Source organism: Pseudoclavibacter helvolus (genome assembly GCF_049707175.1).
Lineage (GTDB): Bacteria > Actinomycetota > Actinomycetes > Actinomycetales > Microbacteriaceae > Pseudoclavibacter > Pseudoclavibacter helvolus_A.
Window position 1 is genome coordinate 1 of sequence record NZ_JBNAFM010000005.1, and the last position, 115,343, is coordinate 115,343.

The following is a 115,343-nucleotide window of genomic DNA, read 5'->3' on the forward strand; positions in this document are numbered from 1 at the left end:
TGTGGTAACCCACATCCTCACGGAGGTTTTCGTTTCCCTCAAACCATCAAGCGTTCACAACGTCCCAGGTCAATACAGCTAGCCCGAACGCAGCGAGGACAGCTATCAGGCCGATCGCGATCACAACGTTGCGCGGTCTTGAACTCACCCGAGTCGACGAGAAATGCAACAACATGCCCGCCGCAAAGAAACTCATCAGGCGCAGCATGTTGACGATTACGGGATGGACGTTGTCAGCGACCGGCGAAATCAGTACCTGAGCACCGATGAGCGCGGTCAGCAGCAGGCTGCTACTGAGGAGTGGCCTGCGCCGGACGAATGCTAGGGACAAGACGAGTCCCGCTACGATGTAGCAGGCAAATTCATAGAACAGGGTCCAAAGAGAGCCATTCCAGGCTCGAGGGAAGGGCACCTGCGTCAGCGTGTCGTCGATACCGAGCTGGAAGATGTACAGACCCGAGTTCTGTAGGACATAGCCCCCTGCGCTTGGGGCAGACCAGTGCTCGCCGGTCAGTATCGTCGAGATCGGTGCTAACAGGAACGCCGTGGCCAAGAGAACAACGGCGTACGCCGGGTAGATGCGAAGGAATCGGCTCGTCAGATACTGCCCAAGGCTCAGTCGCATTCTCGAGCCCGCTATCAGGTATCCGCTGATCGCGAAAAACCCGTTGACGGCCCAGATCGCCGGTTCGAAGGTTGGTTCTGGCGAGAACCCTCCGACGGCCCACGCGTGATCGAAGATCACAACGACGGCAAGTCCGAGTCGCACAAAGTTGAGCGCGTTGTCACGCGTCGAGAGTGCGTCTCGCAGGGGGGATGGGGACACTTCGTTAGCCTAGCGGCTGACGGAGGCGCGCGACGTCAGTACACTGGGCGAACTGGCCTCTCGCCGTGCCCCCATGACTGAGTATTGGATGGACTATGCCACGCGCCCTTATCACTGGAATCACCGGCCAGGATGGCCTCTACCTTGCGGAGCTGTTGCTTGGTAAGGGGTATGAGGTGTTCGGGCTCATTCGTGGGCAGAACAACCCGAAGCTGGAGTTGGTGCAGCGCACGGTTCCTGGCGTGAAGATCCTGACGGGTGATCTCACGGATGCGTCGTCGTTGACGCGGGTGTTGAACGCGTCGCAGCCGGATGAGGTGTACAACCTGGGCGCGATCTCGTTTGTCGCATACTCGTGGGAGAACGCGTCGGTCACGACGGATGTGACGGGCAAGGGTGTGTTGAACATTCTCGAGGCGACGCGCTTGTGGGCGGGGTCGGATCTGGACAAGGTGCGGTTCTATCAGGCGTCGTCGTCGGAGATGTTCGGCAAGGTGCAGCAGGTCCCGCAGAGCGAGGAGACGCTGTTGTGGCCGCGTTCCCCGTATGGTGTCGCGAAGACGTACGGCCATTACATGACGATCAACTACCGCGAGTCGTACGGGATGCACGCGTCGAGCGGCATTCTGTTCAATCACGAGTCGCCGCGTCGTGGTCCGGAGTTCGTGACGCGGAAGGTGACGCAGGCGGTCGCTCGCATCAAGCTGGGGCTGCAGGACGAGATCGTGATGGGCAACCTCGACGCGAAGCGCGACTGGGGTTTCGCGGGTGATTATGTCGACGCGATGTGGCGCATGCTGCAGCAGGACGAGGGTGACGACTACGTTGTCGCGACCGGTGAGACGCACTCCATCAAAGAATTGCTCGATGTCGCGTTCAAGGCGGCGGAGATCGATGATTGGGAGTCGTACGTGCGTCAGGCGCCCGAGTTCATGCGTCCGGCTGAGGTTGATCTCTTGATCGGTGACCCGTCGAAGGCGCGCGAGAAGCTGGACTGGACGCCGACGGTGTCGTTCGAGGGGCTTGTGCAGATGATGGTCGAGAGCGATCTCGCGGAGCAGGCGCAGCTCAACCGCTGAGGGTCCCCGTTCGAGAGTGTCAGTCGAGTACGTCGGAAGGGCTAGTCATGTCACGAATCATGCTGACCGGGGCAACCGGCCAGGACGGCTCCTACTTGCTTGATGTGCTCCGTGGGCGTGGTGACGAGGTACACGCGGTCGTGCGCAGCGCCGAGGAGGCGCGCGTCTTGGACGAGCTGCCCGGCGTGACCGCGCATCTCGCTGACCTCTCGGAGGTCGCGGCGCTGCCGGATCTCGTGGACGAGGTCGAGCCGGAGCAGTTGTACAACATCGGTGGGTTCTCGTCGGTCGCGCAGTCCTGGAAGCAGCCGGCCCTCGCGGGCCTGGTGTCCGGGGTCGCGGTCGCGGGCCTGCTTGAGGGGGTGTCGCGGGTTCGCGCGCGCACGGGGAACGAGGTGCGGTTCCTGCAAGCATCTTCGTGCGAGATCTTCGGGGACACCGCGCCCGCGCCGCAGTCCGAGTCAACCCCGATCGCCCCCACGAATCCCTACGGGGCGGCGAAGGCGTACGCGCAGCACGCGGTCGGGTTCGCGCGCGCGGAGGGCGCGTTCGCGGCGTCCGTGATCCTCTACAACCACGAGTCCCCGCGCCGCCCGTTGTCGTTCGTGACGCGCAAGATCACGAACGGCGCGGCGCGCATCGCGGCAGGACTGGACTCCGAGCTGCGGCTCGGGAACCTCGACGCGAAACGCGACTGGGGATGGGCGCCCGACTACGTCGACGCGATGGTGCGCGTCCTGAACGCGGAAGAACCCGGCGACTACGTGGTCGCGACGGGCGTCTCGCACACGGTCCGCGATTTTGTGGCTGCCGCCTTCACCGCCGCTGGCGTTCAGGACTGGGAACATTACGTCGTGATCGACGAGCGCTTCTACCGTCCGGTCGATGCCGCCGAGACGCGAGGAGATGCGACCAAGCTCCGCACCGACCTCGGCTGGGCACCCACGAAAGACTTCACCGACATCGTCGCCGCCATGGTCGCTCAGGATGTCAACCAGATCCAGGACGGTGTCTAGCGCTCCTGCTGCGACTCAAGCCTAAGGGCACTCGTCGCTCGTGAAGAGCGCCTTGACGAAGCCACCCGTCTGGTAGAAGTACTGGATCGCGAGCCTCTCGAGGGGCTGTTCGACGCCATCGCTCAACACGACGGAAGTTCCCGGGAAGCACCGGTCGGCGTAAAGCTGTGCGCGCGTGACATGCGGGGTGAAGGTGATGAAGATCACCGAATCCCATGATCTGTCTTCGGCGAGGCGCGCCATGAAGGCCACCTCGCCCTCGGTTGTGAAAGGCGCCGACTGCTCGCAATGAACAGGGAACACCTGGGGTTCCATGCAGAACCGTGTGCTCCTGATGCTGTAGGGGCCCGGTGAGTTCCCAGCGCTGATCACCATCTCCTGCGCGTAACCGCGCTCAACGAGGTCACGGGCCAGGTCAAGACGAGACTGCTCGGGCGGACCCATGACCATAACTGCATCCGCAGGCTGCAGCTGATCCATCACTGGGAAGTAGATGGGCTGAATCGGGGCGAGCGCTAGAGCGAGAAAAGCTGCGAGAGCGAGGCCAGCAGAGCGCCAGACGGTCGTGTCCTTGAATCGACTTGCCTGTGCCTCATCGGAGCTATCGTCCACGGCTCGCCGCCTTTCATCGCGTTGGTGCGGACTTGCACGGGCCCACCAAGGCAACAGGTGGCAGAGAACGATCGTAGTCTGACGACAGTATGCTGACGCTGGCGCTCCGCGATCAGCGGGCGCAGATCACTGAGCTGGCTTGAGCGCGGCGACTGGTGCGTCAGGCCACCACAAGTAAGGAACACTCGTGCGAATTTCTGTGATCGGCTGCGGGTATCTCGGGGCCGTCCATGCCGCTGCGATGGCCTCCATCGGACATGACGTGGTCGGTATCGACGTCGATTCTGGGAAGATCGAAGCTCTTTCCCGGGGGGACGCGCCTTTCTACGAGCCTGGTCTCAGTGATCTTCTGGTGGCAGGAGTTGAATCTGGTTCGTTGCGGTTTACAACTGACATGAGCGCGATTGCGGATGCAACGGTGCATTTCGTGGGCGTGGGTACTCCGCAGCAGAAGAACAGCTATGCGGCCGACCTCACTCACGTGGAAGCGGCCTTCGAGTCCCTCTCTCGATACATCGGGCCTGGGCACCTTGTCGTTGGGAAATCCACGGTGCCCGTCGGAACGGCCACCGCGCTTGCTCCTCGCGTTCGACAAACCGGCGCCGATCTCGCCTGGAACCCAGAATTTCTTCGTGAAGGTTGGGCTGTTCAGGACACTATTGATCCTGATCGGATTGTGGTCGGCGTGTCAGAGGGCGACGACGGTCAGGACGCTGCGAGCACGCTGCGCGACGTCTACCGCCCTGCCGTAGTGGGAGGGACTCCGTTCCTCGTCACGGACTACGCGACGGCCGAACTGGTCAAGGTCTCCGCTAACGCCTTCCTCGCCACGAAGATCTCTTTCATCAATGCCATGGCGGAAATCGCAGAGGCAGCAGGGGCCGACGTTACTCAGTTGGCTGACGCTCTCGGTCACGATGTAAGAATCGGGCGGCGGTTCCTCGGGGCGGGCATCGGTTTCGGTGGTGGATGCCTGCCCAAAGACATCAGAGCCTTCGCTGCTCGTGCCGAGGAGCTTGGGCGGGGAGATGCTGTCGGATTCCTACGCGAGGTGGACGCGATCAATCTTCGGCGACGGGAGCATGCGGTCAGTCTCGTCGTTGATGGGCTCGGAGGGTCCGCATACGGCAAGCGAGTCACGGTCCTCGGAGCTGCCTTCAAACCACACAGTGATGATGTTCGGGATTCGCCTGCGCTCGATGTCGCGGTCAAACTCTTCGGTCTCGGCGCTCAAGTGACGGTAACTGACCCACAGGCAATCAGCAACGCGCGTAGAGCACACCCGCAGCTCACATTCGTCGCTGATCGAGACGACGCCCTTCGGGGGGCTGACGCTGTAGTCGTGGTCACGGAATGGGATGAGTATCGACGCCAGCTCGATCCGAAATATGCTGCACAACTTGTGAGCTCGCGACTTGTCGTGGACGGGCGAAACTGCCTTGATGCAGCGGCCTGGCGGGCAGCGGGTTGGACATACGTGGGCATGGGGCGCCCGTAGGTGATCGCCCAATCGTCCTCGAGTTCGTGGGGATCGCGTCAACATTGATGACACTCTGGCGACATGAGGAGCCACTACGCTTTTGATTATGCGCGCACCCATTACTAAGGCGGTCATCCCGGCGGCAGGTCTCGGGACAAGATTCTTGCCGGCCACGAAGGCGATACCCAAGGAGATGCTGCCCGTCGTCGATCGCCCAGCGATCCAGTACGTCGTCGAGGAAGCAGTCGAAGCGGGGCTTTCCGACGTGCTCATGATCACAGGGCGCCACAAAGTCTCTCTCGAGAATCATTTTGATCGCGTCGCCGAACTCGAAGCGCTACTTGCGTCCCGTGGTGAGCACGAAAAGCTCGCTCGAGTGAACGCGGCCACGAACCTCGCAGACGTTCACTACCTCCGGCAGGGGGATCCGCTGGGTCTCGGGCACGCAGTTCTGCGTGCTCGGCAGCACGTTGGACATGAACCGTTCGCCGTGCTCCTGGGCGACGACATCATGTCTGAGGGCGGGAATCTCCTCAAGCGCATGATCGAGGTCCACGAGCAGACCGGCGCGAGCGTCGTCGCTCTGCAGGAGATCGACCTCGACCAGATTTCGGCCTATGGTGTTGCCGCCTATGACACGAGCATTCCGCGTGACCAGGGTGTCGTCGGCCCGGACACGATCCAGCTCACTGGCCTCGTCGAAAAGCCGACTCGCGAGGATGCGCCTTCCAACCTTGCCGTCATCGGCCGCTACCTGCTCCGTCCCGAGGTCTTCGAGGTGCTCGAGCGCACGGCGCCCGGTCGCGGCGGCGAGATCCAGCTCACCGATGCCCTCGAGGTGCTCGCCGGAGACCCCGACGCGTTCGGGGGAGTGGTCGGCGTCGTCTACGACGGACGCCGCTACGACACCGGAAACAAGCTCGAGTACATCAAAGCGACCGTCGAACTCGCAAGCCAAGACCCGAAGCTCGGTCCCGAGCTGCGCCCATGGCTGCAGAGCTTCGCTGGGCAGCTGGCTGACTAGCTCCGCGTAGCTCAAGGCAGGGACTCCGCATGCCAGCGGGGTCCCTGTCCGTTACTTGCTGTCCAGTTCACTAGCCGTCCACCTAGCGGACACCGACTGATTCCCCCGGGTCCCTACGCTCGCGGAGTTCATCCCCCGACCGTTAGGCCGAACCCCGCATGCGCATCACGACGTCTCGACGACGCCTCGCCTCCACCATCGCTGTCACGACCGGGCTGGGGGTGCTGCTCTCCGGCTTCGGCGCGGGAGCAGCATCCGCCGCCGAACCGTTCACCGACGACCAGCTCACCTACGACTACCCGTCGAATGCCGAGTACGACTACGTGCCGATCATGGATCAGTTCTCGTGGATCGTCACCGACCGCCCCGACATCATCGCCCTCAACGACAGCCAGACCGTCGAGATCAACAACTCGGCGACCCCCGAGCAGGTCGATCGCGCGATCATCGACCAGTACGACGACATGTCCGTCTCCATGGCCGACGGTCTTGGCGAGAACCTCGGCGCGATCTACGCTGAGGCGCGCCTCGCCGGCGAGCTCCCCAAGATCGACGCGCTCCTCGCGAAGAGCGGCGGACTCGTCGGCTACTACTCGTCGTCGAACCCCTCGAAGAACTACTTCGACTACGACCGCCCCTACATCCGCTTCCCCGAGCTCCTCCAGTACCGCGACAAGGAGGGCGGCGACGCCTGGGACTCCACGAGTGGTGCCTACCCGAGCGGCCACACCTCTCAGGCTTACTGGCAGGGCACGTCGCTGTCGATGATGCTGCCCGAGCTCGCCCCGCAGATCCTCGCCCGCACGTCCGAGGCCGGCAACAACCGCATCGTCATGGCGGCGCACTACCCGCTCGACGTCATGAGCGGCCGCATGATGGGCCAGCACATCGTCGAGCGCCGCATGAGCGACCCCGCCTTCCGTGAGCTCTTCACCGAAGCTGAGGCCGAGCTTCGCGGTGTGCTCGAAGCCGGCTGCGGCGCGGCCCTCGCCGACTGCATCGCCGCCGACACCCCGTACCTCTCGGACGAGGATGCGCTTGCCGTCTACGAGCAGCGCATGTCGTATGAGTTCCCGCAGATCGCGCCTGCCGGCGACGACGTGACGATCCCCGCAAACGCGGAATCGCTGCTCATCACCAGCCACCCCGACCTCACGCCGGAACAGCGCCGCCAGGTGCTCGAGCTCACCGCCATCGACTCCGGCTACCCCCTCGACGAGGGCACCGAAGGCAGCTGGCAGCGCCTCAACCTCGCAGCCGCCATGGCCGCAGAGGTGCAGGTCAACGCCGACGGAACGATCAGCATCGTGGATGCGGGAGCCGAGCAGCCCGAGCCGACAACGCCCGGCACCACCGAGCCGACCGTGACACCCGCCCCGACGGCAGAGCCGACCGCGACCGCGACGGCCGAGCCCACGGTCGACCCCACCGCATCCGCCACCACGGCACCCGCCCCGTCGACGACGGCCCCGGCCGCAGGCGGCAGCTCGGCCGACAACGGATCGGACGCGCTCGCAACCACCGGCGCCAACAACATCGGCACAGGCCTGATCGCCGCACTCGCCCTGCTCGTCGCCGGTGCGACGGCGTTCGTGCTGCGCAAGCGCTCCGCGAAGGCGAACAGCTAGCCGCCCGGCGCACGAGGCCCGCAGTCCGCGGCATTCGAGCATCCACACGATGCCGGACGCAACGGACTGCGGGCCTCGACCCGTTCCCCACCCACCGAACTCCCTGCGCATCCACGCCAACCCCTGGCGGTCCCAGCCGGGTCACGCTGAACTGGACGCATGGCAAAGACAACACGCGTGCTCAGCGTCTCGATTCCCGTCGCCGATCAGGATGCGGCGCTCGCCTTCTACACCGACGTGCTCGGCTGCGAGCTCGTCATGGATGTCGAAGCGTGGCCCGGCGCCCGCTACGTCGAAGTACGCCCGCCCGGCTCGAGCGTCGGCATCGTCCTGCTCCCGCACGACAGCGAGATCCCCATCGCCGTGCGCCTCGGCACGAGCGACGCGCAGGAAGCGCACGACCGTATCAAGGCGAGCGGCGTCGAGCTGCACAACGACGAGGTGCTGCGCTGGGACGACGTCGAGCCGATGTTCTCGTTCACCGATCCCGACGGCAACGGCCTCGTTTACCTCGAGGACGCGGTCGACACGACGCCGGGGGAGTAGGGGCGACGATGGGTGACGGCCCCCGCACCACGCGGACCGCATCCACCGCCCGCATCCTCGTGCTCGTCGCGGTAGCGATAGGTGTCGTGCACGCCGCCTTCAGCGCCTACTGGGCCCTCGGCGGCACGTGGCTGCTCCCTACGATCGGGGCGGTCGCCGTCGAGTTCGCCAACCGCGCCCCGCTCGAGTCGGGCCTCATGCTCGGCGGGGTCGCGCTCGCGAAGGCGCTCGCCGCGGTCATCCCCGTCGCCGTCGACGTGCAGCGGATGCCCTGGCCCCGACTCTGGCGCGCGATCTGCTGGGTGGGCGGCCCCGGCATCGTGCTCTACGGGCTCGTGAACATCGTCGCGAGCGGCGCCGTGCTGCTCGGCATCCTCGTCCCGGACGGCGGCTACGACCGCGACGCGATGATCGGCCACGCCCTGCTCTGGGACCCGCTCTTCCTCGTCTGGGGCCTCGCCCTCACCGGCTGGCTCTGGCTCACGCGGCCCGTGTCGGCAACGAGCGCCGAGAGCCGCCCACACGCCGTCAAATAAACTCGACCCCATGCGCGTGCTGCTCTGCGAAGACGACGACCAGTTGGCAAGGGGGCTGAGCCGCGCCCTCAAGCACGCCGGCCACCGCGTCACGCGAGCCACCGACGTCGCGGAAGCCCTCGCGTGCATCCGCGACGAAGTGCCAGAACTCGCGCTCGTCGACGTGTCGCTGCCAGACGGCCTCGGCACGCAGATCATCGCGTGCCTCCGCCAGCACCCCGCCGTCGGAATCATCGTCGTCAGCGCGCACGGCCGCGAACAAGACCGCATCGCGGGCCTCCGCGCCGGCGCCGACGACTACGTCACCAAGCCCTTCAGCGTCGCCGAGCTGCTTGCCCGCATCGACGGCCTCGCCCGCCGCACGCGCGAGATCCGCCGCTACGCCGGCACCCCAGACCCGACGATCATCGAGCTCGGGATGCTCCGCCTCGACACCGACGCACGAACCGCCACGATCGCGGCGAGCGACGGTGACGGCGCCGACACCACGCAGGCGCTCACGCAGAAAGAGTTCGAGATCCTCCGGCTCCTCGCATCCCGCGCCGGACAGCCCGTCACCCGCGAGGACCTGCTCGACCGCGTCTGGGAGAGCACCGTCGAGACCGCGACCCGGTCGCTCGACACCCATATGGCCACGCTGCGCTCGAAGCTCGGCACGCACCTCACCATCACGACCATCCGCGGCGTCGGCTACAGCCTGGCGGCACCCGGCGCCCCGGAGGGACCCAGCTGATGCACCGGCGACTCGTACTCTGCGCCATCCCGCTGCTTGTGCTGCTGCTCATCACGATCGCCGTCCCGAGCGCCATCACCATCGCCGACCGACACTCCGCCGAGCTCACCAACGACCGCCTCAACGACGCCGCCCGCTTCTCGACCGCCGCCTACACGGCCATCGGCAACGACCCCGTCCGGCTCCAAGCCGAGCTCGACGACTACGCCGAGCTCTTCGACACCCCGACCTGGCTCCTCAACCGCGACGGGCAGATCATCCACTCCGCCGGCCTGCCCTACGAGGTCGAAGACGCCGACCGCGGCCTCGTCGACGCCGCCCTCTCCGGCCAGTCGCCCGACATCACCACCACCGTGTGGCCGTGGGGCCCAGAACGGCTCACGATCGTCGCCCCCGTCGGCCGCGACTCACAAGTCGTCGGCGCCCTCGTCTTCGACGTCCCCACCGAGACCGCCAGAGCGACGATCCTCCGCGAATGGCTCATCCTCGGCGCCGCCATCCTCGCGCCGGGCATCGTCGCCTTCTGGCTGCTGTGGCCGATGTCGCGGTGGATCCTCCGACCCGTCAAAGAACTCGAACGCTCCGTCGGCGCCGTCGCCCGCGGCGACCTCGACGCCAAAGCCGGCACCGACGCCGGCCCCAACGAGCTGCGCCTGCTCGCATCCACCTTCAACTCCATGGTCGGCACCGTCTCAGCCGCCGTCACCCGGCAGCAGGAATTCGTCTCAGACGCCTCCCACCAGCTCCGCACACCCCTCGCCTCCGCCCGCATCTCGGTCGAGAACCTCGAACCGTACCTGCGCGACGACGCCGAAGCGCGCGAAGTGCACGCCGAAGCCATCGAGACCATCGACCGCATGACCGGCACCGTCGCCGGCCTCCTCGACGCCACCCAATTCCAAAGCCGACCGCCCCGCCTCTCCACCGTCGGCGACGCCTTCGCCGGGGCCGCGTTCAGGTGGGCGGATGCGGGAGCCCGCGTCGGCATCGACGTGCAGACCGTGCGCCTCCAGGGCGAGACGCTCGAAGTGCAAGAACCCGCCGGCGGGCTCGAAGCCGTCGTCAGCGAACTCGTCGCCAACGCGCTCAAGCTCTCCGGCGGCACCGAGGTGCGCATCGCCGGCCGCACTGAAGTCGGGGAAGGCCGGTACGTCGTCGCGGTCGACGACAACGGCATCGGGCTCTCGCCCGCCGACCGGGAATACGCGACGCAGCGCTTCTGGCGCTCACCCCGCACCAGCAACCTGCCAGGCACCGGCCTCGGACTCAGCATCGTCGCGCAAGCCCTCCGCGACATCGGCGGCGAGCTGACCCTCAGCGAAGCGCCCGGCGGCGGCCTCCGAGTCGAAGCGGCCGTGCCGCACGCGGGCGGCACGAGCTGAACCTCACGGCTTGTTCGCCCGGAACCAACCGGCAGCCCCCGGATGCAACTCAATCGGCGTCGTGCCAGCCCCGGTCCGAGGGTTGATCTGCCCCGCCTCCGGGCGAACATGCGACAACGCATCCGCGTTGCTGAACAAGCAGTCAGTGAGGAACTCAGCGAGCGCATCCGCCATGCCCGGCCGCACTGCGAGCACCGTCGGCACCGCGAGCGTCGTCGCCGACTGCAAGCCCTCGTACATCGTCGACGGGATCGTGACAGGGAAGTAGACGAGCGAGAAGCGGTTGATGAGCTGCTCAGCGTCGAGGCCCAGGTCGAGGAACCGCACTTGCTGACCGGTGCCGATCTCGCTGATCGCCGGCGTCGGCATGCCCGTCAGGCTCGCCACCGCCTCGACCTCACCCGCCGCGAGCGCCGCGACCGAGTCGGCCTGCGAAAGGCTCACGTAGGTGGCCTCGACGCCGAGCTCCGTCAGGATCGCCGACGTCGTGAAGCGGGTGCCCGACAGCTCGAGTCCGCCCGCGATGGTCTTGCCCTGCAGGCCGCGCAGGCCAGCGATGTCGGAGCCCTGCGGCACGACGAGGTGCAGCACCGAGTCGAAGACGCGCGCGAGCGCCACGATCTCACCCTCAAAATCCGCCGCGACATCCACATTGACGAGCGCCGCATCCACCTCGCCCGCCGACAGCAGCCGCGCATTCTCGAGCGACGACGCCGAATCACGCACCAGCATCTCGCCACCCGGCCACGACCCGGTGACCGCGTCCGCATACGCGGCACCGATCTCCCGGAACACCGCACCCTCAGGCCCCGTCGCCAACGTCAACACCTGACCCGCGGGCTTTGGCGACGCACACGCCGCGAGTGCCAGCGACGACAACGTCGCGGCCGCGCCACCCAAGAAGACGCGCCGGGAGACAGCGCCGCCCAGGGGAAACGTCTGGCTCTGCGGAGAAGTCAGCACCCCACGACCCTAACAATGCGCCCACCCGCGGCCCCCACGGCGAATGTCAAGAACACCTTAAGGAACCCGCCTGCCCCTGGCCGCGCATCCACCAACTCGCGACCCTTGGACCACTGCGCGTCGACGACGACGCACACGCTGGAGTTCAAAGGAGAGCACCGTGACCCACGACTCGAGCCCCACGAGGGCCAAAGCCGGAAGCACCGATCCGCAACCGGTGAGAAAAAAGAAGCCGTTCTGGCACCACCTCTACGTGTGGGTGCTCGTCGGCATCGCCCTCGGCGTCGCCGTCGGACTGCTGTTCCCCGCCTTCGCCGCCGAACTGCGCTGGCTCGCGACCCTCTTCATCAACCTCGTCAAAGTCGTCATCGCCCCCACCATCTTCGCCACCGTCGTCGTCGGCATCGCCGGCCTCGGCAACCTCGCCAAAGCCGGCGGCCTCGCACTGCGCACCGCCGTCTACTTCAACATCACCACCGTCATCGCCCTCGGACTCGGCCTCATCGCCATCAACGTCTTCCAGCCAGGCGCCGGCCTCAACTACGACATCGCCAGCTTCGACGGCTCCGCAGCCGACGCCACCATCGCAGACGCCGGCGACGCCGGAGGCGACGGACTCCCCGGGTTCATCCTCGCCCTCATCCCCACCTCCTTCGCATCCGCGTTCGTCGACGGCCAGCTCCTGCAAGTGCTGCTGCTCGCCATCCTCACCGCCATCGCCATCGCCATGCTCGGCAAGCGCGGCGAGAAAGTCGTCCGCGCCATGGACTCGCTCGCCAAAGTCATGTTCGGCATCATCAAACTCGTCATGTGGGTCGCCCCCATCGGCGCCTTCGGCGGCATCGCCTTCACCATCGGCAAACACGGCGCAGAAATCCTCGGCAACCTCGCCTACTTCATGGGCTCCTTCTGGCTGACCTGCATCATCTTCATCTTCCTGGTGCTCGGACCCATCTGCCACTGGGCGGGCTTCAGCATCTTCAAATACATCCGCTACATCAAGGACGAGCTGCTCATCGTGCTCGGCACCTCCTCCTCCGAAACCGTGCTGCCCCGCATGATGACGAAACTCGAAGCAGCCGGCGTACCGAAACACGTCGTCGGTCTCACCATCCCCACCGGCTACTCCTTCAACCTCGACGGCACCGCCATCTACATGTCCATGGGCGCCATCTTCATCGCCCAAGCATTCGGCGTCGACGTACCCATCGGCACCCAAATCGCGCTCCTCGCCTTCATGCTCATCTCCTCCAACGGAGCCGCAGGCGTCTCCGGCGCCGGACTCGTGACACTCGCCGCATCCATCGCCGCATTCGACCACATCATCCCCATGGTCGGACTCGCCCTCATCGTCGGCATCGACCGCTTTATGTCCGAAGGCCGCGCCCTCACCAACCTCACCGGCAACGGCATCGGCACACTCGTCATCGCCCGCTGGACCAAAGCACTCGACCGAGACCGACTGCAAGAAGTGCTCGACAACCCCGTCGACGTCGACGTCGAACATCTCATGAGCCTCGACGGCGAAGAAGAAGCCGAAGCGCGAGCAGAGGGCGAGAGCAACCTCGAGCTCGCCACCGACAGCATCGACCGCAAGACCGAATTCGCAGTGAAGGGGGTCGGGGGCGGCGCGGGCGCGGGTGCTGGCGCGAGCGCGGGCTCTGGTTCCGGCTCGGGCGCTGGCATCGGTTCGGGAGCTGGCATCGGTTCGGGTTCGGGTGCGGGCTCGGGCGGGGGCTCTGGCTTCGGCGGGCACAGTGCTGGAGGCCCGTCCGGTGAGAACGGCGCGCCCAGCGCGAACGGTGCGCCCAGCAGGCACAGTGCGCCCGGCGGGAACGCGCCGGACGGATCGAACAACCGGCCATAGCGCAAAGGGGAATGCCGAAGGCGAAGGGGACGGGCGAGCTCGGCTCAAAGCGGCACCATCACCGCGGAGAGCCCTCGCCCTTCCCCTTTCGTTGCACCGACGCAAGAAGCCGCGGGGGAGTGACCCCGGGGACTGGCTGCAGGGGACTCTCCCACCGTTTGTTCGTTCGCTCGCTCGCTTGTCCGGCGCTCCGGCGTGCTCTCTCGGCGAAAATATCGGCCTGTTTGCTGACACTCCGAGTGACGACGTCGCTGAAGACGTCCATCTCGAGGCATTTCGCGAGCTCTCGTCACTCTGAGTGGCGGGGCATGCGGACTACGGCGTCTCGGTTCCTCGGGCGAAGGTGCCTGTTCGGGCCGCTGGCCGAGTTTTCCGCTGTTCTTGTTGTCCTATCCATTGACACTCAGCGTGACGACGCGGCCAAAAGCGTCGTTTCGAAGGCGTTTGGGGTGCCCACGTCACTGTGACTGTCAGCGCGGCCGAGCCACGGGGTTTCGCCTGCTCGAGCGGCCGCTTCGCGGCTGATCCCCGGCGGATTCGTCTCGGCGCCCTGGACTGTTGTTCGCTCACAGTCAGAGTGACGTAGCGGTCCAATCCGTCGTTTGTGAGGCGCCAGCTGTTGCCTCGTCACTTTAATTGGCGATGCAGCACGGTCATCACTTCTTGAGGGGCAGCTGGATCAGGTCTGCTGATCGAGCCGACTGTGCCAACTGTGCCGACTGTGCCGACTGTGGCGACTATGGCGACTTCGGCGACTTTGGCGACAGTGGCGACGGTGGCGACGCTGCCGACTGTGGCGACTTCGGCGACGGTGCCTATTGCGGCGACCGTGGTGACTGCGCGATTGCTGCCGCCGTGGTGACTGCGGCGGCCTCGGTGACTGCGGTGACTGGCCGGGTCGGGATCGAGCTCGGGCGACCCGGGCAGGCCGGCGCGTGTCCAGGTTCAGTGCTGAAACGCCCGAATCTCGCGACTGAATCGTGTCAGTCACTGATCGAGCACGGAAGTTGGTCAGAGAAGTGGATCACTTGCGGGAGTTGGAGGCAGAAACACATCGGCCATGGACGCTGGCCAGAGAGGTTAACCACAGCAAGAAAACTGGTCAGAGAGACTGACCCGAGCACGGAAGTCGGTCACAGGCAGACCCGAGCACGGAAGAAGATCAGCAAGGAGCGCGGACCTCGCCACGGTCGCGGTCGCGACCCGGCCGCGGTCGCGACCCGGCCGCGGTCGGCGCCTTCACCGCAGCCGCACCCCCCCCCGCTGCGGCCGCGCACCTCACCGCAGCCGCACCCCCGCTGCGGCCGCGCACCTCACCGCAGCCGCAACTTCACCGCAGCCGCAACCTCACCGCGGCCGCAACCTCACCGCAGCGCAACCCCGCCGCAGCCGCAACCCCGCCGCGGCCGCAACCTCACCGCGGTCGCAGCCCCGCCGAGGCCTCAGGCCCCGGGTGCTCCGAGTTCGCGGGAGATCCGGTCGGCTGCCGCGATCGCGGCGGGGGCGAGTGCTTCGATGCTGTGCCCGGGGTACTCGAGTTCGATCGAGGACACGGAGAGTCCGTGGGTGACGACCCCGGTGTGGTCGCGAATCGCCGCGGACACACAGACCGTGCCGACTTCGTTCTCGCCGAGGTCGGTCGAGTAGCCGCGTTCCCGCACCCGGGCGAGCTCGTCGTGCAGCGCGTCGAGGTTGGTGATCGTGAGGTCGGTCCGTCGGGGAAGTCCGACGCGTTCGGCGAGCGCGTCGACCCGCTCGGGCGCCCAATCGGCGAGCACGACTTTGCCCATGCCGGAGCTGTGCAGCGGCACGCCGAGGCCGACGCGCGAGCGCATTCGGTACGGCTTCGACGAGTCGCGGCGGATCAGGTAGACCATTTCGCTGTCGGTCGCGACGCCCACGTGGATCGTGCAGTCGACTTCGGCGGCCAGCGCATCGACGATGGGCGCCGCGACCTGCGAGATGTCGACGCTGGCGATGGCGCGCCCGGCGAGCGCCAGCAGGTTGGGGCCGGCGCGGTACCCCTGTTCGGCGTTGCCGCCGAGGTATTCCTGCGCGACGAGGGTGCCCAGGATGCGGTGGACGGTTGCCTTCGCGAGTCCCGCGGCGGCGACGATGTCGGTGAACCGCGGATGCGCGAGGGCCGCCGCGAGCACGAGCAGTGTCTTCTCGCTCGCGCCTGCGGACGGAACCGGCGACTGCTCTTGGTCGTCCATCCTGATCACCCTCGTTGTCGGAGTCGTCACCGCATTGCGGTGATCGGCACTGAGTCCATGTCGTCGAACGACTGGTTTTCGCCGGCCATCGCCCACACGAACGAGTAGCTGGAAGATCCTACTCCGGAGTGCAGCGACCAGCTCGGGGAGAGCACGACGTCGCCGTTCGCGACCATGAGGTGGCGCGTTTCCTTGGGGTCGCCCATGAGGTGCACGACGCGCTGGTCGTCTTCGAGGTCGAAGTAGTGGTAGACCTCGGTGCGGCGGTCGTGGGTGTGCGCGGGCATGGTGTTCCACATGCTGCCGGCGTGGAGGCTGGTGACGCCCATGACGATCTGGCAGCTCTTGACGCCGTTTTCGTGGATGCACTGGCGGAGCGTGCGGCGGTTGGAGGTGACCTGGTCGCCGAGCTCGCGGATCGTGCCCTCTTCTGGGGTGACGAGCGTGTTGGGGTAGGTGCTGTGCGCGGGGGCGCTGAAGCCGTAGAAGCCGGCCGGGTTGGCGGGGTCGACGCTTTCGAAGGTGACGTCGACGGTGCCGCGTCCGAGGTAGAGGACGGCGGTTTTGGCGAGTTCGTAGCGTGTGCCGTCGGCGGTGACGACGCCGTCGCCGGCCGTGTTGACGATGCCGATTTCGCGGCGGTCGAGGAAGTGTTCGCTGCGGAGTTCGTCGACGGTCTCGAGCTTGAGGGGTGCGTCGACGGGCACGGCGCCGACGGTGACGACGCGGTCGAAGTGCGTTGCGACGACGCGGATCTCGCCGGGCGTGAGGAGCTGTTCGACGAGGTAGCGGTCGCGGAGGGCCTGCTGGTCGAGGGTTGGGATGTCTTCCGGGCGGCCTGGGCGGTACTGCTGAGACATGGGGGTTCCTCTCGTGGTTCGTTCGTTGCGTGTCTATAGTAGGTGAATGAAACTGAGTTCCGCCAGACGGACCTACCCGAGCTGACCCCCGGAACCGAACCGAACCAAACCCGAACCGAAAGGGTCGCGATGACCAGCTTCGATCTCACCGGAAAGACCGCGGTCGTCACCGGCGCCCGCCGCGGCATCGGCCTCGGCATGGCCACGGCGCTCGCGGAGGCAGGTGCCGACATCATCGCCGCCTCCTCGCAGCAGGAGGCCGACGGCGGCGAGGTCGGCGCTCGCGTCCGCGCGCTCGGCCGCAGCTTCGAGGGGCACGGCGTTGACTTCACGGATCGAGCCGCCGTCGAAGAGTTCGGCCATGCGGTGAAGCACGCGGACATCCTCGTGAACAACGCCGGCACCATCCGCCGCGCACCGGCCGCCGAGCATTCGCTTGACTGGTGGGACGAGGTCATCCAGGTCAACCTCTCCAGCCAGTTCGTGCTGAGCCAGATCGTCGGCGCCGCGATGGTTGAGCGCGGCGAGGGGCGCGTCATCTTCACGGCGAGCCTGCTCAGCTTCCAGGGCGGCATCAACGTGCCCGGCTACACGGCGTCGAAGTCGGCGATCGCCGGGCTCGTGCACGCACTCAGCAACGAGTGGGTTTCGCGCGGGGTGACGGTCAACGCCATTGCCCCGGGGTACATCGCGACCGACAACACCGAGGCGCTGCGCGAAGACAGTGACCGCTCGCGCGCGATTCTTGAGCGCATTCCGGCGGGCCGTTGGGGCAATCCGAGTGACCTGGGGGGCGCTGCGGTGTTCTTGGCGAGCCCGGCGGCCGCCTACGTCACTGGGATTGTTCTTCCTGTCGACGGAGGGTGGCTCGCGCGATGAGCAGTGTGCTCGACGGGCACCGCGTTGTGCCGCTGTCCACGCCGAACTCGATCGCGCAGGCTGAGGCGCTCGCCGACGGACTTGTCGCGGGCGGCATCGGCATCGTCGAGATCGCGCTGCGCGGCGACGGGGCACTAGATGCGCTGCGTCACGTCGCGGGGCGCCCCGACCTGGTCGTCGGTGCGGGCACGGTGCTCGATGTGGAGCAGGCGCAGTTGGCACTGGATGCGGGTGCGCAGTTCCTGGTGTCGCCTGGGCTGTCCGCCGATGTCGTTCGCCTGGCGCAGCGCGCCGGGGTGCCGATCCTCCCCGGCACGATCACGCCGACCGACATCACGGCCGCCCGGGATCTGGGGTTGACGCAGCTGAAGCTATTCCCGGCGGGGACGTTCGGGGGACTCTCACTGCTCGGTGCCTACGCGTCGGTGTTCCGCGGCATTACGTTCATGCCGAGCGGCGGCATCACGCTCGCGAACCTCGCCGAGCATCTTGAGCATCCGGCGGTCTTCGCTGCCAGCGGCAGTTGGCTGGGCAGCGCGAAGCTGCTCGATGCGGGTGCCGACGCCGTTGCCGCGGAGGCGCGCCAGGCCGCAGCGGTCGCCGCTCGCGTGGCCCAGGGCAAGGTGACGGCGCCGTGAGCGGCATCGTCACGATCGGGGAGTCGTTGGGCTTGGTGCTTGCGCGCCGTGCGGGCGGCTTCGATCTGCAGTCGGAGGCCGAGATGAGCTTCGGTGGCGCCGAGAGCAACGTTGCGATCGCCGCGGCTCGGCTCGGCGCTGAGTCGGCCTGGATCGGTCGGGTCGGCGACGACGCCATCGGTAACCGCATCCTGCGCACGCTCCGCGCCGAGCAGGTGCAGCTGCACGCGACGGTCGACCCGGATGCGCCGACCGCGCTCATGATTAAGGACCGGCCGCGTCCGGGGCACAGTCGCGTCACCTACTACCGGCGCGGGTTCGCGGGCAGCCGAATCACCCCGGCCGACGTGCCCACCGAGGTCGTCGCCGGCGCTGACGTGCTGCACGTCACGGGCATCAGCCTGGCGCTGAGCGAGAGCTCGGCCGCGACCATCTTGAGTGCTGTGCGCCTCGCCCGCGAGCGCGGCGTCACGGTGTCGTTCGACGTCAACCATCGGAGCAAGCTGTGGTCCGCCGACGCGGCCGCGCCCCGGTACCGCGAGCTCGTCGCCCTCAGCGACATCGTCTTCGCCGGCGACGACGAGGCCGCGATGATCGTCGGCGACGGCACGCCCCTCCAGCAGGCCCGCGCCCTCCAGGCCCTCGGGCCCACGCAGGCGCTCATCAAGCGCGGCGAGCACGGCGCATCGGGGGTCGACGGCGACTTCGATGTCGAAGTGCCGGCCCTCCGCGTTGACGTGGTCGACACCGTCGGCGCCGGCGACGCATTCGCCGCCGGCTACCTCGTCGAGCTCACCAGAGGGGGCACGCTCGAGCAGCGGATGCGCACCGCCGCCGCCTGCGGAGCGTGCGCCTGCCGCGCCGACGGCGACTGGGAGTCGCAGCCAAGATGGGGCGACGTGCGCGGCCTCATCGAAGGAACGGGCGACGCCGTCACCCGGTGACGGGCGACGTCCTCACCCGGTGTCGGGCGAAGCTGTCACCCGGTGACGGGCGATGTCCTCACCCGGTGTCGGGCGACATCCTCACCCGAAGTCGCGCGCGGCCGTCCCGCCCCGGCGCGAACCAACTCGAACGACCGCCGCGAGCCCCCGCGCATCCACCCCCTCCACCGAGCGCCGCGAAGACGCGGCGCAACAACCACATCGAACTGGAGCATCCGCATGACCTTCGAGATCGGCGACGAACACTTCCTTCTCAACGGCGAACCGCACCGCGTGCTCTCTGGGGCGCTGCACTACTTCCGCGTGCATCCCGAGCAGTGGGCCGACCGCATCCACAAGGCGAAGCTCATGGGACTTAACACCATCGAGACGTACGTCGCCTGGAACGCGCACGAACCCCGCAAGGGGGAGTGGGACGCGACCGGCTGGAACGACCTCGGCCGGTTCCTCGACCTCATCGCCGCCGAAGGCATGCACGCGATCGTGCGCCCCGGCCCGTACATTTGCGCCGAATGGCACAACGGGGGCCTGCCGACCTGGCTGACGGCGATGCCCGGCATCGGACTGCGCCGCTCGGAGCCGACGTACCTCGCCGAGGTGGAGACGTACCTGCGGCGCGTCTACGACATCGTCGCGCCCCGGCAGATCAGCGCGGGCGGGCCGGTCGTGCTCGTGCAGATCGAGAACGAATACGGCGCGTACGGCAACGACACCGCCTACCTCGAGCGGCTCGTCGAGACCACGCGCGACGCCGGCATCACCGTGCCGCTCACCACCATCGACCAGCCCACCGACCAGATGTTGAGCGACGGCAGCGTCGACGGCGTGCACCTCACCGGCTCCTTCGGCTCGCGCGCCGACGAGCGCCTCGCCACCCTCCGCCGCCACCAGCCCACCGGGCCGCTCATGTGCGCCGAATTCTGGGACGGCTGGTTCGACTGGTGGGGCGCCTTCCACCACACCACCAGCGTCGCGGATGCGGCCCGCGAGCTCGACGCGCTCCTCGCGGCAGGCGCATCCGTCAACTTCTACATGGTGCACGGCGGCACCAACTTCGGACTCACCAACGGCGCCAACCACAAGGGCCGCTACCTGCCCATCGCCACCTCCTACGACTACGACGCGCCCCTCGACGAGGCCGGGAATCCGACGGCGAAGTACTTCGCGTTCCGCGACGTGATCGCGAAGTACGCCGACGTGCCCGCCGAGACGCCGGCCGTGGCGGGGCCCGCGCCGGAGCTCACGGTTCCCCTGTCGGCCGTGGCGGCGGATGCGTGGCTGCCGTCCGCGTCCAGTGTCGCGCATCCGCTCCCGCCGACCTTCGACGCGATCGAACACCTCAGCGCGCTCGTGAGATACGAGGTCGACCTGCCGGAAGCAGCGGGCGACGCTGGGGGCCTGCGGCTGCTGGCATTCGAGGAGGTGCGCGACTTCGCGTGGGTGGCGGTCGACGGCGTGCCCGTCGGGACGCTCTCACGGACACTCCACGAGACTGCCATCGCCGTGCCGCCCGGCCGCCGACTGCAGGTGCTCGTCGAAGAGCAGGGCCGCGTGAACTACGCCGAACGCATCGGCGAAGAGAAGGGCATCATCGGCACGCCACTGCTCGACGGGGTTCCGCTCGACGGGTGGACGGCGACCCCGATCGACGTCGCCGCGGCGGGGCTTGCGATCGGCGCGGCGGGCGACGCCGACGCGGTGCCCGCCGCCGAGGACGCCCGGGGCGCTGGGGCTGCCCGGGGCGCTGGGGCTGCCCGGGATGCGGGGGCTGCCCGGGGCGCTGGGGCTGCCCGGGATGCGGGCGGTTCGGAGGCCGCCATGGCGGTGGCCGGGACCGAGCACCGCGTGGCCGGGACCGCACTTGCCCGAGCCAAGGCTAGAGGTGCCGCCGCGGGCGGGCTGTCGGGCCTGCGCGGGGATTTTTATCTCGAGGAACCGAGCAACCTTTACCTCGACACCTCGAAGTGGGGCAAGGGATACGCGTTCGTGAACGGCTTCCTGCTCGGGCGCTACTGGCGCAGTGGTCCGCAGCAGACGTTGTACGTGCCGAGCCCGGTGCTCTGCGCCGGCACGAACGTGGTCGTTGTGATCGAACTCGAAGTCACAGTGTCGCCGGTCGCGAGCTTCGTCGCGGCCCCGTTCCTCGGCCCCCTCGAGGAGTAGGGGCCGCTGCGGCGCGGCTGTGCCGCCGCCGCCGCGCCGCCGCTGCCGCCGCCCGCCTCCCCGTGTCCCGCGCACCCACCGCATCACTGCCAGCGGAATGGCCCCTATGAGCTGCCTCATAGGGGCCATTCCGCTGGCAGCGCTTAGGTGTTCGCGAAACTCATGGGCTCTTTCTCTGGCAGCGATGGTCCCAAATCCCATCGCTGCCCGGCGTTTCGCCCTCTGAGGCGCGGGCAGCGATGGCTTCGCCTTGGCTTGCTTGCCGGGGCTTGCGGAGCGGATTGCTAGCCGTGGGCGGATGAGCGGGGCGAGGTACTCGAGTCAGCGCCCGGCGTACCCGCACCCGCATCCGCCGAACCCGCCACGCTCGTGCTGCTGGTCGCATCGCCCGCATCCGCGGCCGTCTCGATCGGCTCGCCCTGCACCGTCGAACGCTCCGCCTTGTTGCGGTCGCCCTTGGTCTTGATGAGGCTCGCGATGGTCGCGACGGCGATGGTCGAGCCGATGAACATGAGCGAGAACCAGATGGGGATCTCGGGCACCCACAGCAGCGGCTCGCCGCCGTTGATGAACGGCACCTCGTTGACGTGCAACGCGTGGAACACGAGCTTCACGGCAATGAAGCCGAGGATCACGGCGAGGCCCTGGCTGAGGTAGACGAGGCGCTCGAGGAGTCCGCCGATGAGGAAGAACAGCTGGCGCAGACCCATGAGCGCGAATGCGTTCGCGGTGAACACGATGTACGCCTCGTTCGTGAGGCCGTAAATCGCAGGGATCGAGTCGAGCGCGAACACGAGGTCGATGAAGCCGATCGCGACGATGGTGAGGAGCATCGGCGTGACGAAGCGCTTGCCGTCGATCTTCACGGTCATCTTGTCGCCGTGGTACTCGTCGGTGACAGGCAGGATGCGCCGCACGAACCGCATGAACGCGTTGTTCGAGGGGTCGCCGTGGTCGCCCTTGATCTGCTGGTAGGCGAGGACGAACAGCAGCGCGCCGAACAGGTAGAACACCCACGAGAAGTTCTCGATGAGGGCCGCGCCGACCGCGATGAACCCACCGCGCATGATGAGCGCGATCACGATGCCGATCATCAGCACCTTCTGCTGGTAGATCTTCGGCACCGCGAAGCCGGTCATGATGATCAGGAACAAGAACAGATTGTCGAGCGACAGCGCCTTCTCGGTGAGGTACCCGGCGAAGTACTCGCCGCCGAAGCGCCAGTCGGTGACGAGTCCGATGCCGACGCCGAACAGCAGCGCGAGTCCGATGTAGAACGCCGACCAGCGCGCCGACTCGCCGATCGTGGGCTCGTGCGGCTTCCGCACGTGGGCGAAGAATTCGTAGACGAAGAATCCGATTGTCACCGCGATAGTGATCAACCAGACAGTGGTGGTGACCTGCATGTGGGTACTCCAAAGGGGATTTGGTGTTCGACAACGACACCAAGGTCTCCTCCGCCCCGCCAGCTCAGCGACGCTGAACTGATGGAACCGGCGCCCCGGAACGTGGAATCACGCTCGTATTGACGGGCACACCGCAGACGGGAGTACTCCCCTTGCTTCCGGAGATCTTAGACAGGCTCCCGGGAAGACAACCTGGGAGATTCCCCAGGAGCAGCCCAGATGAGCTGATGGGCCCAAACGGCGGGCCCTCGCGGGGCGGCCGGCCGACCGCGTGACGCGGCCTCGCGTATCCCGCGCCCCGCGCATCCGCGCCCCGCTCCCCGCGCCCCGCTCCCTCGCTCAGACGCTCCGCGGCGGCGCCGTCGACAGCCGAGAGTTGAAGCTCGGGCTGAGCACAGTGCGGTGCACTGGACGCGACGGATCGTGGATGCGCGCCAGCAGCGTCTCGACCGCGGCGCGGCCAAGCGACGACCGCGGAGGGGTCACCGCCGTCAGCGCGGGCGTGAACAGGTCAGCGACCTCGTCGTCGTACGCGACGACCGACAGATCCTCGGGCACGCTGAGCCCACGGGCCAGCGCCACATCGATGATTGCCATCGCCTCCCGATCTGAGTGCACGAGCAGTGCCGTGACGCCGGCCTCGAGGACCGCATCGAGCACCGCATCCACCGCCCCTGAGAAGCGCGGGTCGCGCCGGTCGGGGAGGATGCGCTCCACGTGCTCACCCGGGGTGAGCCCTAACTCGCGGCACGCGGCCGACCAGCCGGCGATGATCTTGCGCGACGTCGGGGAATTGCGCGAAATGAACAGTCCGACCTTGCGATGCCCGAGCTGCGCGAGGTGACGGGCGGCGAGCACCGCGCCGAGGGCATGGTCGGTTGTGACAGACTCCGCGGGCGTACGCTCCGGGCCGCAGACGGCGTCGCGCTCCGCGAGCACAAACGGCAACCCGGAATCGTGCAGCCACTCGATGACCTCGCGGGCATGATCAGTGTCGGTGTTGGGCGCGACGACAAGACCCGCCACGCCCTCGTGCTCGACCATGCGCTCAAGCACGGGCCGCTCATCCTGCATCTCGTAGGACGTGCCACGTAGCAGCAGCTTCGCGCCGCGTTCACGGGCCGCCTGCTCCATGCCCCGGATCACGCGCGGCCAATAAAAATCAAGCGACGGCACCAGCACCCCAATGGTCTGCGGTGCCCCGCTCGACTGCGAGGCGCCGTTCGCCGCCTGACGAGCCTGCAATGCCGGAGCGCCGTCCGGTGGCAGCACCGCGCCGCCATGCACGCGCACCAGAAGTCCCTCGGCCTCGAGCTGCTGCAGGTCTCGGCGGAGCGTGACCGGCGTGACCTCAAGCGCCTCAGTCAGCTCGGCAACCCGAACCGCACCCGAAGCGAGCAACCGCTCGAGGATAAGGTCGCGCCGCTCCGCGGCAAGCCGTGATCCCTGTTCCATCATGCTGCGTCCCCCACAGTTCCTGTCTCTCCCAAGAGCGGTGTCGGGTGCTCTTGGCGCACGGTGACGGTCATCGTTGACCGGTCGGCGACATCGAGGTCGAGTCGCACGAGTCTAGGGCCCCAGACGTCCGCCAGCATCGGGTCGTCGAGGTCGATCGGAGTGAGTGTCGCGGCTGCGCTCGCACTCCAAGTGACGTAGACGCGAGAACCGCCCCCAATCGGGGTGACGATCACTGTGTCGTCACTCTGAGTGTCACGCGCGACGTCGCCCGCGAGCAGCAGACGGACCTGCGTGGGCGGTGGCGGGGCCGGTTGAGCGGGGGTGGTCCTGCTGGCTGGCGAGAGTTGCCGGACGGTGCTGTTGGCCGCCGCGAGTTGCGTGGCGGCGCTGTCGGCGGCCGAGAGTTGTGGGGAAGTGCTGTCGGCGGCCGAGAGTTGTGGGGAAGTGTTGTTGGGCGCGTCTTCGGCTGCGCTTTGCCACAACTTTGTGGGGGTAGCAGGTGCCTGGCTTTCCGGAGCCGGAGCCGGAGCCGGGGCCGGAGTCGGAGCCAGAGCCGAAGCACCCGGAGCCGCCGCCCCCGGAGCCGAAGCGCTCGGAGCCGCCGCACTCGGAGCCGCCGCACTCGGAGCCGCCGCCCCCGGAGCCCCCGCCGGCAGGCGCCAGGCGTCGTGGATGCGCACCTCGCGGCGCTCGCGGTCGAGGGTGACGTGGCGCCGCCAGGTGTCGACGGTGCCGGGCTCGTAGGCGCCGGCGAGCTCGAGTTCGAGTGCGGGTGACGGGGCGGTCTGCGCCGAGATGACCTCTGCTGCGAAGGCTGGTCCGTTCGGCTGCCCGCGCCCGGCGATGAGGGGCACGTTGTGCCATTCGCTCTGCATGGGCCACAGCTCGTAGCGGCGGTCGCTGAAGGTGCGTGCGTCGTAGCTGGGCCGTCCGGCGTCGACGATGACGGGTGTTCCGTCGGAGGCGACGAGCACGTTGCCGATGTCGTTGTGGTTGTGGTGCTCGTCGTTGTGTCCTCCCTTGACTGCGAGGGTCAGCCCGCTGGCGGTTCCGTCGCGTTCGCGGGCGACGAGCATGTGCGTTGAGCTGAGCCAGGTTGCGGCGGGCGCGGGGGGAGCGGATGGTCGCGCGCGCAGCCAGGCGGCGTCGGTGATGCCTCGGAGCACTCGTCCGAGTCCTTCGCTTTCGGTGGTGGCGGGGCGATTGGGCTGCCGGTGTGCGGCTGCGAAGCGTTGCGCGTCGGTGTCGCCTGCGCGGATCGCGGCCCGGTGCAGCGAGTGCCATGGCTGGTCGGCGGTCGGTTTGGCTTGGCCGTCGGCGGCGTTCACGAACCATCCGTTTCCGAGGTGCATGCGGTGCGGGAAGGCGATGGTTTCGCGGAGGGCCGGGATGCTCGGTACGGGGTCGATGGCCCCGCGCGTGGCGTGGGTGAGCAGGTCGAGTGCTTCGAGCAGGCGGCATGCGCCGTTCCACCAGTAGGCGTAGCCCTCGTCGATGGCGCCGTCGTGGGGGAGCACGCTGACGTACCGGTCGAGCCCTTCGACGACAAGGGTGAGGATGCGCGTGCGCCGGTCGTTGTCGTCGGGGCCGTCGAGCAGGCGGAGTGCGGCGACGAGCACGTTGCCGTGGATCCAGGGGTTCCAGTTGTGGGCGTCTCCGTCGAGGCCGAGCCAGTGCCAGTCTCGGCGGCGCTCGAACGGCTCGAACACGCGGTTGTGTGCTTCGTGGCGGATGCGCGCTCGCACGCCCGGGTAGTGCTGGTCGAGCTGGTCGCCGAGTAGCTGGTCGATCCAGGCGAGTTGCCCGACGACTTCGCCGGCGCCGAGGTCGAGGTAGGGGTCGGTGACGGTCGCGAGCACGGCACCACGCTTAGCGAAGGTGTCGTCGTGCGCGGGCCAGCACCAGGAGCTCTGCTCGCAGAGGAGGGTGACGCCGTCGACGACGTCGGCGAGCAGTGTCGGGTCTGCGGTGGCGGCGATTGCGGTGCGGGTGAGTCGTTCTTGCCGCGCGAAGGCGGGGGTCTCCCACGCGATGCGGTCGCCGTCGCCGTGGTAGCGGGCGGCGTCGCTGGCGCGGGGCTGCGGCCAGGGCGTGCCGCGTTCCTGCTGGACCCGATCGGTCATCGCGGCGACCGTGCGCGGGTCGGGCGTGCCTATCGGGGTGGATGCGCCGGGGGCCGGGCGCGCGGCCTCGCCGGCGACGAAGCCGGGCGCTGCCCCGAGCGTCCGCGGGTCGGGCGCGCCCGTCGGCCAGGTGGATGCGGCTGCGACCGGGAGCGCGGCGTCGGGGGCGGCGACGACCGTGCTGAGCGCCTGGGCGAGGTCCGCCGATTCGCGCAGGCCGAGCTGTGCTTCAAGTGCGCGCGTCAGGGCGCCACGGAACGGAACCGCGGGGGCGGGTGCTGTCATCGTTGACCTCCTGTACGAACCGATCGTAAACGATCATGCACGATCATAACCGCATTGTTGTGTTCGAGATTGATTGCTACGCTTTCGATCGTCACCACCCCCGAGGCGACGCCGAAGGCCCCCTCGGACGGCAATTCAAAGGAGAATCCGTGTCCACTGCACTCACGCCCCCTGCGCCCGCCTCTTCGGCGCAAGCGCAGCAGCAGGCGTCGCACCGTGCCTGGACCCGCGACGACTGGACCGGCTACGCCGACCGCCTCCTCGCCGGTGCGATGGCCTGGGCCTCGCCGGGAAAGGGGCGCATCACCCCGCCCGGTGCTGAGGGCGGCTACGGCCACGACATCGACGGTCTCGAGGGCTTCGCCCGCACGTTCCTCCTCGCGGGCTTCCGCATCGCGGGGGAGCGCGGCGAGGGCGTCGACGAGCTCATCTCCTTCTTCTCCGAGGGAATCCGCACGGGCGTCGACCCGGATGCGGCCGACCGCTGGGTGCGCCTCGAGGAGCACCCGCAGGCCAAGGTCGAGGCGGCCTCGCTGGCCCTGATCCTGGATCTCACGCGCCCCTGGATCTGGGATGCGCTCGGCGAGCTCACGCAGCAGCGCGTCATCGACTACTTCGCGCCGGCGGTCGGCGACGACACCTACCCGCGCACGAACTGGCTCTGGTTCCGTCTCGTGGTGCAGACCTTCCTTCGTTCCGTCGGCGGCCCCTGGTCGCCTGAGGAGGTCGCCGCCGACCTGGCCCTGCACGACTCGTTCGGGCGCGCCGACGGCTGGCTCTCCGACGGCGACGAGCGCTCGTACGACCACTACGTCGGCTGGGCGCTGCACATCTACCCGGTGCTCTGGTCGCGGATGCGCGGGGCGAGCGAGCTCGCGGGCGACCGGCTCGAGGGTGACGTCGCTGCGCTCGACCGATTCCTGCAGGACGCCGTGCACCTCATCGGCGGCGACGGATCCCCGCTCCTCCAGGGCCGAAGCCTCATCTACCGCTTCGCGGCGGCGGCCCCGTTCTGGGTCGGCGCGCTCGCGGGCGTTCCCTCCGTCTCGCTCGGTGCCCTCCGCCACGCGGCGGAGAAGGTCGTCTCGCACTTCGCTGAGCGCGGCGTGCCAGACGACCGGGGCCTGCTCACGATGGGCTGGCTCGGGGAGTGGCGCCAGCTCGCGCAGGCCTACTCGGGCCCTGCCTCCCCGTATTGGGCTTCGAAGGGGCTGCTCGGCATCCTGCTGCCCGCCGATCACCCGGTGTGGGCGGCTGAGGCTGAGCCGCTGCCGGTCGAGGAGGCCGACTTCGTCCGCACGATCGCGGCGCCCGGCTGGGTTGTCACGGGCACGGCGGGTGATGGCATCGTGCGCATCGCCAACCACGGCACCGACCACGCGAAGCCGCACACGCTGGTGGGCGACTCGCCCCTCTACGCGCGTCTGGCCTACTCGACGGCGACGAGCCCGCTGCTCGACGACGAGGCCTGGCGCGAGCCGCTCGAGCAGTCGCTCGCCCTGGTCCGCGCTACCACCGCGGCCGACGCTACCGCCGTCGTCGACCCCGCGGCCTCCGCGTCCGCTCCCGAAACCATGACGGCGCCCACGCCCGAGGCCACCCCCGCGACCCACCGGGCCGCGATGGAGCTCCTCGCGACGACCACCGACGGCGTGGCCGGCGTGGCCGCATCCACGTGGCTCGCGCACACGCTCGCCCCGGCTGCGACGCAGCAGCGCCACGGCTCGGGCCTCGACGGCGAAGCGACGGTCATCGCGCGCCTCACGGTCGTCTCCGTCGTTCGCGGTGTCGAGGAGGTCCGCCTCGCCCGGGTGACCGAGCCCGCGGCCGGCATCGACACGGCTGACTGGCGGCTGCGGTGGGGCGGCTGGCCCGTCGCGAGCCGGCAGGATGCGCAGGTCACGACCTCCCTGCGCGCCCTCCCGAGCAGCGCGCCCGCATCCACGCGCACGGTGACACGAGCGGATGCGAGCCCGCTCGGCGCATCCGCTGCCGTGCCCGTGCTCGACGCCCCCGTCGAGCTCGACACCTGGGCCGCCGCCCACCTCACCCTCGCGGGCCCGGACCACACCCCGAGCACCACTACGGGCGTCGCGCTCACGGACGAGCGCGCCGTCGTCACCTGGTCAGACGGAGCACGCAGCACCGTCGACCTCACCAACTACCGCCTCTCGTAGCCCGGGCGTCGGTTTTCAGGGATCCGAAGCGGATCTCGTTCATTGCAGCAAAGGAGCAGCACCATGAAGAAGCGCACCATGATCGCCACTGCGGGCCTCGCCGCCGCCGCACTGGCCCTCACCGGATGCAGCGGTGGCGGGAGCGTCGACCCAGACGGACCGATCACGCTGTCGGTGTCGGGTTGGAGCGTCGCGTCGACCCCCGAGTTCCAGCTGCTCGCAGACGGCTTCACCGAGAAGTACCCCGACGTGACCGTCGAGATCGTCGACTACGACCCCGCCGAGTACAACACGCTCATCACCGCCGACCTGGCCGCAGGCTCGGGCCCGGACATCATCACGCAGAAGGAGATCAAGTTCGTCACGACCTTCCAGGAAGGCGGACAGCTGCTGGATGTCTCCGACGTCGAGCTGCCCGAGGGCATCAGCGGCGCCGAGTCGTACGTGATCGACGGCACCTCGTGGGCCACGCCGTACCGCCAGGACTCGTGGGTGCTCTACTACAACAAGGCGCTCTTCGACCAGGCTGGCGTCGCCTACCCCGACGGCAGCTGGACCTGGGACGACTACGTCGAGAACGCGGACCTGCTGACCAAGGGCCTCGCCGGCGCTGGTTCGACGGCCAAGGGCGCGCACCAGCACAGCTGGCAGTCGACGGTCCAGGGCTTCGCGAACGCGCAGGCGAACGGCGACATCTTCAGCGGCGAGTACGACTACTTCCAGCCGTTCTACGACAACTCCCTCAAGCTGCAGGACGACGGCTCGCAGGCCGCCTACAACACGGTCACGGCCAACAAGCTCACCTACCAGGGAGAGTTCGGCAAGCAGAAGGCCGCGATGATCCCCATGGGCTCGTGGTTCGTGGCGACGCTCATCTCGCAGCAGGAGTCGGGCGAGGCTGACGACTTCGAGTGGGGCATCGCGCCCGTGCCGCAGATGGACGCATCCACCACGGGCATGGACAACACGCCTGTCACGTTCGGCGACCCGGCAGGCTTCGGCATCAACGCCAACATCGACGAGGGCAAGACACAGGCCGCCAAGGACTTCCTCGCCTACGCCGCCAGCGAAGAGGCAGCCACCGAGCTCGCCGGCATCGGCATCACGCCGGCGCTCCTGAGCGACCCGGTCGTCGAGGCGTACTTCGGCGTCGAGGGTGCCCCGCAGGACGAGCTCTCCGCGTTCGCCGTGCAGACTCACGAGACGCTGCCGGAAAGCCCGACGAACTCAAAGACCGCCGCCGTCCAGAACATCCTGAACGACATGCACTCCTCGATCCTCTCCGGCTCGAAGTCGGTCACCGACTCCATCACGGAAGCCGAGACCCGCGTCGCCAACGAAGTCGGCCTCGACTAACCCCCTTCGCCGGTCGGCCGGTGCTCTCTCACCGGCCGACCGGCACCTCTCTCCAGGAGAATCATGACCACCACAACGGAACCGGCGCAGCCCAAGGCGGCGCCCGAGGGCCTGTCGCCCGAGGCGCGCAAGCTGCGCAACCGCTCACGGCTCAAGCGCACGCTTGTCGGCTGGAGCTTCATCCTGCCGAACTTCCTCGGCTTCGCGACGCTGACGCTTGTGCCCGTCATCGTGCTGTTCTACATGTCTCTCACGAACTGGAACATCTTCGGCACGTCCACCTTCGTCGGCCTCGACAACTTCACGCGCCTCCTCGGCGACGGCAGCTTCCAGGTCGCATTCGGCAACACCATCTACTACTCGGTGCTGCACATCCCGCTGACGATCATCGTCTCGCTGGGCCTCGCACTGCTGCTCAACAACAAGCTCCGCGGCGTCGCCTTCTTCCGCACCGCCGCGTTCTTCCCCTACATCACGTCGATCGTCGCGATCGCGCTCGTCTGGAACCTGCTCTTCAGCCCAGACTTCGGCCCCATCAACGAGGGCCTGCGCTTCCTCGGCATCGATAACCCGCCAGGCTGGCTCACGTCGACCGAGTGGGCCATGCCCGCGGTCGTCATCATCAGCACCTGGCGTGACATGGGCTACTACATGGTGCTCTTCCTCGCGGCGCTGCAGACGGTGCCGCCCGAGCTCCACGAGGCGGCCCGAGTCGACGGCGCCAACGCCTGGCAGCGTTTCTGGAACGTCACGCTGCCCTGCCTGCGCCCGACCATGTTCTTCGTCACCGTCATGCTGACGATCAACTCGTTCAAGATCTTCGACCTCATCCTCGTGCTCACCGAGGGCGGGCCCGGGCAGTCGACCACCGTCATCTCCCAGTTCATCTACCGCAAGGGCTTCGAGGAGAACGAGTTCGGGTACGCGTCGGCGGCCTCGGTCGTGCTGTTCCTGCTCTGCATCGTCGTCACGATCATCCAGTTCATGTGGAACAAGCGGAAGGACAGCTGATGTCCCAGACCATGGCAGTTGTGCTTCCCGAGGAGACCACCACTCCTCTCCCGACCGACCACATCGAGCCGGCGAAGCCCGCAGGGAAGAAAGAGAACAAGCTCGGCCGAGCACTGCTCTACGCCGCGCTCATCGTCGCGGCCGCAGCGATGCTCACGCCGTTCTTCTGGATGATCATGAGCTCGCTCAAGGAGGCCAACGCGGTCTTCTCGGTGCCAGTGCAGTGGATTCCAGAGGTCTTCGTCTGGCAGAACTACGTCGACATCTGGACCAAGTCCGACATCATGACGTGGATCGGCAACACGCTGATCCTCTCGGTCACCGTCACGGCCCTGCAGGTGCTCACCGGCTCGTTCGCCGCCTACGGCTTCTCGCGGGTCAAGTTCCCCGGCCGCGACGTGCTGTTCCTCCTCTACGTCGGAACGATCGCCGTGCCGTGGCAGTCGTACATGATCCCGCAGTTCATCCTGCTCTCGAACGCGAACCTCTCGAACACGCTCTGGGCGATCATCCTGCTGCAGGCGTTCGGCGCCTTCGGGGTGTTCCTCATGAAGCAGTTCTACGAGACCATCCCCATGGAGCTCAGTGAGGCCGCCCGCCTCGACGGCCTCAGCGAGTACGGCATCTGGCGGCGCATCATGCTGCCGCTGTCGGTGCCGGCCATCGCGAGCCTGTCGCTGCTGACGTTCGTCAACACCTGGAACGACTACCTCGGGCCGCTCATCTACCTGCGCGACCCGAGCCTGTGGACCATGCAGCTCGGCCTCAAGAACTTCGTCTCCAGCCTGTACGACGTCGACTACGGCGTGCTCTTCGCGGGCCTCACCATCTCGGTGCTGCCCATCGCCATCGTGTTCCTCCTCGGCCAGCGGTACTTCGTCGAGGGCATCGCGACCAGCGGAATGAAGGGCTGACCCGTGAAGCGCATCTCGCACGGCGTCTACGCCACGGCGTTCAACGTCGCCTACCTGGCGCTCGCCGTCAACGCGCTGCTCGCGGTCATGAGCCTGCCGTTCCTCGTGCTGCTCGTGACGACCGACCCGTCGCTGTCCTGGCCGCTGCTCGCGGCGAGCGCGGCGCTCACGGGGCCGGGCATCGCCGGCGCGTTCGCCACGTTCCGTGCGCACGCTGAGGGCGACACCGACGTCATCCGCGCGTTCATCCGCGGGGTGCGCCGCACCTGGAAGCGCGCACTGCTGATCTCGGCGGTCACGTCCGCCGTCGTCACGGTCGCGCTCGTGGATGTGTTCGTGCTGGTTCCGACCGGCATCGGCGTCCTGCTGGTTCCGCTGCTCGTCGTCGTCGCGATCCTCACGCTCGCGACCGCGGCGGTCACCCTGGTCGCCATCACGCAGGCCGAGGACACGCGTCTGCTCGTGCTGGTGCGCGCATCCCTCATCCTCGCCGTGCGCCGCTGGCCGCTGACGTTCGCGTCGTTCGCGATCGTCGCCGTCCAGGCCGCCGTGCTCACTGCGGCGCCGGCCATCGCCATCGGCATCACCACCGCCGCCTGCCTCTACGTCGTCTGGGCCGGCGGGCGCTACACCCTGCAGCAGGCCCCGGCGCGCGCCGCGGCCTGATCTGCCCCACATACTCACTCGAAGGAACCCCCATGACTTTCGCGCCCGCATCCACGACCGTGGAGAACGCGCTGGCGACGGCCACCAACACCGTTCGACGCAACATCGACGCGTTCGGCGCCGCCTACCCAGACGACACGACCACCGACGGCAGGTACCTGCTGCGCCCCGCGACCGACGTCTTCGCCGAGGGAGCCAACCGCGGCTGGACCACGAGCTTCTGGCCGGGCATGATGTGGCTCGCCGGCGACGCCACGGGCGACCCCGCCTTCCACGAGGCCGCGCTCAAGCACGCCGCCGACTTCGAGCGCCGCCTCTACGCAGACGAGGACCTCGAGACGCACGACCTCGGCTTCCTCTACTCGCTCTCCGTGGTCACGGCCTGGAAGCAGACCGGCGACGAGCGCTGGCGCACCGCCGGCATCAAGGCCGGCGAGCGCCTCATGACGCGCTTCCTCGAGCCCGCCGGAATCCTGCAGGCCTGGGGCGACCTCAGCGACCCCGCCCAGCGCGGCCGCGCCATCATCGACAGCCTCATGAACATGCCGCTGCTCACCTGGGTGGGCGAGCAGACTGGCGACCCCCGGTATGCGGATGCGGTGCGCCGGCACACGGAGCAGCTACGCACGCAGATCTTCCGCGCCGACGACTCGACGTTCCACACCTTCTACTGGGACGCGGAGACCGGCGACCCCCTGCGCGGCGGCACCGAGCAGGGCGCGTTCGACGAGTCGTGCTGGGCGCGCGGCGAGGCGTGGGGCATCTACGGCTTCGCGCTCAACTCGCAGGCGGTCGGCGACCCGCGGCAGCTCGAGGCGGCCTGGCGCTGCGCCGACTACTACCTCGCGCACCTGCCGAGCGACGGCATCCCGTACTGGGACCTCGTCTACACTGAGGGCAGCGACGCGCCCCGCGACAGCTCGGCGGCCGCGATCGCCGCGTGCGGGTTCCTCGAGCTCGCCGCCGTCGACCCCGACCCCGAGCGGTCGGCCCGCGCGCTGCAGGCCGCGCACGCGCAGATCGACGCGCTCATCGCCGAGGCGACGCCGCAGCCCGCGGAGTCGTCTGACGCGCTTCTCCTGCACGGGGTCTACGACCTTCCGAAGCTGGTCGGCGTCGACGAGGGCACTCTGTGGGGCGACTACTTCTTCCTCGAGGCCCTGACCCGCGCATCCCGCCCCGAATGGCAGCGGTACTGGTGAGCGGCGCCGTGAGCGAGGTGTTCCACGCATGAGAATCGTCACCTGGGACCGCGCCGGGGTCGCCGTGCCCGCCGCGCTGGTCGAGTCGGCCGAAGGCGACCGTCTGGTCGACCTCTCCGGAGTCGTCGCCTCGACGCTCGAGCTGCTCACCGACGCCGGTGCGCTGGCGGATGCACGTGCATCCGTCGCCGCGGTCGACACGTCGCGCCTGCCGTTGCGCGAGGGGGAGCGGCTGCTGCCGCCCCTCACGCCTCGCGTGCTGCTGTGCCTCGGCTACAACTACCGCGGCCACGTCGTCGCGGGCGGGGAGGGGCAGCCCGACCCGGAGCGCCCGGACGTCTTCGTGAAGACGGCGAACACGCTCATCGGACCGGACGACGCCGTGACGCTGCCGCCGCAGAGCAGCGACGTCGACTACGAGGGCGAGATCGGGCTGGTCATCGGGCGCACGGCGCACGCCGTGTCCGCCGAGGAGGCGCTGGACTACGTCGCCGGCTACACGCTGTTCAACGACGTCTCGGCGCGCGACTGGCAAAACCGCACCAGCCAGTGGACGCTCGGGAAGTGCTTCGACGGCTTCGGCCCGCTCGGGCCCGCGATCGTAACGCCCGACGAGATCGCCGACCCGACCGACCTGCTCGTCGAGGTGGTGCGCGACGGCCGCACGACGGTCTCGCAGAGCACGTCGACGCTCATCTTCCCGTTCGCCGAGATCGTCTCGTACATCTCGCAGTCCATCACGCTGCAGCCCGGCGACGTTATCGCGACGGGCACGCCGCAGAAGCTACCGGACGCGCTGCGCGACCACCGGGCGCTCGAGGACGGCGACTCGGTGCGCATCCGCGTCGAGGGGATCGGCGAGCTGGTGACGGTGTTCGCGGCTGCAGGGTAGCGCGCCGGCCGCCGCGGCGATAGCGCGGCGGCCGAATTCGGCTCGTGCGGCAGACTCGAGGGGAGAGCCTCCCGGCTCACCGCCTCCGACGCAGAGCCAAGGTCCCATGCGCATTCTCTTCCCCGCCGCGTCGACGCTTCCCCCGGAACCACCGGTCGTCATCGCCTTCCCCACTTCGGTCGACCTGGTCGTCACGGGCGTCGTTGTCGTCGCCGCTGTGCTCTTCGTCGTGGGCGTCTGGACCGTCGCCGCGCTGCAGCTGCGCGGTGCACGCGCCCTGCCGCTCGACCTCGTCGGCCGCGTCGAGCGTGCGCAGCGCATCAACCGCACGGCAGTTATCTCGACGCTCGTCGCGTCTGGCGCCATGGTGCTGCTTGTCGTCACGTGGCTCCTCGTGAGCCTGCTCTTACTCACCTAACTCGCCGGGCCCGTCCGCCACAGCACGCTCCGCAAGAGGTGAACATTACAGTCACCGGTTCAGCGCGCGCGCCCGGAGGCCTTCGCGCGCGTGCGGCGGGCCACCAGGGGGATCACGCGACTGATCGCCGCGTTCTCACCGGTCGAGGCCCGACGGGTCGCGAGTTGTGCCTCGCCTTCGCACCAGGCTGCGATGAGGGAATCGATCGCCCGCTCGAGCTGCACATGCTGGCTGACTTCGACGCCAGTGTCCACCCGCGCGCCGCGGAGCACGACGTGCACGCCCTCGACGTTGACGATGTATCCGAGCGGCACTCCCTCTCGTTCGAGAGCAACGGTGCCTTCTGTGGTCTGCGTGAGTTCGTATCCGGTCAGTGCGGAGATGGGAATCATGGGGGAGCTCCTCTGCAGTTCCTGGAATCCTGACTCGACGGTCTGGGAGGAACTTGGAGATCTCGAGATCGCGGGACGTGAGTGACGGCGGACCCGGTGCTCGACGCCGCTGACCAGGTGTTTTGTCGAGAGTTTTGATGCGCTAGCGTGTCGATCGAGTTTGTGCAAGCCCCCGGACGGAACTTGGTCGAGCCGCAGGGCGCGACCCGGTTGCTCGCGTACCCCGAGGCACACTTGGCGAATGCGTGCACCAACCACCCCCTGGCGACGCCGGTCCCGTCGATGGCGCGAGCACAGTCCCCTGGAGCGTCTGTGGCGTCTCGCACGCACCTCGAAGCCGGTCACGTTCACCGAGAAGGTGCGGTACAAGATGCTGCGCGACCGAAGGCGTCTGATCGTGACGTTTGCGGACAAGGCGGCCGTGCGCGGCTACGTGGCGGCGACAGTGGGCGCGCACTACCTGCCCGGGGCCTGCGGTGTGCTCGACGACCCCCGGGAGCTCGAGGCCCTCGAACTGCCGGAGGCCTACGTCGTGAAGCCGACGCACGGGTCTGGCGCGGTGATCGTCGTCTCACCAGCCGCCCCGCCGGAAGCGCGGCTGCCCGAAGCGGAATGGGGGTGGGTGTACTCGCACGTGCGCCCCGAGCACGTGGATCGCAAGCGCCTCGACCTGTACCACCTGCCGGACCGGGTCATCTTCGGAGAGCTCACGAACTACCCGGCGGGTGGCGACAGCCCCTTCGAGCCCGAGGACTCGAACACGGTCTTCGGCGAGCCCTGGCGGGTTCCACGGCGCTACCGCTGAATCCGCTGCAGCCGCCTCGATGCTTGAACAGCTCGCGCCCGGCCGACTCTCAGGCGATTGCAGGACGCGCGGGGCACCGTGAGGTCTGACCGGCACCCGATCGGGCAGTCTCGACCTTGAGAGCACCGCGGCCGTTGCCGCGCAGAAAGGACCACGATGTCGAACGCAGATCCGCACAGCTCGAATACCGCAGGAGATCCAGATGAGGGCAGTGTCGGGGCGGGCGGCGCGACCGCCGACGGCGCGATCGATGAAGCCCTCGGCACCGACCAGCCCTTGACCTCAGACGAGGGCAGCGTCGGTGCCGGGGGCGCCAGCGCTGACGGGGCGCGGCCCGACTAGGGGTCGACGCGCATCACGCGACGAAGGGGCCGGACGTCTGCTCATGCAGATCTCCGGCCCCTCTTCGTGTCAACCCTCGCGCTTCGGCGCCGCCTGCCGAACTACCGCTCGATGCGGTTGATGTAGTCGCGCAGGTTGCTGACGACCGTCGCCAGGTCGGTGCCGGTCGCCTGGGCCAGCTGGCCGGCGAGCCAGCTCTGGTTCATGAGGGCGGCACCGAGGATGTGGCTGTCCTCGATGCTCTCGTCGAGTTCAGTCGTCGGGTTGCCAAACGGTTCGAGCGCGAGCTGGAACGCCAACTCGTTGGTCACGGGGTCTGAGCTGACGTGCTGGGCGAGCAGCGCGTCGAGCTGGACGTGCATCGCTCGCACGGCCTGCTCCGGCACGCGCAGACTCGAGGTCTCGTGCGCGGTCGCACGGTCTCCGTGCTCGAGGTCGTGATCCATCTAGGGCCCTCCATCGCGTCGTATAGGCAACGTATGGCGCGGAGACCGGTGATGCTTCGGTATTCGCGACGGATACCCTTCAATTCACCCCGTATTTCACCATGGGTGACGTCGGCGTGCGTTTCCCTCCAGTACGGCGAACTTCCCTGGGATGGATGCAGGTGCATGCGTTTCCCCCGGGGGTTTGCTCAGCAAGACCCTCGAGCGCCGGGGTAGCCTCGCCGCGAACGAGCGTCGACCGGTGTACCGGTGGCCATGAGCCCCAGCGACGCGAACATGCCAGCCCGTTGTCTCCATTTCGGGCCCACCATCATCCAGGTCCCACTCCATGGGAGGCTGGACGAGACGAGAGACTTTTGCCGCACACCGCACCCGTTCGCCTGCCAGTCCCCGGCGCGCCCTCAACCGGTCGCGCAACGGATGCGAAGGACATCGTTCGCGCCCCCTCTCCGATCGAGGGCATCGTGACGGCCCAGGCGCGCGGCGACTGGAAGGCCGTCACCGAGGCGCTCGAGCGCAACTGGACCTCGCTGCTTCGGACTTCCCGGGCTGCGATGCGCGACGTCGTGAATGCCCTCCCGGATGCGATCCTGGAAGCGCAACCCCGCTGGTCCGCCGCACGTCAATACCTGAACTTCGCCCCGGACGACGGACGCCTGCGCCCCGCGCGGTTCGATTTCGAGGCAGCGCAGCCCAGCGAAGCCGGCGCGCTCATCGACGATCTGGCCCAGTACACGGGGCAGACCGCACACGAGCGAGGCCACGGACGCTTCAGAGCTGCGGCAGGCATCGCTGCGACCGCGATCGAGGCGATCAGGCAGGCTTCCCCGTCGGAGATGAAGACCCTGCGTCCACTGCTGCCAGGCCTTCGCGTCCAATGGGCGACCAGTCTTCTGTTCGCGGGTGACATCCGCGACGCCCTCCTCGAGTTCGAATCCGCGTACGGTGACGCCGTCTCGTTCGACAGCGATCGTATGGCGACAGCAGCTGCGGGGTCGCTTGCGCTCATCCACAGTGTGACGGGCGATCTGGCCGTGGCGCGTGCGTGGCTCAGCCGTCAGCCTGCGTCGATGCAGGGCGGGTTCGGCGGGCCAGACGAGTTCGAAGGCGGCCTCGGCGACCCGGTCACGGTCATGGGGGTGCTCGCGGCCGCGAACATCGCGATCGACGAGCTGGATGCCGAGAAGGCGAGGGCGTGGCTCGCGAGAGACCCGGGCGATAGCTTTGCCCCTGAGCAATGGGCGCTCCGCCTCGGCGTCGCATCACGCTTGGAGGTCCTGAGCGGTGACCCGCTCGCGCAGTCGCTGCGCAATCGCGCCGCGATCAATGCCCGTCCAGCCATTCTCGTCGATGGGCTGAACGGCTGGTCGCTTCGCTTCTCGGATGTCGGCATCAGATTCGCGTTGAACGATGCGCGCGGCGCGGCCGAGGCGCTCGCGGCTCTCGAAGCCGGAGACAGCGAGCTCCACCGGCAGGCGGCGCTGATCGTTCGGGTCTGGAGCGCAGTCCGGTCCGGAGAGCACGTGCACGCCGTGACGATCATGGAGTCGGTCCCGGGGGGGGAGCGCAGTCTGCGAGTCAGCATAGAGCTCGTGGCCGCCTCCACGATCATCCACCTCGCGGCGGGTGACTCCGTTCGCGCAGCGGAGTTGTTTCGCACGCTCGCGACCCTCGTGGCTGAGCAGGGCTTCAACGGTGTGCTCATGCGGTTCACCGACGAGGATTACGAGGTGCTGTGCGCGGCGAGCGGGGTGCGCCCTAGGGGGCGCCAAGTGCGGCGGTCGCTCACGAGTGGCGCCCTCGCAGCCGAGCAGGTTGCCGCGCCGGAGATCAGGCTCACCGAGCGTGAACGCGTCGTGCTCCGCCACCTGCTGAGGGACAAGAGGCTCAACGAGATCGCCGCCGCCGAACACGTGTCGCCCAACACGGTCAAGTCGCAACTGCGCACCCTGTTCAAGAAACTCGGCGTCTCATCACGCGAGGACGCCATCCAGGTGGGCCGGGGCAAGCCCGGGCTGTGGTCGGATGTCGGACTGTGAAGCACCCGCTGGCTCATGATGGCCTCATGCGTTTAACCGCCGCTCGTTCCTTGGCCGCACTCGCAGTCGCCGTCGCCACAGCGTTGGGCCTGTCCTTGGCGGGTTGCGCACAGGGCGGGGCTGACGCATCCGTCGAACTCCCGCCGACCAGCGGCACGTTCGACTACCAGCTGGGAGCGCCGTATGACGTCGACGGCGGTCTCGACGTCGTCGCACTCGACTCGACGCAGCAACCTCGACCCGGTGCGTACTCGATCTGCTACGTCAACGGCTTCCAGACGCAGCCTGGCGAGTCAGCCGAGTGGCTCACCGACCGTGGCGAGCTGCTGCTCCGCGACATCGACGGTCAGTCCGTCTTCGATCAAGACTGGCCGGATGAGTACATACTGGACCCGTCGTCGGCCGAGCAGCGCGACGGGATCCTCGAGATGATCGAGCCGGTGATCTCAGGTTGCGCTGAGGCAGGTTTCGACGCCATCGAGATCGACAACCTCGACACCTTCACGCGGTTCGAGGACATCGACGAGCCCGGGGCTCTCGAACTCGCGCGGGCCTACGTCGACGCGGCGCACGCATCCGGACTCGCGATCGGCCAGAAGAACGCCGCCGAACTCGCCGACCGGGGCCGCGACGAGCTCGGATTCGACTTCGCGGTTGCCGAGGAATGCAGCGCCTTCGGGGAGTGCGGCAGCTACGCGGATGCCTACGGTGAGCACGTGCTGCAGATCGAGTACCTCGACAACCTGCCCGCTTCGGGAGACCCGGCAGCGATCTCGACGGATGCGGTGTGCGGCGACCCCGACCGGGCACCGCTGACGATCATCCGCGACCGGGACCTCGTCGCACCCGGAACCGCGGGGTTCTTCCGCGAACAGTGCTGACCGGAACCCTTCCGTTACACACGAATGCACCTTCACCTACTATTTACCTAGCTTAGCTAGCGAGTCTTCGTTCGTTCCCCCTATGGTTAGGTCATCCCCCTCAGACGGCGCCCCAAGAAGCTGTCTGCCGCGACGACGCAGTCGGCTCCGGGCGTTCCCTTGTGCTCTGGAGTCGACCGTTGAAGTAGAACCAGAGCCGATTGGATCCTATGAACGACGATCTCCGCCCCGAGCCCACCGCAGTCGAGCGCACGAGCCGCCGAGCCGTGCTCACCGCCGCCGCATGGTCGGCCCCGGTCATCGGCGTCGCCGCCGCGACCCCGTTCGCGGCCGCATCCCGATGCGCCGCGCAGAACGTGTCTCTCAATTGGCTCAACACGAGTGCCACGGGGCCCATCCCCGCTGAGAACACGAACGCCACCATCACGCGCTCGTTCGTCTTCACGCAGACGGCGCAGACTGCGCCCGCGCTTCCGGCGATGAACGTCGCCGTCACTCACAGCTTCGTCGGCAACACGAGGTCCGCAAACGTCACCACCTCCGGCACCGTGAACGTGCAGGCCCAGAACGCAACCCGCACGGGTACCAACGGCAGCGGCATCGGGCCCGTCGGCGGAACCGGCCAGCCGGGCTACACGATCGCTCAGCGCATCACGGCCCCGACTGCGACCGGCCCCGGTGTCGGCCCGGTCACGGTCAACGACTACCAGGACGTCGTCATCAACTTCAACGAAGACGTCTCGAATGTGCGATTCGCCGTCGCAGACATCGACCGGTCCTGGTCGACAGCCGCCGGCGGCGTTCGTGACTTCGCCGACGGCGTCACCGTGATCGCAACCAACGCTGCTGGCACCAACGTGCCAGTCGTGCGAAACACCGCGCAGCCGAACGTGAGCATCGTGGGAGCCGGAACCGCAGCTGACCCCTACTACCGCAACGTCGACGGCAATATCTCCGAGGCGACGAACGCTGGCAACCTGGCGGTCATCGCCGCGGGCCCGCTGCGCACGATCCGCATCCGCTACCGCAACCGCGGGTACCTCGTCACTCCGACCACGCCGACGAGCACGACGGACAACAACCAGACGATCTTCATCACCGGCTTCACGGTCGACCGCGGGGCCCGCCTCTGCTGACTGAAGCCTCGCACGCGGGGCTTCCTGCTGGCTCGTCGGAGCCCCGCGTGCGGTATCGCTTCCTCTCCTGAATTCAAAGTAGAACCCATGGCCCACTCCGACTTCGAACGCATCCGCAATACGTGGCTGAATATCGACCAGCCGTCGAGTTTCGCTGCGGATGCTGCTCGATCGGGAGTCGAGTTCTCGAACGCCTCAGCTCCGACGCGGGTCACCTTGAGTGCGCTGCGGGGCCCGGACTTCATCTCCACCTGGCTCGAATGCTCACCGGTTGAAGCCGAGTTCAAACGGCACACCGTGGAACGAAGAGCCCGCACCATGTTCCTCTTCGTGAACAGTGGCCGCGTGCAGCTCAGCGCCGGCGCCTCGACGCAGGAGCTGGGCAAAGGTGCCGTAGTGGCGCTCAGGCCCGGTGCGGAGACGGTCCACTTCGAGGGTCGAGCGGCGCAGAGCGACGTTCTGATCTTCAGCATCAAGGCGATGTTGGGCCTCATGATGGGCAGGAGCGACGAAGCCCCCATCCAGGTGCTTCCGGAGGCGTCCCTGAATGCTTTCGCCTTCGGCGCCTGCTTCGGGCTGGCTCAGGCGCTTCCTCCATCCTCGGCGAACGCTGGCCGTGAACTGCAGAACGCGGCAGTGGCCGTCGCACGCTCCCTGCTCATGCAATGGGTCATGCCGCACGGATCCGAGACGAACCTGTACAGCGCGACGCGAAGATTCATCCGGGTGCACGCCATCGATCAGTCCCTCACCCCGTTGTCCGTGGCCAACGAGTTCGGCGTGTCCGAGCGAACACTGCAGGCCGTCTTCCAGCAGAACAACGAGACCGTCGCGCGCGCCATCAGGCGGAGCCGCAGTGACCTCGCCCGTGCATGGCTCGAGGCGGGGCAGCAGGTGGATCCTGGCGTCGTGGCCCTCAACTCCGGGTTCACCTCTGCCAAGCGGATGAGAGCGGCCCTCGCGGAGTTCGAGCCACCGGCTGATGCCACCCTCTGTACGACACCGCACCTGACACGACCCTGAGATAGCCTCATCTTCGTTTTTTGGATCGTTTTCGCGCACCGGGCAAGGACGTTCATTGTGTCATCGGTATTCTTTCGCTCGTCCAGGAATGCACCGTAGAGCCGCGAATCGAGAGGTTCAGCCAGGCTCAGGGCGCATCAGCTGGATAGCACCACGGCGGGTTGCAGTCCCTCGGCGACACCGCACGACAATCCCCACACCCCTTCTGAGTCCCCACGGTCAGGCACGCGCTTCCGCGTCCTGCGTGAAGAGCTCGGTGAGGATGCGCAGCGCGCACACCGAATGGAAGAGAACTTCATGTCCGACACCCCCGCCCAGAACACCTCCTCCATCGAACGCCGCCGCGTCCTTCAGGGCGCGGCATGGGCAGCCCCCGTGCTCGCGGTCGCCGCCGTGGCACCAGGCGCATCCGCCTCGCCGTGCACGCAGCAGTACCCCGGTTCGGTTCGCTTCGCGGCGACCACAGGAGCGGGAGCACAGCCCGCCAACTACGTGGCAGGTACGGGTGCGAACGCCACCCTCAACGGCAGTGCGAACATCACGCTCGTGGGAGCCCCCGCGCAGGTCACTCCGTTCACAGCGACCATCACGAGCACCGCTATCACGGCCGGTTACACGCGCAACGCGAACAACCTCGCACTGTCGACCCCGACGGTCGCCGGCGGTGGAGCCGGCACCACGCCACGTCTCGCCATCTGGCAGGCTTCCCCTACGGGCTCGACGGCTACGACTGTGGGACAGACGGTCACGTTCAATTTCCCGCGCCCGGTGCGCAACCTGACGTTCGACTTGCTTGGCATGACGCGCTCGCAAGCGACCTACAGCGACGCGGTCTTCCTCACCGGCCCTGCTTTCACGGTGACGGGTGCGCTCGGTTCGCAGGTGAGTGGTGCTGGAACGTCCGCGTCGCCCTGGCTTACGACAGCTGAAAACGCGAACCAGGGGCAGACCAGTGCGGCGAATTCCATCACCGGGATCCGTTTCGCGGGGCCCCTCACCACCTTCTCACTCCGCTACTGGTCGACGATCGGCTCTGGCCAGGGGCAGGCCGTCTTCCTGAGCAACATGACCTTCACCGCGAGCTGCAGCTAGCGTCAGCAAGCTCGGTTCGAGCGCGTCGGGCAGCCTCCCTTGGAGGTTGTCCGGCGCGTTTGCTCATTTTCAGGGCGAATTCTGTGTCGAGGTCGCGGACCTCCGCGCCAGGCGGTGCGTGGCCGTTTCCATGAGCGCTACTTCGCGCTGGAATCAGCGACGAGCTGAGCCGAGCTGGGGCTCGCGCCTCGCGCGCGCGTGCCTTGCCTACACACGCACAGTGCCGTGGCCACGCCCCAGGTTCCGTCCCGGCGCGCCGGTCAAGCCCTCCGTCAGCTCTTCCCCGGCGGATTCCAGTGCGAAGCTGACCGGCCCGAGCGGGGGCGGCCCCGAGGCTTGGCGCCTTGAGAACGCGCACGAGGCAAGTTCACCCTCAAATCGGCGAGGCGGGGACGAGCTGGACGGCATTCGATGCGCGAGCGGGCAACCTGCTTCGGTGAATGTCACCTAGTTCAAACGAAATACGTGGTCAAGATGTCGTGCGAATTCTCGGGCCCGGCTCTAGCATCCAGAGGAGAACCGCCATTGTGGCGCTCAGCTCCAACGCACCTCCCATCTGACCTGCTCCATTTCCTCAGTAGAGAAGGCACTCATGCAAGATTTCGCTGTACCCGAAAGAGCATCCAGAGCAGACCAAGCCAGCCAGAATGTCCAATGGGGCCCGCAAGCACCCGCGATCGACGTCGACCGCCGCGGGCTTATCAAGAGTGCTGCTTGGGCTGCACCGGTCGTGCTATCGGCGCTGGCCGCACCACTTGCTGCGTCGTCGGCGACCATCAACGTCGGCAATTTCCGAACCCTGGGTACGTGTGGGACGCTCGGGGTCCTCGGGCCCGGGTTCACGATCACGGCCGCGCCCACGGCCCCGTTGCCGGTAGGTACGACGCTGCAGATCAACGGAACGGGTGTTGCGAACATCGGGCTCTTCAGCGTGACCGGCGGAAGCGCTCAGGTTCAGGTGCTTTCGGGCACGGCGCGAACCGTGATACTCACGGCTGCACTTCCGGCGGGGGCTACGCTCGCGGCCCGGACGACGCTCTCGATCAGCGTGGCCTTCACTTTGAGTGCCACGCTGTCGCTTCCCGAAGGGTACGTCGGCGGAGGTGAAGCCAAGCCGAGCGCGCAAGTGACTTCGACGCTGGTCTTCTGCTCCGGCACGTAGATCGTCGTCTGCACGTGCAACGAAGCCCTACGCATCTGAGTGGATGCGCAGGGCTTCGTAGACTTCGGGATTCGGTCAGCGACCGGTCGGCTGGTACTCGCTGACGGTGTCGGCGGCGAGGTGCTTCTTCAGCTCGGCGATGTTGACGGTGTCGAGGAACACCACGGACTGGTCGCCGACCATGCCGGTGCCGTTCGTGGGGAGCGTGAAGCTGCGGACGTTGCCGCTCCGAATGTCCCGCATCGAGACACCGAGGTCGATCATCGTCTGCAGAGTGAACGTGTCGTCGACGCCGACGTAGGGCGAGAACTTGGTGATGATGTCGCTGACCTTCGCGGGGTCCGTCAGTGTCTCGGTGCTCAGCATCTTGTCGAGCACCGCCTTAACCCAGGCCTGCTGGTTGCGCACGCGCTGGTAGTCGCCGTCGGTGAAGGCGTAGCGTTCGCGCACGAACGCGAGCGCCTCTTCGCCGTTGAGCGTGATGGGGCCGGCTGCGAACTGGTGCCCGGCCTTGTGTGACGAAGTGAAGGCCACGTCGTTGCTGATCGTGACGCCGCCGAGCGCATCCGTGATGCCGGCGAAGCCGTCGAAGTCGACGACGGCAACGTGATTGATGCGCTGCCCGAGGAGACCCTCGACGGTCTGCACGACAAGCGGAACGCCACCGTACGAAAGTGCCGCGTTGATCTTGGCTTCCCCGTGCCCTGGGATCGCGAGCCAGCTGTCGCGCATGATCGACATGATTTGCACGTCGCTGCGGTCGGCGGGGATGTGAACGAGCATCATGGTGTCGCTGCGGCTGCCGAGGTCGGTCATGATCGACGGGCTGCCCGGGGCTCGCGAGTCGCTGCCGAGGAGCAGGATATTCACCGGCTCGCCGGCGTCGGTCACGACCTGCGCTGGGCGGCCGGCTTCATCGGGGAACACGTCCTCGATCTTCTCGATAGCGTCGAACCGGCTCTGCACGTTCCACCACAGGATCCCGCCGGCCGCGACGGCCGCGACGAGGATTCCGACGAGCGTCCACAGCAGGATCTTCGGGCCGCGACGCTTCTTCTTGCCTTCCGTGCGGGCCCCGCGACGGGTGCCGTCCGAGCCGCCGGCTGCGTCGTGCTCGAAGAGATCTGAGAGGGCGTCGTCGTTGCTCTGCGGGCGCGACGAAGCCTGGCCTGGGGTCTGCTCCATGCAGGCGAGTATGTCACGGGGCCGGTTTCGGGCACGAGTCGGGCGGCTGGGCTGGGTGCGAATGCATGAATTCGCACGTGAATACACACCGAACATGTTTCGGGCAGGAAAACACGCCAGCGATGCGCAAAAAAGACCGGAGTGACCCTTTCGTTATGCGTGAACGTTGGGATACTCTCAGGAGGCACCCAGGATCTCTATGACGAGCCCACAGGCCCGGACAGAGCGCGGCCTAAAGCCGTGGAGACCCGACGCGCATGCCCGGTACCAACGAGGTGTGCGCACCAAGAAGTACTCATCTCTTATTGGAGCACACGTGACGCCTCCCTCCTCAGGGCCCGCTACCGCGCAGATCCCGGTCGTGACGACCGAAGATGTCCGCGACAGCAACTCAGTGCCCTCGGTCGAGCCGCACTTCGCGCAGACCTCTGCTGAGCCGACCGCTCGCGTGCAGCGCAACATCAAGCGCCGCGCGAACTGGCGCCAGGGCTACTCCCGCCTTCTCGTCGTCAGCGACCTCGCGGTCCTCGCCGTTGTCATGGTCGGCGCTCAGCTCGTCTGGCTCGGCGGCGGCAACGCGGCCGTCCCCGCCGGTGGCAACGCATTCATCAGCAGCGAGGTCTCGTACTGGCTGGTCTCGGCAGTCATCGTCGCGGGCTGGGCATGGATGCTCTCCCTCTTCGACACTCGCGACTACCGCATCCTCGGCTCCGGCTTCGAGGAGTACCGCGGCGTCTTCAACGCCTCGCTCATGCTCGCTGGTATCGTCTCGATCTTCGCGTACCTCTCTGCCTTTGAGCTCGCTCGCGGCTACGTACTCATCGCCTTCCCGATCGGCACGGTCGCCCTGCTCCTGTCGCGTTGGATCGGCCGTCAGTGGCTGGTGCGTCAGCGGAAGGGCGGCAACCTGCAGGCTCGGGTGCTGCTGGTCGGCTCGCGCTACTCGGTGCTCGACCTCAACCGCGACCTGTCGCGTCGCGAGGCTGCCGGCTACAACGTCGTCGGCGCCTGCCTTATCGACGGCAAGAGCGGCGAGCTCGACCCGACGTCGCCCGACTTCCTCCCCGGCACCGACGTACCGATCGGCGGAAACCCCGAAGACCTGGCCGGCTCGCTCGACGCCATCGGCGCCGACACGGTGGTCATCGCGGGCAACGATGTCACGTCGACGCAGTGGTTGCGCGAGGTGGGCTGGGATCTCGACCCAGAGCGTCATTTCTTGATCGTCGCCCCCGGCCTGCTGGATGTGGGTGGACCCCGCATTGTCACGCGCCCGGTCGCTGGCCTCCCGCTGCTGCACGTCGACTCTCCGAAGTTCACGCGCATGGGGCTGCTGCTCAAGCGTGCGTTCGACGTGCTCGTCTCCGGTCTGCTCATCCTCGTGCTCTCGCCGCTGCTCATCGGCACGGCGATCGCCGTCGCCGTCACGTCGCCCGGTGGCGTGTTCTTCAAGCAGGAGCGCGTCGGCTACAGCGGCTCGCGCTTCACGATGTGGAAGTTCCGCAGCATGCGCGCCGATGCGGAAGAGGTGCTCAAGAAGCTGCAGAGCGAGCGCCGCGATGCGGGCAATGACATCCTCTTCAAGATGAAGGACGACCCTCGCATCACGAAGGTCGGCAAGTTCATTCGGCGCTATTCGATCGACGAGCTCCCGCAGCTGTTCAACGTCTTCGGCGGCTCGATGTCGCTGGTCGGGCCACGTCCGCCGCTGGACCGCGAGGTCAAGCAGTACGAGGACCACGTGCATCGTCGCTTCATGGTCAAGCCCGGCATCACGGGTCTCTGGCAGGTCAGTGGTCGCTCGAACCTGACGTGGGAGGAGACGGTTCGCCTCGACCTCTACTACGTCGAGAACTGGTCGATGGCCGGCGACTTCGTCATCCTCTTCCGCACGGCCCGAGCAGTTGTCGCGAGTGAGGGTGCCTACTAGGCGGAACTCGACGCAGCTCGCAGCGGCGGCGCCCCTCAGGGGCGTCGCCGCTTTTTCGCGTCGTGTGCGCGGGTGCGCTCGCGCCACCGCGAGTGGACAGTAGGCTTGCGGGATGAACCAGGGGACGGGTGAGTGGCCGAGCGAGGGCGATCACCAGCTTTTCGACGCCGTTGTCGCTCCCGTGGCCGCGCTGGCGCTTGTCCGCGACGACGAGAGTGGTGATGTCACTGTGCTCTCGCTCCTGGATACCGCGTGCAAGCCGCTTGTGCTAAGTGGTACGGCGGTGGTCATCTGGGATGAACTCGACGGGGAGCGCCCCGTGCGTCTCATCGTGAACCAGCTCGCCGCCGACTATGGGCTTGACGAGCAGGTCATCGGTGAGCAGGTCGTGGCGTTTGTGACGCAGCTGCTTGCCGCGCAATTGCTGCAGACGAAAGACGCGGCGCCGGCCTAGTTCGCCGCTGGCGCCGCTGCGCGGCAGTGGCTGAGCGTTCCCGCCTCAGCGTTCGTCGAACGCGCGCAGGTCGCGTCGTGCCTGCACGAGTCCGTGCATCCCGCGACTCACTCGGCGCCACCATGCTTTGCGCAGGCTGATCGTTCCGTTGCGCAGCTCGGGGTCGATCGCCTCGAGATCGGCGCGCGCGGGGAAGAAGGCGCGGGCGGCGATGCCGGGTTTCTTGAGGAGTGGCGCCCGCTGAAGCTTGAGCATCCACCCGGTCATGGCGTGCTCGGCTTTCGCGTTGAGTCGCCAGAGTCGAAGCGCCTCGCTCGCCGTCGAGTTCGGGATGAGCGGAACGTCGTGGCCGAGGTCGATGAGGAAGCGTCGCGCCGTCTGTGTCGAGTCGGTGCCTACCGCGTCCTGCAGAACCTGCTCGGTGAGCGATGTCGACCCGCGGGCGTCGGAGACGAACTCCGCGTCCGAGGGGTCCATCTTCTTGAGTGCATCCACCAGCTCCGAGTACTCGGTCATCTGCCTGGAGTCCGCTGAGACCTGGCCCTCCTCGCGGAGCGAGTGCAGAGCGAGCACGAGCGCGCTTCCCGCGCGGTCAGGGGTGTCTATGGGGTGGCCGGCGACGTCGACTTGGATGCGGTGCAGCCACAGGCGGTCGAATGCAGCCTGGGGCTCGCCGAGGAAGCCCGGCCAGTAGTGGTGCACGTCGATGTCGTTGGGCCAGGACTCGTGTATGAGGGTGCGCGAGTGCTGCTCGAGGAGTTTCGGGAAGTCGGGCCAGGGGCGGGGCGTCCAGCCAAAGGCGCCGAGGGCTCCGATCAGGTCCTTCGCTCGGGTCGGCTCGACGATGATGTCGACATCAGTCGAGTAGCGGCGCGTTCGGAGTCCCAGGTCTGCCGAGATGGGGCCCTTGATGACCAGCATGCGGATGCCCTGCTGGCGCGCGACGTGCTGGGTCAGGGCCGTCGACAAGGCAACACCATCGCTCACCGAGAAGGCGATGGTCGCGGCGTCCTGAGACGCGCCCGCTGCTGTCACTGAGGTCCTTCGATCTGCGTCGCGAGCCGAGAGAGCTCACCAGACCGAGCATATCGAGGTCGGCGAGCGGATGCGCGTCCCTGGTGATGCGTGGTTCTGGGCTGGTGTGCTGTTTTGTCCCAGAGTGGGGAGCACTGCCCTGTTCCGTTCCAAGAGTTCGTGCGCTTGGTAGTGTGTGCACCATGACGAGAACACTGCGCCTGAATCCCCTTGGCGTAGACGTCGAACTCCAGCTCGATGAGAGCATCTCGGCGGAGTTCGAGGCCGATCTGCGGGAATCCTGGTCAGACGTGACCGGTCAGGTGGGGGATGGGGAGCCAGACGAGACGCATCGTCTCGCGCTCTCGCCCTTCGACGAGCCTGAGGTTGGGGATGCGATTGGGGGTTCCACTGCCGACCTCGCGTCGCAGATCTCGACCCTCGTGACGCTCGACGCGATCGAGCACAACGGCGGACGCCTCGTGATGATCCACGCAGCTGGTGTTGCCCTTGACGACGGTCGGGTCATCGCCTTTGTCGGCCCCTCTGGCCGTGGCAAGACGACGCTCGCCAAGACCCTGGGCCGCGAGTTCGGGTATGTCACCGATGAGACCCTTGCCATCGACTTCGACGGCAACGTGCTGCCTTATCGCAAGCCGCTCTCGGTCATCGTCGACCCCGCCCAGCCGAAACAGCAGATCTCGCCGGCAAAGCTCGGCCTGCGGCCGTTGCCGGATGCGCCGCTCAAGATCGCCGCGATCGTGCTGCTCCACAGGGTCGAGGAGCACGAGCTCGAAGGTGGTCCCCAGCTGTCGCCCGTCGCGACCGGCAGTGCCATCGGCTGGATGGTGCCGGAGCTGAGCTACCTGCCTGCCCTTCCCGATCCGCTTGTGCAGCTTGCCGAGCTCATCGATTCGACCAACGGCGTGCGCCGGGTCACCTACTCGGAGGCGGCCCAGGTGGTCAACCTCGTTCCCGAGATTCTGTCGTCGCACGGCGACGTGCAGCCGTGGACTTCCGGACACAGCGAGGCTGACGCATCCACGCCGGCCGCGACCGTCGGTGAAGACTCCTACCGTCGGGCGGCTGGCGTGCACTGGCTGCTGTTCGCCAACGAGGCGGTCACGCTCGAGTCGCGAATCGTGCGCCAGCTCGCGGGCATCGCCCCGGGACTCTGGGAGCTCCTGGGTGAGTGGGTCACGCTCACGCAGCTGACGACCGAACTCATCGAGCAGTACGGCGAGGTGGCGGATTCGCGCGAGCTCGTCCAGGTCGCCCTCGAGGGCCTCGTCGAGGCCAACCTCGTGGAGCGCTCGCAGGCTGCGGTCGTCGGCAACACGGCCGGGCAGTGAGCGAAGCGTCAGCGCCTCACGCTGAGCGCGTGAGCGGGGCGCCACGGCGAGCCCCTCGTTCTCGGCTGCGACGCGTCACGTCGCATCCGCTGTTCCACCTGGTCGCGGCGTTCGCCGTGCTCGCGCTCGTGCAGGCCTTCTTCGTGAAGGTCTACGCGATTCCGTCGGCCTCGATGGATGACACGCTCGCCGTCGGCGACCGCATCCTGGTCAACCGCCTCGCGTACCTCGGCGACGCCGAGCCGGAGACGGGCGACATCGTCGTGTTCGCGGCGTCTGACACCTGGGACGAGGCTCCGCCGGAGCCGCCGAGCGACCCGCTGCGCTTCGCGGCGCGCGTAGTCGGCGAGGTCTTCGGCATCGGCCAGGGCTTCTCGCACATCCTCGTAAAGCGCGTCATCGCGACCGGCGGGCAGACCATGTCGGTCGACCCCGCCACCGGTGGCATCGTGGTCGACGGCACAGCGCTCGACGAGGGCTCGTACGTCGACCTCGACTTCGAGTTCGTGGCTGGCACGCTCGACTGCTCAACCTCGCCCGCCTCGCTTCGCTGCTTCGACGAGTTCACCGTGCCGGAGGGGCAGATCGTGGTGCTCGGCGACAACCGCACGAACTCCTCCGACTCGCTCGCCGCCTGCCGCGGCGGGGGAGTGGATGCGTCGTGCCTCCGCACCGTGCGCGATGACGACGTCGTCGGTGAAGTCTTCTCGATCGTGTGGCCGCTGCCGAGGTTCGGCGGGGTCTAGTGCCCCGAGTGGGAAAGAATCGCGTCATCTTCGCGGAATTCGTACACGAGATTCACCTGCGGCAGCCCAGTTGCCCCTCGCCCCCGCTAGTGTGTTCAGCGGACTCATCTGAAGAGTCCGCGAACGACGAAGCGGAGAATGTAGATGCCACGCGCCCTGATTACGGGAATTACTGGCCAGGACGGCCTTTACCTTGCAGAGTTGCTGCTCGGAAAGGGCTACGAAGTGTTCGGGCTCATTCGCGGGCAGAACAACCCGAAGCTGGAGCTCGTTCAGCGCACGGTTCCCGGCGTGAAGATCCTGACGGGCGACCTCACTGACGCGTCCTCGCTGACTCGAGTGCTCAACGCTTCGCAGCCTGACGAGGTCTACAACCTTGGCGCGATCTCGTTTGTCGCGTACTCGTGGGAGAACGCATCGGTCACGACCGACGTGACCGGCAAGGGTGTTCTGAACATCCTCGAGGCCACGCGCCTCTGGGCGGGCTCTGACCTCGACAAGGTGCGCTTCTACCAGGCGTCGTCGTCGGAGATGTTCGGCAAGGTGCAGCAGGTGCCGCAGAGCGAGGAGACGCTGCTCTGGCCGCGCTCGCCGTATGGTGTCGCGAAGACCTACGGGCACTACATGACCATCAACTACCGCGAGTCGTACGGAATGCACGCGTCGAGCGGCATCCTGTTCAATCACGAGTCGCCCCGTCGTGGTCCGGAGTTCGTGACGCGGAAGGTGACGCAGGCGGTCGCTCGCATCAAGCTGGGCCTGCAGGACGAGATCGTGATGGGCAACCTCGACGCGAAGCGCGACTGGGGTTTCGCTGGCGACTACGTCGACGCGATGTGGCGCATGCTCCAGCAAGAGGAGGGCGACGATTACGTCGTTGCTACGGGCGAGACGCACTCCATCAAGGAACTGCTCGATGTCGCGTTCAAGGCTGCGGAGATCGAGAACTGGGAGTCGTACGTGCGACAGGCGCCAGAGTTCATGCGTCCCGCCGAGGTCGACCTTCTCATCGGTGACCCGTCCAAGGCTCGCGAGAAGCTCGACTGGACTCCGACGGTATCGTTTGAGAGTCTCGTGCAGATGATGGTCGAAAGCGACCTCAAGGAGCAGGCCCAGCTGAATCGCTGACCTCTCACGCTCGAGAGCGTTAGTCAGGTACTTCAGAGGGGCGAGTTGTGGCACGAATCATGTTGACCGGTGCGACCGGACAAGACGGCAGCTACCTGCTGGACGTGCTGCGGGAGCGAGGCGATGACGTGCATGCGGTCGTGCGCAGCCCTGAGGAGGCGCGTAGCCTCGGCAAACTCGCCGGCGTGACGGCCCACCTGGCTGACCTCTCGAACGTGGGCGTGCTGCCCGATCTCGTCGATGAGGTCGAGCCGCAGCAGCTCTACAACATCGGCGGGTTCTCTTCCGTGGCGCAGTCCTGGAAGGAACCCGCTCTCGCGGGACTCGTGTCGGGTGTCGCGGTTGCAGGATTGCTCGAGGGTGCTTCGCGGGTTCGTGCACGCACCGGTCACGGTGCTCGCTTCCTCCAGGCTTCGTCCTGCGAGATCTTCGGTGACGGCGCGCCAGCTCCGCAATCCGAGTCGACGCCTATCGCGCCCACGAACCCATATGGCGCAGCGAAGGCCTACGCGCAGCACGCGGTCGGTTTCGCGCGCGCGCAGGGGGAGTTCGCGGCGTCGGTCATCCTGTACAACCACGAGTCGCCGCGTCGTCCTCTGTCGTTCGTGACTCGCAAGATCACGAACGGCGTTGCCCGCATCGCGGCTGGTCTCGATTCAGAGCTGCGACTCGGGAACCTCGATGCGAAGCGCGACTGGGGTTGGGCTCCCGACTACGTGGATGCGATGGTTCGCGTCATGAATGCGGATGAGCCGGGCGACTATGTCGTTGCGACCGGCGTATCGCACACGGTTCGCGAGTTCGTCGCCGCCGCGTTCTCCGCCGCCGGTGTCGAAGACTGGGAACAGTACGTCGTCATCGACAAACGCTTCTATCGGCCCGTGGATGCTGCAGAGACTCGCGGGGATGCGAGCAAACTGCGTGACGATCTCGGGTGGGCTCCGACGAAGAGCTTTGCAGATACGGTGGCGGCGATGGTTGAGCGTGACCTGCGCGGGGTCTCGAACTCGCAGGTATAGCCCCTGAGTCCCGCGTTCGTCAGGGCGTGATCGCTGGTGGCGATGGTCGGTGAAAGAATCGCCGAAGGCCCATGGCGGGCGACTCTACTAGCTTCCAGGACGCCCAGGCGAGTGGGATCGTGAGGAGTGTGGCAGCAAGCGCCGAACCCCACGGACCGAGCCACTGCGTTCCCAGCAGGGCAAGATACTGCTGAACAGGCCATGCCCAGATGTAGACGCCATAGGAGATGTCGTTCTTCACCCCCACGCGGATGGGCAGACGTGCCCCGAGCCAGAGGACCATGAAGGCGAATGCGAGGTGTCCAGCTACCCCCTGTAAGCCGAAGGCGGACAGGCCGGCAAAGAGGAGCGACGCGACTACAAAGTAGCTGAACTTTAGTTGAATGCGCTCGGAAAAGAAATAGATAACCATGCCCGCCAGGAAGAACGACCCGAGTCGCGTTCCGTTGAGTGCGAAGTCATTCGAAATTCCTAGTGCGACTACCGTTCCGGCCACCACCGCGAGGAATACGTAGACCGAAGTCACAACAACTGGCGCGTGGCGCCTGATCCAGGTCCACGTGAGAAGCACCGCTGCGATCATGTAGGCCGCGAACTCGTACTTCAACGTCCAGAGGGGCGCATTCCAGGTGCCGGGGAACGGTACCGACGTCAGTGTTGCGTCGATGCCGTACTGGAAGACCCAGAGCGTGAAGTTCTTCCAAACGTACGCGAGCCCGCTCGCCAGCTCGTAGCGCTCTCCGCTGATAAGCGTCGACAAGGGGGCCGCGACGAAAGCGACCAGGACGATACACGTCCAGAACGCTGGATAGATTCTGAGGCTGCGGTGAAGAGTGAACGTCCAGAACGGAAGCCGCATCCGCGACCCAGCTATTAGAAAGCCGGAGATGGCGAAGAAGCCGGAGACGGCCCATTCCCCTAGCCAGCTAAATGCAGTCTGGCTGAAGCCGCCGATGCTCCAGGAATGACCGAAAATGACGGCCGCCGCCAACACGAGTCGAACGAAGTTGAGCGCGTTGTGTCGAGTACTGAGCGCCACGGCCATCGTCTGAGCAGGACGAACGCCCTGTGTGTCACGCACGCGTGGCCCGAGAGGTCCTGCTTTGCTCACGACTCTCGCCTAATACGGGCGGCCAACGTCAGTCGCTCGACATGTTCGCTGAGTTCGTGCGCAGTGCGCGAATTCTCGTCGAGCGTCCACTGGGCGTGACGCTGCAGGTAGATGCTGAGTCCGACTCCGATGATGAGAAATCCTGGAATCGAGAAGAACGTCTCACCGAGACGGAATGAGCAAAGCAGGAGCGTGACCATCGCGGCTTCGACGATCCTGGCACCCGGGGTCGGCTTGCCCTTCGCGAGGAATTGGAAGCCTGCAAACGCGCAGAGGGCCAGTACTGCAATGGTGAACGGAGCGCCACCGTCGATCCAGAGGCCCCAGTAGGCGTTGTGAAAGAACCATGTGTCCCCGGCCACTTCTACCGTGCCCTCGCCGAGTCCCGATCCGTACCAAGGCGCGGCCTGGACTTTCTCCAACGAAGCTGCGTCAATGCGATCGCGAAGCTCGTCTGATCCGCTTCGTGCCGCGTAGGCACCAGTCTGGGCGAGGTTGCGTTCGGCGAAATCGAAGGCCGCGTACAAGCCGGCCGCCAGCAGTGCTCGAAAGAACGGACCGATTCGAGGCGCCAGGACCAGCCAGATCAGTCCCGCAGTCAGCGCAGCCATCGATGTCCGGGAGTCGGTCAGTACCACGCAGGCGGCCCCGCCCACGATGATCAGCAGCCGCGGCCAGAACTTTGTTGTGAGAACGAGAAGCAGAACTGTGAAGACGGCGTATGTGAGCCCAGCGACGTTCTTGTCGCCGAGGTAGCCCGTGAGTAGCCCGCCGTAGTTGTCTGGCGCGATGCCGGCGTAGAACAGCGGAACGTTGATGACCAGGGCGACCAAGATGCCGCGGAAACCGGATTCGGTGCTGATGCGACCGGTGGCCATGAAGCCTGCAATCGCCATGAGCAGTCCAATGCGACCCATGCGACTGATGTCTTCTGGGCCGAGACCCGTGAGGAGTGCCACGACGCCGAGATAGGCGAGGATCCCGATGCAGATGGCTGGGTACCAGTGGGCGCCAGCGAGGGTTCGGGTGGGCCGTCGGAATGCGGCAATAGCAACGAGAACGCATGCCGCGATCAAGTGGATGCCGATGGCCGTGCCGGGCACGAAGATAATCACGATGAACAACGCCATCAAGATGGAGTCACTGATCCGAGTGTCCGCAGCCTCTAGGAGCGAGGACCTAAGTCTCCCGATACGGGTGGCTGCTTCTCCGCCTTGGGTCGAACTGTCTATCACGTACACGATGCTACGGTGTGTTCTTGGCGCTGACCAACAGCGCTTCGACAGAGGCAGCCGGGGGGGGGCGCCTCCTGTCGCGTTCGATCGCCACGGTTTTTCGCGGCCCGCACGTAGCATGGAGTGCGGACGGTCATGGGATCGCCGGGGGCAAGCATAAGAGTCGGGTGGCTTTGCATGGCTGAGAGCGACAGAGCTCAACACAATGAGGGCGTACCTGCGCGACCACGCGTTGCCATAGCTCACGACTACATCACGCAGCGCGGTGGTGCCGAGCGGCTCCTGCTCTCCATGCATCACGCGTTTCCGGACGCGCCCATCTACACGACGCTCTACGACCCGGAGACGACGTACCCCGAGTTTCGGGACCTCGACATCGTTGTGTCACCGATCAACAAGATCGGCGTGTTCCGTCGCGACCACCGGAAGGCGTTGCCCTTCCTGGCGCCCGCCAGCTCGGCCATGAGGATTGACGCTGACGTGGTGCTCGCGTCGACAACGGGGTGGGCGCACGGCTTCAGAACAACAGGGCGCATGGTCGCCTACTGCAATACACCCGCTCGATTCCTCTACCTCCGAGACCAGTACCTCGGAGACGCTGGCCGTTTTTCGCTCCGCGCGATCGGATTGCGCGTATTGGCCCCATTCTTGCGGATCTGGGATCAACGAGCCGCACGTCGAGTCGACACCTACATCTCGAACTCTTCGGCGATCAAAGAACGTGTTCGGCAGGTTTACGGTCGGGAGTCAGAGGTCGTCTACCCCGCGCAGAGCGTGAATATCAACGGACCTCGAATCCCGGCTGCAGGAATCGAAGACTTCGTCGGCGAGGGCGGACACCTCCTCTTGGTCTCGCGACTGATGCCATACAAAAACGTTGACAAGGCGATAGCCGCCATCGGATCGCTTCCGAGCGAGCGCCTTGTCATCGTCGGCGACGGCCCGCAGCGAGCTGAACTCGTCGCAGCTCTGCCAGACAACGTTCGCCTCGTCTCTGGTATCACCGACGAAGAATTGCGCTGGCTCTACGCGCGGAGCAGGGCGCTGCTTGCGCCTTCGTTCGAGGACTTCGGGCTCACTGTGGTTGAGGCAGCAGCCTGGGGAAAACCGAGCATCGCGCTGCGCGCGGGGGGCTACCTCGACACGGTCTCCGAAGGGGTCACCGGCCGATTCTTCGACAGGGCCGAACCTGCGCAGATCGCGGCAGCAGTCGCCGCGTCTCGGTTTGACGTCTGGGATGTCGCCCGAATCAAAGCGCACGCGCGTGAGTTCTCGGAAGATGCCTTCGCCCGCAAGTTGCAGGCAGTGGTTGACGAGACGCTGGCTCGGGAGCAGGCTTGACGGTGTGCGCTCAAGCGTTTGCCAATCGTCATGAACTTGCTACTGTGGAATCTCCTCGCGCCCGAAGGCATCCAGCCTCGAGCGCGAATTGCTGTGTCAGAGAGAGGGTTGCGGCGTGACCGTACTTGACTTCATCCGGCTCACGGGTCGCAACTGGCGAACGCTCGCCATCGGGCTCGTGATCGGATTGATCGGGGCCTTCGGCTATACCCAGCTGCAGCCACACGTCTTCGAAGCGCGATCCTCGGGGTATGTCATTACCGGCGGGTCCACCGACGGCAGCTTCGCGTTTGATACGACCGAGGCTTCCATCGCCAAGGCCAACGGATATCTCGCGCTCATCAACAGCGCTCCGGTGTACGAGAAGATCGCGCAGAACCCCGAACTCGGACTCGCAGAGGGTGCGCGGCTTGACGGTCGCCTCACGGCGACGGTCGCCCCGAACAGCACACTGATCGTGGTCAGCGCTACGGCGAGCTCGCCGCAGGCGGCAGTTGCCCTGGCGAACGGTGCTCTGGAGGCCATGGCTGACGTCATCACCGATATCGAAACCCAAATCGGAGGTGGCACGTCGCAGGTCTCCGTGTTCCCGCTCGAAGATGCGACCGAGCCCTCGTCGCCGGTGACACCGAACCTGCGGAACAACCTCCTCATCGGTGCCGGCATCGGCATCGTCCTGGCGTACGTCTTCGTGTTCCTCCGCAAAGCGCTTGACGTGAAGGTGCGGACTTCCAAGGACCTCGCAGCTGCAACTCGCGCCGGTGCTCTTGGACGTATCCCCAAGTCGCCGCAGCTCATGGGAAAGAACCGCGGTACGAATGACGCAGACGCGATCGCCGCTGAGTCGTTCCGACGTCTCCGTACGAACCTGCGTTTCGCCAGCGTTGATGAAGAGATTCGTTCCATGGTCATCACGAGCTCCAACGCTGGTGAAGGCAAGTCCACGATCGCAACCTCGCTGGCACAGGTGCTGGCACAGTCGAACACTCCGACGATCCTCATCGACGCCGACCTCCGGCGACCGACGGTCGCAACGGTGCTTGGTATCGACGGCAAGGTCGGACTGAGCGAAGTGTTGAGCGGCCAGGTCTCCCTTGAGGACGCGCTCGTGGCTTCGAAGGTCCCGGGCCTGTACGTGCTTCCCTCCGGACGGATCCCCCCGAACCCGTCCGAGATGCTTGGTTCGGAGGCCATGAAGTCCATCATCAGCCTGTTGTCCACCGATTACGTGGTGGTTATCGACGCTCCGCCGCTCCTTCCCGTCACCGACGCCGCCGTGCTCTCGACTCGCGTCGATGGGGTCGTGCTGGTTGCGACCGCCGGGCGCACGCGTCGCGAGGACGTCTCTGCGGCCCGCGACATGATCGACCAGGTCAACGGACGTCTGCTCGGAACGGTGCTGAACATGGTGCCGCCCCGCGACACCGCAGATGGCTACGAATACCGCCGGAACCGCAGCTACTACGTGACGGCGGACAAGAAGGGCATGCCGGTCCTCAAGTCCGTCAAGCGCGGACATGAGCAGCCTGAAGCCTTCGCCGTGCCATACCAGGCACAGGCACCCGCCCAGACTTCCTCGGTGCCGTCCGCTCCGGCTCGAACTCCTGCGGGCGCATCGGCGGCCCGAGAGTCGCTTGCTCCCACGCGCTCCGCTGCGCGTCCGACGGTTGTAGTCGAGCCTTCGGCCCAGCAGTCGTCGACCGAGCCTGAGCTTCCCAGCCGACGCTCTCGACGAGGCGCTTAGTGCCGAGTCTGCTCTTCGTCTGTCACGCCAACATCGCTCGATCTGCAGCGGCCGAGTTCCTCGCCCGTAGGCGCCTCGGCGATGCGAGCGAGTGGCAGGTTTCGAGCGCTGGGGTCCGCGCGCTGGTCGGTGAGGACATCGACCCGACGATCGCGCAGGCCGTGCATGGACTGGGTGCAGAGACACCGGGCCATTCGGCCAGACAAGTTGATGCCTCGATGCTGCAGGCGGCGGACCTCGTGCTTGCATTCGAGGGTACGCACCGCTCTTGGATGCTGAGCGAATGGCCGAGATCCGTCAAGAAGACGTTCACGATTCGCAGCGCGGCAACATTGCTCGAGACCGCGCCGCGCCGCGCCGCGCCGCTGTCGTACCTCGCGAGCAACAAGACACCGCCCGGTGGCGACCTGGACTTCGCTGACCCATACGGTCGCGGACCGGCGGTCGCCGAACAGGCTGTCGCACAAATCGACGCGCTCTTGGCCGTTATCCTTCCTGGTATCGACGCCGTCGCCCGGCCACCACGTCTGCTGACGAATTGACTTCAAAGGACTAAACGTGAAGATCGCGCGCTTCCTCACTGAGGCCCCACCGTCACTTCGCTGGCACGTGAGTGGCGTGGCGTCGCGTCTGGTGTACAGCAGAGCGTTCAGAGCTTTCGGTCCAGCCAGCGTCATCGTGAAACCACTTCGCCTCCGCGGTGTGGAGCGGATACGGATCGGGTCCGGTTGCTCTATCTATGAAGGCGCGTGGCTAGAAGCGGAAACTGGTGGGGAACTTGAAATCGGAAGCGACGTCTACATTGGCCACGATGTTCACCTGCACGCGGTGTCGTACGTTCGCATCGGCTCCGGATCCATGCTCGCTGACGGTGTCATGATCAACGCTGGTGGTCACGACCTGGAATCCGGCAAGTCGAACACGAGCGGCGGCGACATCATGGTCGGCCGAAACTGCTTCATAGGGCATCGCGCGGTGATCCTCGGCGGCGTGACTATCGGCGATGGCGCAACGATTGGCGCGGGAGCTATCGTCACACGCGATGTGCCCGAAGGAGCGACAGCGGTCGGAGTACCGGCGCGTGTAGTGACAGCACCGGGTTCCAGCATTCAGTGATGACACATCAAATCCTATTGGTCAGCCCAGGTTTTCATGGCTATTGGAGTGCCATCGCCGCGGCCTTCGAATCGCTGGGCGCCGAGGTGACAACACATCGGTACGACGAGCACTCAACGCTCGCAGAGCGCGCTCAAAACAAGTTCCTGCACGATCTACCAGAGCAATTGCGTTGGGGCGCTGCCGAGGAGAGAGCGACAAGGCGGGCTGTTGATCGATTACGCGCCGGTAGCTTTGATGCTGTTGTTGTGATCAAGGGTGACCAGCTCGGTGCTGCCTGGTGGGAGGCACTCGCCAAGAGCGGCATCCCAAGCGTGGTCTGGCTGTATGACGAGATCCGACGCACCCGATATTCACTCGACTTCCTTGCGCGCATCGGCCCCATTGCCAGCTATAGCAAGCAGGACGTCGTCGCGCTGCAGGCGGCCGGAGCGACCGCCGGCCATGTGGCGCTCGGATACGACTCACTGCTCGACTTCGCATCGGTCACGTCTTCTGCCGTGACGCTGGTCGGAGCCCGGTACCCGAATCGGGAGGCGCTCCTGGTGGGGATCAGATCCGCCGGAGTTCCCGTGCGTGCGTACGGCCGCGAGTGGTCACGTCGCCTCTGGGATGTGGCCCGCACGCGTCGCCTACGTGGTGCTGGCATCCCCTCAGGGACAGACCTGAACCGCGCGTCCGCCTACGGGGTCATGGCTGGCAGCCTCGCGACACTGAATATTCACTCGAATCAAGACGGATTCACGATGCGGACCTTCGAGGCCGCCGGCGTCGGCGCCCTTGAGCTCGTCGACCGCGCAGACGTCAGCGAGTTCTACGAGATCGGGAAAGAACTCCTGGTCTTCGACACCGTGGAGGACATCGTCGAGTCCGCGCACAAGGCTCAGAAGGATCCCTCGTGGGCGCGCGCCATTCGCGCGGCCGGCCGGAAACGCACGCTCGCCGAGCACACGTTGACTCACCGTGCGCGAAGCCTGGAGGCGATGTGGGCCTGAAATTCAGCGAGGATCTTGAAGCGTGGCACCGCTGGCAGCAGTCGCGGTCGCTCAAGAACCGAATGATGAAGCATCTGAGGCGGCCGGCAGGACCTCCAGAGTTCGTGCTTCTCACTAACGGCCCCGCGCCGCGGCTCCTCGTGCCGATCGAGGCGCCGAGGCCCAGCTCAGTTGCTGCGTACACGGCGCCACTGCGCTTCCTCGGCGATGAGCAGATCGCCGTGCTCGCGCCGAGCGACATCAGTCACCTTCTCGAGGGCGACTGGACAGCCGCACAATTGCTGGGTCGCGAACTGCCGCACAGCCTCCGCGAGATCCGCACAGTGTTTTCGGCGGGAAGCTACCTGCCTGCGGGCGAGCTCGCGTACGAGTGGAGCCGAGCGCTCCGTGCGCAATTCGTAGTGGCACAGCATGGACTCATGACTCCGTTAACGCCCCCGTTGGCGCGCGACGCGCACCTGCTCGCCTTCTCGGAGGCGGACGCAGGCTACTGGAAATCTGGTCGCGGCGATGTCAGCCACGAGGTCGTCGGAGCCCAGATCCTGTGGAACGCCGCACGGCGTCGACGTGCCGAGGGTGCAGCCGTCGACGCTAAGCCCGTCTTCCTCGGTCAACTGCACGGAGCTGAGCTGCCTCGCCGCATCTCCGCCGCGACTTCCCAGCAGTTCTGTCGCGAGACAGGCGCGGAGTACCGGCCACATCCGTCGGAGACCGATCGGCTGTCCCGCATGCAGCACCAGGCCTGGCGACGGCGTGGAGTCGAGTTCGAAAGCTCTGGCCTGCCACTCGGACAGTTGCATCGGCCAGTGGTCTCCATCTTCTCCACGGGTGTTCTCGAGGCGGCGGCGGCGGGCGAACAGGCGTGGGTCACGTGCGTGAACCCACCAGATTGGATTCTGGACTTCTGGGAGCGCTATGGTCTTTCCCAGTGGGGCGAGCAGTCAACGCCTGCCCCGCATGTTCCCCAGACAGAGCCAGCAAAATTGATAGCCGCGAGTCTCGCGCGAATTCTGGAGGGAGCAGCATGAGGATCCTCTGCGTCATCCCTGTTCGGGGAGGCTCCAAGGGTATCCCGGGCAAAAATGCGCTGCCCGTTGCAGGCAAGCCTCTGCTCGCTTGGACAGTCGAACAAGCCCTCGAGGCTCGACCCATGATGAACGTGCTTGTCTCGACCGACGACGAGCTGCTCGCATCGATCGCACGCGCGGCAGGCGCGAATGTGCCTTGGTTGCGACCAACGCATCTCGCTCAAGACACGACAGCGACAGAACCCGTCGTCGAGCATGCCATCGCCGAGTACACGGCCGCGGGTGAGCGACCGGACGCTGTCATGTTGCTGCAGGCGACGTCCCCGCTGCGGTTGCCCGGCACGCTGGACCGGGCGATCACGCAGTTCGAAAGCAGCGGAGTTGACTCTATGGTCGGCGTTGTCCCGCAGGCTCCGTTCCTCTGGCAGTACGGGCCAGATGTGGCAAACGAGCCGCGGGCGCATTTCACCGTCGACGCGCGACCGAGACGTCAAGAACTCGAACGCTCGCAGATGTTCTACCGCGAGACGGGCTCTCTCTACCTCACCAAGACCGAAATCTACGAGACGCTCCACAACCGCCTCGGCGGCAAGATCGGCCTCTTCGAAATGGACGAGCGGGAGGGAATCGACATCGACACGATGCTCGACCTCTCGATCGCCGACCATCAGCTCTCCAACCTCCACACTGACGCGGCCACCGCTGGGTCATCAGAAGCAGCAACAACGACAGACAAGGACCCCGCTCAGTGATCATCGAGCGCAACCTCACGCCCTACATTGTGTTCGCCGAAGACTCCATCGTCGTCGGCCTCCAGAAGATCAGCGCCAACCAGCAGCGCATCGTGTTCTGCGTCGACGAGCACGGTCGCCTCCAGGGTTCGCTGTCCGACGGCGACTTCCGCCGTTGGATCGTGGCGAATCCGACTACGTCGCTCGACGTCAGCTGCGTGGAGGTGTCGAACCGCCAGGTGCGTACCGCGCCGGCAGAGTCCACACCCGCAGATCTGGCGCCGCTGCTCGGCCGCGGGGGAGTGACTCACCTCCCGCTCGTCGATGAGACCAATCACCTCGTGGCCGTCGCCATCGACCGCACAGACGTGCTCCGTATCGGCAGCCACGAGATCGGCGAGGGAAAGCCCGCGTTCCTGATCGCAGAGATCGGCATCAACCACAACGGCTCCGTCGACCTCGCCAAGGAGCTCGTCGACCTCGCGGCCGATGCCGGGGCCGACGCGGTGAAGTTCCAGCTGCGTGACCTCGACTCGCTCTACCGCCAGTCGGGCGGATCCAGCGCCGGCGAGGACCTCGGGGCCCAGTACACGCTCAACCTGCTCTCCCGCTTCTCTCTCCCGGCAGAAGAGCTCTTCAAGGTCTTCAACCACGCTCGTGACCGTGGCGTCGACCTCATGTGCACGCCGTGGGATTCGAACAGTGTGCAGGCCCTCGTCGACTACGGCATCGACGGTCTCAAGATCGCCTCCGCGGATCTCACGAACCACGAACTGCTCCGTGACGCCGGCTCGCGCGGGCTGCCCATGATCCTCTCAACGGGTATGTCCCGCGAAGCGGAGATCCTGGAAACCGTGGGTCTCATGCGCTCACTCGGCTCGAGCTTCGCGCTGCTGCACTGCCAGTCGACCTACCCGGCGCCGTACAAGGACGTGAACCTCGCCTACCTCGATAGGCTCAAGGAGATCGGCGAGAGCATCGTCGGCTACTCCGGCCACGAGCGCGGATGGCATGTGCCCATCGCGGCGGTCGCGCGCGGCGCGCGTATCATCGAGAAGCACTTCACGATCGACCGCGGCATGGAGGGCGTCGACCACAAGGTCTCGCTGCTTCCGGACGAGTTCCGTCAGATGGTCGAGCAGATCCGCGAGGTCGAGAGCGCTATCGGCAGCAACGGCCCCCGCGAGGTCTCGACGGGTGAAGCCATGAACCGAACGAACCTCGCCAAGTCGCTCGTCGCCGCACGCCCCATCGCGCTCGGCGAGGTGCTCAAGCTCGAGGACATCGACATCAAGAGCCCCGGCCGTGGCCTCCAGCCGAACCGTCTCGACGACCTCGTGGGCCGGACCACGAACCGTGCCATGGACGCCGGAGACTTCTTCTTCGACGGCGACCTCACAGACACGGCTCCGATTGGTCGTGACTTCCAGTTCGATCGCCCGTGGGGGCTGCCGATCAGGTACCACGACTACCAGACCTTCATCAAGGACGCGACTCCTGACTTCCTCGAGTTCCATTTCTCGTACAAGGACCTCGAGATCGACCCCGACTCGGTGTTCACCGAGCCGCTCGACATGGACTTCACGACCCATCTGCCCGACCTCTACTCGGGTGATTTCATCGTCGACCTGGCCTCGTTCGACGACGAGCATTGGGAGCGGTCGATTCGCGAGGTGCAGCGCACCATCGACACGACTCGGTCGCTGAGGAAGTGGTTCTTGAAGTCGACGGAGCCGATCATCGTGGTCACGATGGGTGGCATCACGACCGATAAGCATGTCGAGCCGCACGAACGTCGCGCCATGTACGACCGCATCGAGGCTGCGCTCGCGCGCCTCGACACGGAGGGCGTGCAGATCGGCGCGCAGACGTTGCCCCCGTTCCCGTGGTTCATGGGCGGTCAGCAGTTCTGCAACCTCTTCGTCGATCCTCGCGACACCGCGGAGTTCTGCGAGCGCACGGGCACGAAGCTCACCTTCGATGTCTCGCACTCCAAGCTCGCAGCCAACTTCGTCGGCATCCCGTTCTCCGAGCTCACCGATCTCCTCGCCCCGCACAGTATCCACCTGCACCTGGTCGACGCGAAGGGCGTCGACGGCGAGGGCGTGCAAGTTGGCGAGGGCGAGATCGATTGGCCACTGCTCGCTGGCCAGCTGAACGAGTACACGCCGAACGCGCCGTTCATTCCCGAGATCTGGCAGGGCCACATCAACAACGGGCAGGGGTTCTGGACGGCGCTCGACCGGCTCGAGAAGTGGCTGTAGCGAGCGACGCTCCGCGCGACGACGTGAGGCACGCAAAGCCCGTCGCGCTGTGGGTGGTTCCCGTATCCGCGTTGGGCGGAGTCGCGAGGCACGTACTCGACGCGGCTGGCGCCGGAATCCCCGGCTACGAGCTCGTCGTGCTCACACCGGAGGGCCCGCTCGTCGCGGAACTGCAGAAGCGGGGCATTCGTGTCGCTGTCGGCGCCTTCGGTCCCGACGCGGGCGTCGCCGCCTCAATCCGGACGCTCCGCACCGCAGCAGCGCGCTTGCGACCGGCGGTCGTGCATTCGCATCTCTCCTACGCAGACGTCATCGTGGCGGCAGCACCGTTGCCGAAGAACACGATTCGGGTGACGACTGAGCATGGAATCGCCGGCGACGACCGCGTCTATCACGGCAACGCTGCGAAATCGAGGCTAATGGCGGCCGTGCACAGCACACGCCTTCGGCGCTTCGACGCGGTCATCGCCGTCTCCGAGGCGACGAAGCAGGCCATGATCGAAAAGTGGGCGCCTCGACAGGAGATCCAGGTCATTCTCAACGGCGTCGATTCCGTCGAATCGAACAAGGACCAGGTCGGCAGCGAGTCGAGCGCGTTGCGCATCCTCGCCCTGGCGCGCCTCTCCCCGGAGAAACGCATCCCGCAACTGCTCCGGGCGTTTCACGTGGTGCTGGAGTCGAGCCCCGACGCGCACCTCACGGTCGCTGGTATCGGCGACCTCGAGGCGGAACTCAAGGCGCTTGCGCGCGAACTCGGCATCGAGCGGTCCGTCACATTCCCCGGCTTCGTGGACCCAGACGAGGCCATGTCGGAAGCCGACGTGCTCGCGCAGCTCTCCGTCTGGGAGAACTGCTCGTACTCACTCCTCGACGCCGCAAACCGGGGCATGCGCGTCGTCGCGTCCAACGTCGGTGGCAACCCGGAGATCGTGGACCCTCGTGGTCTTGTCGACGCAGACGACATCGGCGGAGTGGCTCGTGCCTTGCTCGACCCGGACGCCGCGACCCGTCTCGACAACTGGCCGACCGTGCGCGACATGACGGCGTTGGTCGCCGCGGTCTACCAGGGATCGGGCGCTCGATCCGCGCATCCTGAGCATCGTGGCAGCATCACGCTGGCCACCAACAACGGGGACCTCGGAGGCGGCGAGGTGATGCTCCTGAGCCTCGCCCGCATGCTGCGCTCGCTTGACGTCGACGTCACGGTTGTGGGCCCGTCCGAGCCGCACGGACTGATCGACGCAGCTCGAGCTCAAGGGGAGACCGTCGTCGAGCTCGACGCCACTGATCGGCGTTCTTGGATGCTGTCGCTCCGCGCCTGGGATGCGAAGCACCGTCGCGGGCTTCTCTGGTGCAACGGACTCGTTCCAGCAGCAGCAACGGCAGGGCATCCGGATCGGCTCGTGCACCTGCACCTGCTCCCGAGCGGTGTCGTGCAGAAGTCACTGGCCGTCATCGCACGGTGGAGAACGCTCGCGACGCTCGTTCCGTCCGAGTGGATGCGCGCACAGGTGCCGGGAGCTGAGACGCTGCAGAACTGGACGGGTGAGGTCGCACTCGTCGGGCCACGGGCGAGCGAAACAGGCGTCACCGTTTTGGGTTTTCTCGGGCGACCGTCGGTCGGCAAGGGAGTCGACGTGCTCGCGCGCGCGCTTCGTCAGCTGGATGGAGCTGACCCAGGGGCATTCCGACTCCGCATCGGAGGCGAGCCCTTCTTCGTCTCGAGGGGTGAGCGCGATGCCGTCGAAGCAGCGCTGAAGTCTGTCGAACCCCTCGTTGATCGTGTGGGCTGGGTCGATCGCGATGAATTCCTCGGATCAATCGATCTGCTCGTCGTGCCCTCCGTCTGGCCGGAGACGTTCGGTCTCGTGGTCGCAGAGGCGATGGCTGCCGGTGTCCCCGTCATCGTCAGCGATGCTGGGGCCCTCCCGGAGATCCTCGGCGATAACGGTGATGTGTTCGCGTCCAACGACGTGGCTGCACTTGTGCGACTAGTGCTCCAGCGGCGTGCGGAGGGCGCCGAGACTCGCAGGGAGCAGAACCGGGTTCGTTGGGAGTCGCTGTATAGTCCAACGGCAGCTGCGCAGCGTGTCGGACGTCTGGTGGAATCCTTGCGCGTTTGAGAGCTTCGGTCCACAGGTGATGACCGTCCGCTCGAGCCCCGAGCTCACGGCCGGAGCCGACGTGCGCCTATTCTGCTATGCAGCTGAGGGCAATCGCATAGGCGGAGGGGCACGTGCTGACACGAACGAAGATTCTCGTGCGTGGGCGACAACCGCCGCTTTCGAACTGGCTGACCAGGAGACGCGTTCTCCTGCCGACAAGCGAAGCGTGAGCCTTCCGCCGCCGGCACCCGTGCGAACGAAGGTGGATCCGCCGCCCGACGGGAACACGTGAGTGAAGCTCGATAACGAGGCGGGCGCAAACGAGAACACGTGCCCGCTGGACGTTGTCGCGGTGAGGGTCGACGGTTCGACGTCAGAGTAGGTGAACCACATGGTCAGTGAAATCTCGTTTGCGCTGAGGCTCACGGTTTCAACCGCCTGGAACGGCTGGCTGACGGTGAAGTCACGGTCGCAGACCGCCTCACTCGAGCCACCGCTGGCCGAGTGAGCGGGCGTCGCCGCTACCGCAGCAAGAACGGGCACGGACCATTCGCTCAGAAGCGATCGTCGGGCCAGTCGTTCGCTCATGGATTATGTTAACGCGTCGTCACCGGTCGGCATCCAGTTGCCAAGATCGCCAGGAACTCGGATCGGTGTGAGTGAATGGACCAACCGGTGCCCACCCCAGGTCGCCGCTGGCCCGGCCCTGCAGCAGCTCGTGCCAGGTGGTGGTCAACTCGTCATCTGACTTCGCGTCCTGGTCATGCCAGTGCGCACCCAGATCGGAGTCATCACCCCGTTCGCGCAGCGCGACGGCGCCCTGTCTAACCTTGCGTCGAAGCTGCTCGAACGATCTCCACGGGTAATGAAGGATGAACAGGCCGGTGGTGACATCGCCCGGAACAAGCGCGTAGTGGTTGCCGGTGAAGAACCACAGCAGCGGGACTGCACGTGCCGCGACCTTCGGGAGCTTGTGGGCCGTCTGATCGATGCGCACCTCACCAGACGACGGACCTCGCAGCACTGGAGTCTTGTCGGTCGGGAACGCGTTGTAGATGGATGCCTCGACGCGGGGTGAGTCGGCGCGTCCCAGATAGGCCCCAACCGTCATGCCCGCCGCAAACCAGAACTCGTCCGCATCGACCGGCACAACCCATTCAGCACCAGCGAGTCGCACGGCGCGCCCGAGCGCGCTCATCTTCTGGTCCTGGAAGTAGCCGACCTCAGCGTCGATGCCGACGAAGAGCGGGTACCTCCCCGCAAGCTCGCGGAGGACTTCTAGGGTCCCGTCCGTCGACCCGTTGTCGACGATGAGCATCGCGTCGAAGTCCTGGGTGAAGATGTGCTCGACGAGTGCGGCGATGACGTCTACTTCGTTCTTTACCATCGCAATCGCCCAGATCCTCCGACCCAATGGCAGCGTTGGCAGCGTGAGCCCGCGAAGGACCTTGCGTCGTTGCTCCCAGTGCTTGGTGCTCATCCAGCGCTTCGCCGTGCGCACAGCAACCTCGCGGCTCGAGTGCGACCAGTCGACCGTCACAGTGATTCCCGCCCTGAATGAGGCAGCGGTTGCCAGGCGTGGTGGACTTCCGTCTTGAAGATGTGGCGGGGTGCGAGGTCTCGACCGAGCACACGACGTCCCGCGTTGACCCCGAAATTAGCGAGGCTCGCGCCCGTGAGCACCATCCTGTGGGCGAACTCGAGCGGTCGACCTCCCCACTTCCGGCTGTACTGCAAAGTACCCGCGACCACCCAGCCGCGACGCTTCGACGAATCAGAGGAGCCGCCTCCCTCGTGCTCGATGCTGACCGTGCCGAGGTAGATGCTCGGCACCCCGCGACGCCGGAGCCGTCGCTGCAGATCGATCTCCTCGCTGTTCATGTAGAAGCCCTCGTCGAAGCCGTGGACCGCGCGGAACTCGGCCGTGGGCAGGAGCATCACAGCGCCGACCACCCAATCCACGCCCAGGACCTCACCCGACCGAGCGCGTGTGTCGTGCCCGACAGCTTCGCGCCAAGCGTTCGTCGACCTGAATCGGGCGAGCGGGCTCAACGCGATCGTCAGATGGTGACGCAACCGGGGATAGTGGCGTGCCGTGGAGTGAGGGTGGCCATGCTCGTCGACGACATCTGGGGAGATGACCGCCGGCATGAGCGGTTCAGCGGCCTCGTGAAGCGATGCAAGAAAGCCGTCCTCGATAACGACGTCACTGTTGAGCACGAGAAGGTGGTCGAAACGCGCAAGCGCAGCTCCAGCGTTGACGGCGCTCCCGAAACCGCCGTTCCGGACACGACGGGTAACTGTGACCCCCGCCGTCGTTGGGAAAGGAAGTGGCGATTCGTCGTCGGCGATGATGATCTCGGTGTCGAAGTCCGTCGACTGCGACTTGAGGGCGTCAATGAGCGGCATGGTTCGGGCCGGGTCGCCGTAGAAGGGGATGACGATCGACATGCCAGCGCGGAGTCCAGTCACGACAGTGGGTCCATTTCAGTGTTGATTGCAGCCATCACGGGCCTCAAGTCAGCCGCTTCTCAGCGGCGACATCGCTCGACTTCTGAGCGTGAAAGTGCGTGGTGTCTCCTCGGCCAAATCTGCGCCCGGCCATTCCCGCAGCTTCCACACAGAATGCGAGCAGCTTCCCACTCACGGCGTCAGGGAGGAACCGGATCGAGCGATCGACACCGCGACCCAGCGTCCTGCAGCGCTGTCGGTTCGTGAGCATGCTTGCGAGGGCTGCGACTGCGGTCCGCCAGAACCGCTGGAGGAGGGAACCGCCGTGGTGTTGGTCGACCCGCAGAACACCGGGATGGCGATCGCTGAACGCCTTTGCTGAGGCGCCAGAGATGAAGGCACGCGGGATTCGGGCTTCGGCATTCTGCGCGGGTCCTCGGTGCAGGGTTTCGAGCTGCGGGTCGACGAGAATCGTGAGCCCTCGTTGGTGGAGACGAAAACCGAGTTCGGAGTCCTCACCGTAGAAGAGGGTCTCATCGAACCCGCCGACGGCCAGAAGATCCAGACGCGGGGCAGAGTTGTTCGCGGCCCAGGCGATCCAATTCTGGTCGCTCTCACGTGCGTATGTGGCGCGCAGTGCACGCTGGTTCGCGGGGCGTCCATAGGCGGAGGCATAGCGGCTGTTTGGAAAGACGTCGCGAGTGGGCCCAATGATGCCGGATGCTGCACCGTGGTGATGGCTCAGGTGGCGGCTGATGAAATCGCTCTGAGGCGTGAGATCGTCGTCGCAGCGGATGACGATGCGCCCCTGGGCTTCCCGAAGTCCGACATTCATCGCCTTGCTAATGCCCTGCGAGATCTCGTGGACGATCCAGCGGAGTGGGAGCCTATCGGCGTGCTCGGCGAGGAGCTGCTCGGTGTCATCGAGACGACCGTCGATCACGACTAAGAGTTCCCAATCGCCAGCGAAGTCCTGCCGCTCGAACGCATCGAGGAGGTCCGGCAGGCGGTGCACTCCGCTGTATGACGGCACGATTACGGTGCACTCGACACCGGGCCCGGGGGCCGGGCTGATCGGTTGCGACTCCGTCATTTGAGGTCCCCTTCGGTCTGAGCGTCGAGTCGTGTTGCGTCATCCTGAAGCTTCGTAAGTTCCTCGTTCAGATGCGGGGCTTGGATCCCGAGCTCGTCACGCACGATCGCGAGCCGGTGTCGCCAGTCGAGCCGCCGCAGCGCCTGAGCGCGATTCTGACGAGCGAACGAGGGCGACCATGCTCTGACTGCACCTCGGATGCGATCGAGGCCATCCAGCAGATCGGATGACGGCAGTTCGAGGAGGGCGCCAGGCCAAAAAAGCTCGTCCGCGCTTGCGGTCTTTGGCGAAATCCCTGCAACGATCGCGCCGGCACTGAGCGCGTCCAGCCAGCGGCCGGTCACGTACTCACGCGTGGGATGCGTATATGAAGAGGTATGCGCGATATTCGAGAACGCCAACGTGAACTTCGCGTTGGCAAGGGACTCGTCCGCGTTCCTGCGGCTTTGTTCGTCGTCAGACCCGAACGGCGGTCGTCCCGCGTATCGAATGCCCTGCGCTTCCGATGCTTGCCTAGTGGTCTCGTCGTCGTCCCACTCGTCTGGCTGCCGCCCGACTCGTTGGAGATCGATCGCCCGGTCGTCCGGGGTGAAAGGCATGCGCAAGGCATCTGTGCCCCAGGCGAGGGCAGACACGGGGGCAGCAGACGCTGCGGCCCACTCCTCCACGTCCTCGTGGCCTGTGACGTACAGCTGGTCGAAGTACCCGGCAGTCCTCGCGACACGGGGGACTCGGTCGACCCAGAAGCTGTCGATGACCCAGCCGGCCACCTTGCGGTACCGACGGCGCCACTGGCGTCCGAGCAGGATTGACGTCAGGTGCGCGGGATGCGGTGCGATGACGAGGCAGGCCTTCGCCTCCGCTGCTCGTCTGGGGGCAGCAAGGAGGCTGCGCGGAGTCTGCATGCGCGTATAGCCCCGAGAGCCATCGACCTGGATGAGCTGGCCCCCCAGCGTGGTTGCTGCCAGCTCTGCCAGTCGTTCGATCTGTCCCCAGCCGCGTCCACCGGGGTGGGTGTAGATGACATCGATCTCGCTCATGCGCTTCAGCCCAGGCTTCCAAGCTCGACGAGCCGCTCAAAGTCCGCGTTCGACTGGCGCAGCTGCGAGAACGTGCCTGTGCTTTCCACTGCGCCGTCCTTCATGAACACGATCGTGTCGGCGTCCCGTACGGTGGAGAGTCGGTGGGCGACGACGATGATCGTCATGTCGCCACGCAATCCGGCGACTGTCTCGGTGATCTGGTGTTCCGTGACGTTGTCGAGGGCCGACGTCGCTTCGTCGAGGATCAGGATCTGCGGCCGGCGGTACAGTGCTCGTGCGATCCCGACGCGCTGACGCTGACCACCGGAAAGGCGAACGCCGCGCTGACCGAGCCGTGTCTGCAACCCGTCGGGGAGGTCAGCGACGAAGCCCGTGAGGCGGGCTTGCTCGACGACCTGCGCGACGCGTTCGCGGTCGATGTCTGCCGGATCGACTCCGTAGGCGATGTTGTTCTCGAGGGTGTCGTCGACCATGTAGACGTCCTGAGGAACCAGTCCCACTGACTCGAACCAGGCGACGAGATCGTCATGAATCGAGCGCCCGCCGCACCGCACGTCGCCTCTCGTCGGCGGAATGAGCCCCAGGATGATGTCGAGCAAGGTGCTCTTGCCGGCACCACTCGCGCCAACGATGGCCGTGGTCTTGCCCTCCTGGACGGTGAGACTCACACCATCGAGCACTGCGCGCTCCGAGTCCGGGTAGCGGTAGGTGACGCCCGAGATCGTGATCGGTCCGCGGAACTTATGGTCGGTCTTGCGTGCCTCCGAGTGGCGCTCCTCCTCGTCGAGCTTCTCGACTTCTTCGACGAGCGTGTGCATTGCACCCTGTCCCGCGCGCACGGTGCCGATCGTCGCGGTCACACGGTTCAGCGTTGGCAGGAGACGCAGAGAGGCGGCAGCGAAGACTCCAAGTACAGCGAGCGCGTTCTCGGGGGTTCCTGTCGCGAAGAGGATCACGGCCATGCCGATGACCGCGAGGATGAAGCTCACTTCGAGCGTGTAGCGCGGCAGCTCGCTCAGCATGGTCGTTCGGCGCTGTGCCTGCGCTTGCGACTCGCGGGCATGCCCGAAGGCCTTCACGAAACGATGGCCGCTCGATGTGAGGCGCGATTCGCGAAAGCCGTCGAGGCCGGGCATGATCGCGGCCCAGGCTTCGCCGTCGGCATCGACGTACTGCTTGCCTGCACGGATCTGTCGCTGTTTGAGGATTGCCTGGATCGACCAGGTTGCGACCGAAAAGAAGACCACTGCGAACAGGGTGGCCAGTGGCGAGGCGATGAGCAATACGAGCGCGAGCATGAGCAGCACGAGCGCGTCGCTCAAGAGGCTAAGCAGACCCAGGCCTACCTGGTTGAACGTCTGCGATACAGCTACGCCGATATTCCGATAGACGTCCGCTAGGTTGCGCTTCTTGTGTGAGCCATAGCTCGAGAGCACGTAGCGCCGCATGAGCTCGACCGACGCTTCCGCAGTCAGCACGGCAGTGTGCCCAAGTAGCCACCAGCGAAACAGGATGGATGTGACGCTCTTCGCGACGAAGCAGACCGCGACGAGCCCAGCGAGCACGACGACCAGGGTCGAGACCTCCGACGTGCCGACAGCCTCACTGACAGCTCCAACGAAGCCAGACTGCGTGTCGCCCGTTGTCAGCAGTGTCATGAGCGGCAGCATCGCCGCGACGCCGATTGTGTCCAGCACGGCCAGCAGTACAGACCCTATTACGGCCAAGGTCACCCAGCCTCGGATGTTCTCGCTGATGAGAGTAAGCGCAATGCGAAGTTCGCGAATCAAGATTTCTCCCGCAGCCAGCGGCCGCTAATCGTGCTGCGCCCACCGAGCGGAGGCACAAAAGTATCGCAGGTTTCGCCCGCGTCTCGCCAAGGATAGCGTGCGTGGCGTTACTTCGTGGAGGCGGAATCGGTGTGCAGGTGTGTCCGAAACGCGCGGGGTCTGGGTCCCAGGAATCCGCTGTCAGATCGTCATTCGCGGCGAAGCTCCTTCTGAGTGCTATCGGTCGTGGAGCCATGGATTCGGGGAGCTCCCGTGGGTAAGTTTTACTGCGACGATGCGCGAGAAGACCCTGCGGGTGGGAGAGGTCAGATTCATTTGAGTGCAGCACCGGTCGAACGGGACCGTGTGGATGGACCTTCGGGACCTTCGATGAATCGCCCCGGGCTTACTGGAGGTTCTTTACTCCCCGGAAAAGGGCCGGCACCATGACGACGGGTAAGAGGAAGCGTCCGCATGAGCTGAAGGACCGAGCAAAGCGGCTCGCGCGCGAGCCTCGCGATGAGCCGGGCGGAAACAAGAGCACGTGCACCAGGGTCGGCAGCAGCTCGAAATTCCGACCGACACGCAGCGCGGATAGGTGCATCGCGCGGACGTCGCCGCGGCCGTGCGTTCGGGCGCACCTGGCTGTCTCTGGGTTGCTGAATTCACCTCCGTTCGCTTGTTCCAGGGTTGGGTCCCCGCGGCCTTCGTGCTTGACGTGTGCTCCCGCTGCATCGTCGGCTGTCAGCTCTTCACGAGCATCATCGCGGATTGGGCCCACAAATCCGGACCGCGGATTACTGCTCGCCACATTCGCGGACGATGCCGCTTCCAGAGGCCGGAGCGTCCTCGGTCGCACCGCGCGAGTTCAGAGACGCTGGTGGCAAATGGCTGCGCCATCCGGCGCACGGGGACCATCAGGGGGAACATGCGTAGGACGCACATCGTCGCGGGAGCCATCGTCGCGACCGCGCTCATCTGTGTCAGCTCGGCCGCCGCGGCCGGTGCCGCGACCATGACCAACGAAGCGGGGCCGATCACCTCGCTCACCACGGCGCCCGACCTCACCTGCAACGCGGACGTAACGGGTGGCTCTGATGCACCGCACTTCGAGCTCGGGACTTCCTGCCTGACCGCGGTCGTCGCGAGTGGCACGCTCAACGCGCCAGCAGCCTATTCATTGCCTGGCTTCCCGGATGGCGAAACTCGAATGCAGGATTGGTCGCCCATCAGCCAGGAGACTTCGGGCAGCGGCTCGCTACTCGACCCCACGTGATCTCGACCGTCGTGGCCGGCGACGGGGTCAAGGTCACACAGATCGACACCTATGCATCCGGCTTATCGTCCTTCACCACTTCAGTGAAGGTCGAGAACCTTGGTGATGCCGCTCTCGAGCCGATCGTCTATCGGGTCGCCGATTGCGCCCGCACCCCGTACGACGTGCTCTCCTACGCCGCAGCACCGACAGGTGATGGCTCAGCCGCCTGCAACAGCATCAAGGGCATCCCCACGGGCCCCTGGGGTGAAGGAACAACACCGGGCGATGACCTCGCGCAGCTCGTTCCGCTCACCGAGGGCAGCAAGTTCGAAGTTGATCAGGGGCGAGGCATCGGGGCGCACATCGCACTCGCGGCAGAATTCAGTGACATCGCGCTAACACTCGGCGGAGCTCGCGACAACTACATCGGCTTGAGCTGGAAACTGGACCTCGCTCCGGGGGCCTCGTCGACAGTCGCCTTCCAGACCCACTTCTCGACGAACGACAAGCGAGCGGTTCCAGCCGAGCTGACGTCAGAAGACGCCGAGAACGGGGAGAAGGCCGTGACGGCCTCCTTCGGTTCGGCCGAGGTGCCGGTTGCTCCCTCCGGTGGACCACTCGTGAGGCTTCCCGCAGGTGCGAGCTACGTCGAGGGCTCGTCCACGATCGGCGAACCAATGGTCATCGGCGATGTCCTGATGTTCACGGCCCCCATCGGGACCACAGACACCAGATTCTCGTTCCGAGTCGCGGGCGGCGAAGCCGGAGTCGTCGGCGACCTGGAGCTCACCGGTTCGACAGCAGACGGTGTTGACTACGTGCGGACCAGGCTGCCGATCGAAATCGCGCCGTTCACGCCGGAACCAAGCACGACGCCAACACCGACATCAACCCTGGCGCCGACGTCGGCGCCGCCCACGCCGCCGACCGCCTCTGTGTCGTCATCACCGACTGCAATTGCGACTGCAACGCCAGCTCCAACTGCAACAGCTGCGGCACCCACCACCCCCGCCGCAACGCCGACGTCGGGTGCACTCGCCACCACGGGGATGGAAAGCAACCTGGCACCACTCGGCATCGGCGCCGGAGTCACCGTGCTCCTCGGCGCTACCATCGCCACCCTTGCCTTGCGCCGCCACTCGAAGAGTGAGCAGAGCTAGGGCCAGCCAGAAACAGCGAGGAGGCCGGCGTGCGCTTACCTGACAGGTGAGGGCACGCCGGCCTCGTCATCAGAAGAACATCTCCAGCGTCAGCCGGAGCGCCTCCTCCGTCAGCACCGCGGCCGTCGACAGCCCGGCCGTCGCGATCAGCGCGCCGGGGTGTGCAAGCCCGACGACGACGGCACGCAACCTCGGCTGTGCCGCGAGGAACGCATCCGGAACCCTCGAGCGCTCAGGCGATGGATGCTCGCGCCAACCGCGCAGCTTCGAGAGGAACCAGGCGCAGCGCAGCAGGAAGACGAGCCAGATCGCGAGCACGACGGGCAGCGTGAGGCCTGCGAAGAGCTGCACGCCTGAGTAGGTGATCTCGTCTTCGCGATTCTCGGCCACGAGCTGCAGCAGCGTCGAGAGGCTGGCGCTCATCACGACCGAGACCGTCCAGGCGGCGAACCCGACGATGAGCGTCACGAACCGCACGAAGAAATGACCGAACACGGAGTCGTGCTCGTCGAGGTGGCTGCGCGGTGTGTGCAGGAGGAGGGCGACGGTGGATGCGAGGGCCGGCAGCGAACCGACCACCATGACGGCGACCCAGGCGGCCATCGGCCAGTCCCCGAACCAGCCGAGCACGGTGACCCCGCCGAACACGACGAACCACGCCCAGTTCCAGAGCAGCGGATGCGCGACGAGCGTCGACGGCAGGATTCGGTCGACCGCGGCGAGCAGGGGATGCGCTGCGGTAACCCTCTCGGGGATCATGCGCCCATCGTATTCGCCGACCCGGAAGTCGCCTAACGCCGAAGTTTGCTTATCCGGACACTCTCGTCTTCGTGTATTTTCAAGCGCTTTGGGTGGATACGGGAACAGCAAATTCGATGTCATGAAATTGGCCATCGAATAGTCCAGCACTATAGGCCACTTGTCTTTCTGGACCGGAACAATCTCGCTACCGTTGCGCTGTCAGAAGGCCGCAGGCGGGGAGATCCCGCGGCCAAACGCGAAGGTCCCCCGGCTTTCGCTCTTACGTCCTCAGGGGGTTGGACATGACCGAGTCAAACAGGGGTCGAACGCGTGCTGGCGTGATCGATCGCAGGAATCTGCTGGGAGTTGCGGCCTGGTCTGCACCCGTCATCGCTTTCGCCGTCGCGGCGCCAGCGACCGCCGCATCCAAGGTTGAGTACCAGGCCTTCAGCGGCTCGCACATCCGTCTCGTCACGGAGGACATCGAGCGCAACGGCGTTGTCGTCGCGACGCCGACCTTCGCGCTACGGGGCGAAGCTGACAACCCGATCGTCTACTTCGGCACCAACACGAGCGGCCTCACCGCGACGATCACCAACTACGTCGCGACCTACAAGCTCCCGTTCGCCGTTGACTGGGACGAGATCGACCCGAACTGGAACGTGAGCGAGTCCGCACCCGTCGATGGCTACTACACGTACACGATCACGCCCAAGGCGCTTCCTGGAGATCCGTTGCGGATGGAGCTCCCGCTCAGTACAGGGCGTCCGGATACCGCCAACTCCACCAACTCGATGGCGGCCCCGCAGTTCCACGGCATCGCCCGCCCTGGTACCTGGACGCTGGGCGGTCCGCGTTCCTTCGATGTCTACAGCGTCAAGCATTACGACTTCATCGCCCAGCTGCCATCCGGAGACGTGACGGACTCGTTCCACCGCGAACGCCTCACGGGCGGCGTCTAGTAGACCCCAGATGCACCTGTTCGGGGCGGTCAGAGCGCGAACTCTGCCCGCCCCTTTGTGTGTCCCGGCAATACAAGGCCGAGTTTCGCCAGCGATCTTGGCTGATGCATCCACAGGGCAGTTCTCCCCATGACTGGACCGACCCAGTCGGGTTAGCGTGAAAGCTCGCGAGGTCGGCTCAGACGGGGGTCAGTCGCCGACCCGCTCGACGCGAGGGATCCTTTCTCGCGCCGGAATCAAGGGGGGAACACCTATGGCAATTCACGACAACGAAAATGCGCAGGAGTCGCCGACGGGGCGACGGGGCGTGCTCGGCGCCGCTGCGTGGGCGGCGCCCATCATCGCGGTCTCGATCGCGGCGCCGGCCAGCGTGGCATCCGAGAATGAGTCTCCAGCCTGACCGCCAGCGCTCCGAGACTTCAGGAGTCGTCGGGGTTCGGGTGAGGCGCGTCACCGCGCCTGCCGCCCTCCCGCTCCCGTAGCCTGTGCTGGTGAACGCACGCAGACGAGGGCTGGTGCGACGCGCGATCTCGATCGCCTGCGTCGCGCTGGCCCTCGTCGCTGCCGTCGCCGTGGCGGGGTTGCCGCTCTTCGTCTTCCCGTCGACCGACGAGCCGCGCGAGGTCGACGCCATCATCGTGCTCGGCCCGCCCCGCGAGGCGCGCATCCACGCGGCGCAGCAACTGGTCGCAGACGGGTACAGCGACACGATCGTCATCGCCGTCGACGACTACGGTGTCGACTCGGCCATCAACATCGAGGCGTGCGCACCGGATGCGGCAGCAGGGCCAGCGGGATCCGTCACGCGCTGCCTCATCCCGGAGCCCTTCACGACCGCCGGCGAGGCGCTCATGGTCAAGCGGCTCGCCGCCGCGGAGGGCTGGGAGAGCGTCATGATCGTGACCAATGTCACCCACATCTCGCGGGCCCGCATGATCTTCACCGACTGCCTCGGCGGGGGAGTGCTCGCGACCGACGACGGGGTCGGCATCGAGGACTCCAACTGGGCGTGGATGTACGCCTACCAGTCGGCCGCGTTCGTGAAGGCGCTCGTCGCGCCGACCTGCTGACCCTCGAGGAGTTCTGCGCGCGCCCGCCAGTTCCACAGGGGATGTCGGTCGTACTCGATACGGTAGTTGCATGACGACACGTCGCAACGAGGGGGCAGCATGACCGCGCTCGACCACACCACCGTGCAATGGCGCAGGGTGTCACCCAAGTACATCTGGTCCGAGCTGATCGGCGCCTTCTTCTGGGCACTCATCGCGCTCGCGGGGGTCATCGCGATTCTCGTGATCCCCGAAGTGCCGAAGTGGGTCGTCGTGTTCCCTGGCGCGGGGCTCCTCGCGATCCTCGTCTCCATCCCGTTCGAGTGGCGACGCGTGCGCGCGATCGGCTACCAGCTGCGCCAGGACGACCTCGTCTTCCGACGCGGCCTGTTCTGGAGCCGCATGGTCGCCATCCCGTACGGCCGACTCCAGCTCGTCGACATCCAGCGCGGACCACTCACGCGCATCTTCGGGCTCTCCTCGCTCAAGGTCGTGACGGCCGCGGCAGTCACCAACGTCACCATCCCCGGCCTCGGCTGGCAGGACGCGGAGAAGCTCCGCGACGACCTCGTCGCCCTCGCCGAGACGCGCCGAGCTGGCCTCTGATGAGCGCGCCAACGCCTCCAGGCAACTGGCAGCAGCCAGGAACGCCGCCACCGCCCTCCGCGCCGGTGCCAGGCGCGCCGTTCGGTGCGCCAACGGGCGGACCGAGTGGACCTGGTGGTCCCGGTGCACCTGGTGGACCGCCGCGCGGTCCGGCGCTCGGGCAGGGCTCCGACCTCATCGACGGCGAATGGCACCGACTGCACCCGCTCACGCCGCTACTTCGCGTCGGCGTCTTCGTCATCGCGATCGGGGCGTTCCTGATCAACCAGTCGTGGCAGACGATCACCAGCTTCCTGTTCCCGCAGCTCGATGAGTACAGCGGCAACGAGTACGACCCCACCACGATGGTGCTGCGCAACGAGGGCTGGCTGCTCTGGGCCGCCATCGGCACGATCGTCGTGATCCTCCTCCTCGGCCTCGCCAGCTACCTCTCGTGGCGCTTCGCGCAGTTCCGGGTCAGCGACACCACGATCGAGCTGCAGAGCGGCGTCCTGTTCCGCAAGAGCCGACAGGCGCGACTCGACCGCGTGCAGGACATCAACATCCAGCGCCCCTTCATCGCCCGACTCGTCGGTGCGTCGAAGATCGACATCGGCGTCGCTGGCGAGAACGCGAACATCCAGCTCGTCTACGTGCGCACGCGCGACGCCGACGGCATCCGCGCGGGCATCCTGCAGCGCGCATCCGGTGCCAAGCGCAACGAACGGCAGGCGCAGGCCCACTCCGGGCAGCCCGGGCAGCAGTCGGACGGCCAGCCTTTCGGCGTCGGCCAGCAGGCGGGCGTCGGCCAGCACCCCGACGGGGCAGCTCGACAGGGCCAGCAGAAGCCGCCGACGGCCGAGCAGCTCCGCGACCGCGCCTCCGAGTTCTTCGCGCAGCGCGTCGAAGAGCTCACGAGCCCCGAGCTCGCGCCGGGCGAGGCCGCGCCGCAGTCGGTCGTGCGCCTCCCACCGTGGCGCCTCGTCGTCGCCAACCTCGTCAACCCCTGGCTGGTTGTTGTCCTCGTCGCGCTCGTGGCGGGCCTCATCGTCACCTTCACCTTCGGGTTCTGGTGGCTGCTCTTCTCGATCCTTCCCCTCGGCGCCGTCTTCTTCGGTGTGACCGTCGGCCAGATCCTGCCCTCCCTGAACTACAGCATCGCCGCAACCCCAGACGGCGTCCGAGTCGGCCGAGGCCTCCTCACGACGAGCAACGACACCGTCCCACCCGGCCGCATTCACGCCGTCCAGGTGTCGCAGCCCCTCTTCTGGCGCCCCTTCGACTGGTGGATGGTTCGCATCACTCGAGCAGGCACGGAGCAGGTGTCGTCTGACGGGTCGCAGAACCAGGCCGCGCTCACCCGCAACCTCGTGCTGCCGGTCGGCACGCGCGCCGAGACCGAGCGCGTGCTGGCCCTGCTCCTCCCGATGCTCGTCGACAACGAAGTGCGCCGCCTCATCGAGCTCGGCATGTACAGCAAGGGCGACGACGACTACTTCGTCACCGCGCCCAAGCGCGCCGCGTGGATGCGCCCCTTCTCTTGGAAGCGCCACGGATTCCGACTCGACAACCGGGCCCTGTACCTGCGCTTCGGCGCCTGGTCGCGCAAGCTCACGATCATCCCGGCAGAGCGGATGCAGTCCATCGGCCTCGACCGAGGGCCCATCGGGTACTTCGCCAACGTGGTCAACCTGCACGCCCACACGGTGCTCGGCGTCGGCGTGACCACCCGCATCGGCATGATCGACGGCAACATCGGCGTCCGCCTCTTCGACGACGTCTCTGCGGTCGCGATCCGTGCCGCCAGCCTCGACACGTCGCACCGCTGGCGCGAAGCCGCCACGCTCAGCGCCATCGCAACGGCACGCATGCGCGTCGCCGATGCCGAGGCACGCGGCATCCCCGTCGACAGCCAGACCATCGCGGTGCTGCAGGCTGAGCGCGAGTACCAGCAGGCGCTCGCGCAGAGCGGAGTGCAGGGCACCTCGACGCCGCCCGTCTCCCAGCCCCCGGCGGCGCAGCACGCCGCCCCCGAACCCGACCTCGCGCGGATCCCCGCACAGTTCGGTTCGGCCGGCTCGGCGCCGTCCGCGCCGGCTTCATCGGCGCCGGCGTCGATCGGTCCGGTTCCGGATGCGCCGGGCGCGGTACCCGGAGCGCCCGCCGGCGGCGCCTGGGCTCCGGTCTCGTGGGAGCCCGTTGCGGCTCCTCCCGCCATTCCCGACTCGGCAATCGACACGACGCCGACGCCCATCCAGGCGCCCTCCACCATCGGCCCCGTGCCGGCGCGACCGAATCCGCTGGGAGCGCCGAACTCGGAGTCGGCGCCGTCAGCCGCGCCGGCCCCGGTTTCGCCAGTTGCACCGGCTCCGGAGCCGGTGCCGCCCGCAGGGCCGAGCTTTGCGTCGGCACCGCCAGTCGGACCGACCCCGGCGTCTCCAGTCGCACCGACCCCGGAGTCAGCACCGCCAGCAGGGCCGAGCCCGGAGTCGGCGCCGCCAGTCCAGCCGAGCACCGCATCGGCGCAGCCAGCACCGTCGCAACCGCTCACCCGGCGGCAACTGCGCGAGCAGCGCCAGAACGGCGGCTCGTCAGCGGACCTCCCCGGCGCGCGATCCGTGCCCTCGCCCGAGGACGGCGCGTGAGCACTCGAGAGGGACGCCTCGGCATCGGCCTGGTGGGGGACTCACCCACCGGGCTGATCGTCGCAACCGCACTCGCCGGCGCCGGCCACGCGGTTGTCGGAGTCGCCACCCGCTCCGACGCAGCCTCTGAACGCGCCGCCGCGATGCTCCCCGGCGTGCCCAAGCTCACCGAGCGCCAGGCGATCGAACGCAGCGAGCTCGTCATCCTCGCCTACGACGACAACGAGCTCGAAGCGCGCATCCTCGAGCTCTCCAAGACCAAAGCCTGGGTGGCCGGCCAGCTCGTCCTGCACACCGTCGCCGGCCACGGCACCGCAGTGCTCGGCACGGCCCTCGACCGCGGCGTCATCCCGCTCGCCGTGCATCCAGCGATCGAGATCACCGGCACCAGCCTCGACCTGCACCGTCTCAAGGAAGCCTGGTGCGCCGTCACCGCGCCGCGGCCCGTCCTGCCCATCGCGCAAGCGCTTGTCGTCGAACTCGGCGCCGAACCCGTGATCATCGCAGAGCAAGACCGACCCACCTACGCGGAAGCCCTCAGCACGGCGACCACCTTCACCAGGTCGATCGTCAAGCAGGCCACCGAGCTCCTCTCGGGCATCGGCGTCGAGAACCCCGGCTTCATGCTCTCCAGCCTCGTCCGCTCCGCAGCAGACAACGCCCTCGCCGACGCCAACCCGCAGCCCCTTGACCCGCGCGACGGTACGCTTCCTGAGGTGGACCCGCGCTCGTAGCGGCCGCCGCAGTACCGAGGAGGGCTCTTGCCACACGTTCTGACCACCATCGCCGAAGCGAAAGCAGTGCTCCGGGAGGTCGGCAAGACCGACACGATCGCGCTCGTGCCGACCATGGGGGCCCTCCACGACGGGCACCTCTCGCTCGTCGACATCGCACAGCGCAGCGCCACGAAGACCGTCGTCTCGGTCTTCGTGAACCCCATGCAGTTCGCGCCGGGCGAAGACTTCGAACGCTACCCGCGCACCTTCGACGACGACCTCGCCAAGCTCGACGCGGCCGGTGTCGACTACGTCTTCGCCCCGGCGGTCGACGATATGTACCCGGACGGGGTGAAGCAGACGCGAGTCGTCGGCGGCTACGCCGCGGGCATCCTCGAAGCCGCCCACCGGCTCGCGCACTTCGACGGCGTGCTCACCGTCGTCACGAAGCTCTTCAACATCATCCGTCCCAACACCGCCGTCTTCGGCGAGAAAGACGCGCAGCAGCTGTTCCTCGTGCGGCGCCTCGTGCTCGACCTCGACCTCGACATCGACGTCATCGGCGCACCCATCGTCCGTGAAGACGACGGGCTCGCCCTGTCCAGCCGAAACCGCTACCTCTCCGCCGACGAGCGCACCGCCGCGCTGAGCCTCGTCCGGGCGCTGTCGGCCGCTGCGTCCAACGGCGACCGGGGCATCCGCGAGATGATCTCGCAGGCCCAGGGTGCCCTCATGGACGAGAAGCTCGTGAAGATGGACTACGTCTCCATCGTCGACCCCGAAACGTTCACACTCGTCAACGAGGCCTACCGAGGCAAAGCCCTCGTGCTCGTCGCGGCGCGCGTCGGCACGACCCGCCTCATCGACAACATGAGCGCCTACGTCGGCGAGTACCGCTGACCCGCAGATGCACACGTGGGCGCAGCTGCCCCTCGTCGAAGGGGCCCACCGGGTCACGGTGACCAGGTTGCGCCTCTTCGCGCGCGTCGCCGTGCAGCAACTGGTCCTCGGCGAGGGTCGCCTCGTGGTGCGACGGATGCGCGACTCGCGCCTCACCTCGCGGGTGACGGTGCTGCTCGACGGCGGCGGATTCACCGCCACGGGTGACGACGAGGCCCAGGTGCGCGTGGAACCCGGGGGCGGGATCCTGCACTCGGAAGAGACCCCGCTCGAGCTCGACATCACCGAACCAGCCACCGTGGTGTCCCTCGTGGGGCTCGTCGGCGACGACGGGCGACAGGAGTCCGCGATGCCCGCGAGCGGCGTGCTGCAGCTCAAGCCCTCGCCGCTGATCTCCGGGGTCTCCGGGTTCGGGCTAGCGCTGCTGGCAGACCGCAAGCCCGGAACGAACCACGACAGCCTGGCCCTCGAACGCATGGCCCGCGTCATGGTGCGCGAGGTGCTCCTGCACGCGCGGGGCGCATCCCAGATTCCGGAACGCCCGGGCACGTATGAGCGGGCGGTCCAGCTCATCCAACGCGACGCGACACGGGCTGACTGCACCGCGGCGAGCCTCGCCGCCGAGCTCAACGTCTCGCTCCGCAACCTCGAGCGCTCCTTCCAGCAGCGCGGCGGCACGGTCCGTCGCGCGGTCCGGGACGCGCGCATCCTGCACGCCATCGACCTGCTGCGCGACCCCTCGCGGGCCGGGCTCACCGTCTCGCAGATCGCCAGCTTCGCGGGCTTCAGCAACGGGTCGGCCCTCGCGCGGGCGATGGCGGCCTCGGGGCGCCAGACCCCGAGGAGCTACCGACAGGGGTAAAGGTGAACGCCCTGATCCCCGGGTGTTTCGGCCGATCTGCGGCATTTTGTACTGGTCCAATTTCGTGCCCAGTGCGACAGGTTTGATACTTGAAACGTCACAAACTCCGTGAATCTGCATCGATCACCGGCATGACTGCCAGTCTCCCTCCCGGCAGCGAAGCCACGAGCACGCGCCATTCCCCGTTCCCCCCTGGCGCTCGGCACGCGCCTCGGACCTCCTGGCGGCAGTGCGCGAGCGCGCCGTCACGTCAGGATCCCCGCACATGACCACCCAACCAACCCCCGCAACCGAGTCGCGCCCAGCTCGCCGCGCCCTCCTCGCGACTGCCGCCTGGAGCGTCCCCGTGCTCGCCGTCGCCACATCCGCCCCGCTGGCAGCCGCATCCACCACGAACGTCGTCGACTGCGTCGTGAGCAACGGCAGCTGGATCCTGCCAGGAGGGAACCTCTACGTCGACGGCCGGCAGGGCACGCCAGCCGGCACGAACGGGAACTACACGACCGGCTGGACGCCGATCAAGCCGGGCATCTGGAACGGCTCCGCGACCGTCCAGGATGCAGGCCACGCCACCATCGACTGGTGGAACGGCCCGGAACGCCCGGGGCACCCGTCGCCGCTCGGATTCATGTCGATGGACGACCGCGACAATCGGCCAGAAGCCAGCGACGAGCCACTGCTCGTCGTCACCACCTTCCAGCTCCAAGGCGTGGCCGGAGTCACGTACAACCTCGACCTTCCCGTCTACGTCGGCGCCGACTACCTCGGCCAGCAGTACCTCGACATCCAGGTGGCAGGCCCCGGCATCTCGCAGACCATCGCCCAGGGAGCGGCCGGCACGGCATCCATCACCTCGGTGCCCGCCGCCTACGCCAGCCACGCACCGCTCGGGGCGTCGCAGGTGTTCACGGCAAGCCTCACACCCACCGCGAACGGGCCGATCACCTTCACCTACACCTTCGCCCTGCCGAAGGTCACGGGCACCCCGCAGCAGAACGCCGACATCTGGGTGCAGACGCCCCAGGTCGCAAACTGCCCGACTCCCGCGGAGTAGACCGCCCAGGGGTCGTGGCGTTGCTACGCTGAACGTTCCACGACCCCTGGGAGAACCCGCATGAGCTTTCGTATCCTGACGGTCTGCACCGGCAACATCTGCCGATCGCCGCTCGCCGAGCAACTCCTGCGCGACGGCCTCAAGGAGCTGCCCGGGGTGACCGTCGAGAGCGCGGGCACCGGAGCCCTCGTCGGCAGCGGCATGCCCCAGCAGGCACTCGCGCTCGCCGCGCAGTACGGGGTGACGGATGCGGAACAGCACGTGTCGAGGCAGCTGACCGAAGACATCGCGCGCGGCGCGGGACTCGTGCTGGCGCTCTCCCGCGAGCACCGCCAGCGCATCGTCGAGCTGGCCCCCTCAGTGGTGCGCCGCACGTTCACGCTTCGCGAGTTCGCCCACATCGCCAGCCAGGTCACCGCGGAAGACCTCGAGGAGACCTACGAAGCCCCCGGCGCAAGCTCGGGATCTCGCAGGTCGCGTCGCGAAGCCCTCGAAGGTGCATCCGACGGTGCCAGCACGGGTGCCTCAGAACAAGACATCGTGACTGCAGCCCTCACCGCTGCCGTCGGCGCGGCCGCGCCGCTCCGCGGCGTCATCGCCCCGCTCGAGAACGCCAGTGACTACGACGTCGTCGACCCGTTCCGCCGTTCCGACGAGACCTACCAGCGCTCGGGGCGCGAGCTCGTGCCGGCCGCCGAGACGATCGTCTCGTACCTCGAGGGTGTCGTCGACTGGGCGAAGGCCCGCACCTCCTAGTCCTTCCGCTGCGCCACAACGGCCGCCGGGGTCTCTGACCCTGGCGGCCGTTGTTTGTTGCGCGCGGGATTCGAGTGGGAAGAAATGCGCGAGATTTGGCCAGAATCTTACATACGACCCGCTTGTTGTGCGGAATGCTCCGGTTCTTAATCTCCGGAGAGAAAATGGGTCGACTTAACGGCGATGCAGAGGTCTATGGTTAACGGCGGCTCGGAGAACTCGGGTCAACTTGAACCGCTACGAACGTCGCACGCATGCAGTATCGACGTTCGCAAAAAGGACCGCCATGACCCCCAACGCCGCTCCACAGTCACCCCAACCCACCCCGAGCACGCTCAACCGTCGCGCACTCCTCGCAGGCAGCGCCTGGGCCGCACCCGTACTCGCCGTCGCCATCTCCGCGCCCGTCGCAGCCGCATCCGGCAACGCGATCATGGTCTTCTACACGACCCCCCAGATGTTCGTCCACGGGTCCACCTGGAACCCCGCCATCAACGGGAACGTCGCCCAGGGGTACCGCTTCGAAACCAAATTCGGCAACCAGTACCAGGCCCCGGGCACGAGCATCCTCACCACCGACATCGTCGTCTCCTACCCGGCGGCCTATGTCGCCGACCTGCCCCTCACCAACCTCAGCCCAGGGGTCGTCGAACTCAGCCGTGTCGTCAGCGGCGGCCTCATCACCTTCACGCTGCGTCTCACCGAGACCATCCCCAACGGCGGCTCATCGTCGAACATCACCTGGGTCGCCGCAGCAGTGCCAGGAACCCCCACAGCCCAAGCCGTCAACTTCACGGCGAAACTCACCTCGCCGCAGTCGTCGACCACCCTCACCCACTCAGGCTCCAACCCGACCTGGTGACGGGCACCCCGACCCGCGCCCCGCGCTGAAGAGGACGCCGCCGCGCCGCGAGACGCACTCGAAACGGCTGGCGCCCAAGTTCGCGCCGCACTTCGCGCGCCAGTTCACGCCCCCAGTTCGCGCCCCAGCGCGAAGTGCCCCAAACTGGGGGAGTGCGAAACCGCGCGGCGTTCGTCGCGCCCAGGACGCGCATCCACGCCCAGTCGCAAGAAACGCAAGGAGCCCGAATGGCCGACGCGCCCATCCAAGACGCACTCTCCGAGGCGGAAGCCTCCGAGCAGAAGCAGGTGCGTCTCGACAAGCGTGCGCGGATGCTCGAGTCGGGCATCGCGCCCTACCCACTGACGCTCCCCATCACGCACACCATCGCCGACGTGCGGGCCGCCCACGCCGACCTCGAAGACGGCGCCTCCACCGGCGAACGCGCCGGCGTCGCAGGCCGCGTCGTGCACCTCCGCAACACCGGCAAGCTCTGCTTCGCGAGCCTCCAAGCCGGCGACGGCGCGCGCATCCAGATCATGCTCTCACTCGCCGTCGTCGGACAAGCACAGCTCGACCTCTGGAAGGACTACGTCGACCTCGGCGACCACGTCTTCGCCGCCGGAGAAATCATCTCGTCGCGCCGCGGAGAACTCAGCATCATGGCCGACGAATGGCAGATGGCCTCCAAAGCCGTGCGACCACTGCCGAACCTGCACAGCGAGCTCAGCGAAGAGACCCGCGTCCGCCAGCGCTACCTCGACCTCATCCAGCGCCCCGTCGCCCGAGACGTCGTCATCGCACGCGCCAAGACCAACGCGTCACTGCGCCAGACCTTCGCGAACCACGAGTTCCTCGAAGTCGAGACGCCCATGCTGCAGACCATGCACGGAGGCGCAGCCGCCCGCCCCTTCGTCACCCACTCCAACGCCTTCGACACCGAACTCTTCCTGCGCATCGCACCCGAGCTGTACCTCAAGCGCGCCGTCGTCGGCGGCCTCGACCGCGTCTTCGAAATCAACCGCAACTTCCGCAACGAAGGCGCCGACTCGACGCACAGCCCCGAATTCGCGATGCTCGAGGCGTACCAGGCGTACGGCGACTACAACTCGATCGCCGACCTCACGCAAGAACTCGTGCAGAACGCCGCACTCGCCGTCGCCGGATCCCACGTCGTCACCTGGACAGACGGCACCGAGTTCGACCTCGGCGGCGACTGGGACCGCGTCTCCATGTACCCGTCGCTCTCCGCAGCCGCCGGCGTCGAAATCATACCGGAGACACCCCTCTCGGAGCTCCTCGCGCTCGCCGAGAATGTCGAGATCGAGGTCAGCCACCCCACGCACGGCAAACTCGTCGAAGAACTCTGGGAGCACTTCGTCAAGGAAGACCTCACACGACCCACGTTCGTCATGGACTTCCCCGTCGAAACCTCGCCGCTCACCGCATCCCACCGCTCCATTCCCGGTGTCGTCGAGAAATGGGACCTCTACGTGCGCGGCTTCGAGCTCGCCACCGGATACTCCGAACTCATCGACCCCGTCGAGCAACGCGCCCGCTTCGTCGAGCAGGCCGCGCTCGGCGCACGCGGAGACGCTGAAGCGATGCGTGTCGACGAAGAGTTCCTCGCAGCACTCGAGCACGCCATGCCACCATCCGGCGGCATGGGCATGGGCATCGACCGCCTCCTCATGGCCATCACCGGCCTCGGCATCCGCGAAACCGTGCTCTTCCCGCTCGTCAAGTAACGCGCATCCGCAGACCTGAAGCCGCCGCCCGAACCAGGGCGGCGGCTTCATGCGTGGGCGGCGGGATGCGCGGGGGTGGGTGCGGGAAGTGCTGGGGTACTCGGGGCTTGGGACTGGGGACTGGGCTGGGCTTGGTTGGGTGCTGGGGTGCTGGGGTGCCCATTGTCCGCGAGCTGCCGCAGATGGTTGTTCTGGGCCGCCGCATGCCCGCGAGATGCCCGTGATAGTTCTGAGGGGCCACGTGCCCGCGAGGTGCCGCGAACGGTTGTTCTGGGGTGGTGCGTGGCGACCTTTTGTGGCATCTCGTGGTGGTGTTGGCCGTGGTGGGTGTCTGCGCTGCTGCGTTCTCGCGAGATGCCCCGAATGGTTGTTCTTAGGAGTCCCGTGCCTGCGAGGTGCCCCGAATGGTTGTTCTGAGGGGCCACGTGCCCGCGAGATGCCGCGAATGGTTGTTCTGGGGTGGTGGTTGGCGACCTTTTGTGGCAACTCGCGGTGGTGTCGTCCTTGGTGGGTGTCTGTGCTGCTGCGTTCTCGCGAGATGCCCCGAACGGTTTTTCTGGGGTGGTGCGTGGCGACCTTTTGCGGCATCTCGCGGCAGGGACGACCGCGGTACGTGCCCCACTTCACTTCACGCCGCGCCGTGCAGCGCCGCGCCGCGTCGCTCCGCAGCGGACACTCGCTGAGCGTCACCACTTCGGTGTTGTTCCCCCTGTGCGCAGTCGTTCTCCACAACTGGATGCGCGGGGCGGCCACACGAATGGCAGTCGGCTTACGGTGCCGGGATGAAGACCGCGCAGCCTCTCCCGCCGCCCTTCGAGGGGGTCCCATTCCGCACGTCTGATGCGCTGCGCAGTGGGCTCACGCGCGGGCGGATCCGGGCTGCGGCGAAGGAGCGCATCCACTATGGCGTGCGCGCGCAGCGTCCCGCGAGGGATGCACGCGATCTCGACATGGCGTATGCGCTGTGCATGCCGCCGGATTGCGCGCTGTCGGGGATCTCTGCGCTTCGGTACTGGGGTCTCCCGCTTACTCGTCGGTTGGAGGATCGGATGGTGACCGTCGTCACGCGTCCGGATGGGTGCCGGGCGCCCCGGGGGAAGCGGATTCGTGGGAGCACGATCGCGCGCGACTTCTTCGAACTTCGGAGCCCCCGCGGGGTTCGGGTGATCTCACCGAGAGTGGCTTGGGCTCAGGCGGCGACGGTCGTCTCGCGGCGGGAGTTGCTCGTCATCGCCGATGCGATGCTTGCGGAGTTCGCGGGCTACCCGGGGCGGCGCTTTGCCGGGCCCATCGCATCCCGGGACGATCTGCTGGACATCGCCGCGCGGTGGACCGGCAGGCGAGGGGCGCGGGCGCTGCGGGACGCCGCGGAACTTGCCCGCCCGGGCGTGGAGTCTCCTGGGGAGTCTCGTACTCGCTTCATCATTATCGAAGCGGGATTCGCGGAGCCAACGCCGAACTTCCGGGTGCGCCTAGGAAGCGGCAGGCGGGCGAGGACGGACCTCGCGTATCCGGAGCTGAAGGTCGCCGTCGAGTATCAGGGGGAGTATCACTTCAGTCCGGAGCAGGTCATCGACGACATGGATCGCATTCGTGAGCTGCGGTCACAGGGCTGGATCGTGGTCTTGGTCACGAGGCGCGACATTCGAGATCCGACCGCGTTCCTGGCTGAACTGCGGGAAGCGCTCGCATCGCGAGGACCCAAGTGATGGCCGCAAGGTGCCGGGTGAACGGGCACGGGCGAGCGGGGGACCCTCGCGGGTTTCTCACCTGATTTCTCTCGTTTCTCACCGATTCGGGTCAGTCCTGCGTGCGGCTGAGCACCCCGTGTTGGAGTGGCTGTCGCGCAGCGCACGCTGCGAGCAGCGCAGCCTGCACCCACCGAAAGGGAGCCATGAACGCAGAAACCACAGATGGTGTGCCAAACGCACCGAGCGGCCTGAACCGACGCACGATCATCGCGGGAGCGGCATGGTCGATTCCCGTGGTCGCCGCGTCAGTGGCTGCTCCGGCCGAGGCCGCCAGCTTGGGATGTGCCGGCACCCTCACCTTCTCGCCGACCACGAACGTCGGGGGTGTTCCGACGTTCGTGGCCGTCAATGGCGTTGCCGGCACCGACTACTCCTCGCCGCTCACCATTGCCAGCAGTGGAAACCCTTCCGCGCAGGTGACGGTGAGCCTCGCAGGCACGGGCTACCAGTTCTACGGCACACTGGTGCCGCCGAACACGGCGACCTCTCAGACCGTGTCTCTCGTCAACGGGTCAGCGACCGTGCGCATCGTCGGCGTGGGCACCGGCACGAATGCGGGCACCCTCACCGCACGGGTCACCGGTGTCGCAGGTCAGACATGCACGCCAGCGACCCTGCCGCTCGGCAGACGGAACCTGACGATCAGTTCAGCTTTCGGGTCTGGCTTCTATCTCACAACGCCAGCCACCAACGGGCAGGGGGCAGGGTTCTATCAGTACGACGCCGACCCGAACTCGAGCGACCCCAAGCGCCTGCGCATCGATGGCACGACCGCTGGGGACCAGATCACCGACGTCTATGTCGAGATCGCGATCTCGAGCAACTGGCCGACAACACCGTTCAGCCGCCTCGCCGGCTCGAGCGTCGACTGGACGGTTCCGGTACTCACCGGCGCAACAGCGGTCCGGAACGGCGTCACGTACAACATCTGGCGCACGACGTACACGGGCCCCGCCATCACGGCTACCGGATCCTCGACGAACATCCCCGTCGGGTTCTACTTCCGTCAGCAGCAGATGCCGGCCTTCATCTCGGGCGCGAGCAACTTCACTACGCGGTACGCGACAGTCAACGGGACGCCGCTCCGGCTCGAGCGCGCCGTCGCCGACATCGTCAATCAGCGTCAGAACCCGGCACCGACGCCGCAGAACCCGCGGTAGCCGCCGTACCCGAGGGGAGTGGTGCGACGACGGGCGACTCAAGCTCCGGCCCGCGCCACTCCCTCGGTCCGCGGATGCGCGTGGCGTGCATCCGTGCCGCTCGCCGCGGATGCGTCGCGCCGGGGCGTGCCGGGTGGATGCGCCTCACCGCCGCACGTCTGGATTTCGCGTCGAGGTGCGGCACGCGCCGCGCATCCGCGACGCTGCCCCGTGCTCCGTGCCCTCCGGCCCCTACGCCCAGCGGTCGAGCGCGTTCCGCATTTGCCGGACCGATGAGAATCCGCTGGTCTTGGCGACAACGTTCAGGTCGATCGGCGCCGCGGGATCCGGATGCGCCAACAGGTCCGTCGCAGCGCGAACACGGGTCTGCTCGATCGCCCTGCGCGGGCTCAACTCCATAGGAGCGAACACTCGGTGCAGATGCGTCGGCGAGACAGCCATCATCGACGCGAGCATCGCCACCGAGAAATCTGGCCGGTCGAAGTTGGCGTCGATCATGCGCATGGCGCGCACGAGCAGATCCGAGCCGGCGCCCCCGTGCGCCAGCAGCCGCTGGTCTCGCGCCTCGCTGAGCAGCGAGATGACCAGATGCTCCAAGACGCCGCGCAACGACAGCGTGCCGCTTCCCGGCGGGGGCGGCGCCGAGATGAGCGTCGTCAGCATGGCCACCGCCAACTGCCAGTGCGCTTCCGACACCTCAAGCGGTTGCCCCAGAAGCTTCTTGAACTGCTCGGCGCCCAGCCTCGACGACGTGAAACGCATCTCCATGCGAGCTGACGCACCCTCGGACGCTGCCGAGAGCGGCGCGGCCGACTCCAGCACGACGAACTTGTGCTCATCAAGCACAAACGACGACTCGCCCGCGTGCATCCGCACCGCACCCTCGACGCTGATCAAGCAGCAGAACGTGCTCGCCGGGTCCGCATCCGCTTCAAGCACCCCGGGCGACGACCAGATGCGTTCCGCAGCCCACCACGGCGTGCCGACGGCATCGGCGAACACGTTCGGGTTCGTGCCGACCGCCGCGCGCCAACGAGAGGCGACTTGATGGCCTCCGTGATCACGCATCGGCGAGCCGATCGACGAGATCGAGCCGATCGATAAGGTCGAGCCGGCGCGCGGGGGACGCGCTGGAGCTACGTGGGGGACGCATGCTCATACGCTAAAAACCGCTGCGAATCCCGGCAGTACCGCGACCGCCTCAGTCGTGAAAGATCCGATCGGATGTCGCGAACTGAACGTCCCGCGGGTTCAGGAGTCGTGCCGGCAGGTCCGCGGGATGCGCCCGGCACGTCCGCGCGTCGGGCCTGGCGCGCTCGCGGGATGCGCCCCCACGGCAGGAGACGGGCCCTGCCCTTCCGCGAGTCGGGCCCGGCACGCTCGCGGGACGCGCCCCCACGTCAGGAGAGACGCCCCCACGTCGGGAGACGCGTCCGCAACTCCGCGAGACGCGCATCCGCCGCCCCGCAACTACCCCTGCGGCGTGCTGCTGCCCTCACCCTCCACGCGGTACTCGACCTCGGCGACGATCTTCCGCAACGCATACACGGTCACCAGGCGACGCTGGGCGGGCGGGTCCCAGCCCGAATGGTGCTCGAACTCGAGACGCTGAAGGTCTTCGAGCGCAGACCGGGCAGCGCTGAGCTGCGTCGAGACGTCGCGGGGAGACTCGACCCATTCGCGGAAGAGCGCCGCCAGATGCTCGCCCGCCGCCTCAAGCGCGCGCCGTGAGCCGGGCTGCGCTTCGCTCCACGAGACCTCGAGGAACGGCTCCTGGAGTTCCGCGATATGCCGCACGATTCGGCTCAGGCTCGAGAGCTCGCCGATCGCTGAATCGGTGTCGAACTTCGCCCGGAGCCCTCTCGCGTTGCCGCGCAGGTTCTCTTGCACGTCGCCGACGAGGGTCTTCGCGTCGGCGAGCTGCCCGTCGAGTCGATCCAGGGATGCGCGCCACTCGGTGAGCTTCTCTTCCGGAACGTCGTCGTTCGGGAGCTCCGTGGCGCGCTGAATGGTCTGTGCCACCGTCTCCTTGACGTCGCTCATGGCACGCATCGCGCGGTCGCGTCCCGTCGCCGGCGGAACCAGCAGATTCAGCAGTACGCCGATCGCCGCGCCCACGGCCATCTGCACAACGTATCCGATCGAGAACCCGTCCGGGTTCGCGCCACCAACCACGAAGACGAACAGCGCCGCGATCGGAATGTAGTCACGCCCGGCGCCGAAGATCGGGATACCCGCGAGCAGCGTGCCAACACCCACGGCGATCGGAACGGCCAAGGCCACCGGGGTGCCGACAGTGACGAGGCCGCCGGCCGCCAGCACGCCGAGCAGCACCCCGACGACCACCTGGATGCTCGAGCGAACAGAACCGGCGACCGTCGGCACGCTCGCGACGAGCGCGCCGAGCGGCGCGTAGTAGGCGTAGGCGTTCGCCTCGCCCGGCACGAGATGCCCGGCGTACCAGGCGATCGTCGCCGCGGCGGCGGTCTTCGCGACGTGCAGCAGACGTGCGGGGGTGAACGCCGGAAGCAGCGCGCTGACGAGGGAGTGCATCCGTCACATCCTGGGGTATGTGCACCGATTGGCGCTGAGGGTTGACAGAGCATCCGGTGCCGGCCGCGCGAAGTGTCGCTTGGGGAGTGTGGCCTCGCGCGGGGTGGGAAGGTTCAGCCCACGCGCGAGATGCCACAAAGGGTTGTTCTGGATGCGCTCGGAGCGACCGTTTGCGGCATCTCGCGTGAGTGGGTGCGTGGGTGCGTGGGTGTGAGTGGGGTGCGTGGGTGCACCTGCGTGGGCTGGTGGGTGGAGGAGTTGTGCGCGTGAGTGCGGGTGTGCGTGGGGCGCGGGTGTGGTGCGCGCGGTGCGCTCGGTGTAAGGGGAGTGTGCGGGGCGGTGTCTGGTGTGCTGCTTTCTGCGCGAGATGCCGCAAAGGGTTGTTCTGGATGCGCTCGGAGCGACCGTTTGCGGCATCTCGCGAGTGGGAAGGGTCTTGGCGTGGTGCTTGGGTGCGGTGCGCGTGAGGTCGTGGTGCTCTGGTGTGGTGCACGTGGGGTCGTGCGCGGGGTGTGGTGTGCGTGGGGATGCGTGCGCGTTGGCGTCGCCAGTGCGACCTTTTGCGGCATCTCGCGTAGGGGAGGGGGCGTCGACTCAAGGGGAGCGACTTTTTGGGGCATCTCGCGTCGGGGAGGGGCGCGACCCACGCCGCGACGAAAGCGGACGCGGGCCGGATGCACGTGCATCCGACCCGCGCCCGCTCGGAGCCTGCAGGAGGCCCTCGCGTGCCCCCGCTTGGGGGTGCGCGTTAGTCCTTCGGCTTCTCGGTGTTCGGGGTGACGATCGGAACTTGACTTGTCGGCGCGGGGCCGGCGACGGGCAGGTTCATGACGTTCGTCTTCCGCAGCCAGGGGAACATGCGGGATGGTTCGCGTTCGACGGGTTCGTCGACTTCCAGTCCGTAGAAGTCGCCGATGTGGTCGACGAGCGCGGCGCGTCGGGCCCGTTCGTAGGCGCGTTTCTCGCGGGCGAAGGCGAGCGCGGTCGCCCAGCAGGAGAGCAGCAGCACGATGGAGAACGGCAGCGCGATGCTGATGGCGGCGGTCTGCAGGGCGTTGAGTCCGCCGGCGAGCAGCAGCGCGACCGCGAGCAGCGACGTGATGATGGCGAAGAATGCTCGCACCCAGTGCTTGGGTTCGACTTGGCCGCCGGTGGCGAGCATGCCCATGACGAGGGCGCCGGAGTCGGCGGACGTGATGAAGAAGATGGCGATGAGGATGATCGCGCCGATGGTCAGGATCGCCCCGCCGGGGAGTTCGGCGAGCATCTGGAACAGCGCGCCTTCGACGTCGACGGAGCCGTCGCTCTGCACGAAGTCGGTGACGCCGTTCAGCTGCAGGTAGAGCGCGGTGCCGCCGAGCACGGAGAACCAGAGGAAGGTGACGAGGGTGGGGACGAGCATCACGCCGGTGACGAATTCGCGCACGGTGCGTCCGCGTGAGATGCGCGCGATGAACACGCCCACGAAGGGGGCCCACGACATCCACCAGCCCCAGTAGAAGGTGGTCCAGGCTGACTGCCAGTCGACGCCGGCTTCGCCGGAGAAGGCACTGGTCGAGAACGTGAGGCTCACGAAGTTCTGCAGGTAGTTGCCGAGGGACTGCACGAAGTCGCGCAGCAGGAACTGGGTGGGGCCGACGATGAGGATGAACACGAGCAGCGCGCCGGCGAGCACGAGGTTGATGTTCGACAGCCACTTCATGCCCTTGCCGACGCCGGAGATGACGGAGAACAGGACGAACGCGGTGATGACGGCGATGATCGCGATCGACGAGGTGGTGGAGGATTCGAGGATGCCCGCGGCTTCGAGGCCGGATCCGATCTGCAGCACGCCGAGGCCGAGTGAGGTGGCGACGCCGAAGATGGTGCCGACGAGGGCGACGATGTCGATGAGGTTGCCCCACCCGCCGCGCACGCGGCGTCCGAGCAGGGGCTCGAGTGCCCAGCGCACGCTGACGGGACGGCCGCGGCGGTGGATGGCATAGGCGAGCGCGAGTCCGAGGACGATGTAGATGGACCACGCGTGCACGCCCCAGTGCAGGTAGGTCTGCGAGAGTGCCTGCTGCGCGAGCTGGTTCTCGGTGCCCGACACGCCGGGCTTGGGTTCGATGAAGTGACTCAGCGGCTCGCTGACGCCGTAGAAGACGAGGCCGATGCCCATGCCGGCCGCGAAGAGGAGGGACAGCCAGCTGAGGTTCGAGAACTCAGGCTTGTCGTCGTCTTTGCCGAGCTTGATGTCGCCGTACTTGCCGAAGCCCATGACGAGGCTGAAGATGACGAAGAACGCGGCGATCAGCACGTAGTACCAGTTGAAGTTGCGCACGATCGACGACTGCACGGCACCGAAGGCGGTGTCGGCGGCGTTGGGGGCGAGGATTGCGAACCCGGCGAACCCGATGACGATGATCGCGGCGGGCCAGAACACCCATCGTTTGATCGTCGGTGGGTCTTTCTTCGCGGTCGTTTCGGCGGCTGTTGAGCTTTGGGGGCTGGAAGTCACTGCGCCAATGGTACGCGAGACGACGAAAATCGCTAGTCAGCCTAGCTACTTACGCGCCCTGAGTTGGCCGAACGTGGATGCCGTCAGGTCAGCTCACGCCGCGTCAGCTCGGCGATCCCGCGGCCTCTACGCCCGCATCCCGAACGAGCTCGTGCACGCCCGTGATGATCTCGTCGGGACGGAACGGGTAGCGCTCGATCTCGCGCTGGTCGCTGATGCCGGTGAGCACGAGGACCGTGTGGAGCCCGGCCTCCATGCCAGCGACGATGTCGGTGTCCATGCGGTCGCCGATCATCGCAGTGTTGTGCGAATGCGCGCCGATCTTGTTGAGCGCGGAGCGGAACATCATTGGATTCGGCTTGCCGACGACGTAGGGCTCGCGACCGGTCGCCTTGGTGATGAGCGCCGCGATGGCTCCCGTCGCGGGCAGGGGGCCGTCAGCGCTCGGCCCCGTGGCGTCGGGGTTCGTGACGATGAATCGCGCGCCGTTGCCGATGAGTCGGATGGCCTTGGTGATGGCGTCAAACGAGTAGTTGCGGGTCTCGCCGACGACCACGAAGTCTGGGTCGGTCTCGGTCATGATGTAGCCGGCGTCGTGCAGGGCGGTGAGGAGGCCCGCCTCGCCGATAACGAACGCCGCCCCGCCTGGCAGCTGCTGGCGGAGGAAGTCTGCCGTGGCGAGCGCTGAGGTCCAGAGCCGTTCCTCTGGCACGTTGATGCCGCTCGACCGCAGCCTCGCGGCGAGGTCGCGGGCCGTGAAGATGGAGTTGTTCGTGAGCACGAGATACGGGGTCTCGTCTCGCTGCCACTGCGCGAGCAGCTCGACCGCGCCGGGCAGCGCGGCCTGCTCGTGCACGAGCACGCCGTCCATATCGGTGAGCCAGCATTCGACGTTCGAGCGATCGACCATGGCCACAGCCTAAGTGCCCGCGCCGACACGTGGATGCGGGTGCGGTGGATGCGCAGGGACTCGCCGGAGCGCGCGAGCGATCGCGTAGACTCGTTCCACTATGGACTTCTTCCTCAATGCACTCTGGTCGCTCATCCCGACTGTGATCATCGGGGTTGCGTTCTTCTGGATCCTGACCTCGATCCTCTCCGGCGATCGCCGCGAGCGTGCCATGGCCGACAAGATCGAGCGCGAAGAGCGCGCTCGCCTCGGCCTTCCGCAGCCCGACGCGAACAGCTGACACCCGGCTCGCTGCTTTCCCCCAACTTTCGGCTGATCCCTCGTTGACGAGGAGGTCAGCCTCTCGTCGTCTGGAACCGACACATGTCACTCCTGCTCAATTGGGCCTCGCCTGCGCCCCTCGGCAAGCCCTTCCGCTTCCTGCTGTCGTCGTCGCTGTTCTCGAACCTGGCCGATGGCATCCTGATCGCGGCCGGCCCGCTGCTCGTCGCGAGTCTGACGCAGGACCCGCTCCTCGTCTCGCTCGCCCTGGTCGTGCAGCAGCTGCCGTGGCTGGTATTCGGGCTCTTCGCCGGCGTGGTCGCAGACCGGCTGCCGCGCATCGCCATCATCGTGACGGGCGCGCTGAGCAGGGTGCTGATGCTCGCGATCATCGGCGCGCTCGTGCTGACCGACACGATCAACCTGCCGATCCTCTACATCGCGCTGTTCCTTGTCGGGGCTGCTGAGGTCTTCACCGACAATGCGTGGACCTCGATCGTTCCCGACCTCGTGCCGTCCAAAGAGCTCGGCATCGCCAACTCGCGACTCATCGCGAGCCAGACGGTCATGAACCAGCTCGCCGGCCCGGCGATTGGCGGCGCCATCTTCGCGGTCGCCCACGCGCTGCCGTACGGCGTGACCGTCGTGTCGCTGCTCTTCGCCGTGGTGCTCGTGTCGCGCATCCAGTCACCGCCCGTCTCGACTGCCACCACGGGGCCGATCGAGACGGTCCGCTCGATCGCTCGAGTGCGACGCGACATCGCGAAGGGGTTCACGTGGCTGTGGCAGAACCCACCGGTGCGCACCCTCGCCATCATCCTCTTCGCGTTCAACATCACGTACGGCATGACCTACGGCGTGCTGGTGCTTTACGCCAAGCAGCGGCTCGGGCTCGACGACGCCGGCTACGGGCTGTTGCTCGCCGTCTCGGCACTCGGCGGGCTCGTTGGCACGGCGCTGTACGCCAGGCTGGAGCGCCGCTTCTCGTACACGAGCCTGATGCGCGCCTGCCTCGCGCTCGAGACGGTGCTGCACCTCGTGCTCGCCGCCACCGCGAACGTCGTCGTCGCCGCGGCCACGATGTTCGTCTTCGGCATGTACACGGTCATCTGGGCCACGCTGGCGAGCACGATCCGGGGTCGGGCGGTGCCGAGCAGGATGCGCGGCCGCGTGTCGAGCGTCTACTTCCTCGGCATGATCGGCGGCATGGCGATCGGCACGTTCATCGGCGGCCTCATCGGGCAGGGATTCGGCATCGTGACGACGATCTGGGTGGCCTTCGCGGTGAGCATCCTGATTTTGGCGCTCGTCTGGAAGTCGCTCGTCAACGTGGGTCGCGCGGGCGAGATCGCCGACGAGCCCGGGGCGCGCGCGGCGGGCTGACTGACGGATGTTACGCGCGGATGAGCGTGAGGCTGGGCCCGGAATCGCGCGCCTCGCGCCGCCTCGCCTTCGTCGCATCCCGTGCCCTCGCCGCATCCAGCCGCCGCCCCTCTGAGGGAGCATCCAGATAGCTCCGGGGAGCGCGGCGTAACCTAATCGGCATCGTGCTGGATTGAGGACGCGGAGGAGGGTGCTGACGATGCCGCGTTCTGCCCTGCCTGTCCTCATCGCGGCCGTGATGATGGCGGTGCTCGCCGGATGCGCGTCAGGGCCATTCCCGACCGTGCAGTCGGCGGCTGATTCGTTCAACGAGACGCTCCGCTCACTTCCGGGCGTGGAGGCGTCGAGCCTCGACCGGCCGCCGGTCGAAGGGGCGGTGAAGGTCGACCTCGTGGTCACGCTCGAGGACGACGTGACCGAGGACGAGCTCGCCGAGATCGGTGAGTATGCGTCGACCTTCCCCGCGGTGCAGCTGGGGCAGGGCCAGTACGCCGGGGCGGTCGAACTGCGGCTCGCGGGCTCCGCGTATTCCTACTTCGACCTGGCAACGCCAGAGGCGCTTCGCGCGCAGCTCGCCTACTGGCGGGACCTGACTTCCGTGGGGTTCGAGTCGATCTCTACGAGGACCTACTCGGCGCCGGTCTCGGCTGGCATGTTCGACGTCTCGGGCAATGCCGACGAGGTCTCGGCAGCCGATCGCAACTCGCAGCAGGGCGAGACGACGCCGCCCGACCCGGAGGGCTCCGCATCCGCTGTGCCGTCGAGCGCCCCGCCGGCCGCGACGAACGCGCCCTCCCTGACGTCCGCCGCCCGCGGCCGGCTCGTGGTCATCGAGCTCTCGAGCGACGAAGCTGGCGACCAAGCGCGTTCTGAGCAGTTGCTCGAGTCGGCTCGCGCCCTGGACGATCCAGGTGCGGCAACGGGGGAGTGGGACCTCATGGGGCTGGCGCCGTTCACGACGGGCCAGTTCGTGCAGTCGTCGATCCCCTCGACGGAGCAGATCGACTTCGTTCGCGCGACGAGCGCGGTCTTCGACAGGTCGGAGAAGCTCGCGAGCGTGCACGTCCGGGTGGACGATGCGTCGACGGGAGCCATCACCCAGGTCAATGTAACCGCGTTCGACGACTCGATGGAGGGCGTCAAGTCGGGCGACGCCTCTGGGAAGTTCCGCGGCACGACGGAATGGCAGGAGCTGCTCGAGCTCGTTCCAGAGCTGCAGCAGACGAATCGTGATTTCAGTGTCAACTTCGTGGGCAACAACCTCACCGGTCTCGGCGTGTTCGAGCTGAAGTTCGGCGTTCGTGACTGTGAATTCTGGTCTGGATCCCAGTGGCCCGACCTGTCGCGCGAACTTGAGATGGCGTGGGTGTCGACCCTTCAGGGTGCAAACGCACCCACTGTGGCCGCCCAGATCTGCGCGGCACAGCGCTGATCTCGCCCCCTCCGAGTGTCTTAGCCGGCGGTCGAGGCGCCCGGCGCAGCCGTGCCATTTCATAGCCAACGCATGGCAAAAATCTGGCAAATATCCGGTTATCCGGATCTCGTCAAATCCGAAATCTCGGGTTATGGTTTGACCATCCATTTGGTAGGTGAAAACGCATACAAGTTGAGGCGGGTGAAAGGGTGAACGCAGCGTCGCGTGATCTGTTGGTCAGAGAGCGCCTTTTGCGCGCACTTGACGAGGATGCGGCTCGCATCACGCTGCTGCACGCACCGAGCGGCTACGGCAAAACCACGCTCATGCGCATGTGGGCCGACGCGAAGCGCCACACTGGCCGTCTCCTCTGGGTCACGTTCGGCACTGCCACCACGACGCGCAACAGCGTGTGGGAGCAGATCGCGCGCGCCGCCTACCGAGAAGGTCTCATCTCCGACCTCCAGCTCGACGACCTCATCGGCCTCATCAACAGCGACGACTTCGAGAAGCGCGACCTCATCGCGGCAATGCGCGGCGAGGGCGCCTTCACGATCATGCTCGACGGCTACGAACGCCTCGGGGAACTCGCGCGCGTCATCGACGAGGACCTCCTCCGCGGCACCGAGCACGTGCCAGGGATGCGCGTCATCGTCGCCGCGCGCGGTCGAACGACCCTCGACCAGCAGCGGCTGCAGCTGCAGGGGCGCGTGCAGGTCATCACCAACGTCGACCTCGAGTTCACCGAAGACGAGGTCGCGGAGTTCTTCGACACCGTGGTGGGCGACAGCAGGTTCGCGGAGGCCCGCGACGTGTACGAGGCCACCGGTGGCTACGCCATCGCGGTGCGTGCGGCCATGCTCGAACTCTCCCGATCTGGGCCGCGTGCCGCCCACTGGCGCGAGAACGCGCTCAACTCGACCAACCTCTCGGGGCAGCTGCCCAGCGAGGAGCTCGCGAAATTCGCGCGCATCACCAGCGTCGTGCCCTACTTCGACGCGTCCCTCGCACGGATGCTCGTACCCCAGGTCGACCAAGACGCCGCCATCGAGGTGCTCGAGGCCGACGGCTTCGGTCGCCACATCACCTTCTCCCGCACCGCGGGCGCGTTCCAATACGTGACCGCACTCCGCGACGCGCTGCACGAGGAACTGCGCACCCAAGCGCCAGACGAGTACCGGCGCGCCGCATCCATCGCCTCCGCCTGGCTGGCCGCGAACGGCGACCCGGAGGCGGCGCTCGAGCTGGCACTGGAAGTCGACGACTACGAGCTCGCCTCGCGCATCTGCACACGCCTCCTGCTCACCGTGGTCGAGGCGTACACCACCGACCGCTACGAGGCGCGCCTCAAGCACCTGCCGCAGGACGTGCTGACCGCCTTCCCAATCCTCGCGTTCGTGCTCGGCCTCGCCAGGCTGTCGAACCCCGTGCTTCGCAGCTCAGCCAAGCCGATGCTCCAGATCGCGGCCGGGATGCGCATCCCGAGCGGACTCGCGCCCGCCCGCCGCTGCGAGCAACTCTGCTTCAAGGCCTTCGCGATGCGCACCCTCGGCAGGTACCGCGAGTCCGCGGACCTCGCCCGGGAGGCGCTCGAGCTCGCACGCACCCAGACGCCCGCCGGCGAGGCATCCATGCTCACGCCGGTCTTCGTCCGAGGCGCGGCGCTGTCGCTGTTCCTCATCGGCGACGTCGCCGGCGCGCACGCCGCCGTCACGAGCACCTTCGTCGTGCCGCAGTCTCAGAGCTCGCTCAACCTCTCGTACTCCGATGCGGCCGGCTACAAGGCTATCGACGGCGACATGCCAGCCGCGCACGCCCTGCTCGCGCAGATCGACGCAGGCGAATGGGGCTCCGCCGTCCACCGCGGCCACCTCGGCAGTTTCGGGCACATCGCCAGGTCCTACGTGCACCTCGAGCACGGAGAGTGGCAGGAGGCGCGCGCCGTCCTCGAAGGAGTGGAGCGCCACACGGTCACCTCAGACATCTGGCCGTACCTGCAGGAACCCGTCATGATGGCGAGACTCGCGCAAGGCGAAGCGCTCGCCGAGGCGCGACGGGTCGAGGAGCTCCTCGACGGACCGCTCGCCGCATCCGGTGCCGCCGAAAGCCTCGGGCTATTTCGGGTGAAGGCGTTCCTCGTTGTGCTCTGGCTGGCGGCGGGGCGCCCCGCCCGCGCGCGCAAGCTGCTCGAGGGATACGCGACAGACGACTTCAGGACCCTGCCGGCGAGGGCCCTGCTCGCGCTCGTCGACGGCGACCCCGACCAGTGCATGCGGCTCGTCTCACGGTCGCTCGACTTCGTAACCACGCCGCGGATGCGCACGGCAGTGCACGCGCTCGGTGCCGCCGCCGCCCTCCGCTCTGGCGACCGCGACGTCGCGCTCAGCATGATCGGCCTCGCATCCGCGCTCTCTGGGCAGTACGGCCTCATCTCACCCCTGCTCCTGCTGCCCGACCGTGACCGCGAGGCGCTCGCGCAGCTCAGCCGCGAGTCTGGTGGCGCCGATGACGTCGAGATGTTCGACTCCATCGCCGTGGTCACCACGATGCAGGAAGTGAGTGCCATGCCACAGTTCACAGAACGCGAGCGAGTCGTGGTTCACGCGCTCGCGAAACACGCGTCACCGGCGAGTATCGCCGAAGAACTCTTCGTCTCACCCAACACGGTGAAGACGCAATTGCGCTCCGCCTACAAGAAGCTCGGCGTGCACTCGCGCTCCGAAGCCCTCCGTCGCGCGGAGTCACTCGGACTCCTCCGCGATCGAAGTGAGGATTAAGACTTCTCGCTGCCAGCTCGCAAGCCACCCCGGGGTGAAATCCGGGGTGGCTTTCTCGTTTTCACCCGGACAATCTGAGGCTCATTTATTTGTAGCTACAACTTAGGGTGAAGTCCGGGGTGAGTTCGGGGCGAAAGGGCCGCATCTGGCGTCGTATGGACCCGCTCGACACGTCCGCTCTGGACGGGCCGAGCCCACGCGCCCCACCGGCGCGGAAGCAACCCCCCAACTGCTCCGAAGAGGTTCCCCCTTGTCTGAAATCCCCAGCAACGCAGCCAATCTGTCCACGTCCACCACGGACACCACGACCACCGGCTCCAGCCGTCGCTCAGTGTTGCGCGCCGCAGCCTGGACCACGCCCGTGATCGCCTTCGCCACCGCAGCCCCCGCGTTCGCCGCGTCCTACCCCAAGACCCCAGGCATCAACGGCTGGATCGAGTTCCACTACCCGACCAGCGGCGGGAACGGGCGAGTCACCGTCGACGCGACCGGCACCTACCCGGCCCGCGGCCTGTGGATCAACGACGTCGTCAGCACCACCACGGTGTCCTCGATCTACATCGTCTTCCACTTCCGCGCAGCCTCCGGCACGCTGAACTTCACGAAGTCCGGCAGCTCGCAGTGGTCGAACCTCACCCGCGTCGGCACCATCCAAATCAACGGCGGCAACTACATCAGCTACCGCTCCAACTACACCGGCCCGCTGCCCCTCACCCCCGGGCGCACGTTCATCCCCAACGACTTCGTCTTCACGTCCCAGTCGGTCTCCGGCGGCACCCGCGCCCCCTACATTGACCGCTTCGTCACCATCGACGGAGCAGTGCAGTCTTTCCGACGCCTCATCGGCGGCGACGGCGCGCTCCTGCCCACCACCGCCTACACGCCGGACAACAACAACCTGCGCCAGGCGCAGGTCGAAGCCCCCAGCGACGGAGCCGGCGACCCAGTCGGCGCCGCCAACACCGGAGGCCCGCAGCTCGGCTAGTGCCAGCGACCTACAGGATGCGCCGCCGCCAGCTCACCCGAGCCGCGGCGGCGCATCCGCACGTCCGGGGTTAATCGGCCGCACGCCCAGGGCGAACAGGGGAGGGTTTCGGGGGAAGTCGCCGTTACTCTCGGTGTACACGACCCCCGACCCTGTAGCCAGGTGTCGAGGTCAGGGAGTCGAAGGAGAAACGGATGTTCGAGAGATTTACCGACCGCGCCCGGCGCGTGATCGTCCTCGCCCAAGAAGAGGCGAAGATGCTCAACCACAACTACATCGGGACCGAGCACATCCTCCTCGGCCTCATCCACGAGGGTGAAGGGGTCGCCGCCAAGGCACTCGAATCCCTCGACATCTCACTGCCCGCCGTGCGCGAGCAGGTCCAGGAGATCATCGGCCAAGGCCAGCAGCGCCCAACGGGACACATTCCGTTCACGCCGCGAGCCAAGAAGGTGCTCGAGCTGTCGCTGCGCGAAGCACTGCAGCTCGGCCACAACTACATCGGCACCGAGCACATCCTCCTCGGCCTCATCCGCGAGGGCGAGGGCGTCGCAGCCCAGGTGCTGGTGAAGCTCGGCGCAGACCTCAACCGGGTTCGCCAGCAGGTCATCCAGCTGCTCAGTGGCTTCCAGGGCAAGGAACAAGTTGTCGCTGGCGCAGACCAGCCGCAGCAGGCCGCCCAGGGCTCCGCCGTGCTCGACCAGTTCGGCCGCAACCTCACGCAGGCCGCGCGCGAAGGCAAGCTCGACCCTGTCATCGGTCGCGAGAAGCAGATCGAGCGCGTCATGCAGATCCTCTCGCGTCGCTCCAAGAACAACCCCGTCCTCATCGGCGAGCCCGGCGTCGGCAAGACCGCCGTCGTCGAAGGCCTAGCCCAGGCGATCGTCACCGGACAGGTCCCCGAGACGCTCAAGAACAAGCAGCTCTACTCGCTCGACCTCGGCTCGCTCATCGCAGGCTCCCGCTACCGCGGAGACTTCGAAGAGCGCCTCAAGAAGGTCACCAAGGAGATCCGCACGCGCGGCGACATCATCGTCTTCATCGACGAGATCCACACCCTCGTGGGTGCGGGCGCCGCCGAGGGTGCAATCGACGCGGCCAGCATCCTGAAGCCGCTCCTCGCACGAGGTGAGCTCCAGACCATCGGCGCGACCACCATCGACGAGTACAAGAAGCACTTCGAGAAGGACGCGGCGCTCGAGCGACGCTTCCAGCCCATCCAGGTGGAAGAGCCGTCGATCGCGCACACGATCAACATCCTCAAGGGGCTCCGCGACAAGTACGAGGCGTTCCACAAGGTGTCCATCACCGACGACGCCATCGTGGCCGCGGCCACTCTCGCCGACCGCTACGTCTCCGACCGGTTCCTGCCGGACAAGGCCATCGACCTGCTCGACGAGGCCGGCGCGCGCCTGCGCCTCTCGGTGCTGTCGTCGCCGCCGGAGCTGCGCGAACTCGACGAGAAGATCGCGATCGTCCGCGCCGACAAGGAGCAGGCCATCGAGTTGCAGGACTTCGAAGGCGCCGCGTCATTGCGCGACGACGAGAAGAACCTGCTCGGCGAGCGCCTCCGCCTCGAGAAGCAGTGGAAGTCGGGCGACGTGAAGTCGACCGGCACCGTCGACGAAGGCCTGATCGCCGAAGTCCTCTCGCAGGCCACCGGCATCCCCGTCTTCAAGCTCACCGAGGAAGAGACCGCACGCCTCGTCTTCATGGAAGATGCCCTGCACCAGCGGGTCATCGGCCAGAACGAAGCCATCGCCGCGCTCTCCAAGACCATCCGCCGCACCCGCGCCGGACTCAAGGACCCGAACCGCCCATCCGGCTCGTTCATCTTCGCCGGCCCCACCGGAGTCGGAAAGACCGAGCTCGCCAAGGCGCTCGCGGAGTTCCTCTTCGACGACGAGTCGGCGCTCATCTCGCTCGATATGTCCGAGTTCGGCGAGAAGCACACCGTCTCGCGGCTCTTCGGTGCCCCTCCAGGGTTCGTCGGCTTCGAAGAGGGCGGCCAGCTCACCGAAAAGGTGCGCCGCAAGCCGTTCTCCGTCGTGCTGTTCGATGAGATCGAAAAGGCACACCCCGACATCTTCAACTCGCTCCTCCAGGTGCTGGAAGAAGGACGTCTCACCGACGGTCAGGGTCGCGTCGTCGACTTCAAGAACACGGTCATCATCATGACGACCAACCTCGGCACGAAGGGCATCTCCGGCGGCCCCGTCGGCTTCCAGCTCGAAGGCGACGCCTCGGTGTCGTACGACAACATGAAGTCGAAGGTCAACGAGGAACTGAAGAAGCACTTCAAGCCCGAGTTCCTGAACCGCGTCGACGACACCATCGTGTTCCCGCAGCTCTCCACCAACGAGCTGCTGCAGATCGTGGACCTCTTCATCGGTCGCCTCAGCGAGCGCATGCTCGACCGCGACATGACGGTCGAGATCACCGAGGCCGCGAAGCGCAAGCTCATCAAGGTCGGCTTCGACCCGACGCTCGGTGCGCGTCCGCTGCGTCGCGCCGTGCAGCACGAAGTGGAAGACCTTCTCTCCGAGAAGATCCTCCGCGGCGAGCTCAAGGCCGGCGACCACGTGAAGGTCGACTACCCGGGCGAAGAGTTCGTGTTCGACGTCACGAAGCGCCTCGTCCCCGAGGCCGTGCCCGCCGGCGGAGTCACCTCGCAGGCAGAAGGCATCATCGCCGACTCGAGCGAAGGCGACGCGCAGAGCGCATAACCCGAACGCGCACGTCTGACCAAGCCCCCGCATCCACGGATGCGGGGGCTTCGTCGTGCGTGTGTGGGTGCTTGCGCGGGTGTGGGTGTGGGCGTGCGCGGGCGTGGGCGTGGGCGTGGGGCGTCGCACCCCGCGAGATTCCGCAAATGGTCGCTCAGTTCTCGCGAGATGCCTCGAAGGGTTGTTCTCGGTGTTGGATGGCGACCTTTTGGGGCATCTCGTGGTGGGGCCCGGGGAGTTTGGCCGGTCCGGTGCGGTGCGCTCCGGTGCGGGGCGGGGCTGCGGGGGTCTGGTGTGGCGCAGCGCAGCGGCGTTCGATCGGATCGCGAGATGTCGCAGAGGGTTGTTTCGTTCTCGCGAGATGCCGCAGAGGGTCGCTTAGTTCTCGCGAGATGCCTCAAAGGGTCGCTTAGTTTTCGCGAGATGCCTCGAAGGGTTGTTCTCGGTGGTGGATGGCGACCTTTTGGGGCATCTCGTGGTGGGGCCCGGGGAGTTTGGCCGGTCCGGTGCGGTGCGGTGCGTTCCGGTGCGGGGCGGGGCTGTGGGGTCTGGTGTGGTGCGGCGCAGCGGCGTTCGATCGGATCGCGAGATGTCGCAGAGGGTTGTTTCGTTCTCGCGAGATGCCGCAAATGGTCGCTTCGTTTTCGCGAGATGCCTCAGAGGGTGTTCTCGGTGGTGGATGGCGACCTTTTGGGGCATCTCGTGTTGGGGGTTCGGGGAGTTTGGTCGGTGCGGTGCGTTCCGGTGCGGGGCGGGGCTGTGGGGTCTGGTGTGGTGCAGCGCAGCGGCGTTCGATCGGATCGCGAGATGCCGCAACTAGTTGTTCGGTTCTCGCGAGATGTCGCAGAGGGTTGTTTCGTTCTCGCGAGATGTCGCAGAGGGTTGTTTCGTTCGCGCGAGATGCCGCAGAAGGTCGCTTAGTTTTCGCGAGATGCCTCAAAGGGTTGTTCTCGGTCGCGGATGGCGACCCTTTGGGGCATCTCGTGGTAGCGGTCCGGGCGGAGCGGTCTGGAGCGTGGCCGGGCGCTACCTGGTCGCTTTGCGGAAGCCGTCCCAGATATCCCAAACGGCGGCAACGGCCGCGCCGAAGGCGATGAGCACGGTCACGATGGTGGCGACGGTCGTCGCGCTGTCGCCGTTCGGGATCACGGTTGGGAAGAAGTCGGGGTTGAGCAGGAGCCCGCGTCCGAGGGCGGTCAGTACGAGCGAGATGAAGAGGACGGCGAGGGTCGCGTTGGCCCAGGCCAGTCGCGTGGTCACTCGACCAGTTCGGTAGAGGGCGATGCTGTACCAGGCTTCGAGGGCGAACAGCACGAGCAGTGCGAGCGCCCACCAGGGCAAGAGGTCTTGGCTGAAGAACGAGAGCCCGGGATGCGCGGGGACGAACCCGACGAAGAGGTCCCAGGCGATCGCGGCGACCCCGAGCACGAGGAAGACGAGCGACGCGGCGAGTTCGGAGGCGCCGGCGCCGGTCTGGCGGACTTCGGGGAGGTCGTCGATGCTCCACTTCCCGTCGACTGATGGCGTGTCCGAGCGTTCGAGGATGACGAAGACGAGGGTCACCCAGAACGCGACGTGCACAATGACGCTGAGGATGATCACCACAACTTCGGCGATGATCTCGCCGATGCTGCTGCCCGCGAGGGTCTGCGCGATGGCGACGCCGAGGGCGGCGCACGTCGGCACGATGAGCAGCAGCACTTTCAGGAGACGCCACCACATGAGGTAGTAGCGGGGGCCGATGAGGAACAGCTTCCGCTCGGTGTAACTGGCGGCGAGCAATTCGGGGTCGCCGAGCTCGGTGAGCACGGACACCTCTGCGGCCGCAGCGTGCTCGCCGGCCTCGACGCGCGCATCCACGAGGTCGGCGATGGATGCGCGGAGCTCGGCTTCGAGGTCGTCTCGCTGGTCGTCGGGGACGGTGCGCATGGCGGCGCTGACGTAGCGTTCGGTCAGCGTGTCGTTGATGGTCTTCATGTCAGGCCCCTTCCGGGAGGTGCTCGATCGCCTGTGCGAGGGAGCGGAATTCTGTGGTCATCGCGGCGGCGAGGGCGGCGCCCGCTGTGCTGGTGCGGTAAAACTTGCGGGGCCGCGGCTCGTCGGTGTTCCACTCGCTGGTGAGGTGGCCTTGTTTCTCGAGCCTGCGGAGCAGCGGGTAGAGCGTGTTGGCGTCGGTGTCGAAGCCGCGGGCTTGCAGTGCTTCGAGGAGGCCGTAGCCGTACCCGGGCTCGGCGAGGAGGCGGAGGCATGCGAGGACGACGGTGCCCCTGCGGAGTTCCTGCAGGTGGATGTCGTGGGTCTCGTCATCGCTCATGCTTCACACCATAGAGTGTGTGGCACACTGTAGTCAATAACACTTTATGGTGTGCACTGATCCCGCAGGTGGCGCTCCGTGAGTTCGGCGGGCGCCGCGGGCTTACTCTGGACGTCGTGCCCGCATCCCCCTCCTCCTCGTCGAACGGCAAGCCGAAGAAGGAGGCGACGCTCGCTCAGGTGACCCTCCTGGCGCTACTGCCGTCGTTCGTCTTCGCGATCGGCGAAGGCGCGATCATCCCGATCATCCCGACGGTCGCCGTGTCGCTCGGCTCGAGCATCGAGCTCGCCGGCTTCATCGCCGGTTCGCTGATGATCGGCCAGATGATCGGCGACCTTCCCGCCGGCGCAGTGGTGCAGCGGATGGGGGAGAAGCGCGCAATGCTCGCGGCGCTCGGGGTGAGCTTCATCGGCATCATGCTGTGTGCGTTCGCGGTCGCGCCGTGGATGCTGCTGATCGGCGTCGTGATCATCGGCATCTCGGCGGCGAACTTCAATCTCGCGCGGCACGCGTTCCTGACGACCTACGTGCCGTTGCGGTACCGAGCGAGGGTGCTCTCGACGCTCGGCGGGGTCTTCCGCGCTGGGTTCTTCGTCGGCCCCTTCATCATCGCGGGCATCCTGGTGCTGTTCGATGCGCCGCAGTACGGGTTCTGGGTGTTCATCGTGTGCGGCGCGATCGCGGCGTTGATTTTGCTGTTCGCGCCGGATCCGGAGACCGTCGCGCGGCCCGCTCACTCCGCGAAGGTCGCGGTGCCGGTGGCAGAGGACGTTGCTGGTGCGGTGGCTGAGGTGCCGCGTCGTCTTGGGGTCTTCGCCACGATCCGGGCGAATGCTGGGGTGCTCGTCAGGCTCGGGACGGGCGCGGGCATTATGGCGGCGCTGCGAGCCGCGCGGAACGTCATGCTGCCGCTGTGGGCGCTCTCGATCGGCATGGACACGGCGGCGGCCGTCCTGGTCATCGGCATCAGCGCCGGGGTCGACTTTGCGCTGTTCTTCGTCTCGGGGTGGGTGATGGATCGCTTCGGCCGCGTGTGGGGCGCCGTGCCCGCGCTGCTTGGGCTCGGGGCTGGATTCCTCACGCTGGCGTTCACGCACGACCTTGCGGGCGACGCGGCGCAGCAGTGGTTCACGGTGCTGGCGGTCTGGCTGGGCTTCGCGAACGGCATCGGGTCGGGCATCCTCATGACCCTCGGCGCCGACCTTGCGCCGCGGCAGGATCCGGCGCCGTTCCTCGGTGCCTGGCGGCTCATTACCGACTCGTCTGCCGCATCGGTGCCGGTCATCGTGGCGGTGGCGACGGCGATCGTGTCGATCTCGTTCACGTCCGGGATGCTCGGGGTGCTCGGGTTGGTCGGCGCGGCGCTCATGGGTTGGCAGATCCCGAAGCACGTGCCGCGTCAGCGGCGCTGAGGGTCGAGCCCGCTCCGCAGTTTCGGGGGAACTATCGCGGCAGGCGGTCGAGGTAGTCGAGGAGTACGCCTTCGCGCATCGCCCATGGGGACACGTCGAGTTGGGAAATGTCGAAGACGTGCATGACTTCCGACAACACGACGCCGCCGGCGACGATCTGCAGTGCTCGGTCTGTGGTGATGCCTGGCAGGGCGGGGCGAGCTTCTGAGTGCAGCTTCGCGAGGCGCGGCACCCAGTCGTCGAGCTGCCATTTTTGCAGGGTGGTGCGCTGGCCGGCTCCGATGCCGTCGATGGAGGATCCGGCGAGGCGTGCGAGGGAGCGGATGGTCTTGGAGGATCCGACGAACTGGTCGGGCCTGGCGCCACCTTCGAACGTCTCGGCCGCCTCTTTGATGAGCTTGCGCGCGTACTTGCGCAGCTCATCCACCTGGTCTTCGGTTGGCGGGTCGTTGTGGAGGAAGTTGATGGTGCTGCGGCCTGCGCCCAGGGGCACCGAGATGGCGTGCTCTGAGAGTTCGTCGTCGCCGACCGCCAGCTCGAGCGATCCGCCGCCGATGTCGACGAGCATGATGCGGCCGGCTGCCCAGCCGAACCAGCGGCGCACGGCGAGGAACGTGGTTCGCGCCTCTTCTTCGCCGCTCATCACTTGCAGGTCGATGCCCGTTTCGCGGTGGATGCGCTTCAGCAGGTCTGGGCCGTTTTTTGCTTCGCGGATGGCGCTGGTGGCGAGTGGCATGAAGTGGTCGAGTTTGCTCTTCTCGACGGCGTCGGCGGCCCGGTGCATGGCCTCCATGATGCGGGTGACGCCTTCGTCGGAGATCGAGCGGTCGGGCTGCAGGTAGCGCATGAGGCGCAGGACGCTCTTTTGTGATGTCTCCGGCACGGGCTTTGCGCCGGGGTGCGCGTCGACCACGATGAGGTGGACGGTGTTGGATCCGACGTCGAGAACTCCAAGGCGCATGCCCGTGATGTTACCCGTGCTGTCACCATCGGGCGTCTGGCCGTCGCTGCGCGCGTACGCTGTTCGGATGCAGGAGATCACTATCAGGCGGGCCACGACGCACGACATTGTGGGGATCAGTGAGCTGATCCAGCCGCTGGTCGACCGCAATGTGCTCCTGCGGAAGGAGCTTGTCACGCTGTACGAGGCGGTGCAGGAGTTCCGGGTTGCGGTGGATGAGCGGGGCGGGCTCGTCGGGTGCGGTGCGTTGCACGTGCTGTGGAAGGACCTCGGCGAGGTGCGGACGATCGCGACGACCGATTCTGTTCGGGGCACCGGGGTGGGTCACGTCATTCTGGACCGTCTGATGGCGGATGCTCGGCAGCTCGGACTCGAGCGGTTGTTCTGCCTGACTTTCGAGACGGGCTTTTTCTCCCGCCATGGTTTTGTCGCCGTGGAGGAGCAGATCGTGGATGCGGAGACGTACGAGATGATGCGCCGCTCGCCGGATGAGGGCGTCGCGGAGTTCCTGGACCTCGCGCATGTCAAGCCGAACACGCTCGGCAACACGCGCATGCTGAAGGTGCTGTAGCGCGGCGGATGCTCGCGGTTCCTGGCGTCGTTCCGGCAGCGTCGGGTTGTGGTCGGTGAGCCTCACCGGACTCCCGAGATCGGTCCGTACCCTTGGCGAGTGAGTTCGAAGCGCAGACCAAGCAAGGCCGTCTACCGACGCCGGCGGCTCGCGCTTCTTCTTGTCTGCGTGCTGCTGGTCGGGTTGTTGATCTGGGGCGTCTCGAGCCTGTTCGGGGCGAGAGCCGGCGAGCCTAGCGGGAGTTCCGCATCCGCTGCCCCGACCGCGTCTGCCAGCGAGTCCGGCACGGCCGAAGCCGAAGCCACATCGACACCCACACCGACGCCGACACCGACCGGGCCGCCCGAGTGCGCGGCTCCGGAGCTCGTCGTCTCGGCGATGTTGGACGCCACGAATTACGCCCCCGGTGTGCAGCCGCAGCTGTCGCTCTCGATCAGCAACACTGGCGCCGAGGCGTGCGTGATGAACGTCGGGACAGCCGTGCAGGTCTACACGATCTCGAGTGGCGCGGACGTGATCTGGGTCTCGTCGCACTGCCAGACCGACCCCGCCGACGAGATTGTCACGATCGGCGCCGGTCAGTCGGTCACGGCCCCGTCAATCTCGTGGGTTCGTGAGCGCTCCTCGATCGACACCTGCGGCACGGACCGGGCGGATGCGGTGGCTGGCGGCGCCTACTACCAGCTGGTGACGAGCGTGAACGGCATCGAGTCGCAACCGGTGACCTTCGTACTGGACTGATCCAAAATCGACACCCGGGGGTTTCGCGAGAAACTCCTGAACGTTAACCTTGAGGACAGTGTGAGCTGAGATCATCGTCCGGTTCCACACGAACCAGTCCTTTCGTCGATCGCCAGGAGACTCATGACGACGCCCACTCGCAAGCGCCCGGCAGCTGCCGTTGCCGTCCTCGGCACGGCAGCTCTCGTGTCTGCCTTCGCGGCTCCAGCCCAAGCCGCAGTGCTCTCACCGAGCTTCATCGAGCCGACCGCCGGCGCGAAGCAGATCAACATTGTGGGCTTCAACGACTTCCACGGTCGTTTCCTCGACGCCGACCTGTTCGCCGCGACGGTGCTGCAGGCGCAGCAGGGGTTCGGTGAGGACAACAGCCTCGTCATCTCGAACGGCGATGCCGTCGGAGCGAGCCTCTTCGAGTCCTCGATCCAGCAGGACCAGCCGACGATCGACGTGCTCAACACGATCGGCGTTGACTCATGGACTCAGGGCAACCACGAGTTCGACCAGGGTCTCGACGACGCGACCGGGCGCATCGCCCCTGCGACGAACGGCCCCGACCTCGCCGCGAACGTGACGCTCGAGGATGGCTCGCACCCGTTCGACACGCACGCGATCTTCGAGGTCAACGGCCTCAAGGTCGCCGTCATCGGCGCCGTCACGGAGGAAACGTCCGCGCTCGTCTCGCCTGATGGCATCAAGGGTGTCACCTTCGGTGACCCCGTCGAGGCCGTGAACAAGGTCGCGGCCGAGCTCACCGCCAGCGACGCGGCCGATGTCATCATCGCGTCGTACCACGAGGGCGCGCCCAACAGCGACGTGCCGCTCGCGGTCAACGAGGAGACGGAAGTCTTCCGCCACATCGTGCAGGACACGGCTCCGGAGGTCGACGCGATCTTCAACGCCCACTCGCACCGCGAGTACGCCTACGACGCCCCGAACGGCGCATCCACTCGCCCGGTCATCCAGGCAGGCCAGTACGCGGAGAACATCGCGCAGGTCGTGCTCACGGTCGACGCGTCGGGCGCGGTGACGAAGTCGGACAGCTCCGTCGTGCCGACGTTCGACACGTTCGATGCCAGCGAGGAAGGCGCCACGAACCCGGCTCCTGCGAGCATCGCATCTGACCCCCGCATCGCAGAGGTGCGCAAGATCCGCGACGCAGCCGTCGCCAAGGCCGAGGTGCTCGGGGCCGAGGTCGTCGGAACGCAGACGGGTGACCTGTCGCGCGGCAAGTCGTACGAGCCCGGCACCCTTGTGGTCGCTGAGGACGGGACCACCTCGGGCGGCGTCGTCACGACCGCAGACAACCGCGCTGAGGAGTCATCGCTTGGCGGCATCATCGCGCAGTCGATGCTCGAGACCGTTGCGGCCACGGGCCGCGAGGTTGACGCGGCCATCATGAACCCGGGTGGCCTGCGCGCCGACCTGCTCGATGACGATGGCCAGATCACCTACAAGGAAGCTGCAACAGTCATTCCGTTCGCGAACAACCTCTCGGTTGTCTCCCTCAAGGGCGTCGACGTGAAGAACGTGCTCGAGGAGCAGTGGCAGCTGACCGCGAACGGCGAGGTGCCGTCGCGCCCCTACCTGCAGCTCGGACTGAGCGACGACTTCACGTATGTGTTCGACAGCTCGCGTCCCCGCATGGACCGCATCGTCGGCCTCTCCATCGGCGACGAGCCGGTGCAGCCGGACGAGACGTACAACCTCGTCATGCCGACATTCCTTGCGGCCGGTGGCGACAACTTCCACTCGCTCAAGAACAATGTTGGTGTGCAGGACACGGGGCTCATCGACCTCGACGCGTTCGTCTCGTGGATCCGAGGCGAGACAGCTGCCTCTGCGGAGGGTGTCACGCCTGATGTGAAGCGCAACGGCATCGAGATCGTCGGGCTCCCGGAGAACAACACGTTCGTGGCGGGGGAGACCTACACGCTCACGGTCGCGAAGTTCAACCTCACGTCGCTCGGCTTCACTCAGAACCTGTCGGTCGTCGGCTGGCTCGGCCAGCAGGAGCTGGGTGCGCAGACTGTTGACCTGGCGACGCCCGACCAGGTTGAGTTCACCTTCACGGTTCCGGAGAACGGCGTCGCGGAGACGTCGGATTCGCGTCTCGCGTTCCTCGCCAGCGAGTCCGGCGCGGTTGCGTCGCTCCCGGTCGTGGTTCCGCCTCTGACT

The 115,343-nt window shown here is 66.8% G+C and carries 98 protein-coding genes (1 of these 98 running past the window's edge); 71 read left to right on the forward strand and 27 right to left on the reverse strand.

What is annotated here, in order from left to right:
- Positions 1-46: 46 nt before the first annotated feature.
- A complete protein-coding gene (locus ACPYN9_RS05220) occupies positions 47-826 on the reverse strand; it encodes an acyltransferase family protein (RefSeq protein ID WP_424464550.1) in 780 nt (259 codons plus the stop codon).
- 95 nt (positions 827-921) lie between these two features.
- Here ACPYN9_RS05220 and ACPYN9_RS05225 point away from each other — a divergent pair, with 95 nt between their 5' ends.
- Both ACPYN9_RS05225 and ACPYN9_RS05230 read left to right on the forward strand, forming a co-directional pair.
- Positions 922-1,905 carry a GDP-mannose 4,6-dehydratase gene (locus ACPYN9_RS05225; protein WP_424464552.1) on the forward strand — a complete coding sequence of 328 codons (984 nt, stop codon included), beginning with the start codon at positions 922-924 and terminating at the stop codon, positions 1,903-1,905.
- 47 nt (positions 1,906-1,952) lie between these two features.
- On the forward strand, positions 1,953-2,921 hold the full coding sequence (locus ACPYN9_RS05230) for a GDP-mannose 4,6-dehydratase (protein ID WP_424464554.1): 969 nt from the start codon (positions 1,953-1,955) through the stop codon (positions 2,919-2,921).
- A gap of 21 nt (positions 2,922-2,942) precedes the next feature.
- Here ACPYN9_RS05230 and ACPYN9_RS05235 read toward each other — a convergent pair whose 3' ends face one another.
- Positions 2,943-3,533 carry a YdcF family protein gene (locus ACPYN9_RS05235; RefSeq protein WP_424464556.1) on the reverse strand — a complete coding sequence of 197 codons (591 nt, stop codon included), beginning with the start codon at positions 3,531-3,533 and terminating at the stop codon, positions 2,943-2,945.
- A gap of 187 nt (positions 3,534-3,720) precedes the next feature.
- Between ACPYN9_RS05235 and ACPYN9_RS05240 the strand changes: the two genes are divergently transcribed.
- The 7 genes from ACPYN9_RS05240 (at position 3,721) to ACPYN9_RS05270 (ending at position 10,862) form a co-directional block, all read left to right on the forward strand.
- Positions 3,721-5,031, forward strand: coding sequence for a UDP-glucose dehydrogenase family protein (locus ACPYN9_RS05240; protein ID WP_424464558.1), 1,311 nt, complete (start codon positions 3,721-3,723; stop codon positions 5,029-5,031).
- Between the two features lie 88 nt (positions 5,032-5,119).
- Positions 5,120-6,037, forward strand: coding sequence for a UTP--glucose-1-phosphate uridylyltransferase (locus ACPYN9_RS05245; RefSeq protein WP_424464560.1), 918 nt, complete (start codon positions 5,120-5,122; stop codon positions 6,035-6,037).
- A 158-nt stretch (positions 6,038-6,195) separates the two neighbouring features.
- On the forward strand, positions 6,196-7,665 hold the full coding sequence (locus ACPYN9_RS05250; RefSeq protein WP_424464562.1) for an acid phosphatase: 1,470 nt from the start codon (positions 6,196-6,198) through the stop codon (positions 7,663-7,665).
- A 159-nt stretch (positions 7,666-7,824) separates the two neighbouring features.
- Positions 7,825-8,211, forward strand: coding sequence for a VOC family protein (locus tag ACPYN9_RS05255; protein WP_424464564.1), 387 nt, complete (start codon positions 7,825-7,827; stop codon positions 8,209-8,211).
- A gap of 8 nt (positions 8,212-8,219) precedes the next feature.
- Positions 8,220-8,747, forward strand: coding sequence for a DUF3995 domain-containing protein (locus ACPYN9_RS05260; RefSeq protein WP_424464565.1), 528 nt, complete (start codon positions 8,220-8,222; stop codon positions 8,745-8,747).
- Between the two features lie 10 nt (positions 8,748-8,757).
- Positions 8,758-9,480 (forward strand): response regulator transcription factor, encoded by a 723-nt coding sequence (locus tag ACPYN9_RS05265; protein WP_424464567.1) that lies wholly within the window; start codon positions 8,758-8,760, stop codon positions 9,478-9,480.
- Positions 9,480-10,862, forward strand: coding sequence for a HAMP domain-containing sensor histidine kinase (locus tag ACPYN9_RS05270; protein ID WP_424464569.1), 1,383 nt, complete (start codon positions 9,480-9,482; stop codon positions 10,860-10,862). Before ACPYN9_RS05265 ends, ACPYN9_RS05270 begins: the two co-directional genes overlap by 1 nt.
- 3 nt (positions 10,863-10,865) lie before the next feature.
- On the opposite strand, the gene ACPYN9_RS05275 is transcribed toward ACPYN9_RS05270, so the two are convergent.
- Positions 10,866-11,825, reverse strand: coding sequence for a TAXI family TRAP transporter solute-binding subunit (locus ACPYN9_RS05275; RefSeq protein ID WP_424464571.1), 960 nt, complete (start codon positions 11,823-11,825; stop codon positions 10,866-10,868).
- Positions 11,826-11,985: 160 nt separating this feature from the next.
- Here ACPYN9_RS05275 and dctA point away from each other — a divergent pair, with 160 nt between their 5' ends.
- Positions 11,986-13,692: a C4-dicarboxylate transporter DctA gene (gene dctA, locus ACPYN9_RS05280; protein WP_424464573.1), complete on the forward strand. Its 1,707-nt coding sequence runs from the start codon at positions 11,986-11,988 to the stop codon at positions 13,690-13,692.
- A 1,442-nt stretch (positions 13,693-15,134) separates the two neighbouring features.
- Here the strand turns inward: dctA and ACPYN9_RS05285 are convergent.
- Together ACPYN9_RS05285 and kduI are read right to left on the reverse strand one after the other, a co-directional pair.
- A complete protein-coding gene (locus ACPYN9_RS05285; protein WP_424464575.1) occupies positions 15,135-15,908 on the reverse strand; it encodes an IclR family transcriptional regulator in 774 nt (257 codons plus the stop codon).
- Between the two features lie 26 nt (positions 15,909-15,934).
- Complete coding sequence (kduI, locus tag ACPYN9_RS05290) at positions 15,935-16,768, reverse strand: 5-dehydro-4-deoxy-D-glucuronate isomerase (RefSeq protein ID WP_424464577.1); 834 nt, start codon at positions 16,766-16,768, stop codon at positions 15,935-15,937.
- A 129-nt stretch (positions 16,769-16,897) separates the two neighbouring features.
- On the opposite strand from kduI, the gene ACPYN9_RS05295 reads away from it, so the two are divergent.
- The 4 genes from ACPYN9_RS05295 (at position 16,898) to ACPYN9_RS05310 (ending at position 21,392) form a co-directional block, all read left to right on the forward strand.
- Positions 16,898-17,647 carry an SDR family oxidoreductase gene (locus ACPYN9_RS05295; RefSeq protein ID WP_424464579.1) on the forward strand — a complete coding sequence of 250 codons (750 nt, stop codon included), beginning with the start codon at positions 16,898-16,900 and terminating at the stop codon, positions 17,645-17,647.
- Positions 17,644-18,285 (forward strand): bifunctional 4-hydroxy-2-oxoglutarate aldolase/2-dehydro-3-deoxy-phosphogluconate aldolase, encoded by a 642-nt coding sequence (locus tag ACPYN9_RS05300; protein ID WP_424464581.1) that lies wholly within the window; start codon positions 17,644-17,646, stop codon positions 18,283-18,285. Before ACPYN9_RS05295 ends, ACPYN9_RS05300 begins: the two co-directional genes overlap by 4 nt.
- Entirely contained in the window at positions 18,282-19,229 is a 948-nt protein-coding gene (locus ACPYN9_RS05305; RefSeq protein ID WP_424464583.1) for a sugar kinase, read from the forward strand. Before ACPYN9_RS05300 ends, ACPYN9_RS05305 begins: the two co-directional genes overlap by 4 nt.
- Positions 19,230-19,448: 219 nt before the next feature.
- On the forward strand, positions 19,449-21,392 hold the full coding sequence (locus ACPYN9_RS05310; protein WP_424464585.1) for a glycoside hydrolase family 35 protein: 1,944 nt from the start codon (positions 19,449-19,451) through the stop codon (positions 21,390-21,392).
- A 284-nt stretch (positions 21,393-21,676) separates the two neighbouring features.
- Here the strand turns inward: ACPYN9_RS05310 and ACPYN9_RS05315 are convergent, their stop codons facing one another.
- From ACPYN9_RS05315 to ACPYN9_RS05325, 3 genes are all read right to left on the reverse strand, one after another.
- Positions 21,677-22,798: a TerC family protein gene (locus ACPYN9_RS05315; protein ID WP_424464586.1), complete on the reverse strand. Its 1,122-nt coding sequence runs from the start codon at positions 22,796-22,798 to the stop codon at positions 21,677-21,679.
- 339 nt (positions 22,799-23,137) lie between these two features.
- Entirely contained in the window at positions 23,138-24,256 is a 1,119-nt protein-coding gene (locus ACPYN9_RS05320) for a substrate-binding domain-containing protein (RefSeq protein WP_424464587.1), read from the reverse strand.
- Positions 24,253-26,664 carry a heparinase II/III domain-containing protein gene (locus ACPYN9_RS05325; protein WP_424464589.1) on the reverse strand — a complete coding sequence of 804 codons (2,412 nt, stop codon included), beginning with the start codon at positions 26,662-26,664 and terminating at the stop codon, positions 24,253-24,255. Before ACPYN9_RS05325 ends, ACPYN9_RS05320 begins: the two co-directional genes overlap by 4 nt.
- Before the next feature lie 149 nt (positions 26,665-26,813).
- On the opposite strand from ACPYN9_RS05325, the gene ACPYN9_RS05330 reads away from it, so the two are divergent.
- The 8 genes from ACPYN9_RS05330 (at position 26,814) to ACPYN9_RS05365 (ending at position 35,300) form a co-directional block, all read left to right on the forward strand.
- Complete coding sequence (locus ACPYN9_RS05330) at positions 26,814-28,841, forward strand: DUF2264 domain-containing protein (RefSeq protein ID WP_424464590.1); 2,028 nt, start codon at positions 26,814-26,816, stop codon at positions 28,839-28,841.
- A gap of 63 nt (positions 28,842-28,904) precedes the next feature.
- The gene (locus ACPYN9_RS05335) at positions 28,905-30,197 is read left to right on the forward strand and encodes an ABC transporter substrate-binding protein (RefSeq protein WP_424464592.1); all 1,293 of its coding nucleotides are present in this window, start codon (positions 28,905-28,907) and stop codon (positions 30,195-30,197) included.
- A 63-nt stretch (positions 30,198-30,260) separates the two neighbouring features.
- A complete protein-coding gene (locus ACPYN9_RS05340) occupies positions 30,261-31,208 on the forward strand; it encodes a carbohydrate ABC transporter permease (protein ID WP_424464594.1) in 948 nt (315 codons plus the stop codon).
- Complete coding sequence (locus ACPYN9_RS05345; protein WP_424464596.1) at positions 31,208-32,122, forward strand: carbohydrate ABC transporter permease; 915 nt, start codon at positions 31,208-31,210, stop codon at positions 32,120-32,122. Before ACPYN9_RS05340 ends, ACPYN9_RS05345 begins: the two co-directional genes overlap by 1 nt.
- Positions 32,123-32,125: 3 nt before the next feature.
- Entirely contained in the window at positions 32,126-32,788 is a 663-nt protein-coding gene (locus ACPYN9_RS05350) for a ferredoxin-NADPH reductase (RefSeq protein WP_424464598.1), read from the forward strand.
- Between the two features lie 32 nt (positions 32,789-32,820).
- The gene (locus ACPYN9_RS05355) at positions 32,821-33,990 is read left to right on the forward strand and encodes a glycoside hydrolase family 88 protein (RefSeq protein WP_424464600.1); all 1,170 of its coding nucleotides are present in this window, start codon (positions 32,821-32,823) and stop codon (positions 33,988-33,990) included.
- A gap of 28 nt (positions 33,991-34,018) precedes the next feature.
- Positions 34,019-34,882, forward strand: a complete 864-nt coding sequence (locus ACPYN9_RS05360; RefSeq protein ID WP_424464602.1) for a fumarylacetoacetate hydrolase family protein — start codon at positions 34,019-34,021, stop codon at positions 34,880-34,882.
- Positions 34,883-34,988: 106 nt separating this feature from the next.
- Positions 34,989-35,300, forward strand: coding sequence for a hypothetical protein (locus tag ACPYN9_RS05365; RefSeq protein WP_424464603.1), 312 nt, complete (start codon positions 34,989-34,991; stop codon positions 35,298-35,300).
- 59 nt (positions 35,301-35,359) lie between these two features.
- On the opposite strand, the gene ACPYN9_RS05370 is transcribed toward ACPYN9_RS05365, so the two are convergent.
- Complete coding sequence (locus ACPYN9_RS05370; protein WP_424464605.1) at positions 35,360-35,692, reverse strand: hypothetical protein; 333 nt, start codon at positions 35,690-35,692, stop codon at positions 35,360-35,362.
- A gap of 241 nt (positions 35,693-35,933) precedes the next feature.
- On the opposite strand from ACPYN9_RS05370, the gene ACPYN9_RS05375 reads away from it, so the two are divergent.
- Together ACPYN9_RS05375 and ACPYN9_RS05380 are read left to right on the forward strand one after the other, a co-directional pair.
- On the forward strand, positions 35,934-36,497 hold the full coding sequence (locus ACPYN9_RS05375) for an ATP-grasp fold amidoligase family protein (protein ID WP_424464607.1): 564 nt from the start codon (positions 35,934-35,936) through the stop codon (positions 36,495-36,497).
- Positions 36,498-36,653: 156 nt separating this feature from the next.
- A complete protein-coding gene (locus tag ACPYN9_RS05380) occupies positions 36,654-36,839 on the forward strand; it encodes a hypothetical protein (RefSeq protein WP_424464609.1) in 186 nt (61 codons plus the stop codon).
- A gap of 101 nt (positions 36,840-36,940) precedes the next feature.
- On the opposite strand, the gene ACPYN9_RS05385 is transcribed toward ACPYN9_RS05380, so the two are convergent.
- Entirely contained in the window at positions 36,941-37,285 is a 345-nt protein-coding gene (locus tag ACPYN9_RS05385; RefSeq protein ID WP_424464610.1) for a hypothetical protein, read from the reverse strand.
- A 356-nt stretch (positions 37,286-37,641) separates the two neighbouring features.
- On the opposite strand from ACPYN9_RS05385, the gene ACPYN9_RS05390 reads away from it, so the two are divergent.
- The 6 genes from ACPYN9_RS05390 (at position 37,642) to ACPYN9_RS05415 (ending at position 44,618) form a co-directional block, all read left to right on the forward strand.
- On the forward strand, positions 37,642-39,324 hold the full coding sequence (locus ACPYN9_RS05390) for a helix-turn-helix transcriptional regulator (protein ID WP_424464612.1): 1,683 nt from the start codon (positions 37,642-37,644) through the stop codon (positions 39,322-39,324).
- A 50-nt stretch (positions 39,325-39,374) separates the two neighbouring features.
- A complete protein-coding gene (locus ACPYN9_RS05395; RefSeq protein ID WP_424464614.1) occupies positions 39,375-40,205 on the forward strand; it encodes an endo alpha-1,4 polygalactosaminidase in 831 nt (276 codons plus the stop codon).
- Between the two features lie 209 nt (positions 40,206-40,414).
- Positions 40,415-41,341, forward strand: coding sequence for a hypothetical protein (locus ACPYN9_RS05400; protein WP_424464615.1), 927 nt, complete (start codon positions 40,415-40,417; stop codon positions 41,339-41,341).
- Between the two features lie 87 nt (positions 41,342-41,428).
- Entirely contained in the window at positions 41,429-42,364 is a 936-nt protein-coding gene (locus tag ACPYN9_RS05405) for a hypothetical protein (RefSeq protein WP_424464617.1), read from the forward strand.
- 297 nt (positions 42,365-42,661) lie between these two features.
- Positions 42,662-43,456 carry a hypothetical protein gene (locus tag ACPYN9_RS05410; protein WP_424464619.1) on the forward strand — a complete coding sequence of 265 codons (795 nt, stop codon included), beginning with the start codon at positions 42,662-42,664 and terminating at the stop codon, positions 43,454-43,456.
- 592 nt (positions 43,457-44,048) lie between these two features.
- The gene (locus ACPYN9_RS05415; RefSeq protein WP_424464621.1) at positions 44,049-44,618 is read left to right on the forward strand and encodes a hypothetical protein; all 570 of its coding nucleotides are present in this window, start codon (positions 44,049-44,051) and stop codon (positions 44,616-44,618) included.
- Between the two features lie 75 nt (positions 44,619-44,693).
- Here ACPYN9_RS05415 and ACPYN9_RS05420 read toward each other — a convergent pair whose 3' ends face one another.
- Positions 44,694-45,803: an LCP family protein gene (locus ACPYN9_RS05420; protein ID WP_424464623.1), complete on the reverse strand. Its 1,110-nt coding sequence runs from the start codon at positions 45,801-45,803 to the stop codon at positions 44,694-44,696.
- A gap of 316 nt (positions 45,804-46,119) precedes the next feature.
- Here ACPYN9_RS05420 and ACPYN9_RS05425 point away from each other — a divergent pair, with 316 nt between their 5' ends.
- A complete protein-coding gene (locus tag ACPYN9_RS05425; protein WP_424464624.1) occupies positions 46,120-47,733 on the forward strand; it encodes a sugar transferase in 1,614 nt (537 codons plus the stop codon).
- A 112-nt stretch (positions 47,734-47,845) separates the two neighbouring features.
- Entirely contained in the window at positions 47,846-48,187 is a 342-nt protein-coding gene (locus ACPYN9_RS05430) for a PqqD family protein (protein ID WP_424464626.1), read from the forward strand.
- A 45-nt stretch (positions 48,188-48,232) separates the two neighbouring features.
- On the opposite strand, the gene ACPYN9_RS05435 is transcribed toward ACPYN9_RS05430, so the two are convergent.
- On the reverse strand, positions 48,233-49,222 hold the full coding sequence (locus ACPYN9_RS05435; RefSeq protein ID WP_424464628.1) for a nucleotidyltransferase family protein: 990 nt from the start codon (positions 49,220-49,222) through the stop codon (positions 48,233-48,235).
- A 182-nt stretch (positions 49,223-49,404) separates the two neighbouring features.
- On the opposite strand from ACPYN9_RS05435, the gene ACPYN9_RS05440 reads away from it, so the two are divergent.
- From ACPYN9_RS05440 to ACPYN9_RS05455, 4 genes are all read left to right on the forward strand, one after another.
- On the forward strand, positions 49,405-50,553 hold the full coding sequence (locus ACPYN9_RS05440; RefSeq protein WP_424464630.1) for a hypothetical protein: 1,149 nt from the start codon (positions 49,405-49,407) through the stop codon (positions 50,551-50,553).
- A gap of 29 nt (positions 50,554-50,582) precedes the next feature.
- Complete coding sequence (gene lepB, locus ACPYN9_RS05445; protein WP_424464632.1) at positions 50,583-51,299, forward strand: signal peptidase I; 717 nt, start codon at positions 50,583-50,585, stop codon at positions 51,297-51,299.
- A gap of 144 nt (positions 51,300-51,443) precedes the next feature.
- The gene (locus ACPYN9_RS05450) at positions 51,444-52,427 is read left to right on the forward strand and encodes a GDP-mannose 4,6-dehydratase (RefSeq protein WP_424464633.1); all 984 of its coding nucleotides are present in this window, start codon (positions 51,444-51,446) and stop codon (positions 52,425-52,427) included.
- Positions 52,428-52,474: 47 nt separating this feature from the next.
- Complete coding sequence (locus tag ACPYN9_RS05455; protein WP_424464634.1) at positions 52,475-53,446, forward strand: GDP-mannose 4,6-dehydratase; 972 nt, start codon at positions 52,475-52,477, stop codon at positions 53,444-53,446.
- Between the two features lie 19 nt (positions 53,447-53,465).
- On the opposite strand, the gene ACPYN9_RS05460 is transcribed toward ACPYN9_RS05455, so the two are convergent.
- Positions 53,466-54,557: an acyltransferase family protein gene (locus tag ACPYN9_RS05460; protein WP_424464636.1), complete on the reverse strand. Its 1,092-nt coding sequence runs from the start codon at positions 54,555-54,557 to the stop codon at positions 53,466-53,468.
- Positions 54,554-55,681 (reverse strand): hypothetical protein, encoded by a 1,128-nt coding sequence (locus ACPYN9_RS05465; protein WP_424464637.1) that lies wholly within the window; start codon positions 55,679-55,681, stop codon positions 54,554-54,556. Before ACPYN9_RS05465 ends, ACPYN9_RS05460 begins: the two co-directional genes overlap by 4 nt.
- Positions 55,682-55,969: 288 nt before the next feature.
- Here ACPYN9_RS05465 and ACPYN9_RS05470 point away from each other — a divergent pair, with 288 nt between their 5' ends.
- The 9 genes from ACPYN9_RS05470 to ACPYN9_RS05510 all read left to right on the forward strand — a co-directional run bounded on the left by ACPYN9_RS05470 (position 55,970) and on the right by ACPYN9_RS05510 (position 67,134).
- A complete protein-coding gene (locus ACPYN9_RS05470) occupies positions 55,970-57,133 on the forward strand; it encodes a glycosyltransferase (protein WP_424464638.1) in 1,164 nt (387 codons plus the stop codon).
- Between the two features lie 115 nt (positions 57,134-57,248).
- Positions 57,249-58,877 carry a polysaccharide biosynthesis tyrosine autokinase gene (locus ACPYN9_RS05475; protein ID WP_424464640.1) on the forward strand — a complete coding sequence of 543 codons (1,629 nt, stop codon included), beginning with the start codon at positions 57,249-57,251 and terminating at the stop codon, positions 58,875-58,877.
- Entirely contained in the window at positions 58,877-59,419 is a 543-nt protein-coding gene (locus ACPYN9_RS05480; protein ID WP_424464642.1) for a hypothetical protein, read from the forward strand. Before ACPYN9_RS05475 ends, ACPYN9_RS05480 begins: the two co-directional genes overlap by 1 nt.
- A 16-nt stretch (positions 59,420-59,435) precedes the next feature.
- Complete coding sequence (locus ACPYN9_RS05485; protein ID WP_424464644.1) at positions 59,436-59,993, forward strand: acyltransferase; 558 nt, start codon at positions 59,436-59,438, stop codon at positions 59,991-59,993.
- Complete coding sequence (locus tag ACPYN9_RS05490; protein WP_424464645.1) at positions 59,993-60,988, forward strand: CgeB family protein; 996 nt, start codon at positions 59,993-59,995, stop codon at positions 60,986-60,988. The genes ACPYN9_RS05485 and ACPYN9_RS05490 overlap by 1 nt, the downstream gene beginning before the upstream one ends.
- A gap of 104 nt (positions 60,989-61,092) precedes the next feature.
- Positions 61,093-62,016, forward strand: coding sequence for an RNA-binding protein (locus ACPYN9_RS05495; RefSeq protein WP_424464646.1), 924 nt, complete (start codon positions 61,093-61,095; stop codon positions 62,014-62,016).
- Positions 62,013-62,768 (forward strand): cytidylyltransferase domain-containing protein, encoded by a 756-nt coding sequence (locus tag ACPYN9_RS05500; protein WP_424464648.1) that lies wholly within the window; start codon positions 62,013-62,015, stop codon positions 62,766-62,768. The genes ACPYN9_RS05495 and ACPYN9_RS05500 overlap by 4 nt, the downstream gene beginning before the upstream one ends.
- Positions 62,765-65,011 carry an N-acetylneuraminate synthase family protein gene (locus tag ACPYN9_RS05505; protein WP_424464650.1) on the forward strand — a complete coding sequence of 749 codons (2,247 nt, stop codon included), beginning with the start codon at positions 62,765-62,767 and terminating at the stop codon, positions 65,009-65,011. The genes ACPYN9_RS05500 and ACPYN9_RS05505 overlap by 4 nt, the downstream gene beginning before the upstream one ends.
- 23 nt (positions 65,012-65,034) lie before the next feature.
- Positions 65,035-67,134 (forward strand): glycosyltransferase family 4 protein, encoded by a 2,100-nt coding sequence (locus ACPYN9_RS05510; RefSeq protein ID WP_424464652.1) that lies wholly within the window; start codon positions 65,035-65,037, stop codon positions 67,132-67,134.
- Positions 67,135-67,723: 589 nt separating this feature from the next.
- Here the strand turns inward: ACPYN9_RS05510 and ACPYN9_RS05515 are convergent.
- From ACPYN9_RS05515 to ACPYN9_RS05535, 5 genes are read right to left on the reverse strand one after another with little or no spacing between them, the layout of a single operon-like run.
- Entirely contained in the window at positions 67,724-68,596 is an 873-nt protein-coding gene (locus ACPYN9_RS05515; protein WP_424464654.1) for a glycosyltransferase family 2 protein, read from the reverse strand.
- A 56-nt stretch (positions 68,597-68,652) separates the two neighbouring features.
- Entirely contained in the window at positions 68,653-69,588 is a 936-nt protein-coding gene (locus tag ACPYN9_RS05520; RefSeq protein WP_424464656.1) for a glycosyltransferase family 2 protein, read from the reverse strand.
- Between the two features lie 43 nt (positions 69,589-69,631).
- Complete coding sequence (locus ACPYN9_RS05525) at positions 69,632-70,660, reverse strand: glycosyltransferase family 2 protein (RefSeq protein ID WP_424464658.1); 1,029 nt, start codon at positions 70,658-70,660, stop codon at positions 69,632-69,634.
- On the reverse strand, positions 70,657-71,700 hold the full coding sequence (locus ACPYN9_RS05530; protein WP_424464660.1) for a glycosyltransferase: 1,044 nt from the start codon (positions 71,698-71,700) through the stop codon (positions 70,657-70,659). The genes ACPYN9_RS05525 and ACPYN9_RS05530 overlap by 4 nt, the downstream gene beginning before the upstream one ends.
- A gap of 5 nt (positions 71,701-71,705) precedes the next feature.
- The gene (locus ACPYN9_RS05535) at positions 71,706-73,400 is read right to left on the reverse strand and encodes an ABC transporter ATP-binding protein (protein WP_424464662.1); all 1,695 of its coding nucleotides are present in this window, start codon (positions 73,398-73,400) and stop codon (positions 71,706-71,708) included.
- A gap of 1,000 nt (positions 73,401-74,400) precedes the next feature.
- Between ACPYN9_RS05535 and ACPYN9_RS05540 the strand changes: the two genes are divergently transcribed.
- Positions 74,401-74,748, forward strand: a complete 348-nt coding sequence (locus tag ACPYN9_RS05540; protein ID WP_424464664.1) for a hypothetical protein — start codon at positions 74,401-74,403, stop codon at positions 74,746-74,748.
- Complete coding sequence (locus tag ACPYN9_RS05545; RefSeq protein WP_424464666.1) at positions 74,745-75,890, forward strand: hypothetical protein; 1,146 nt, start codon at positions 74,745-74,747, stop codon at positions 75,888-75,890. Before ACPYN9_RS05540 ends, ACPYN9_RS05545 begins: the two co-directional genes overlap by 4 nt.
- 69 nt (positions 75,891-75,959) lie before the next feature.
- Here the strand turns inward: ACPYN9_RS05545 and ACPYN9_RS05550 are convergent, their stop codons facing one another.
- A complete protein-coding gene (locus ACPYN9_RS05550; RefSeq protein WP_424464667.1) occupies positions 75,960-76,649 on the reverse strand; it encodes a hypothetical protein in 690 nt (229 codons plus the stop codon).
- 284 nt (positions 76,650-76,933) lie between these two features.
- On the opposite strand from ACPYN9_RS05550, the gene ACPYN9_RS05555 reads away from it, so the two are divergent.
- The 14 genes from ACPYN9_RS05555 (at position 76,934) to ACPYN9_RS05620 (ending at position 91,660) form a co-directional block, all read left to right on the forward strand.
- Positions 76,934-77,593, forward strand: coding sequence for a hypothetical protein (locus ACPYN9_RS05555; protein WP_424464669.1), 660 nt, complete (start codon positions 76,934-76,936; stop codon positions 77,591-77,593).
- 253 nt (positions 77,594-77,846) lie between these two features.
- Entirely contained in the window at positions 77,847-77,993 is a 147-nt protein-coding gene (locus ACPYN9_RS05560) for a hypothetical protein (protein ID WP_424464670.1), read from the forward strand.
- Positions 77,994-78,084: 91 nt separating this feature from the next.
- Positions 78,085-78,663, forward strand: a complete 579-nt coding sequence (locus ACPYN9_RS05565) for an ElyC/SanA/YdcF family protein (protein WP_424464672.1) — start codon at positions 78,085-78,087, stop codon at positions 78,661-78,663.
- 99 nt (positions 78,664-78,762) lie between these two features.
- Positions 78,763-79,248 (forward strand): PH domain-containing protein, encoded by a 486-nt coding sequence (locus ACPYN9_RS05570; RefSeq protein ID WP_424464674.1) that lies wholly within the window; start codon positions 78,763-78,765, stop codon positions 79,246-79,248.
- The gene (locus ACPYN9_RS05575; RefSeq protein WP_424464676.1) at positions 79,248-81,872 is read left to right on the forward strand and encodes a PH domain-containing protein; all 2,625 of its coding nucleotides are present in this window, start codon (positions 79,248-79,250) and stop codon (positions 81,870-81,872) included. Before ACPYN9_RS05570 ends, ACPYN9_RS05575 begins: the two co-directional genes overlap by 1 nt.
- Positions 81,869-82,606 carry a DUF2520 domain-containing protein gene (locus tag ACPYN9_RS05580; RefSeq protein WP_424464677.1) on the forward strand — a complete coding sequence of 246 codons (738 nt, stop codon included), beginning with the start codon at positions 81,869-81,871 and terminating at the stop codon, positions 82,604-82,606. The genes ACPYN9_RS05575 and ACPYN9_RS05580 overlap by 4 nt, the downstream gene beginning before the upstream one ends.
- 27 nt (positions 82,607-82,633) lie before the next feature.
- Positions 82,634-83,488 (forward strand): pantoate--beta-alanine ligase, encoded by an 855-nt coding sequence (gene panC / locus ACPYN9_RS05585; protein WP_424464679.1) that lies wholly within the window; start codon positions 82,634-82,636, stop codon positions 83,486-83,488.
- Between the two features lie 7 nt (positions 83,489-83,495).
- Positions 83,496-84,350: a helix-turn-helix domain-containing protein gene (locus tag ACPYN9_RS05590; protein WP_424464681.1), complete on the forward strand. Its 855-nt coding sequence runs from the start codon at positions 83,496-83,498 to the stop codon at positions 84,348-84,350.
- Positions 84,351-84,615: 265 nt separating this feature from the next.
- Complete coding sequence (locus ACPYN9_RS05595; RefSeq protein ID WP_424464683.1) at positions 84,616-85,404, forward strand: hypothetical protein; 789 nt, start codon at positions 84,616-84,618, stop codon at positions 85,402-85,404.
- A gap of 60 nt (positions 85,405-85,464) precedes the next feature.
- Positions 85,465-86,160 (forward strand): low molecular weight phosphatase family protein, encoded by a 696-nt coding sequence (locus ACPYN9_RS05600; RefSeq protein WP_424464684.1) that lies wholly within the window; start codon positions 85,465-85,467, stop codon positions 86,158-86,160.
- A 286-nt stretch (positions 86,161-86,446) separates the two neighbouring features.
- A complete protein-coding gene (locus tag ACPYN9_RS05605) occupies positions 86,447-87,022 on the forward strand; it encodes a hypothetical protein (RefSeq protein WP_424464685.1) in 576 nt (191 codons plus the stop codon).
- Between the two features lie 227 nt (positions 87,023-87,249).
- Positions 87,250-88,749, forward strand: a complete 1,500-nt coding sequence (gene lysS, locus ACPYN9_RS05610; protein ID WP_424464687.1) for a lysine--tRNA ligase — start codon at positions 87,250-87,252, stop codon at positions 88,747-88,749.
- 1,163 nt (positions 88,750-89,912) lie between these two features.
- The gene (locus ACPYN9_RS05615) at positions 89,913-90,458 is read left to right on the forward strand and encodes an endonuclease domain-containing protein (RefSeq protein WP_424464688.1); all 546 of its coding nucleotides are present in this window, start codon (positions 89,913-89,915) and stop codon (positions 90,456-90,458) included.
- Between the two features lie 185 nt (positions 90,459-90,643).
- Positions 90,644-91,660: a hypothetical protein gene (locus ACPYN9_RS05620; protein ID WP_424464689.1), complete on the forward strand. Its 1,017-nt coding sequence runs from the start codon at positions 90,644-90,646 to the stop codon at positions 91,658-91,660.
- Between the two features lie 231 nt (positions 91,661-91,891).
- Here ACPYN9_RS05620 and ACPYN9_RS05625 read toward each other — a convergent pair whose 3' ends face one another.
- The 4 genes from ACPYN9_RS05625 to ACPYN9_RS05640 form a co-directional block, all read right to left on the reverse strand.
- On the reverse strand, positions 91,892-92,728 hold the full coding sequence (locus tag ACPYN9_RS05625; RefSeq protein ID WP_424464691.1) for a hypothetical protein: 837 nt from the start codon (positions 92,726-92,728) through the stop codon (positions 91,892-91,894).
- Positions 92,729-93,130: 402 nt separating this feature from the next.
- Entirely contained in the window at positions 93,131-94,213 is a 1,083-nt protein-coding gene (locus ACPYN9_RS05630; protein ID WP_424464693.1) for a hypothetical protein, read from the reverse strand.
- A 748-nt stretch (positions 94,214-94,961) separates the two neighbouring features.
- Positions 94,962-96,713, reverse strand: a complete 1,752-nt coding sequence (locus ACPYN9_RS05635) for a BCCT family transporter (protein ID WP_424464694.1) — start codon at positions 96,711-96,713, stop codon at positions 94,962-94,964.
- A 103-nt stretch (positions 96,714-96,816) separates the two neighbouring features.
- Positions 96,817-97,623 (reverse strand): HAD-IIA family hydrolase, encoded by an 807-nt coding sequence (locus ACPYN9_RS05640; RefSeq protein ID WP_424464696.1) that lies wholly within the window; start codon positions 97,621-97,623, stop codon positions 96,817-96,819.
- Positions 97,624-97,723: 100 nt separating this feature from the next.
- Here ACPYN9_RS05640 and ACPYN9_RS05645 point away from each other — a divergent pair, with 100 nt between their 5' ends.
- From ACPYN9_RS05645 to ACPYN9_RS05670, 6 genes are all read left to right on the forward strand, one after another.
- Complete coding sequence (locus ACPYN9_RS05645) at positions 97,724-97,903, forward strand: hypothetical protein (protein WP_424464698.1); 180 nt, start codon at positions 97,724-97,726, stop codon at positions 97,901-97,903.
- 83 nt (positions 97,904-97,986) lie between these two features.
- Positions 97,987-99,267 (forward strand): MFS transporter, encoded by a 1,281-nt coding sequence (locus ACPYN9_RS05650; RefSeq protein ID WP_424464700.1) that lies wholly within the window; start codon positions 97,987-97,989, stop codon positions 99,265-99,267.
- A 199-nt stretch (positions 99,268-99,466) separates the two neighbouring features.
- A complete protein-coding gene (locus tag ACPYN9_RS05655) occupies positions 99,467-100,699 on the forward strand; it encodes a hypothetical protein (protein WP_424464702.1) in 1,233 nt (410 codons plus the stop codon).
- Positions 100,700-100,932: 233 nt separating this feature from the next.
- The gene (locus tag ACPYN9_RS05660) at positions 100,933-103,458 is read left to right on the forward strand and encodes a LuxR C-terminal-related transcriptional regulator (protein ID WP_424464704.1); all 2,526 of its coding nucleotides are present in this window, start codon (positions 100,933-100,935) and stop codon (positions 103,456-103,458) included.
- 250 nt (positions 103,459-103,708) lie between these two features.
- On the forward strand, positions 103,709-104,443 hold the full coding sequence (locus ACPYN9_RS05665) for a hypothetical protein (RefSeq protein WP_424464705.1): 735 nt from the start codon (positions 103,709-103,711) through the stop codon (positions 104,441-104,443).
- Positions 104,444-104,637: 194 nt separating this feature from the next.
- Positions 104,638-107,169, forward strand: a complete 2,532-nt coding sequence (locus ACPYN9_RS05670; RefSeq protein ID WP_424464707.1) for an ATP-dependent Clp protease ATP-binding subunit — start codon at positions 104,638-104,640, stop codon at positions 107,167-107,169.
- A gap of 1,026 nt (positions 107,170-108,195) precedes the next feature.
- Here the strand turns inward: ACPYN9_RS05670 and ACPYN9_RS05675 are convergent.
- Together ACPYN9_RS05675 and ACPYN9_RS05680 are read right to left on the reverse strand one after the other, a co-directional pair.
- Positions 108,196-109,146 carry a permease prefix domain 1-containing protein gene (locus tag ACPYN9_RS05675; RefSeq protein ID WP_424464708.1) on the reverse strand — a complete coding sequence of 317 codons (951 nt, stop codon included), beginning with the start codon at positions 109,144-109,146 and terminating at the stop codon, positions 108,196-108,198.
- 1 nt (position 109,147) lies between these two features.
- Entirely contained in the window at positions 109,148-109,483 is a 336-nt protein-coding gene (locus ACPYN9_RS05680) for a PadR family transcriptional regulator (protein WP_424464710.1), read from the reverse strand.
- Between the two features lie 116 nt (positions 109,484-109,599).
- Between ACPYN9_RS05680 and ACPYN9_RS05685 the strand changes: the two genes are divergently transcribed.
- Positions 109,600-110,895, forward strand: a complete 1,296-nt coding sequence (locus ACPYN9_RS05685) for an MFS transporter (protein WP_424464712.1) — start codon at positions 109,600-109,602, stop codon at positions 110,893-110,895.
- 31 nt (positions 110,896-110,926) lie between these two features.
- Here ACPYN9_RS05685 and ACPYN9_RS05690 read toward each other — a convergent pair whose 3' ends face one another.
- Complete coding sequence (locus tag ACPYN9_RS05690; protein WP_424464714.1) at positions 110,927-111,856, reverse strand: Ppx/GppA phosphatase family protein; 930 nt, start codon at positions 111,854-111,856, stop codon at positions 110,927-110,929.
- Between the two features lie 67 nt (positions 111,857-111,923).
- Between ACPYN9_RS05690 and ACPYN9_RS05695 the strand changes: the two genes are divergently transcribed.
- The 3 genes from ACPYN9_RS05695 to ACPYN9_RS05705 form a co-directional block, all read left to right on the forward strand.
- Positions 111,924-112,427, forward strand: coding sequence for an amino-acid N-acetyltransferase (locus ACPYN9_RS05695; protein ID WP_424464716.1), 504 nt, complete (start codon positions 111,924-111,926; stop codon positions 112,425-112,427).
- Positions 112,428-112,526: 99 nt separating this feature from the next.
- Complete coding sequence (locus ACPYN9_RS05700) at positions 112,527-113,168, forward strand: hypothetical protein (RefSeq protein WP_424464717.1); 642 nt, start codon at positions 112,527-112,529, stop codon at positions 113,166-113,168.
- Positions 113,169-113,291: 123 nt separating this feature from the next.
- Positions 113,292-115,343, forward strand: partial view of a bifunctional metallophosphatase/5'-nucleotidase gene (locus ACPYN9_RS05705; RefSeq protein ID WP_424464719.1) — the 5' portion only. Its footprint extends 243 nt past the window's final position; 2,052 of the gene's 2,295 nt are visible here — the first part of the coding sequence; it begins with the start codon at positions 113,292-113,294; its stop codon lies beyond the right edge, outside the window.

Excerpts from the sequence above, each read along its gene's own strand:
- ACPYN9_RS05655 (WP_424464702.1), top strand. The coding sequence starts at position 99,467 with ATGCCGCGTTCTGCCCTGCCTGTCCTCATCGCGGCCGTGATGATGGCG.
- ACPYN9_RS05600 (WP_424464684.1), top strand. The coding sequence starts at position 85,465 with ATGAGCTTTCGTATCCTGACGGTCTGCACCGGCAACATCTGCCGATCG.
- ACPYN9_RS05245 (WP_424464560.1), top strand. The coding sequence starts at position 5,120 with ATGCGCGCACCCATTACTAAGGCGGTCATCCCGGCGGCAGGTCTCGGG.
- ACPYN9_RS05590 (WP_424464681.1), top strand. The coding sequence starts at position 83,496 with ATGCACACGTGGGCGCAGCTGCCCCTCGTCGAAGGGGCCCACCGGGTC.
- ACPYN9_RS05675 (WP_424464708.1), bottom strand. The coding sequence starts at position 109,146 with ATGAAGACCATCAACGACACGCTGACCGAACGCTACGTCAGCGCCGCC.
- ACPYN9_RS05265 (WP_424464567.1), top strand. The coding sequence starts at position 8,758 with ATGCGCGTGCTGCTCTGCGAAGACGACGACCAGTTGGCAAGGGGGCTG.
- ACPYN9_RS05550 (WP_424464667.1), bottom strand. The coding sequence starts at position 76,649 with ATGATCCCCGAGAGGGTTACCGCAGCGCATCCCCTGCTCGCCGCGGTC.
- ACPYN9_RS05645 (WP_424464698.1), top strand. The coding sequence starts at position 97,724 with ATGGACTTCTTCCTCAATGCACTCTGGTCGCTCATCCCGACTGTGATC.
- ACPYN9_RS05625 (WP_424464691.1), bottom strand. The coding sequence starts at position 92,728 with ATGCGTGATCACGGAGGCCATCAAGTCGCCTCTCGTTGGCGCGCGGCG.
- ACPYN9_RS05605 (WP_424464685.1), top strand. The coding sequence starts at position 86,447 with ATGACCCCCAACGCCGCTCCACAGTCACCCCAACCCACCCCGAGCACG.
- ACPYN9_RS05370 (WP_424464605.1), bottom strand. The coding sequence starts at position 35,692 with ATGATTCCCATCTCCGCACTGACCGGATACGAACTCACGCAGACCACA.
- ACPYN9_RS05410 (WP_424464619.1), top strand. The coding sequence starts at position 42,662 with ATGTCCGACACCCCCGCCCAGAACACCTCCTCCATCGAACGCCGCCGC.
- ACPYN9_RS05630 (WP_424464693.1), bottom strand. The coding sequence starts at position 94,213 with ATGCACTCCCTCGTCAGCGCGCTGCTTCCGGCGTTCACCCCCGCACGT.
- ACPYN9_RS05250 (WP_424464562.1), top strand. The coding sequence starts at position 6,196 with ATGCGCATCACGACGTCTCGACGACGCCTCGCCTCCACCATCGCTGTC.
- ACPYN9_RS05300 (WP_424464581.1), top strand. The coding sequence starts at position 17,644 with ATGAGCAGTGTGCTCGACGGGCACCGCGTTGTGCCGCTGTCCACGCCG.
- ACPYN9_RS05690 (WP_424464714.1), bottom strand. The coding sequence starts at position 111,856 with ATGCGCCTTGGAGTTCTCGACGTCGGATCCAACACCGTCCACCTCATC.
- ACPYN9_RS05385 (WP_424464610.1), bottom strand. The coding sequence starts at position 37,285 with ATGGATCACGACCTCGAGCACGGAGACCGTGCGACCGCGCACGAGACC.
- ACPYN9_RS05620 (WP_424464689.1), top strand. The coding sequence starts at position 90,644 with ATGAACGCAGAAACCACAGATGGTGTGCCAAACGCACCGAGCGGCCTG.
- ACPYN9_RS05340 (WP_424464594.1), top strand. The coding sequence starts at position 30,261 with ATGACCACCACAACGGAACCGGCGCAGCCCAAGGCGGCGCCCGAGGGC.
- ACPYN9_RS05270 (WP_424464569.1), top strand. The coding sequence starts at position 9,480 with ATGCACCGGCGACTCGTACTCTGCGCCATCCCGCTGCTTGTGCTGCTG.
- ACPYN9_RS05345 (WP_424464596.1), top strand. The coding sequence starts at position 31,208 with ATGTCCCAGACCATGGCAGTTGTGCTTCCCGAGGAGACCACCACTCCT.
- ACPYN9_RS05595 (WP_424464683.1), top strand. The coding sequence starts at position 84,616 with ATGACCACCCAACCAACCCCCGCAACCGAGTCGCGCCCAGCTCGCCGC.
- ACPYN9_RS05430 (WP_424464626.1), top strand. The coding sequence starts at position 47,846 with ATGAACCAGGGGACGGGTGAGTGGCCGAGCGAGGGCGATCACCAGCTT.
- ACPYN9_RS05380 (WP_424464609.1), top strand. The coding sequence starts at position 36,654 with ATGTCGAACGCAGATCCGCACAGCTCGAATACCGCAGGAGATCCAGAT.
- ACPYN9_RS05500 (WP_424464648.1), top strand. The coding sequence starts at position 62,013 with ATGAGGATCCTCTGCGTCATCCCTGTTCGGGGAGGCTCCAAGGGTATC.
- lysS (WP_424464687.1), top strand. The coding sequence starts at position 87,250 with ATGGCCGACGCGCCCATCCAAGACGCACTCTCCGAGGCGGAAGCCTCC.
- ACPYN9_RS05320 (WP_424464587.1), bottom strand. The coding sequence starts at position 24,256 with ATGATGGAACAGGGATCACGGCTTGCCGCGGAGCGGCGCGACCTTATC.
- ACPYN9_RS05450 (WP_424464633.1), top strand. The coding sequence starts at position 51,444 with ATGCCACGCGCCCTGATTACGGGAATTACTGGCCAGGACGGCCTTTAC.
- ACPYN9_RS05230 (WP_424464554.1), top strand. The coding sequence starts at position 1,953 with ATGTCACGAATCATGCTGACCGGGGCAACCGGCCAGGACGGCTCCTAC.
- ACPYN9_RS05420 (WP_424464623.1), bottom strand. The coding sequence starts at position 45,803 with ATGGAGCAGACCCCAGGCCAGGCTTCGTCGCGCCCGCAGAGCAACGAC.
- ACPYN9_RS05540 (WP_424464664.1), top strand. The coding sequence starts at position 74,401 with ATGCGTAGGACGCACATCGTCGCGGGAGCCATCGTCGCGACCGCGCTC.
- ACPYN9_RS05570 (WP_424464674.1), top strand. The coding sequence starts at position 78,763 with ATGACCGCGCTCGACCACACCACCGTGCAATGGCGCAGGGTGTCACCC.
- ACPYN9_RS05405 (WP_424464617.1), top strand. The coding sequence starts at position 41,429 with ATGGCCCACTCCGACTTCGAACGCATCCGCAATACGTGGCTGAATATC.
- ACPYN9_RS05315 (WP_424464586.1), bottom strand. The coding sequence starts at position 22,798 with ATGCAGGTCACCACCACTGTCTGGTTGATCACTATCGCGGTGACAATC.
- ACPYN9_RS05310 (WP_424464585.1), top strand. The coding sequence starts at position 19,449 with ATGACCTTCGAGATCGGCGACGAACACTTCCTTCTCAACGGCGAACCG.
- ACPYN9_RS05400 (WP_424464615.1), top strand. The coding sequence starts at position 40,415 with ATGAACGACGATCTCCGCCCCGAGCCCACCGCAGTCGAGCGCACGAGC.
- ACPYN9_RS05415 (WP_424464621.1), top strand. The coding sequence starts at position 44,049 with ATGCAAGATTTCGCTGTACCCGAAAGAGCATCCAGAGCAGACCAAGCC.
- ACPYN9_RS05295 (WP_424464579.1), top strand. The coding sequence starts at position 16,898 with ATGACCAGCTTCGATCTCACCGGAAAGACCGCGGTCGTCACCGGCGCC.
- ACPYN9_RS05525 (WP_424464658.1), bottom strand. The coding sequence starts at position 70,660 with ATGACGGAGTCGCAACCGATCAGCCCGGCCCCCGGGCCCGGTGTCGAG.
- ACPYN9_RS05285 (WP_424464575.1), bottom strand. The coding sequence starts at position 15,908 with ATGGACGACCAAGAGCAGTCGCCGGTTCCGTCCGCAGGCGCGAGCGAG.
- ACPYN9_RS05325 (WP_424464589.1), bottom strand. The coding sequence starts at position 26,664 with ATGACAGCACCCGCCCCCGCGGTTCCGTTCCGTGGCGCCCTGACGCGC.
- ACPYN9_RS05225 (WP_424464552.1), top strand. The coding sequence starts at position 922 with ATGCCACGCGCCCTTATCACTGGAATCACCGGCCAGGATGGCCTCTAC.
- ACPYN9_RS05255 (WP_424464564.1), top strand. The coding sequence starts at position 7,825 with ATGGCAAAGACAACACGCGTGCTCAGCGTCTCGATTCCCGTCGCCGAT.
- ACPYN9_RS05515 (WP_424464654.1), bottom strand. The coding sequence starts at position 68,596 with ATGAGCACCAAGCACTGGGAGCAACGACGCAAGGTCCTTCGCGGGCTC.
- ACPYN9_RS05530 (WP_424464660.1), bottom strand. The coding sequence starts at position 71,700 with ATGAGCGAGATCGATGTCATCTACACCCACCCCGGTGGACGCGGCTGG.
- ACPYN9_RS05440 (WP_424464630.1), top strand. The coding sequence starts at position 49,405 with ATGACGAGAACACTGCGCCTGAATCCCCTTGGCGTAGACGTCGAACTC.
- ACPYN9_RS05695 (WP_424464716.1), top strand. The coding sequence starts at position 111,924 with ATGCAGGAGATCACTATCAGGCGGGCCACGACGCACGACATTGTGGGG.
- ACPYN9_RS05650 (WP_424464700.1), top strand. The coding sequence starts at position 97,987 with ATGTCACTCCTGCTCAATTGGGCCTCGCCTGCGCCCCTCGGCAAGCCC.
- ACPYN9_RS05575 (WP_424464676.1), top strand. The coding sequence starts at position 79,248 with ATGAGCGCGCCAACGCCTCCAGGCAACTGGCAGCAGCCAGGAACGCCG.
- ACPYN9_RS05490 (WP_424464645.1), top strand. The coding sequence starts at position 59,993 with ATGACACATCAAATCCTATTGGTCAGCCCAGGTTTTCATGGCTATTGG.
- kduI (WP_424464577.1), bottom strand. The coding sequence starts at position 16,768 with ATGTCTCAGCAGTACCGCCCAGGCCGCCCGGAAGACATCCCAACCCTC.
- ACPYN9_RS05365 (WP_424464603.1), top strand. The coding sequence starts at position 34,989 with ATGCGCATTCTCTTCCCCGCCGCGTCGACGCTTCCCCCGGAACCACCG.
- ACPYN9_RS05680 (WP_424464710.1), bottom strand. The coding sequence starts at position 109,483 with ATGAGCGATGACGAGACCCACGACATCCACCTGCAGGAACTCCGCAGG.
- ACPYN9_RS05260 (WP_424464565.1), top strand. The coding sequence starts at position 8,220 with ATGGGTGACGGCCCCCGCACCACGCGGACCGCATCCACCGCCCGCATC.
- ACPYN9_RS05670 (WP_424464707.1), top strand. The coding sequence starts at position 104,638 with ATGTTCGAGAGATTTACCGACCGCGCCCGGCGCGTGATCGTCCTCGCC.
- ACPYN9_RS05560 (WP_424464670.1), top strand. The coding sequence starts at position 77,847 with ATGGCAATTCACGACAACGAAAATGCGCAGGAGTCGCCGACGGGGCGA.
- ACPYN9_RS05470 (WP_424464638.1), top strand. The coding sequence starts at position 55,970 with ATGGCTGAGAGCGACAGAGCTCAACACAATGAGGGCGTACCTGCGCGA.
- ACPYN9_RS05555 (WP_424464669.1), top strand. The coding sequence starts at position 76,934 with ATGACCGAGTCAAACAGGGGTCGAACGCGTGCTGGCGTGATCGATCGC.
- ACPYN9_RS05355 (WP_424464600.1), top strand. The coding sequence starts at position 32,821 with ATGACTTTCGCGCCCGCATCCACGACCGTGGAGAACGCGCTGGCGACG.
- ACPYN9_RS05335 (WP_424464592.1), top strand. The coding sequence starts at position 28,905 with ATGAAGAAGCGCACCATGATCGCCACTGCGGGCCTCGCCGCCGCCGCA.
- ACPYN9_RS05375 (WP_424464607.1), top strand. The coding sequence starts at position 35,934 with ATGCGTGCACCAACCACCCCCTGGCGACGCCGGTCCCGTCGATGGCGC.
- ACPYN9_RS05360 (WP_424464602.1), top strand. The coding sequence starts at position 34,019 with ATGAGAATCGTCACCTGGGACCGCGCCGGGGTCGCCGTGCCCGCCGCG.
- ACPYN9_RS05640 (WP_424464696.1), bottom strand. The coding sequence starts at position 97,623 with ATGGTCGATCGCTCGAACGTCGAATGCTGGCTCACCGATATGGACGGC.